This window comes from Rhodococcus baikonurensis, assembly GCF_040489275.1.
In the GTDB taxonomy this organism is placed as follows: Bacteria; Actinomycetota; Actinomycetes; order Mycobacteriales; family Mycobacteriaceae; genus Rhodococcus_F; species Rhodococcus_F baikonurensis.
Window position 1 is genome coordinate 207,404 of sequence record NZ_JBEUOQ010000006.1, and the last position, 115,343, is coordinate 322,746.

Consider the following 115,343-nt stretch of genomic DNA (forward strand, 5'->3'; position numbering starts at 1 on the left):
CTGCGACGCCATCCGCAGCGACAACGTCGCGGTGACCTCGGAAATAATTGCAGCGATCAGAAATAGGAAGGTCATGCCGGGTCCACCGGCCCGCTGTCGGCAGCAACCTGGGAACCGAGTTCGACGCACAGGACTCCGCCGATGACCAGGGCAATACCGACGCCCATCGTTGCTGTCAGCGGGTCGCCGAAAAGGAAAGTTGCGAACACGGCGGTCAGGACAACTCCGGTTGCGCCCCAGATTCCGTATGCGACACCGAGTCCCATGCCCTCCCGCAGGACGAACGACAAGGCGGTGAATGCCGCGAGATATCCGCCGACGACCACGATGTACCAAGCGGGGTGATCGAGGGCGGCGCGCAACGACAGAGTTGCAGACACCTCGGTCAGGATCGCGGTGATCAACAGTAGCCATTTCTTCACGGTTCGGATTCTGTCAGGCTCCACGGATTCCGGTCGCGCACTACGGTTGAGACATGACGTGCGTGCTGCTCGGCGGAATCCGATACGGTGACATCCGCCACGATGTGTCCGGTGGCGACGCAGCCGCGACACCGATTCTCGACTGGGGCCACCACGACGTGGCCCGCCTATACGAGGACATTGCAGAAGGTGCGATCCAGTCGGCGCAGGAGTTTCTGGTGTCGGCGCATCGCAGCGTCGCTGCAACGATTCGGGCGGTGTACGGACTCGACGACCGGCAACCCGTCTCGGTGACATTGAGTCGAGGGCGCGGATCATGCAGCCAGAGACTTGCCGTCGTCGAAGCGTTGGCTCGCCGCCGAGGTATCGCCACCCGCGTCCGCGGTCTCGTACTTCGCGGGGAATTCTGGTATCCGCGATTTCGGCATCTACGTGCGGTGATTCCGAAGTCAGTGCTGCTGGCGTGGCCGGAATTTCTGATCGACGGACGCTGGCAGGACATCTCCGAGATCGTTGCACCTGCGGCAGTCTCATCGGTGCAACCGTTCACGAACACCGGCGAGGAAACACTGTTCGACGCGATCGGACGCGCTCCGATCAGCTGGGTGGATCGGTTTCGTGTGATTGCTTGGACTTCTCCGAGTTCGTCGACCGTGATCTGGGCACCTTCGAATCGCGCGACAATCTTTTCGAGGAGTTTGGACAGACGATGTCGACCCCCGTCAGAATTCTCGTCGATCCGGTTTTCCGGAACTGGAGTGCATCCGGCTGACGCGCGACGCGAGGTCTAGGCTGTTCTCCATGTCTGTGCGTACCCCATTGGTCCCTGGAACCGTCTCTCCCGTCCTCGCTGTGCCCTCGAAGATCGAGCGGCCCGAGTACGCGTGGAAGCCGACCGCCAAAGAGGGCAACGAGCCCTGGGTTCAGACGCCGGAGACGATCGAGGCGATGCGCATCGCCAGCAAGATCGCTGCCGGCGCGCTGCAGGAAGCCGGCAAGGCTGTCGCTCCCGGTGTCACGACCGACGAACTCGACCGCATCGCACACGAGTTCATGCTCGACCACGGCGCATACCCGTCGACGTTGGGCTACAAGAGCTTTCCCAAGTCGTGCTGCACGTCTCTCAACGAGGTGATCTGCCACGGAATCCCCGACTCGACCGTGATCCAGGACGGCGACATCGTCAATATCGACGTCACCGCGTACATCAACGGGGTTCACGGCGACACCAATGCGACGTTCCTCGCCGGTGACGTGTCCGAAGAGAACCGCTTGCTCGTCGAGCGCACGCACGAGGCAACGATGCGGGCCATCAAAGCCGTCAAACCCGGCCGCGCGCTCAACGTGATCGGACGTGTCATCGAGTCATACGCCCATCGGTTCGGGTACGGCGTCGTCCGGGACTTCACCGGACACGGTATCGGCGAGACCTTCCACAACGGCCTCGTGATCCTGCACTACGACGAGCCCGCGGTCGAGACGATCATCGAACCGGGCATGGTCTTCACGATCGAACCGATGATCAACCTCGGTGGTATCGACTACGAGATCTGGGAGGACGGCTGGACCGTCGTCACCAAGGACCGTAAGTGGACGGCACAGTTCGAGCACACCTTGGTGGTCACCGAGACCGGTGCAGAGATTCTCACCCTGCCTTGAGTTCGGAGATGCGCGGCGCTCTGCTGGTAGCCGGCACGACATCCGACGCCGGCAAGAGCGTTCTGGTGGCCGGACTGTGCCGCATGCTGGCGCGTCGAGGCGTCAGAGTTGCGCCGTTCAAGGCACAGAACATGTCGAACAATTCCGTGGTCACGCTCGACGGCGGAGAGATCGGCCGTGCGCAGGCTCTTCAAGCACGAGCGTGCGGGCTCGAACCGAGTGTTCGGTTCAATCCGGTGCTGCTCAAGCCGGGCAGTGACCGGACGTCGCAACTTGTCGTTAGGGGCAAGGCGATGACCACAGTGGGTGCTCGCGACTACATGCAGCATCGGCAGTGGCTTCGCGCCGTCGTGGCCGAGGATCTCGAATCGCTTCGATCCGAGTTCGACGTCGTGATTTGTGAAGGCGCGGGTTCCCCGGCTGAAATTAATTTACGTGCAACAGATCTCGCCAATATGGGGTTGGCGGAGGCTGCGCAGATTCCGGTCGTCGTCGTCGGTGACATCGATCGCGGCGGCGTCCTGGCCCATCTGTTCGGGACCGTTGCGGTGCTCTCGCCGAGCGACCAGGCATTGATCGCGGGATTTGTGATCAACAAATTCCGCGGTGACGTTGCACTGTTGGAACCTGGACTGGATCAACTGCGCAGCCTCACCGGTCGACCCACTCTCGGAGTGATCCCGTTTGCCGACGATCTTTGGCTCGACGCCGAGGATTCGCTTGGCGTCACCGGCAACGCCCCGGTAGGGCGCCCTGGCCCACCCGTCGGTTCGGCCTGGCTCACCGTTGCTGCGGTTCGGCTCCCGCGCATCTCCAACTCGACGGATGTCGAGGCGCTTGCATGTGAACCGGGCGTGGCAGTTTCGTGGGTGACCGATCCGTCGCGGATCCGCGACGCAGACCTCGTGGTGATCCCCGGTAGTAAGTCCACCGTGAGTGACCTCGAGTGGCTGCGCCGTACCGGCCTGGCCGACGAGATCATCGCCCGAGCAGGTCGCGGGCAGGCCGTGCTGGGAGTCTGCGGCGGATACCAGATGCTGGGTAATTCCATCGTCGACGACGTCGAATCAGGATCAGGGATTACCGCAGGACTCGGTCTGCTGGACCTCGACATCGAATTCGCTTCGGACAAAGTGCTGGCGCAGGTAACCGGTTCCGCCGACGGTATCTCGGTGTCGGGGTACGAGATTCATCACGGACGCGTCGTGCGCAACGGGGACCGCCCATTGCTGGCGGACTCGGGCGGTGTGCCGGAAGGCAGTGTGCGAGGGTCTGTTCGAGGGACACATTGGCATGGTCTCCTGGAAAGTGACGACTTTCGGCGCAGCCTGCTGCGTGAGATCGCGGTTCCCGGTTTTGTTGCTGCACCCGACACCTCGGTTGCCGCGGTGCGAGAACAACAACTCGACCTTCTCGCTGATCTCGTCGAGCAGCACCTCGATCAGGATCTACTCGAGAAACTGATCAACGGTGGGGCGCCTGTCGGGCTTCCCGTCATTGCCTCCGCACTCGAAGCCTGAGAGCGCTCCCGCGGGCGTCGGCGTGCACGCGGTAGAATAGCCAGGCCTCACTCCCGCGACGGCTCCCTAGTAGGAGTGTGCGCGGTGACAGATCAATTCGACGGCTTGCTTACCGACTTCAGTGACGAGGTGCTGGTCGACTCGGCAATGCTCGGCGATCATGCGGCCTTCGACGTCATCGTTCGCCGATACGGCCCGCACTTGTATCGATTTGCCCGTCGACTCGTCACCAGTGAGAGTGACGTCGACGACATCGTCCAGGAAACCTGCCTAGCCGCCTGGCGCCAACTTCCGGGGTTTCAGCGGCGCTCGAGCATCAAGACCTGGTTGTTCGCGATCTGTTCTCGCAAGATCTCGGATGTCCATCGAAAAGTCGGCTCCTGCGCCGCCGATGTGGACGGACTTCGGGACGAAGTCGATACTCGATTGCGCGATCCGAGCGAGGAAGTATGCGGCACAGCATTTCTCGACGCTCTTGAAGCCGAACTCGATCGTCTACCGCTGCGTCAGCGCGCCGCCTGGGTCTTGCGGGAAGTGGAGGGCATGACGTATCCACAGATCGCAGTTGTCCTGGAACTGAGTCCGGACGCGGTTCGTGGCCAACACACTCGGGCGAGGCGGAATCTGGGTCTCGCGCTCGACCGATGGCGATGACGACTCGGCGGTTTGCCGGGTTCTGTCACCGAACTCACTCTCCTGACGGCCCGGGTAGCTGGAAGAATGCTTCGTCGTGGATACCGCTTTCGACCCCAGAGGCTTCGACCCGAGAACCGAGGATTCGGTGCCGTCGGTAATGCCGGACGATGCGACGGCAACGGGTGCTGACGTCGCCGTCGAGGCTGCGGAAACTCGGCTGACTGCAAGCGCGGTCCGGGAGTTGCTGGCAGCGCTCGGAGGAAGTATCGGTGACGAGGACGAACTCGTGGTCCTGCTCCAGCGGGCCGTCGAAATCGCGAACGACGCCATCGAGGGCGCCGACAGCATCGGCGTCACCATCGATCTGGCCGGGCAGACCTACACCGCCGTGCACACCGATTCGCGAACCTTGCGCGTCGACATCGAGCAATACGACGCCGGCGACGGACCATGTCTGCACGCCGCTCGAACCGGTGACACCGTTGTCGTCGACGCCGAGACCAGCGCGGAACGCTGGCCGCGGTTCGCGGCGGCGGCGAAGGACGAAGGGATCAAGTCCTTTCTCGCGGCGCCGCTCTTCACGCCGGATCAGCGACTCGGTTCGTTCAACCTGTACGGACGCGCCCCAGCGGCCTTCGATCGCGTCGACGCGGACGTCATGGAGATTCTCACGACAACGGTCTCACGCGCGATCGGCGACTTCTCTCGTTTCAAGTCCGCCAAGGCTGTGGCTGATGCCTTGCAACGTGCGCTCGAGACCCGGGCGCCGATCGAACAGGCCAAAGGCATGCTGATGGCCATCCATCGGATCGACGCCGACACTGCATTTCACATGCTGCGCAAGCAGTCTCAGACGACGAATACCCGGTTGCGCGACGTGGCAGCCGAGATCGTCGAGACGTATTCGGCGCCGCCTACCGCTGTCTAGTTCGAGGGGGACCGACGTACAGCCTCGAGCGCGACGACGACGCCCGCGGCGACAACCACGTGCATCAGCGCGAGCATGACCGTGCTGGCGGCGTCGAAGTCCGCGGCAATGGTCAGAGCGATGGTGCCGAGCGCCACGACTGCACCCACGATCTGGGCGATGCGGATGATCGGCTCCCACTTCAGTGAGATCAACATTGCGACCGACAAACCGGCCAGCAGTGGCACCACCGTCAATGTGATGACCCCACCAGGCGCGACGCTCGCCGGCTTTCCCTGATCTGTCATCTCGAAGGATCCGCCCAATGCGAGGCCGATCAACCACAGGATCAGATTGACGACGAGAGCAATTACCGTGGCGCCGAGTACGGCACGTGGCTTGGTGACGTGGAGGTTGTGTGCGGTTGACGTGATTGCAGACATGGTGTTCTCCCGGCTCGATGCGATGGTCTGGTGACGTCGCTCTGGTGAATAGACCCGCCGGCGGGCAGAAACTCATCGCTGAGGTTGACTATTGCCCGTTGACGACGGGCACTGCGGTGCCGGTGACCGAGATACCGCCGTCGACTGGGATGTCGACCTCGAGCACACTGGGACGCCCGACGTGTCGGCCCTGGTGGATGGTGATCCGCCGCGGAGTGGCCGCGGGTTCGAGTTTGCGCAGGTAACCGCCGGTCGACGCCGCTGCGGACCCGGTTGCGGGATCCTCGACGATGTTTCCCACCGGAAACAGATTTCGGGCTTCGAATGTGGAGTCGTCGAGGGGATGCAGGATTGTCACCGTGCCGGCCCAACCCTGGGCGTCCATCAGGGTTCGCATCGCTACGGGATCGAATGTGAACTCGTCGAAAGCTGCCTGCTCTTGTAGTACGACGATCGGGTGAGTGTTGCCGGCATACGAGAGCATTGCGGGATACCGTACGTCAAGCGCGGACGAATCGACGCCGATGAGCCCGAGCAGTGCCGTCAACACCGCGTGATCGATCGGCGAGACCGACGGTTCGACGCTGGTGAAGGTGGCGGTGGATCTGCCGTCCGCGTCGGTCGCCGTGTCGATCGATACCGGTCCGATCGGCGTCTCGAATGTGAAGGTGCCGGCGCCGTCTCTCTCGGTGAGCGCGATGGCCGTCGCGATAGTGGCATGGCCGCAGAACGGTACTTCGGCGATAGGGGAGAAGTAGCGGATCCGGCTGTGACGCGGATTGCCGCCGAGTTCCGGTTCGATGAGGAACGCCGTCTCTGCATACCCGACTTCAGCTGCAACAGATTGTAATTCGGAGTCATCCAGCCCACGGGCGTCGAGCAGTACGCCGGCGGGATTACCGCCGGCCGGATCCGAACTGAACGCAGTCAGCCGGAGAATGTCGCGAGAAATTGCCATGTCGACCATCTTTGTCCGCTGTCGTCCATCGGGGGAAGAGACATCGCGCGATTGCGGTCCGCGATCTTCGAACTGGACTGCCTCCGGAACAAACCGGCCGCACGGCGTCGTTGGTGCAGATATGAGCAATGACACAGACACCGCCGAAGCGTTGTTCGCACTCGTGGCCCAGGGAAAACAAGGCGTGCTGGCAACCGTCAAGCGTGACGGCCGCCCACAGTTGTCCAACATCATTTACCGCTGGGACGTCGAGTCGAAGACTGCTTCGGTGTCCATCACAGCCGATCGCGCCAAGAGTAAAAATGCGATCCGCGATCCGCGGGTTTCCCTCCACGTCAGCGCGCCCGACTTCTGGAGCTACGCCGTGATCGAAGGACTTGCCGTGGTAACACCCGTCGCGGCCGATCCTCACGACGAAGTGTCTGACGCACTGGTCGAGCTGTACCGGGACATCAGCGGCCAGGAGCATCCCGATTGGGAGGAGTACCGCGAAGCAATGGTTGTGGAGCATCGACAGATCCTCACGGTGCGCGCTGATCACGTCTACGGAATGACGAGGCTCCCCAAACCGTCCGGTACCTGAACTGCGTTGGTTCAGGTAGGGAGATAACGTTACGAGTTAACATGTAATGGTGAAAGCCGAGTCTCCCGCCCGTATCGGACGACCTCGCGACCCAGACAAGGACGAGGCTGTGCTGCTTGCAGCTCGCACACTGCTGGCCGAAGTCGGGTATCAGCAGACGACCATTTCGGCGATTGCCAGGACTGCCGGTGTCAATACGCCGGCCATCTACCGTCGCTGGTCGTCACGGGAAGCCCTGATCGAAGAAGCGGTGCATGGACCGGGCGGACATCCGCTGCCTCGGTCGACCGGTGATTTGCGGGTGGATCTGACGACATGGGTGCACATCTTCCTGGTCCGCGCTGCCCGACCCGCGGCGCGGGCCGGAGTTCCTGGCCTGCTTGCCGATTCGCGGACGGCGGAGGCGCGACAACGTCTGTTGGCTATCGGTGCGCCGGTTCGTGCAGCGTTTCAGGATCTGCTGGACGACGCGGTGAGGCGTGGTGAGATCCCGGCAGGTGCAGACGCGATGTTCTTGTTCGATCTGCTGGCCGGAACGACGACAATGCAGGGGCTGACCCGTGGGCTCGAGGGTCAGGACCGCTTTGTAGATGCCCTCGCACGATCTCTGTACGTCCTGGCTGCGCATCCGGCCGACGTCGTCGGGACGGAAGCGGTGGGGCAATGATCTCGGTTTCGGTGGACGGCGGCGTTGCCGTCGTGACCCTCGACAGGCCTGACAAGCGGAATGCCTTCAACAAGCACATGGGTCGAGAATTGGGGCAGGCGTACCGAAAGCTCGACGAAGACGATTCCGTTCGCGTGATCGTGCTGACCGGTGCGCCACCAGCATTCTGCGCGGGTGCAGATCTTGGCGACGGCGCCGGCACCTTCGATTCACCTGACGGTGAGCAGTTTTCGTCATCACCGGTGGATCCGCCGGCGTTCGAGTTGCGAAAGCCGGTCATCGCAGCGGTGAACGGACATGCGATCGGAATCGGCCTCACCATCGCGATGCAGGCCGATATCAGAATCTTTGCGGCAGACGCCAAGTATGCAATACCGCAGGTTCGCCTCGGTGTATTGCCGGATGCGATGGCGCATTGGACGATTCCGCGCATCGCCGGAATGGCTGTGGCCGCCGACATCCTTTTGACTGGGAGGACGTTCGACGGAGCCGAGGCAATCGCGCTCGGATTGGGTAGCCGTTGCCTGCCCGCTGACGAAGTGCTTTCGGCGGCGTTGGTGATCGCCCGAGACATTGCGACGAACACTGCACCGATGTCGGTGGCACTCTCGAAGCGACTGCTCTGGCAGAGCCAGAGCAGCAGCTGTCGACCAGAGACGGTGGCGGCCATCGAAACGGACCTGCATCTACGCGTCATGGGGAAGCCGGACGCGGTGGAAGGGGTTCGAGCCTTCATGGAACGGCGCACACCTCGATGGGTTTCGAATCTTTCCGACGAGTGGCAGGAAATCCCGTCGGAATGACTCGGCAGTCCGCGGATACTCACTCGCGGACGACTAATGCTCTCGCAGTAACTGTTCGAGACGATGCTTGCAGAACGCGGTGATGTCCGTATGTTCGCCGAGTTTAAGATGTGTGGACAGGCGCAGGAGTGGCACAGCGAGCAGAACCGCAGCCAGTACCTCGTTGAACACAAGGTTCTCGACGCTCCAGCCGGTCAGCTCCTCGTAGCGGGCGATCGTCTCTTCTCGGCTGGGAGTGCCTCGCAAAGGTGTGTGTCCCTCGAATTCGCTACACGCCCAATCGAGAAACAACAGCCAGGCGAGGTCGGCCTCGTGATCGCCGAGGTAGGCCATCTCCCAGTCGAGAACCCCGGCGATCGACTGGTCCGGACCATAGAGGATGTTCGACATCCGGGCATCGCCCCAGCACAGTGTCACATGTTCGGGTTGGTAGATGTTCTCCCTCAGCCAGGCCAGTGCTTTGTCGAATATCGGCGGTAGGTCCGGCGATGCCCAACGAACGGCCCAGTCGAGGTAGTTCACCGCCTGTTCGACCGGATGGGTGCCGAACTTGGGGTAGGAGAGGAATCCGAGTTCGAGCTTGTCCGGGTCCAAGCGATGAATCTGCGCAATCGTCTCGACGCATCCCCACCACATCTTCGCTCGGCCTGCCTCGTCGGCGTCGAAGTATGTTCCGGCACTGTGATACGACGGAAAGTCGCTGGGCGCCTCGGCATTACCGATGCGGTCCATGACGTAGTAGGGGCTGCCGAGTGGGTTGTCACCGCTGTCGATCCACCGAACGTGGGGGACTGCGAGGTCGGACTTCGCGAGCCTTTGTGTCACGAGGAACTGGCGGCGGAGATCGTAGTCGGGGAACAGCGAAACCTCCGGTGGACGCCGGAAAACAAAACCACTCGACTCGCCAGTGGCGCCATCGAGGTCGAACAGGTATGTCTCCGTCGAGAATCCGCGTTCGGTGCGCTTGAAGTTGACGATCTTGGCGCCTCGAGTACCCGGAATGCGCTCCCGGACAAGTGGTTCAAGGGCGGGTGCGATGTCTTCTGCGGCTGTTCGGTCAGTCATTGTTCGTCCCTGTCCGTGTGTTGCTCCAATCGGTGTACCCGTAGCGGGGATTCACGCCCATGAAGACCATTTCCACGAGCCCGTATCCGACTTTGTCTCCCATGCGGACCTCGCACAGCGTCTCGCTGAGCATGCTCACCTGCCGGATTTCATCGAGGTTCGTGATGTCGACGGTGAAGCTGTCGCTGAAGTCCTTGCCGCGGTACATGCCGGAGGCGTAGCCCCGGTACTCGTCGTAACCGGCCAGTCCAGGCCAGAAATCGCACACTGGATTCACCTCGATCACGTCGGTGGTCCGGTCCGCTCGGTGCACGGTGAAAGTGCCGGATTCGACCACCCGCATGTCGTCACGGAATTTCAGGTCGTGCTCGACGTCGATGATCGGTAGCGCGTCCTTGCCGGAACCGATCGGGAAGAGCACCTCGCCCTCGAACTGCCAGCGCGCGCCGGTGCTGGTTTCGCGCTGCGCGAAATGCACTACCTCGTCGTCGAATTGGAATATCCCCATGTAATAGAGGACTCCGTTCGGAACCTCGGACGGCTGCAGGTTCGCGCCCTCGGACAGACTGCCGCCGCCACCGCCGTGTCGTACGCCCCACGAGTGATCGCGGCCGAACCACCAGTTGTCGGGATCGATGTCGATGCGGGTGCCGTCGATTTCGATCCAACCCGTGATGGTGCCGTTCTGGTAGAAGCGTCGGGCGTCTTCGCGAACGCGGCCGCGCGTGCGATGGAACGCTGCCGTCTGCTCGTACACCGGGAAGTCGCCGTGGAAGTCGAGTTGCAGGCTCAATCCGTGTTCGTTTGCGTCGACCGTGGAACGTACCTGGCGGAGTGGTTCGACGATTTCATAGGTGTACGGCCCCACACTCCACGCTGCCAGTCCTCCGGTCTGAGGGTTCAACTCGGTGGACAGGCGCACCACGCGGGCTTCCTCGCCCTTGCGCGTCACCATCGCGTAGGCGTCGAGGACGTTGCGGTTCGGGTATTTGGCCAGCCCCGTCATGATGCTGATCTCGCCCGTTTTGTCGAAGCCGTACATCACGATGCGTTCGGTCCAGCGCAGGTCACTTTGCGAGACGTGGTCGAGTGTCGTCGGGAGTTGATGAATGAGTAGTTCGTCGTGCGGTGTGATCACGGTAGGTCCTTCTGTCAACGGGGTGGATGTCCACAATCTATTACGGAGCGCTACGCAACGTAATGGTTTTCGGCGAAACCGGTCGGGTACTGTCCGCAGTTGTGGACCAACGCAAGGATCGACGTATCGGCACCGTCGGAGTGGGGCGCCCTCGAGATCCGCAGGTGGACGACGCCATCCTCACCGCCGCCCGCGAGTTGCTGGCGGAGCAGGGTTACCAGAAGACCACGATCACAGCCATCGCGCGAAGGGCCGAACTGGGCACTGCCGCAATTTATCGGCGCTGGGCGACCAAGGAATCCATCATCGAGGATGCGGTCTTCGGAATGCAGGATGCGGCGCTACCGGTGACCACGTCGAATTTGCGTGACGACATGCAGGCCTGGACGAGATGGTTCCTCGCGAGAGTTGCCGAACCGGCAACGCGCGCAGCGATTCCCGGCCTGCTGTCGGCCTACCATCAAGAAGACGGCGCCTACGAACAACTGGTTCGGAGATCGGAAGACCCGGCCCGGCTCGCGCTCGCCGAGCGCGTGCGTGTCGAATTTCCCGAGCGGGCCGACGCGGAAATCGTGTCGACCGCCGATGTGGCCTTCGACATTCTCGTTGCAACCACCATCGTGCGGGGCCTCACGAGTGGCCTCGCCGACGGTGACGCGTTCTGCACGCGCACTGCGGACGCACTGGTTCTGCTTCTCACGGCCGCCGGTGCCGAGGCACGTCGATGACCAGCTGACCGAGGCGCTTCCTCCGGTCAGACGCTCGGTGCTTCGGCCCACCCCCCACCCGAGCGAACGGTACATCGGTCGCCTCAGATGCGCCGAAAGCCACTTTCGCTCGGAAGGGAGGGGGTAACGAGGTGGTACAGAGCGAACAAATCGGGCTCGCAGCGGTGGTGTGAATGTATGAGTGGTCATACTTCTGTCGACTCCAGGGTCCTCCACAGTGTGGATCGCGTACCGTTTCCAGACATGGAATTGACTCGAGTAGCGGTGGGCAGTGGTTCGTGCACCGTTCGGATCGACGGGCCGGTCAGCAAGCATGCGGTACTCCTGCTCCCCGGCAAGGGCGACCCCGTCGACTTGTACGACGATGTGTGTGAGCGACTGCATCATTCGGATCTGCGGACCGTCGCGGTGGAATCGATCGAGAATCTCGACGAGACCTCGGCAGTGGTACTGCTGGACGAGTTGAACATCGCCTGGGTGAATCTGGTCGGTCACCGGGAGGGCGCCGATCTCGCGTGGCTGTTGGCTGCACGTCAGTTCGGCCGCTTCGCGAGTTTGATCGCCGTGGACCGTGGTCACCCGTCAGCAAGCGATATTGCCGGCGTTCCGCCGGTCGAGGTTCCGACCACCGTCGTCGTGGGCAGTGGAGGTCGGGCCATCGCCGACGCCAGTGGTCGTTTCGTGTACTCCGACTTTCGCGTGACGGAACTTCCGGGTGTCGACGACGTCGTGAAGTCGGCACCGGCCGAACTCGCAACCGAGATCGTGCTGCGTACCAGCCCCTGGTGACACTCTGACCTACGGAAAGGCGGGCACTCCCACTATGCGGAGTGCCCGCCTTTTCGGCGTCATGCGGGTTGGTCGTGGTCAGATGTCGAGGCCGAGCAGCGCGTTCTCGACTACTTCGGCCAGGGCCGGGTGGATCCAGTACTGGCCGCGGGCCATGTCCTGAGCTGACAAACCGAAGCTCATCGCCTGGATGAGCGGCTGGATGACGGTCGGGGCCTGCGTACCCATGACGTGGGCGCCGAGGATGCGTCCGGTGCCGCGCTCGGCGATCACCTTGCAGATGCCCTCCTGATCTTCCATCGCCCAGCCGTACGCGACGTCGCCGTATGCCTGCACCTTGACCGTGATGTCGAGTCCGGCGTCGCGAGCCTGCTTCTCGGTCATTCCGACATCGGCGATCTGCGGGTCGGTGAACACTGCAGCGGGTACGAAGCGGTGATCGGTGCTGCGAAGCCCGGACGTGTCCTTCCAGGCGTCCTGGAGCAGGTTGTGCTGAACGACTCGCGCTTCGTGATTGGCGACGTGCTTGAGTTGGTACGGCGAGGAGACGTCACCGAGCGCGAAGACACCCTCGGCGGTGGTGCGTTGGTATTCGTCGACCACGATCGAGCCCTTGTCGTCGAGTTCGACTCCGGCCTTGTCGAGGCCGAGTAGATCGCCGTTGGGCTGCCGACCCACCGCGACGAGGAGGACGTCACCGGAAACGACTGTGCCGTTTGCCAGTTCGACGGCGATGTTGTCGCCGTCGCCGCGTACCGACGTGAGGGGTGAGCCCAGATGGACGTCCCACTTCTGTTCGGCCAACTCGGTGAAGCGCTCGGATATCTCGTCGTCGAGGTGCCGTAGCAGTCGCTGGCTGCGACCGATGATCGACACGCGGGAACCCAACGCGGAGAACACGTGTGCGAATTCGGTGGCGATGAATCCGGAGCCTACGATCACGAGGTGTTCAGGGAGTTCCGGCAGTCGCATGATGTCTTCGTTGGTGTAGTACTTCACACCACTCGACGCGATCTCTTCCGGGATGATCGGACGTGAACCGGCTGCGATGACCACCTGGTCAGCGGTGATCGTCTCGCCGGTTCCGGTGTCGATCGTCTTGTCGCCGGTGAACGTGGCGTGGCCGCGATAGACGGTGGTGTTGGGGCTGTCTTCGCTGCGGTACCGCTCTCCACCTGCAGAAATGGGATCGATGCGGCCGAAGACGCGCTTGACGATGTCGGACCAACGGACGCCGTCGAGCGTGGCGTCGACGCCGTACTTCTCGGCAGTGGTGATGGTGCGTGCCACCTCGGCGGCGTAGACGAACATCTTGGTCGGAATGCACCCGACATTGAGGCACGTTCCGCCGAAGGTGCCCTCTTCGAGGATTGCGATCTTCTTGCCGTCGAACCGCTCGTCGGGCAGCGAGTTTCCGGATCCGCTGCCGATGATTGCAAGGTCGTAGTGCGTCACTGCGCGATCTCCTGTGTGTTGCTTGCTGTGCTTGCCGAACTTTCTACGGCCGGGGTGAGGTGGCCGTCGAGCCACTCCAACCACAGATCGAGTTCGGAAAAGGCTGTGGCCAAGGGCTTCTCGGTGGAAAGGAACACGTCGTGGCGGGCGCCGTCGATCGGGACGATAGTGGTGCGATCGCCGAGGCACCCCGCCCAGCGTGCGATCTGTTTGACGTCGAGAACGGAATCGGCGAGGTCGACGCTCGGGTTGTACGCCTTCGCGAACTGCGACTTCTTCGAGCGCAGGATCAGCGCAGGCACTCCGATGTCGAGGCCGCGGTGAAGTTTCGCGTGACCCGCTCGAACCGCGCGCATCCACCCGAAGGTGACGGGGCAGCCGGCCAGTGGCTTCCAATCGAGGTTGTAATCCCAGACGCCGTTGGCCGAAACATGAAGACTGGAACCGTAAGTCGGTAGTCCCGTTCCCGGGATCACGGTCTTTGCCGACACTCGTCCGAGGGCGTCGATCGCTGTAGTGCCGACGTTGCGAACTACCGAAGGACCCTGAAGGTCGAACCACGGGCTGTTGAGGACCAGCCCGCAGATTCCGGCTCCGGCGCTGCCACCGGGCTTGCGCTGCAAACGGTTCAGCCAGAGCGGAACGATCAGACCGCCGGTGGAGTGCGCCATGAGCAACACCTCGCTGCCCTCGGTCTCGCTGCGGACGATGCGCAGCGCTTCGTTCAGTTCGGCGTCGTAGAGCGCAAGGTCGGAGACGTAATGAGCTGTGTGCCCCGGCTTGAGGGAGCGCCCGCACTTACGCAGATCGAGTGCGAAGAACGCGTAACCCTGTTCGGCGAAATGCTCGGCCAGGTGCTTCTGGAAGAAGTAGTCGGTGAAGCCGTGCACGTACAAGACGGCACGACGTGTCTTCACCGCCTCCTTCTGCGGTTGGTAGCGGACCAGTGTTGCGTCCACCTCGCCTTCGCCGTCCGGATCCGCTCCGAGGGGGATCGTCAGCTGCTGATATCCGTCACCGAGGACGTCTGGAACCCAAGTAGTCACAAATCACAATCTAATCGTCGTTTCAGGTGCGCGTTGTAGAGCACAATTGGGGGTGGTGAACCGCGCGAGTACGCACGGGTAACCTATTCGGCGTAACACAGCAGGCGGATGCGCGCACGGCTAATGACAAGGAAGTCGATTCTCCAGTGTCGAATCAGAACGCGGTAGAGACGAAGACGGATGTAGTGCTCGTGGGCGCAGGCATCATGAGCGCCACGCTGGGCGCATTGCTGCGCCAGCTGCAGCCCGATTGGTCGATCTCGACCTTCGAGCGGCTCGATGCCGTCGCAGCCGAGAGCAGCGACCCCTGGAACAACGCGGGAACCGGTCACTCCGCCCTGTGTGAGCTCAATTACACCCCGGAGAACTCGGACGGCACGGTCGACATCAAGAAGGCCGTCAACGTCAACGAGCAGTTCCAGGTGTCCCGCCAGTTCTGGGCACACGCGGTCGAGCAGGGCGTCCTGACTCAGCCCAAGGAATTCATCAACCCCATCGCACACGTGAGCTTCGTTCACGGTGAGGCCAACGCCAAGTACCTGCGTGCTCGCTACGACGCACTTGCCGGCCACACGCTCTTCCGCGGCATGGAATACATCGACGATCCGGCCGAGTTCAGCAAGCGTTTGCCACTCATGGCCAAGGGACGCGACTTCTCGGATCCCATCGCCCTGAACTGGAGCCAAGACGGCACCGACGTCGATTTCGGAGCGCTCACCAAGCAGCTCATCGGCTACATCGGTAAGACCGGCGGCAAGATGTACTTCGGCCACGAGGTCACCAACCTGACCCAGAACTCGGACAAGTCCTGGACCGTCAAGGTCACCAACCGTCGTACCGGTGAAAAGCGCACCGTTCGCTCGCGCTTCGTGTTCGTCGGTGCCGGTGGCGGCGCCCTGCACCTGCTGCAGAAGTCGGGCATCAAGGAAGCCAAGGGCTTCGGCGGCTTCCCGGTCAGCGGCGCTTTCCTGCGCTGCACCAACCCCGAACTCATCGACCAGCACAGCGCCAAGGTCTACGGCAAGGCTGCTGTCGGCGCCCCGCCCATGTCGGTGCCTCACCTCGACACCCGTGTCATCGGCAACAAGCCGGGTCTGCTGTTCGGCCCGTACGCCGGTTGGTCGCCGAAGTTCCTCAAGCAGGGTCGCGTCACGGACCTGCCCGGCTCGGTCAAGCCGAACAACATCCTCTCGATGCTCGGCGTCGGTGTCAGCGAGCTCGGCCTGGTCAAGTACCTGGTGAGCGAGCTCGCCAAGAACGAAGCCGGTCGCATCTGGGATCTGCGTGAATTCGCGCCCAAGGCGCAGGCGCAGGACTGGGAACTCATCACCGCCGGCCAGCGTGTCCAGGTGATCCGCCGGGCCAAGGGCAAGGGTGGTGTTCTCGAATTCGGCACCGCGGTGGTCGCCGCTGAGGACGGTTCCATCGCCGGCCTGCTCGGTGCTTCGCCCGGTGCGTCGACGGCCGTTCCGGCGATGCTGGACGTGCTCGAGCGCTGCTTCCCGACCGAGTTCCAGGGTTGGAAGGGCAAGCTTCGCGAGATGGTTCCGTCCATCGGCGTCAAACTCACCGACAACGAAGGCCTGTTCAACCAGGTCTGGGATTGGTCCTCGAAGGTTCTCGAGCTCGATTCTGCCGGTGCTTCCGAATCGGCTCCGGTCGCGGATACCGCCGCGACTGTGTGATAGTCCAACCCATGACGGCAACAGCAGCTTTGAAGCGTTCATGGGCACTCGACCTCGACAACAAGACCTTCTACGAGTTGTTGAAGCTTCGAGTGGAGGTCTTTGTCGTCGAGCAGGCCTGCCCGTATCCCGAGTTGGACGGGCGGGACCTGCTGACGGAAACCCGCCACTTCTGGCTCGAGCAGGACGGCCAGGTGGTGTGCACACTCCGTCTGCTCGAAGAGCACGACGACGGAAACAAGAGCTTCCGAATCGGGCGTCTCTGCACGTCGCGTCAGGCTCGTGGACAGGGGCATACGACCCGCCTCCTGCAGGCTGCGCTGGCCGAGGTCGGCGAAGCGCCGTGTCGGATCAACGCGCAGACCTACCTGGTCGAGATGTACGCCAAGCACGGATTCAAGGCCGACGGTGAAGAGTTCATCGAAGACGGCATCCCGCACACCCCGATGCGTCGTGGTGGGGGAGAGCCTTTCGTGGCTGTCAGCTAGTTCGTCGGAGATTTGACCCTGGTCGGCTCATGGGAAAGTGAGCCGACTAGGGTTTTTTCGATACCGAATGCTCGCGGGGAAGTCCTGTTCGATCCAGGCGCGGTCCCGCCACTGTGAAAGATCTCTCCTCTACCGATTGGTCGGGAGATCTCAGCCAGGTTGCCGCGACATTCGAGTGCAGCCAAATTCTCGGCGAGGAAACCGAGAGGTGGAGGGATATCGACGTGCGAAGTGAAGAAGATCGACCAGTGGCGGGCTTCCCGTTCAGTGCTGTGGTCGGCCAGGATCAATTGCGATTGGCGCTGATCCTGTGTGCTGTGCATCCGGGGATCGGTGGAGTCCTGGTCCGCGGTGAGAAGGGAACTGCCAAGTCGACGGTCGTGCGCGCGCTGACTGCGCTGCTGCCCGCGGTCGACGACGCCGGAACGATGCGACCGGCCCGCTTGGTGGAACTGCCCGTCGGCGCCACCGAAGACCGAGTTATCGGCTCGATCGACCTCGAGAAAGTTCTCCGTGACGGTGAGCGCGCTTTCCAGCCGGGCCTGCTTGCCGCCGCTCACCAGGGTGTTCTGTACGTCGACGAGGTGAATCTGCTTCACGACCACCTGGTCGACGTGCTTCTCGACGCCGCGGCGATGGGCAGGGTCCACATCGAGCGTGACGGCATCTCCCATTCGCACCCGGCCAAGTTCGTACTCGTCGGCACGATGAATCCCGAAGAGGGAGAACTACGTCCGCAGTTGTTGGACCGATTCGGTCTGGCTGTCGACGTCGCAGCTTCCCGCGACGTCGACGTGCGCATGGAAGTGGTGCGTCGCCGCCTCGACTACGAGCGTGACCCCGAGGCATTTGTCGCTCGGTACGAATCAGCCGATGAGGAGTTGGCAGCCGAAATCCTCACGGCGCGTGAGAAACTGGACTCGGTCGAGCTGAGCAACCGCGAGCTGCGTCGTATCGCCTCGCTGTGTGCGTCGTTCGACGTCGACGGAATGCGCGCCGACTTGGTGCTCGCGCGCACCGCGACCGCCCACGCCGCGTGGCGAGGCGACACTGAGGTCACTGCGGAGGACGTGCGAGTAGCGGCGGAACTGACGCTGCCGCATCGCCGCCGCCGCGATCCGTTCGACGAGCCGGGCTTGGACCAGCAGCAGTTGGACGACGCACTCGAGCAGGCCGATCAGGACGCCCAGTCTCAGGTCGAGGACGACGCGCGCGACGGAGAGCCCGAACCTCCCGAGAGTCCCGAAGACCGTGGCCCTGACGAAGACCGTGGCCCTGACGAAGGCCGTGGCCCGGAAGATGGTGGCCCGGAAGATGGTGGCCCCGAAGACGAGGGTCCGGACGACGACGGCCCGGAAGACCCTGACGGACCTGGTGGGGGAGTACGCGCCACCGATCGACCTTCGGCACCACCGGCCGGCGAGTTCAAGGCCAAGCTCCTCGAAGTTCCGGGAGTCGGTGAAGGTGCACCGGGACGCCGCTCGCGGTCCATGTCGTCCCGCGGACGGGTCGTGCGATCCACCCGGGAGCGTGGTCACGGGTTGCATCTGACGAGCACGGTCTTCGCCGCAGCCGAGTCCCAAGTTGCGCGCGGTCGCACTGCTGGACGGCTGCGGCTGGCACCTGCTGATCTCCGCGGCGCGATTCGTGAAGGGCGAGAAGGCAATCTGATCGTCTTCGTTGTGGACGCCTCGGGGTCGATGGCGGCACGCGATCGGCTCTCAGCGGTCACCGGTGCGGTTGTGTCGCTGCTGCGCGACGCTTATCAGCGCCGCGACAAGGTCGCCGTCATCACGGTCCGTGGTCGCGAGGCCGAGCTCGTACTGCCGCCGACGTCGTCGGTGGACATCGCTGTTCGTCGTCTGCAGTCCATGCGTACCGGCGGCAAATCGCCACTCGCAGAGGGATTCCTGCGTGCCCGTGAGGTGGTTCTGCGTGAGCGCCTTCGTGATCCGCAGCGTCGCGCCCTCGTCGTCACGCTCACGGACGGCCGGGCTACCGGCGGCAAGGATGCGCTGCATCGCGCCCGCGTCGCCGCGCACCTTCTTGCCGACGCGTCCGTCGCGTCCATCGTCGTCGATTGCGAGACCGGCCTCGTGCGTCTGGGGTTGGCCGCCGAGTTGGCCCGAGAACTACGTGGCGGATACGTCCGCCTCGCCGAATTGTCAGCGCAGCAGGTCGCGGGTGTCGTCCGCGCCGCAGCCTAGATCCCAGCTCAGGAGTTCGCGATGCCCAAGGGTGTTCCCGAGACAGTTCCCGACGACGGTCTGACCACGCGTCAGCGTCGTAACGCGCCGGTACTTGCCGTGCACACCGGCCCTGGAAAGGGGAAGTCCACCGCCGCTTTCGGCATGGCGCTGCGTGCCTGGAATCAAGGGTTCGACATCGGCGTGTTCCAGTTCGTGAAGAGTGCCAAGTGGAAGGTCGGTGAGGAAGCCGCGTTCCGCGCGCTCGGAAACCTGCATGACGAAACCGGTGTCGGTGGGCCGGTGCAGTGGCACAAGATGGGCGAAGGTTGGTCATGGACACGCAAGGCCGGTAGCGAGGAAGATCATGCTGCTGCCGCGGCGGAGGGTTGGCAGGAGATCGCGAGAAGGCTTGCAGGCGAAGAGCATCGATTCTATGTCCTCGACGAGTTCACGTACCCGCTCAAGTGGGGTTGGGTGGACGTGGACGAGGTGGTGCAGACACTGCGCGATCGCCCAGGCAACCAGCACGTCGTCATCACGGGGCGTGACGCCCCGCAGGCGCTGATCGACGCCGCCGACCTCGTGACCGAGATGACGAAGATCAAGCACCCGATGGATGCCGGCCGAAAGGGTCAACGGGGCATCGAATGGTAAGTCCTTCCACTCCGGCCGTGGTGATCGCCGCTCCTGCCTCGGGTAGCGGAAAGACCACGGTGGCAACGGGATTGATCGGTGCGCTGCGACGGTCCGGTAGCAGCGTTGCACCCTTCAAGGTGGGGCCGGACTACATCGACCCGGGTTATCACGGACTCGCGGCAGGGCGGCCCGGACGCAACCTCGACACTGTCCTGGTCGGCCCGGATCGCATCGGACCGCTCTACCGGCATGGAACCGCCGGCTGCGACATCGCCGTGGTCGAAGGCGTCATGGGTCTGTTCGACGGAAAGATCGACGAGGCCAACTCGCAGCCGTCGGCCGAAGGATCGACGGCGCAGGTCGCATCAATCCTCGGTGCGCCGGTGGTTCTCGTCATCGACGCCCGTGGACACAGTCAGAGTCTGGCCGCCGTACTGCACGGCTTCGCGACGTACGACGCAGGTGTGCGCATCGGCGGCGTCATCCTCAACCGCGTCGGGAGCGCTCGTCACGAGCAGGTGTTGCGTCATGCGTGCGACAAGGTCGGCGTCGCGGTGCTCGGAGTGGTACCGCGGTTGACGGAACTCGAAGTTCCGTCTCGGCACCTCGGTCTGATTCCGGCGGCCGAGCACGGCGCGGCCGCCGTGGCCGCGGTGGACGCGATGTCCGACCTGATTGCCTCGCACGTCGATCTGGGTGCTGTTCGCGCGCTGGCCGCCTCGAACGTCAGCTCTGCTGCATGGGATCCGGTTGCCGAAATCGGTGGGCACGCCGAATCTCGGCCGGTGGTCGCCATGGCTGGTGGACCTGCCTTCACCTTCGGCTACGCCGAGCATCGGGAACTACTGACCGCTGGCGGCGCGGACGTGCAGGTGTTCGATCCGTTGCACGACGAGCTTCCCGCGGGAACTGCCGCTCTGGTCCTTCCCGGCGGCTTCCCGGAAGAACACGCGGTGGACCTTGCGGCCAATACCGTTCTGCTGCAGCAGGTTCGTGACCTGGCGGACGGCGGTGCACCGATCCACGCCGAGTGTGCCGGACTGCTCTACCTCGCGCGCAGCCTGGACGGTCACGGCATGGCCGGTGTTGTCGGGGTGGACGCGACGTTCGGAAAACGCCTGACCCTCGGCTACCGCGAGGCAGTGGCGATCAGCGACTCCAGCCTCTTCGACGCGGGCTCCCGTGTCACCGGTCACGAGTTCCACCGAACGTCTCTCGTCTCGACAGACGCGGACGGTTGTGCCGGCGCGTGGGGGTGGCGGCCGTGGGACGGCGGCAGTGTCCGCGAAGGATTTGTTCGCGGCGGCGTCCACGCGTCGTATCTGCACACTCATCCGGTGGGGCAGCCCCAATCGATCGCGAAGTTCGTCGATGCCGCTCGGGGATGACCTCTGTATAGGTGTTGGATTCACGACGAGTGCCACCGCGAAGGACATCGTCGCTGCGGTGAACGCCGTGCTGCGGGGGCAAGCGAGGATCGTGGTCCTCGCCACTGTGACCGGAAAAGCGGCGTCTGCGGCTCTGTTGGCAGCGGCCGATGAGCTGAACGTCCCGATTGCGAGTTTCGACTCGGACGTACTTGGGCGGGTTCGGGTTCCGTCACCGTCGACTCGCGTCGAGCACGCGATCGGGACGGCAAGCGTCGCGGAAGCGGCGGCAATCCTCGCCTCCGTGGGTGGCCGGCTCGTAGTGACCAAGACTGCCAGGGATGGAGTGACCGTAGCCGCGGCCCGTAAAGTTCCCTCCAGCTTGAACAATTCTGACGACGAAACGGAGTGCGAGTGAGCGAGTCCACCGCAGACGAGACCAACTACTTGGTCGGCCTCAACCTGACCGATCGACGCGTGGTCGTGTTCGGTGGCGGCACTGTGGCTCAGCGCCGACTCGGACTGCTGGTCGCCTCCGGTGCCCGTGTTCACGTCATCAGCCGCGCATTCACTCCAGCCGTCGAAGGTATGGCCACGGCCGGACAGATCACGGTCGAAGAGCGCCCGTACGCCGACGGCGACCTCGAAGGTGCGTGGTACGCCATCGCCTCGACCGACGAGCCTGAAACCAATGCGGCGATTGTCGCCGAAGCGGAGCGTCGCCACATCTTCTGCGTGCGCGCCGACAACGCGAAGCATGGCACGGCGGTGACTCCCGCCAGCGCCGAGTACGACGGTATGAGCATCGGAATTCTGGCCGGCGGCGATCACCGTCGTTCGGCAGCCGTGCGCACCGCCGTCGTCGAAGGTCTTCAGTCGGGCGTCCTCGCCGATACGGCCGAGCCTGCTGCTGCGGGTGTTGCCCTCGTCGGTGGTGGCCCGGGTGACCCCGACCTGATCACCGTGCGAGGACGCCGGTTGCTCGCCCGGGCCGACGTCGTCGTGGCTGACAGATTGGCTCCGCCGGAGTTGCTCGCCGAACTGGGTCCGGACGTCGAGGTGATCGACGCCGCGAAGATTCCGTACGGCCGCGCCATGGCTCAGGAGGCCATCAACGCCGCACTGATCGACAACGCGAAGGCAGGCAAGTTCGTGGTCCGCCTCAAGGGCGGGGACCCGTACGTCTTCGGGCGGGGATACGAAGAACTCGAAGCGTGTGCCGCTGCCGGCGTTCCGGTGACCGTAGTGCCCGGAATCACGAGCGCGATCTCGGTCCCGTCGGCCGCAGGCATCCCGGTCACCCACCGCGGCGTCACCCACGAGTTCGTCGTCGTCAGTGGGCACGTGGCTCCGGATCATCCGGATTCGCTGGTCGACTGGTCGGCACTGGCCAAGTTGCGAGGCACGATCGTGCTGCTCATGGCGGTCGAGCGCATCGATCAGTTCGCGAAGGCGCTCGTTGACGGTGGACGCCCCGCAACCACGCCCGTCACCGTGATCCAAGAGGGCACGTTGCGAACTCAGCGTGAACTTCGGGCCGATCTGGCGACCGTTGCTCAGCGCGTCAAGGACGAGGAGATCAAGCCTCCGGCGATCATCGTGATCGGGCCGGTCGCGGGCTTTTCTGTCGACGCTGGGTAACGTGAAGTCTTGTGTCTGATTCCCCAACGTCTGAAACCGCTTCGGCTAACGCTCCGATAGTGACTCGAGTCATCGGGCTCGCCATCATCGTCCTGAGTGGTTTGCAGATGATGGTGGTGCTCGACGGCACCGTCGCAAACCTCGCGCTTGCCCCGCTGCAGGCTGATCTCGGACTGAGCGACAGTGGCCGCAACTGGGTACTGACCTCTTATGCGCTGGCTTTTGGTGGGCTCATGTTGCTCGGTGGGCGCCTCGGTGACGCGTACGGGCGCAAGAAGATGTTCATCGCCGGAGTCTCCCTGTTCACGGTGGCGTCGTTGCTCTGTGGTCTCGCCCTGAACGAGGGCATGTTGATCGCAGCGCGGGCGCTGCAAGGCGTTGGCGCGGCCGTGGCCTCGCCCACCGCCTTCGCCCTTGTTGCCACGACTTTCGCCGCAGGTCCGGCTCGAAATCAGGCCATCGCGATTTTTGCCGCCATGACGGGCGTCGGATCGATCGCCGGTCTGATCATCGGCGGCGCGTTGACCGAGGTGTCATGGCGTCTGATCTTCCTCATCAACGTCCCGATCGGCATCGCGCTCGTCGGCATGGCGTTCCGCGCCCTTCGAGAGACGAATCAGACGCGTCTGGCGTTGGATGTCCCCGGCGCGATCCTCGCAACCCTCGGATGCACCGGTGTCGTTTTTGCTCTCACCGAAGGCCCGGAAATGGGGTGGGGGAGTATCGCCGTCGTCGGGGCATTGGCTGTCGGCCTGGTCGCCCTCGCAGCCTTCCTCTTCGTCGAGCGAACTGCAGACAATCCGCTGTTGCCGTTCTCCTTGTTCGCCGATCGCAACCGCGTCGCGACGTTTCTGGCCATCTTCTTCGTCGGTGGCGCGATGTTCAGCATGACGGCTTTCGTCGCGTTGTTCGTGCAGGACATCATGCAGTATTCGCCGCTGCGTGCCGGTATCGCGTTCATTCCGTTCGCGTTCGGATTAGGCGCCGCCGCCTCGGTTGCATCCAAGCTCGCAGTGAAGATTCAGCCGCGGTGGCTGGTCCTCACCGGCGTCGTGATCATGATCGTCGGACTCCTCTACGGATCTACTCTCGATTCCGATTCCACCTACCTCGCCAACTTGTTCGTGCCCGTGATCGGAATCGGATTCGGTATCGGCCTCGCGATGGTGCCCTTGCCACTGTGCGCGATCGCCGGAGTACCCGAGACCGAGATCGGCCCACTGACCGCCATTTCCCAGGTTGCCCAGACGCTCGGTGGACCACTGGCGCTGTCGGTGATCGGTGCGATGGCGACGTCCAAGACGCTCTCGCTCGGCGGCACTTCAGGCAAGGCCGCGGAGATGAATCCGGCGCAATTGATCGCGCTCGGCGAGGGATACACCTTCGCGCTCGTCGGCTGCGCGGTCTGCGCGGTGTTCGCCGGTATCGCAGCGCTCTGCATCAGGTTCACGCCCTCACAGGTAGCCCAGGCACAAGCGGCGGAGAAGGCAGCTCAGGGAATCGCCTGATCAGCCCTGTTTATCCGCTTCGCCAGCCGATACGATCGTTGCAGGACGTGCCGAGAGTCTCGACGGATCGGGGTGCCGTGATGCGGATCGCGGACATATTGCGAAACAAGGGCAACAGCATCGTCACCATTGACGCACACACGACGGTCAACGGGTTGCTGTGCGATCTCGCCCGCCACAACATCGGGGCCATGGTCGTGGTCGACGACGACGCGGTGGTCGGGATCATCTCCGAACGCGATGTCGTTCGACGCCTGCACGAACGCGGCCCGGATCTCCTGGATATCCAGGTTTCCGAGGTCATGACCGCGCTGATGTACACGTGCGTTCCGGCAGATGCGGTGGACAGCATTGCCGCGATCATGACCGAGCGTCGTATCCGCCATCTGCCGGTCATCGAGGACGGCAGCCTTCTCGGCATCGTGAGTATCGGGGACGTGGTGAAGAGTCGCATCGACGAGCTCAAGAGTGAGCGCGATCAACTCGAGTCGTACATCGATCAGGGCTGATCGATAGGTCGTCTCACGGTGACTACTCTCGTGTGATGGCTGCAATCCAGGAATCCACAGCAGGCGCGGTCACCATCGTGGCCGGCCTCGAGAGCACGTTCGCCGACGAGCTGGGCGCCCTGACCGTGCCGTGGCAGGGTGCTGCCGCGCCTGACCCGCAGTTGCTCGTGGTGAACGAGCAACTGGCCGCGTCGTTGGGATTGGACGTGACGGTGCTGCGAAGTGCGGACGGGGTCGGCGTCCTGTCCGGGTCGACGGTGCCGGTCGGGGCCACACCGGTGGCGATGGCGTATGCGGGCCATCAGTTCGGTGGATACGCACCAATACTCGGGGACGGTCGGGCGTTGTTACTCGGCGAACTCGTCACCAATGACGGGCAGCGAGTTGACTTGCATCTGAAGGGCTCCGGGCCCACGCCGTTCTCTCGGGGCGGCGACGGGTATGCAGTCGTAGGGCCGATGCTGCGCGAATATCTGGTCAGCGAGGCGATGTACGCCCTCGGCATCCCCACCACGCGCGCGCTGTCGGTGGTGGCGACGGGTCGCCACGTTCGCCGCAACGGCGCGGAACCCGGTGCTGTGCTTGCCCGGGTAGCGTCGAGCCATATTCGAGTGGGGACCTTCGAGTTCGCGGCCCGGCAGGGTGAAGTCCTGCAGTCGCTCGCCGACTTCGCGATCGCCCGCCATTACCCGGAGCTGACCGAACTGCCGGCGACGGGTACACACAATCGGTACCTGAGGTTCTTCGAGGCGGTGGTCGAGGCGCAGGCGTCACTGGCGGCGAGGTGGATGCTCGTCGGTTTCGTACACGGGGTCATGAATACCGACAACACGACAATTTCGGGGGAGACCATCGACTACGGTCCGTGCGCCTTCCTCGACGCATTCGATCCGGCGGCAGTGTTCAGCTCGATCGACCACGGGGGCCGCTATGCATTCGGCAATCAGCCCGCTGTACTGAAGTGGAACCTGGCGCGCTTGGCAGAAACACTGTTGCCACTGATCGATTCCACACCCGACGAAGCAATTTCCGCGGTGTCAGCAGTTCTCGAGACCTTCGACGAGCGCTACGAGGGTCACTACGCGGCCGGTCTCGCGGCAAAACTCGGTCTGGCCCAGGCGATCGGCGATCGGACGCTCGTCGACGATCTCCTGACATTGTTGGCGGAACACGGTGCCGATTGGACAGGCAGTTTCCGCGCTCTCGCGGACGAACTGCGCGGAGATTCGGCGCCCCTCGACAATCTTGTGCCACGAGACCACATCGCGCCCTGGTTGCAGCGGTGGCTGGGCGCTCTGACGGAACAGGGGCGCGGGTCCGCGGAGACCGCCGGCGCCATGGATCGCGTCAACCCGCTGTACATTCCGCGTAATCATCAGCTCGACGCTGCGTTGCGCGCCGCGACCGACGGCGACCTCGTTCCCTTCGAGAAGCTGTTGGAGGTGGTCACGCACCCGTTCGACCGACGCGACGAGTGGTCCGACTACACCGAGGCGGCCCCGCAGTCCTTCAGTGAGACGTTCCAAACCTTCTGCGGCACTTGACAGCCGAAGCCATCAATCCGTCAGGATGATCAGTTCACGCTCCGACGCGATTTCCACCCGCAGGCCTGCCTTCGACGCCACCCGCGCAACACCCTTGATATCGGTCGGTTCGGCACGCGAGACCACCAGCGCACGGGCGAGCAGACCCTTGTGGTGCTTGTTGAAGTGACTGACCACCGTCCGGGTGCCGTCCGGCTTTTCGGTGAGCACGGTGGCGATCAGTGCGTCCGGAACCGGTCCGAGGTCTTGGTAGGTACCCGATCGCAGATCGATCACCAGCCCGTCCGCTTCGGCGGCCAGCGCCTTCGGCAGTTCCGGCTTCCACAGTGAGCGGAGCGTGCCCATCCCCGGCAGCTTGGACCCGCCGGAAAGGCGGTAGGCGGGGATCAGATCTCCCGCGCGGACCGCACCGAAAAGAGCGGAACCGATCGCGATCCGATCGAGAGCCTTGGCCTTCTGGGCACGGGTGAACGACTTCGCGTCGAGGGCATCGAAGAGTACTCCGGTGTAGCGCTGCAGCGCGGGCCGCGTCGCGGACACCCACAGCTTGGCGTTGCGCTCCACCTCGTCTGCTTGCGTCGGACCAAGGCCGAGCGCTTCGCACGACGCCTCGACGTCAGCGGCCAGATCGACCAGCGTCTGGACCAGCAATTCGCGCGTTTCGGTCAACTGTGGCATCGACAGTTCGGCCAGATCGAGGGGCGCATCCTTGCCGCCGTCGGACTTGGTTTCTGAGGGAGGCAGCAGTACTAGCACGCTGTAACCGTACCGAGGCCCGCTCGGCCGACTGCGGCGACTATCCTTACACCTCGTGATTACCCGTCTGTCCCACCTGTTCCTGCGTACCCTGCGTGACGATCCCTCGGACGCCGAAGTTGCCAGCCACAAATTGCTGGTTCGTGCCGGCTACGTGCGTCGTATCGCGCCAGGCGTCTACTCGTGGTTGCCGCTGGGATTGCGGGTGCTGCGCGAGGTTGAGCGTGTTGTCCGCGAAGAAATGAATGCCATTGGTGGGCAGGAAATTCTGCTGCCTGCTCTGCTCCCGCGCGATCCCTACGAGGCGTCGAACCGCTGGACCGAGTACGGCCCCAACCTGTTCCGCCTCAAGGACCGCAAGGGCAACGACTACATGCTCGGCCCGACGCACGAGGAGCTCTTTGCTCTGACGGTCAAGGGCGAGTACAACTCCTACAAGGACTTCCCGGTCACCCTGTACCAGGTGCAGACCAAGTACCGCGACGAAGAACGTCCGCGTGCGGGCATTCTGCGCGGTCGCGAGTTCCTCATGAAGGATTCCTACTCCTTCGACCTCAGCGATGAAGGCCTGACGGAGTCGTACCAGGCGCACCGCGGCGCCTACGAGAAGATCTTCACGCGTCTGGGTGTCAAATACGTCATCGTCTCGGCCACCTCCGGTGCGATGGGCGGTAGCGCTTCCGAAGAGTTCCTCGCCGAGAGCGAGATCGGCGAAGACACCTACGTCCGCTGCCTCGAGTCGGGCTACGCCGCCAACGTCGAGGCCGTCAAGACGGTTGTTCCGGACTCGATTCCGTTCGACGGACTGCCCGAAGCCAAGGTGTACGACACCGAGAACACACCCACCATCGACACCCTGGTGGACTGGGCCAACGGTGCCGACCTCGGCCGCACGATCACCGCCGCCGACACTCTCAAGAACATCATGGTCAAGACCCGCCTACCCGGCGGCGAGTGGGAACTGCTCGGTATCGGCATCCCCGGCGACCGTGAGGTCGACGAAAAGCGCCTCGAAGCTTCGCTGGAGCCGGCCGAGTTCGTGATGATCACCGAGACCGACTTCAAGAACAACCCGTTCCTGGCAAAGGGTTACATCGGCCCGAAGGCACTGCAGGCCAACGGTGTTCGCTACCTTGTCGATCCGCGCGTCGTCGACGGCACCAGCTGGATTACCGGCGCCGACGAAGACGGCAAGCACGTGGTCGGCCTCGTTGCCGGTCGTGACTTCACCCCCGACGGAACCATCGAAGCTGCCGAAGTCCGCGACGGCGACGCCTCTCCGGACGGAGCCGGCACGCTGGTCTCGGCTCGCGGTATCGAGATCGGGCACGTCTTCCAGCTCGGCCGTAAGTACACCGACGTCTTCACCGTCGACGTCCTCGCCGAGAACGGCAAGCCCGTCCGCCCGACCATGGGTTCGTACGGCGTCGGCGTCTCGCGTCTGGTGGCCGTCATTGCCGAGCAGCATCACGACGAAAAGGGCCTGCGCTGGCCTGCCGAGGTTTCACCGGCCGACGTCTACCTCGTGATCGCGAACAAGGACGAGACCGCGCGCGAAGGCGCCGAAGGCCTCGCCGCGCAACTCGACCGTGCCGGACTCGAAGTAATCCTCGACGACCGCAAGGCATCGCCGGGCGTGAAGTTCAAGGACTCCGAGCTGGTCGGCGTTCCGCTGATCGTTGTCGTCGGACGCGGTTGGGCCGACGGCAAGGTCGAAATTCGCGACCGCTTCACTGGCGAGAGCCGTGAGATCGACGCCGACTCGGCGATCGAGGCGATCATCAGCGCAGTTCGCGGCTGATTCGAATAGTCGTCAGGGCCGCCGCAGCCACCTTCCGAGGTGTCTGCGGCCCTTCTTTTCTGCCACAATCGTGGCTATGGAACGCGAACCGGATTGGGCAGAAGTCGACGGCTATCTCGTTTCCACGTTGGTAGGTGAAGATCCGGTTCTCGACGCGGCACTCGCAGCCAACTCCGAGGCCGGTCTCCCGCCCATCGACGTGGCGCCGAACCAGGGCAAGCTCCTCAATCTTCTGGCGCGAATGTGCCTGGCGCGCAATGTTCTCGAGATCGGAACGCTCGGCGGATACAGCACGATCTGGCTCGCTCGCGCGGTCGGCCCCTCGGGCCAGGTCATCACGCTGGAATTCGATCCCACCCATGCGGATGTCGCTCGGGCGAATATCGAGCGCGCCGGCTTGGCTGACCGTGTCGACATCCGCGTCGGGGCCGCGCTCGACAGCCTCCCGTCGATCGCGAAGGAAGAGTTGGGACCTTTCGACTTGGTCTTCATCGACGCCGACAAGGAGAACAACACCGAGTACGTGCGGTGGGCGTTGGCCCTTTCGCATCCCGGAACCGTCATCATCGTGGACAACGTGGTGCGTGGGGGACATGTGTCCAACCCGGATATCGACGACGAGCGCGTCAAAGCGAGTCGAGCGGTGTTGGAGATGATCGCGGCTGAGCCGAAACTCGACGGCACCGCCATTCAAACCGTGGGTTCGAAGGGATGGGACGGGTTTGCCGTTGCAGTAGTGAACGAGTGAGCGCAGACTCGAAGCGGTGAGGATGCTGGGGGCAGCAAAGGCGGCATGGCGATGGGTGCGCAGTGCTCCCGGTACATACGTCTGGTTGCTTGCCCTGCTGTTCACCACACTGTTCCTGCGGCATCTGCCTGACAATGTCGAGGAGCGTTTTCTCGGCAAGCGCTCGACCAATCTGCATCACCTGGCCGAAGACCCGCTACGAGTCCTGTTCTCGAGTGCCTTCTGGCTCGAAGGTGGCGGGTGGTTGGGATACCTGGTTCTGTTCACCATCTTTCATGCCACGGCTGAGCGTTGGCTCGGGACGTGGCGGTGGCTGTGTGTTGTCGTCATCGCCCACGTCGGAGCCACGTACATCAGCGAAGGTGTTCTGTACGAAGGTATTCGGCACGGATACGTGGCGGAGTCGGCGGTCAACACTCTCGACGTGGGAGTGAGCTACGGTCTGGCCGGCATCATGGGGATTCTGGTGTACCGCATCGTCGATCCGTGGCGGTACGTCTATCTCACGGGCTTGTTGCTCTTCTACGGTGTGCCTCTGATTTTCGCCACCAATTTCACCGCCATCGGCCACATGTCTGCGTTGTTGCTCGGGTTGGCGTGCTACCCGATCACCCGTGCTCGGGCCGGCACGTGGAATCCGATGGACCTGTGGCATTCGCGAAGAATCGCAGGTCTTCCATGAATCGCACCGCGGAAAGTTACCCGCTGGTAGTTTAGCGTCATCGACGAAAGGTAATGACGTGTCTGGCACCGATGGATTGCTCTTCAACCCCCATACTTACGACCCCGCTCAGTTCGATCCTGAGACCCGCCGTTTGCTGCGAGCCACGATCGAATGGTTCGAGAACCGCGGCAAGAAGCAACTGCTTCAGGACGACCTCGACGCAGTGTGGGTTTCCGACTTTCTCGAGTTCGTCGGCAAGGAGAAGTTGTTCGCCACGTTCCAGACTCCGGCGGCGTTCGCCGACGGTGACGAGAACCGTCGTTGGGACGGTGCCCGCAACGCAGCTCTGAGTGAGATCTTCGGTTTTTACGGGCTGGCGTACTGGTACGCGTGGCAGGTCACGATCCTCGGACTCGGACCGATCTGGATGAGTGACAACGACGCAGCGAAGAAGCGTGCAGCACAGGAACTCGCCGATGGTGGAGTCATGGCGTTCGGACTGTCCGAGCGCGACCACGGCGCCGACGTGTACTCCACCGACATGCTTCTCACTCCCGCCGACGGTGATGTCGCCTTCCGTGCGAGCGGCGAGAAATACTACATCGGGAACGGCAACGTAGCCGGAATGGTGTCGGTGTTCGGGCGTCGTACCGACGTCGAGGGTCCCGAAGGCTACGTGTTCTTCGTCGCCGACAGCGCACATCCGAATTATCAACTCGTGGACAACGTCCTGCGCGGCCAGATGTACGTCAGCAATTTCCGCCTCGACGACTATCCGGTCCGTGAGGAAGACATTCTGCACACCGGCGTCGCCGCATTCGAGGCCGCGCTCAACACGGTCAACGTCGGAAAGTTCAACCTCTGCACCGGCTCCATCGGGATCACCGAACATGCGTTCTTCGAGGCAATCACTCACGCGCAGAATCGAATTCTCTACGGCAATCCGGTCACGGACTTCGCCCACGTTCGCGCCGCATTCGTCGACGCGTACTCACGTCTGATCGCGATGAAACAGTTCAGTGCCCGGGCGGTCGACTACTTCCGCAGCGCCAGCCTCGAAGACCGTCGCTATCTGCTGTTCAACCCCATGACCAAGGCCAAAGTCACCTCGGAAGGTGAAAAGGTCGTCGGGTTGCTGCACGACGTGATCGCAGCCAAGGGCTACGAGAAGTCCACGTACTTCCGTGAGGCAGCGCAGATGATCGGCACGCTGCCCAAACTCGAGGGCACCGTCCACGTCAACGTCGGCCTGATCCTCAAGTTCTTGCCGAACTATCTGTTCAATTCGGCGCAGTTCCCGGAGATCGTTACTCGTGACGACGCCGCCGATGACGAGTTCTTCTGGAACCAGGGGCCTACCCGCGGCGCTGCGAAGATTCAGTTCCACGAGTGGAAGCCCGTCTACGAGAAGCACTCGTCGATTCCGAACGTCGCTCGTTTCTACGAGCAGGCTATCGCGCTCACCGAATTGCTCACTGCGGCAGCGCCGGACGCGCAGCAGCAAAAGGATCTCGACTTCATGCTCAACGTGGGGCACCTGTTCTCGCTCGTTGTCTACGGCCATCTGATTCTCGAGCAGGCCGAGATCGGCGGGCTCGACGCCGACGTCGTCGATCAGATCTTCGACTTCCAGATCCGCGACTTCTCGGGATACGCGATCGCACTGCACGGAAAGCCGTCGTCGACGCCGGAGCAGCAGAAGTGGGCCTTGGCCGCGGTGCGGAAGCCTGTCGTCGACAGTGAACGCTTCGACCGGGTGTGGCAGCAGGTCAAGGCGTACGACGGTGCATACGAGATGCGCGCATGACGGCCCCGGTGACGCGCGAGCAGTTGATGGCCGTCGTGGAGGGATCCCCGAAAGCCGTCGGCGCGCATGACCGCTCGACCTGGGTTGCCCTGTTTGCCGAGGAGGGCCAGATCAACGACCCGGTAGGTTCACGTCCGCACAACGGGCAGGCGGCGATCGAGAGTTTTTACGACACGTTCATCGCCCCCAATTCGATCACCTTCCATGTCGAGCGAGACATCGTGTGCGGCCGCACGGTGTGGCGTGATTTGAGCCTCGCTACCGAGATGTCGACTGGAGTCGTCCTCGACGTGCCGATGCATTTGCGCTACGACTTGGTGGGGGAGCCGGATTCGTTGCGGATCGGAACCCTCTATGCGCATTGGGAATTGGCGACGATGCTGAGCCAGCTCGCTACCGCCGGCGTTGCCGGGGTGAAGGCGGCCGCGAAATTGACTCCGCAGTTGCTCTCGAACCAGGGGATCGGGGGAGCGCTCGGATTCTCGCGCGGCATCTTCGGCGTCGGAGACAAAGGCAAGAAGGCAGCTTCGCGGTTCCTCGAGGCGGCCGCTGTCGGTCGAACGCCGCCGGTGCCCGTCGAGCTTCCGGCGGGCACGCCGTTGTCCAATGCTGATGTCAACGCTCTGCTCACCGGCGTGACGAAGAGCAAGATGCTGGTTGCCGGTCGCACTGTGACGGCGAGCGTAGTCGTGTGCGGAGAACCGGCCATCGCACTGTTCGGCTTCGAGGCGAGCGGTCATCGCCTCAATCGGGTGCGCTTCTTCACCGAAAGCTGATACCGAGAACACTCGAATGCAGAACAGGCTCGGCGCGCCACTCCGGCGCGCCGAGTCTTCGCTTTTCGGTGAAGTGTCAGATCGCCCCGAGATCCGCAGACAGCCAGTGCTGCGGATTCATGTAGATCGCTACCTGCTCACCCAACTGCGACCGCGCGAATTCGAGATACCCGTCGACCTTGTCCGGGGTCAAATAACGCCGCGAGACTTCGACCAGCATCTCGTCGGTGCCCGGAACGATCTTGTCGACGGATCCGCTGACGCTGACGTAACGGATTGTCGGATCGAGCCTTTCGGCCATCAACGAGAAATGTCCGGCCGACTCGATGAGTCGTGCCTTTCGTGAATCCTTGCCCGTGAGGATCCATGGATTGCCACCGGGTGAGTACAGGTACCAGATCGGGACGGTCAAGGGACCGCGTTCGGCGCCGTCCGCTACGGACAGCGCCCCGATGTGGGGTTCGGCCAGAAACTGTTCACGCTCATTTTCGGAGAGTGCCATTCCTCGAGATTACCGCGACGTTTGACACGGCGTTGTGACTCCGTACACAATCGATGTGCTCATTATGAACAGGCGTTCGCAATGCGAACATTTTCGATCTGAATTACTGGATCCGAACCGGTCGCGAACGCCCACAAGCAGTGAATGTCGAGGATCCGATGACCGCACCGCATACGCAGTCGAGTTCAATTACCGGTTCGCGTGGGGCGCGTGCCGCAATGTGGGTGGCACCGTTGTGTTGGATCGCTGTGCTTCTGGACGGATTCGACCTGGTCGTACTCGGCGCGGTCATTCCTTCGCTTCTCGACTACGACGCGTGGGGATTGAGTACCGGCACGATCACGATGATCTCGACCTTCGGGCTCATCGGCATGACCATCGGCGCCCTCGTCATCGGCACTCTCACCGACGTCATCGGTCGACGCCGCGCGCTGCTGTACGCCGTTGCCGCATTCTCGATTCTGACTCTGTTGTGCGCAATTGCGCCCAATCCGTTCATCTTCGGACTGCTGCGCTTCCTCGCCGGTGTGGGACTGGGTGGCGCCCTGCCGACGGCATTGGCTCTGGTCAACGAATTCTCGAAGAAGCAAGGCGGGGGATCTGCGTCGACCATGCTGATGACCGGCTATCACGTGGGCGCCGTTGCCACCGCCGCGCTGGCCCTCGTCGTGATCGAGCCTTTCGGTTGGCGAGCGATGTTCGTTGTCGGCGCACTTCCTGCCGTCGTCCTCATTCCACTCATGTTGCGGTATCTGCCGGAATCCCCGTCATACCTTCTCGCTCACGGAAAGCGTGCCGAGGCCGAGGAAATCGCTGCCCGCTACGGCGTCGAACTCGAGGCTGCGCCCACGTCCGAAGCTGGTCGCGCCGAAGCTGCCAATCCCGTTCGCGCACTGTTCTCTTCGAAGTTCCTGCGTAACAGCATCGCCATCTGGATCACCAGTTTCATGGGCTTGCTACTCGTCTACGGATTGAACACGTGGCTTCCGACGATCATGCGCGAGGCCGGATACAACCTCGGAGCGTCGTTGACGTTCCTTCTGATCCTCAATGCCGGAGCCGTCGTCGGACTGTTGATCGCCGGGGGTGTGGCGAACAAGATCGGCCCGCGTACCGCGGCCATCGTGTGGTTTGCCGGAGCGGCGTTGTTCCTGGCGCTACTGAGCGTGAAGGTGTCGTTCGGGATCTACGTGATGGTCTTCCTCGCCGGATGTTTCGTGTTCAGTGCGCAGGTATTGGTCTACGCCTTCACCAGCGCCAATCACCCACCTCAGATTCGCGCGACAGCGCTCGGATGGTCGGCAGGCGTCGGCCGGGTCGGTGCCATCTGTGGCCCGATTCTGGGCGGAGTTCTCCTGGGTGCGGGGTACGCCGTGCCGTGGGGCTTCTACGCTTTCGCGCTCGTCGGACTGCTCGGTGCAGTATCGATCTCCTGCACGCGGGTGCGCATCTGAAAATGTCAGTTTCGTAGCTTGGTGCGCTACTGCTATCGTTGAACATGAGTATGAAGAGTAGCGCTATCGTCGCGTCACAGGCACCGCTACCGGTGGCATCGACACGATCCGGTTTGATGTGGGGATTGCTCGGAGTGCTGGCGTTCTCGTTCACCGTTCCGCTCACGCGGGTCGCCGTCGAGGATCTCGACCCACTGTTCGTCGGTGCGGGCCGCGCCGTCGTTGCCGGAGCCCTTGCGATTGTGATGCTGTCGGTTACTCGCGCGACGCTTCCGACACTTCGGCAATGGTTGCGCATCGCACTCGTGACCGTTGGTGCAGCACTGGGGTTTTCACTGTTCACCACGTTTGCATTGCAGACTTCGCCGGCGAGTCACGCGGCAGTCGTGATTGGGTTGCTTCCCGCGGCGACTGCGGTATTTGCCGTCGTTCGAGGAAAAGAGCGTCCCAGTAAGGGATTCTGGTGGGCGAGCGCCGCCGGTGCGGTGTCCGTCGTCGGATTCGTGGCCGTCGCCAACGGCGGACTCGGCTCGTTCCATCTCGCTGATCTTCTTCTGTTCGCCGCAGTTGTCTGTGCAGCACTTGCATATTCGGAAGGTGCGTTGCTGGCCCGCGAGATCGGGTCGTGGCAGACGATTGCCTGGGCATTGATTCTCGGACTGCCGGTCACGATTGCGTTGACGGTGGCGTCCATGGCACAGGCTCCGGTCTCTGCCGATATCAACTCGTGGCTTTCGTTTGCGTACCTGGGATGCGTGAGTATGTTTCTCGGATTCTTTCCCTGGTACCGAGGTCTGGCGATCGGCCCCATTTCCACAGTGAGCCAAACACAGTTGGTTCAACCGGTGCTCAGCATTGCCTGGTCGGCGCTCATACTCGGTGAGGCGTTGTCACCCTCGATCGTGGCCGGCGGCGTCGTCGTCATCGGGTGTGCCTGGCTTGCCCTGAAGGCCCGAGTGGCAGCGCCGCGTGCTGTGCCGGCACGCGACGCGACTACTACCACCGATGATTCAGAAAAGCGGACCGCCACCGAAGGCACTGCGGTGTGACGCAGGTTGTTTCCCGTTGGCGTCGGTGATTCCGTACTCGACGGCTGTTTCCGCCGTGATCAGTGTGTGACCGCTTCGCGCGTTCACTTCCGGATCGTTGGCCAATGCAGTGATGACTTGGCCGACGAACTCCGGGGTTTCGGCCTCGGCCAGTGAGAAGCCTTCGAAGCTCTCGATCCCACTCGCCTCCATCCGCTCGTTGCGGATCAACCCGAGCCAGAAGGAAAGTGCGGTGACGCCGGTTCCCTTCAATTCGACAGCCATGTCCGCGGCCATCTTGTCCAGACCTGCCTTCGACATCCCGTACAGCACAGAGTGCAGGTACCCGCGGGTCCCGAACGACGAGATGTTGCCGATCACTCCACTGCCCCGGGGAACCATCAACTTCGCCGCTTCCACCGAAGCAACGTAGTGAGCGCGCAGTCCGATCCCGATCAGCGAATCCCAATCGTCGATCGGCCTCTTCCAGAACGGATCGGCGAAGCCTGCATAGCCCGCCGGATTGGCCCAGACGTTGTTGACCAGAAGATCGAGGCGGCCGGACTGTTCCTCGGCGATACGTGCGAACAGGTCGACGATCTGTTGATCGTCGGCGTGATCGCACTGCACGGCAATGCCGTGACCACCGCGTTCGGTGATCTCCGCTGCGGTGCGATCGAGCGGGCCGTCGGCGCCGACGGTTCCTCTCGCCGTCACGTACACCGTCCAGCCGTCGCTTCCCAGGGCGAGGGCAATGCCCTTGCCGACGCTCCGGCTGGCTCCGGTTACGAGCGCAACTTTTCCGTTCGTCGTCATCGCGGCCCACCCAACGAACCCTCGGCGATATCAGCGTCCGGGGACAGGGGGGTCGTAATCGACCACGTCTCCGTGAAATGGCATTGACTCATTTTCCACACACCGTCCTCGATCACGTATTTGTCGTCGTATTCGCCGGTCATCAACTTCTCGGTGCGTCCGACAGTGTCGACCTGGCGGAACTGCAGGGTCCATCGCCCCACCGCCGACGTCTCCGAGGTCAGTGCGATGTCGGGATGCAATCCGTGATGCATGTCGAGGACCGCGTACCGGCCGTCGATCTTCCGAAGAGCGATCTTCTCGAAGATGTCCGCCATCGGCCCGGCGTCGTCGAACGCGCCGAGGCGGCCGTAGTCGATCGATGCTCCTGAACGGATGAAGCTGCTGCGGAACCGAACCGGATCCTTGGCGTCACAGGCTCGCCAGTAGCCATGTTTGAGCTTCTTGATTTCCTCGATCTGTTCGAGCGCGTCGAGGCGTTGTGCGAGATCCACCGTCGGTCCTTTTCGTCTGGGTTTCCCGGAGACATGTCGGATCGACTGTAGGGTGTCCTCAGTCACATGTGTGTAGTTTTTCCCAGTGACCGGTCAGGAAACGGTGTCGGTTTCGCTCGAGGATTCGTCGCCGGTGAGAGTGATTGCAGTCGAGTCGCTGAAGACGCTGCCCCACAGTTCGCCGAGGGCCGGATCTTCTTCGGCGTGTTCGGGTGCCATCATCGCGAGCAGATTGTTGATCAGCATGCCGTTCGCGATGAACAAGCGCGCTTGCTCGGGCGTGCAACCGGTGCGCTCACGCAGCAAGGTGTAGATGCCGGACATGGCGTTCCGGGACACCGCGGCGACGTCGTCGGTGCTGGTTGCGAAGCCGTGCAACATGACAAGCAGTAGATCCCGGTCGAGAACCAGCTCGCCGTAGGCGGATCCGAGTTCGGCCCAGAACTGCGGATTGCTCGGATCGATTGTGACGGTGTCCAATTTGTCGTTGAAGGTGCGGACGATTTCATCGAGCGCGCGCGTGAACACCGCGTGGAACAAATCGGCCTTGGTTCCGAACATGCGCACGACGTACGGCTGCGAGACGCCGGCTTCCTTGGCCACGGCGTCCGTGCTGGTGCCGGAATATCCGCCCTTTGCGAACGCTCGCGTTGCCGCGGCAAGGACCAGTGCGCGACGTTCCGGTGCGCTCATCCTGCGGGTACGTGGTTCAGCTGCACCGATCGACATGTTGACACGTTATCACCGGATAGCTTAGTTTCGACTTAAGTAATCATTCAATGCCTTAAGGCACCTTCACTCGAGGAATCGCGATGACCGTTTTGACGAAGTCCGGATCGGACGCCGCATCCGGGTCGGAAAGCAGTGGGGGACGTAAGGTTCCGATCGCGATCGCGATGGTTGCTGCCTCTCTGCCCATGTTCATGGCCACCCTCGACAATCTCGTGATGACGAGCGCGCTGCCGGTGATCGAGAAGGAACTGAACGCGTCCGTCGGGCAACTCCAGTGGTTCATGAATGCGTACACGCTCTGCTTTGCGACGCTGATGCTTTCGGCGACGACGCTCGGCGATCGGTGGGGTCGCCGCCGTATGTTCGTGTTCGGAATCGGGCTGTTCACGGCGGCATCGATCGCTTCGGCGCTGTCCACAACCCCAGGCTTGCTGATTGCGGCCCGGGCCTTCCAGGGCGCCGGTGCTGCCGCGATCATGCCCCTCTCGCTGACCCTCCTCGTCGCAGCGGTACCGGAAGCCAAGCGCGCCATGGCAATCGGCGTGTGGGGTGGTGTCTCCGGCCTGGGTATCGCGATGGGTCCCGTGGTCGGTGGAGCGGTTGTCGACGGGTTCTCGTGGCAGGGGATCTTCTGGATCAACGTGCCGGTGGCGATCGTTGCCGTTCCTCTCGCGATGTATGCGTTGCGTGAATCGACCGGTCGCACACAACCTCTCGACCTTCCCGGTGTCGCACTCGCCGGACTGGGTGTGTTTCTGGCGGTGTGGGGAATCGTTCACGGCAACGACGACGGCTGGGGATCGTTCGGAGTGGTTGCGTCGTTGGTCGGTTCCGCAGTCGCCTTGGCGCTCTTCGTTCTTCGCGAGATGAAGACGTCACATCCGGTGATGCCCCTACGTCTGTTCCGCTCACGCAGTTTCTCGATGGCGAACGTCATCGGCTTGACCTTCTCGATCGGAATCTTCGGAGCGGTGTTCCTGCTGTCTCAGTACCTCCAGATCGTGATGGGCTACAGCCCGTTCCAAGCAGGCCTGCGGACGCTTCCGTGGACGGCGGCACCGATGATCTTCGCGCCTCTCGCCGGTTTTCTGGCGCCGAAGGTCGGGCTTCGTTCGCTACTGCTGACCGGTCTGCTGCTCCAGGCCGGAGCACTGTTCTGGTTGGCCGCGTTGATCGGTCCCGACGTGACGTACGGTTCGCTGGTTCCGGCTCTACTGATGGCGGGAATCGGGATGGGTTTGACCTTCGCGCCGAGTTCGACCGCGGTACTCGTCGACATGGACGAGCCTGATCACGGAACAGCCAGTTCGACGAATTCGACGCTTCGCGAGATCGGTGTCGCACTGGGAATCGCGGTTCTCACAGCGGTCTTCCTTGCCGCTGGTGGCGCGCTCACCCCGCTTGGCTACGGCGACGCCCTGACACCCGCGCTGCGCGTCGGCGGTTGCTTCGTGCTGGTGGCCGTGGTCGCGGCGTGGTTCGTGCCCTCGCATCGAAAGGCCTGAGCCACTGCTGTGCGCCTTTATCAACCCCCGGCGGTTAATAAAGGCGCACAGCAGTTATGAAGTCGGGTCCCCCGGGAAGGCTGAGGTGGCCGGAGCCGTTCCCAGCGCGGACCGCCATCCGGCGCCGCGGATTGCCGCATCGGTGAGGCCGTCGATTCCGAACGTGCGGAGTTGGTCGGTATCGACCTGTTCGACGAATGCCCGGTAGGTCACGGCGGTATCGGATTCGATCTGTGCTGCCAGTTGTGCCGCGGTAACGGCGTCCGTCACCGGGAACGGAATCTCGTAGGCTGCCGCGGCTGTCGGTGGGGTCTCGCCCGCGTCGGTCGACAGGGCAACCAGCGCATCACGTCGCGCGCGGTGCGCGGCCGTATGTGTGGCAACTTCGTTGACACGGGCAGGATTCGAAAACGCGGCAACCACTCCGTAAGCGAAGATCGCGGCATTCTCTGATTCGATCGCGGTCAGCAAGGCAGAACTCTCGGATCGACGGGTGTGCGAAATGATCACGGAAGCAACACCGCAACCTGAGTCGAGCACGACGCGCTGATCGAACCGAGCAGGCCCGCGCGATAGCCGGACATCGTCCGAGCGAGATCCGCGGCACTGCGCGCCGAATCAGCCAGCGAGGTACTCAAGGATTCGACGCCGGTAGGAGCGTTTGCGACCGAGGTCGACGGGGGTGCAGTGGTCGTAGCGGCGCCGCCGCCCGCTGCTCGTGCAATCTCGGCGTCGAGTTCGAGTGCATGCGCTGTGCGTTCGGCGCTGATCGTGGTCAGTGATGCCGACTTGTCCGGTGCGAGTGCGATCGCGGCGGTTGCGGCGGCAGCGTCGGCGCGAGCTCGCTCGGCCTGGGCCGTCAGCTGGTCGACTTCTGCAGCCGCCTCCGCTGTGCCGTCGTCGGTGCAGGCGGACAACGAGAAGGCTGCAGCGCCCAACGCTGCTGCGGTTCCCGTCATCTTGAGCGCACTCCGCCGGGAGAGTGGGGTAGTAGTCATGGGCGTCAGCACCAGTCCATCGTGCCAGGTGGTCGGCCGATCGTTCGAATCCGCGCGTCGTGTTCAAGTGTGACGTGCGTCGGGCACTCTGGTCACGGAGACGCGCAATGAGCGGTACTCTTGGATGCTTGCAGCATGTGGCACCTGGTGTCTTTTCATGCTCGCAGCCGCCCACGTCGACAGTCGACACAAGTCGGACAATCGACGACAACTGAAATGAGGAGTTCGCGAGATGCCGGTGCCATCCAGGGAGAGGGTGATCGAGCTGATCTCCGAACTCGTGCACGCCCAGGGTTCCGACGTCGAGGACGTTGTCGTGACCAGTGCGGGCAAGCACAGCGCGGTGCGCATCATGGTCGACAGCGATGCCGGGATCGAACTCGATGCCGCCGCGGAGATCAGCAGACTCGTTTCGGAACTTTTCGACAGCCTCGAGGAAATCGGTGAAACGCCGTACACCCTCGAGGTGACCTCTCCGGGTATCGATCGCCCACTGACGCTCGAGCGTCACTGGCGTCGGGCTCGCGGACGTAAAGCGCGTATCGATCTGGCCGGCGAGACCGTGGTGGGCCGTATCGGAACGTTGAACGACGATTCCGTGGCGGTTGTCATCGGTGGCCGCGGCGGGCTGACCGTGCGCGAGATTGCTCTGGACGACGTTCAGAAGGCGGTAGTTCAAGTGGAGTTCTCGAAGCCCAGTGAGGCGGAGTTGGAACTCGCGGGCGGCATCCCGGAGGGGCGCGCAGTTCCCTCGGATGCGGTTGACCTCACCGATGACTCGGGCGTGGACAGTGTCGAAGACGACGAAGCAGAATTAGAAGACGTAGAAAACGAAGAAGGGTTCGACAAGTGAATATCGACATTGCAGCGTTGCGAGCGATCGAAGCCGAAAAGGGCGTTTCGATCGAAACTGTGATCGCCACGATCCAGACCGCGCTGCTGACGGCGTACCGCCACACCGAGGGGCACAAGCAGAACGCTCGGATCGATGTCAACATCAAGACCGGTTCGGTGCGAGTAATGGCGCACGACACCGATGCCGACGGCAACATGATCGGTGAGGAGTGGGACGACACTCCCGAAGGATTCGGACGCATTGCGGCTACCACCGCACGCCAGGTCATTCTGCAGCGTTTGCGAGACGCCGAGCACGAGCGCAGTTTCGGTGAGTTCTCCACCCATGAGGGTGAGATCGTCGGCGGTGTCATTCAGCGTGACACGCGTGCGAACTCTCGCGGAATGGTCGTTGTGCGCATCGGCAGCGAATCCAATGGCGCAGAAGGATTGTTGCCGCCTGCAGAACAGGTTCCCGGCGAGAATTACGAGCACGGTGAGCGCATCAAGTGCTACGTCGTCGGAGTTGCTCGCGGCGCCCGTGGCCCGCAAATCACCCTCTCGCGGACTCACCCGAACCTGGTTCGCAAATTGTTCGCACTCGAGGTTCCGGAGATCGCGGACGGCAGTGTCGAGATCATCAACGTCGCGCGCGAAGCGGGACATCGTTCCAAGATCGCCGTTGCCTCACGCGTGCAGGGGCTCAACGCAAAGGGTGCATGCATCGGCCCGATGGGTCAGCGCGTCCGCAACGTCATGAGTGAACTCGCGGGGGAGAAGATCGACATCATCGACTTCGACGAAGATCCCGCGACGTTTGTGGGCAACGCACTTTCCCCGTCGAAAGTGGTCTCCGTCACTGTCGTCGATCCCGAAGCTCGTGCAGCCCGTGTCATCGTGCCCGATTTCCAGCTTTCGTTGGCCATCGGAAAAGAGGGTCAAAATGCCCGTCTGGCTGCGCGGTTGACGGGTTGGCGTATCGACATTCGTAGCGATGCGGCACCCGTTGGTGACGCGTCCGACCGGCCCGCCACGTCCAACGGATAACGGTGGAATGCAGTGATCGAGACGGTTCGGCGGTAGAGTGGACAATGGTTCGACGTGAGTCCTCGGATTCTGCGCGCGTGAAACCCGGTTCGCCGGTCAGAACGTGCGTGGGGTGCAGGGAACAAGGGTCGGCTGCCGATCTGTTGAGGGTCGTGGTTGGTGAGCAGGGGCCGGAGGGTTCCCCGCTGATCCCCGACGTATCGCGAAGACTCCCCGGTCGAGGTGCATGGCTGCACCTGGATCCGAGTTGTCTGAGCCTGGCAGAGCGGCGCCGAGCATTCAGCAGAGCACTGCGAGTGTCCGGAAATCTGGACACGTCCGCTGTCGACCAGCTGGTCGACGCAGTTCACACAAAAGCAGTACCTCTCGAGAAGAACAGGCACAAGCACTCATGAGCACACCGTGAAGCACCAACGATGAACGTCCATCGGCGATAACCCGAGGTCGTGCGGGACCCACATCTGTGGGATGCCTCCTGCTCGACCTCATCAGTGAGGAGAGCAGTGGCAGGCAAGGCCCGCGTGCACGAGTTGGCTAAAGAACTCGGTGTCACCAGCAAGGAACTACTCGCAACGCTCAAGGAGCAAGGCGAGTTCGTGAAGTCTGCGTCATCCACAGTGGAGGCGCCCGTCGCCCGTCGTCTGCGGGAGTCATTCCCGTCGGCAGGCGGAGCAGAAACCAAGTCCGAGACCGGCGCAGCCGCTCCGGCGGCTCGCCCCGCGGCAAAGCCCGGCGCACCGTCGCCGTCAGCTGCAAAGCCCGGTGCCCCGCGTCCCGGCCCCAAGCCGGCCGCACCCGCACCGGCTGCTCCCGCAGCTCCGGCACCGGCAGCCCCCGCGGCTCCCGCAGCTGCTGCTCCGGCAGCACCGTCGGCGCCGGTCCCCACCCCGACGTTCAACGCTCCGAAACCAGCACAGCCGGCACGTCCGGCTCCGGCTGCTCCCGCAGCGTCGGCTCCGGCAGCCCCCGCGGCTCCGGCAGCACCGTCCACCGGCGCAAAGCCCGGCGGACCGCGTCCGGGACCGAAGGCACCTCGCGTCGGTAACAACCCGTACTCCTCGGCTCCCGCCGAGCGTCCGGCACCTCGTCCCGCTCCCGGCGCACCGCGTCCGGGTGCAGGCCAGGGCGGTTCTCGTCCGGCTCCGGGTCAGGGCGGTCCCCGTCCGGCTCCCGGCCAGGGTGGACCTCGTCCGGCTCCGGGTCAGGGCGGTCCCCGTCCGGCTCCCGGCCAGGGTGGACCTCGTCCGCCTGCAGGTCAGGGCGGACCTCGCCCGAGCCCCGGCTCCATGCCTCCTCGCCCGAACCCGGGTGCAATGCCTGCTCGTTCCGCTCGTCCCGCGCCAGGTGGCGGCGGACGTCCGGGTCGTCCCGGTGGCGCTCCCGGTGGTCGTCCGGGTGGCGGCGGCGGTGGATACCGCGGCGGCGGCGCTCCCGGCGCCGGTGCCGGTGCAGGTGCTCCCGGTGGAGCAGCTCCGGCCGGTGGATTCCGCGGTCGTCCCGGCGGCGGTGGCCGTCCCGGTCAGCGCGGCGCAGCGGCAGGTGCATTCGGTCGTCCCGGTGGAGCAGTTCGCCGTGGACGTAAGTCGAAGCGGGCGAAGCGCGCCGAGTACGAAAGCATGCAGGCTCCCGCAGTCGGCGGCGTCAGGCTGCCACGCGGCAACGGCGAGACCATCCGTCTCGCTCGCGGCGCATCGCTGTCGGACTTCGCGGACAAGATCGATGCGAACCCCGCAGCACTCGTGCAGGCGTTGTTCAACCTCGGTGAGATGGTCACGGCAACTCAGTCGGTCAACGACGAGACGCTGGAGCTGCTCGGCGGCGAAATGAACTACGTCGTGCAGGTCGTCAGCCCGGAGGACGAGGATCGCGAGCTGCTCGACAGCTTCGACCTCACCTACGGCGAGGACGCCGGCGGAGAAGAGGACCTCGAGTCCCGTCCGCCTGTGGTCACCGTCATGGGCCACGTCGACCACGGTAAGACCCGTCTGCTCGACGTGATCCGTAAGGCGAATGTCCGTGAGGGCGAAGCCGGCGGCATCACGCAGCACATCGGTGCTTACCAGGTGCTGACCGAGCTCGAGGGCAACGAGCGTCTCGTGACGTTCATCGACACCCCGGGTCACGAGGCCTTCACGGCCATGCGTGCTCGTGGTGCCAAGGCCACCGACCTCGCGATCCTTGTCGTCGCAGCCGACGACGGCGTCATGCCGCAGACGGTGGAAGCGATCAACCACGCCCAGGCGGCCGACGTGCCGATCGTGGTCGCGGTGAACAAGATCGACAAGGAAGGCGCGAACCCGGACAAGATCCGGCAGCAGCTCACCGAGTACGGACTGGTGGCCGAGGAATACGGCGGAGACACCATGTTCGTCGACATCTCGGCGAAGCAGGGTCTCAACATCGACGCACTGCTCGAAGCAGTGCTGTTGACGGCCGATGCTTCCCTGGATCTGCGCGCCAACCCGGACATGGACGCTCAGGGTGTTGCCATCGAGGCGCACCTCGACCGTGGCCGCGGCCCCGTCGCTACCGTGCTCATTCAGCGCGGAACGCTGCGGGTCGGCGACTCGATCGTTGCCGGCGATGCTTACGGCCGCGTCCGCCGCATGGTGGACGAGCACGGTCAGGACGTCCACGAGGCACTGCCTTCACGTCCGGTCCAGGTCATCGGCTTCACGTCGGTCCCCGGTGCAGGCGACAACCTGCTCGTGGTCGACGAGGACCGTATCGCTCGCCAGATCGCGGACCGTCGCAACGCACGTAAGCGCAACGCGCTTGCAGCGAAGAGTCGTAAGCGCATCAGCCTCGACGATCTCGATGCAGCTCTGAAGGAACATTCGCAGCTGAACTTGATTCTCAAGGGTGACAACTCGGGAACCGTGGAGGCTCTCGAAGAGGCTCTCCTCGGCATTCCGATCGACGACGAGGTGCAGTTGCGCGTCATCGACCGCGGTGTCGGTGGCATCACGGAAACCAACGTCAACCTGGCTGCTGCGTCCAACGCGATCATCATCGGCTTCAACGTCCGCGCCGAAGGCAAGGCAACGGAGCTGGCGAACCGCGAGGGCGTCGACATTCGCTACTACTCGGTGATCTACCAGGCCATCGACGAGGTCGAGAAGGCACTCAAGGGCCTGCTCAAGCCGGTGTACGAAGAGGTCGAGCTGGGCAAGGCAGAGATTCGCGCCATGTTCCGTTCGTCCAAGATCGGCAACATTGCCGGTTGCTTGGTCACCTCGGGCAGCATCCGTCGCAACGCCAAGGCACGTCTCATCCGCGACAGCAAGGTCATCGCCGAGACGGTCACCATCTCCTCGCTCAAGCGGGAGAAGGAAGACGCCACCGAGGTTCGCGAAGGCTACGAATGTGGTTTGACCGTCACCTACTCCGATATCAAGATCGGTGACGTTCTCGAGTGCTACGAGCTTCGCGAGAAGCCGCGCGACTGATTATGTCGACACGGGCGTTGGGGCGGACGCACGTGAGTACTAGCTGACATGGACTCTTCCGGACTTGAACATACAAGTCCGGAAGGGTCCATTCGGCTCTGTCGAGGGGGAAAATGTTTGTAGGGGCACTGGAGTTCGACATCCTTTTCGGTGATGTCCACTCACTCAAGGAAAAGCGTTCGATGTTGTCGCCGATCCTGACGGAACTCCGTCGATTCGGTGTGAGTGCAGCGGAGGCGGGGGAGCAGGGACGCCTGCGTCGAGCGCTCGTGGGCGTCGGTGTGGTGAGTTCGTCCGTCGATCACCTGCACGATGTTCTCGATCATTGTGAGCGGGCGGTGGCCGAGCGTCCGGAGATTCAGTTGCTGGCTGTGCGAAGGCGAATCTTCGGCCCGGAAGACTGAGTGTCACTGGTCGGTGTCGGTGAGCCGCTCCTCGAGACGGCGTACCGAAACGAGTTGGTTGGCAAGGGATTAGGCGTCTACGGGACCAAGTGCGACTGTGTCGGCCGCGTCGCGTATTTTCCGCGCAATCTCGGTTCCACTCTGTGCAACGCCGATCTTGACAGGAGCAGTCAGCGCTTTCACCCGGTCCGCGCCTGCGTCGGGGAATCGAAGTAGGCCAACGTCCAAAACCCGAGCGGCCGGGTGATCGTCGCTTCTGAATTCCCGAAGAAATCTGTGCGTTGTCGGCAACCCTTTCAGCGACTTCGATCGCCGTATTCGACGTCTTCGGGTTCGTCACGCTGAATGAAGATGACGTTGTTGCCCGAGGGATCGACGACGGGTGAGCCGACTCAGATCCGGTCCGGAAGCGCGTGATTCGCGGGGCGCCCTTGGCGAGGACCTCCCTGTAGGCGGCGCACTACTTCATGCCACTACGAAGCGCACGGTAGACGCGCCCGGATCGATCAAGGTTGATGTGAGCGATTCGCTGGTCAGATTGAGGCCCGCGTTGCCCGACCCGACCTCAATGGATATCTGGCGGCTCGATTCACCCCGCAGCGAACCGGATCCGTCAGAGATGTGCGTCAAGTCGATTGCTCTGGTTCCACCGGTGCGAGTGTCGCGGTTCGAATAGTTGACGTAGGCGGTGATCGAACACGGGCTGTCGAAAAAGGAAGTCCAGGAGACTGAAACGACTGCAATGCCTGGACGGTCGTGCGGGGTTTGGACGTAGCCCGTGAGTTGTCCGCTACAAGGAAGGGTGTTGTTCCTTCCCAACGAATATGTCAATGGAAGCGGTGTGAACTCGCTGTGGTCGGCCGACGCGATTGCCGGCGAGCAAAGTAGTGCAGTCGCAACGAGTCCTCCGGAAATTATCGATGCGGTGATTCTTGATCGCGTCATCGACCGGACGTTACCAACAAAAGGCCGATCGGTCTGTGCTGTGGGTCCGGCAGGCGCGGGTGGATGGTGATTTGGTTGCCGGGTAGCCGATGGACGAGACTGTTGTCGGTAATAATTCTTGTTAACCAGAACTTTGATCGATCGAGTCACCTCGATTCGAGTGGCCAGGTAGAGGAGACTGACAGTCATGGTAGATCCAGCCCGGGCACGCAAGCTGGCAAAGCGTATCGGAACCATCGTCGCGACGGCGATCGATCACGAGATCAAGGATCCGCGGCTCGCATTCGTCACCATCACGGACACCAAGGTCACCAACGATCTGCACGACGCGACGGTGTACTACACCGTCATGGGTGAGAAGGTCGATTCCGCGCCCGACGTGGAAGCTGCCGCTGCGGGTCTCGAGAAGGCCAAGGGTGTTCTGCGCTCGAAGGTCGGCGCCGGAACCGGAGTCCGGTTCACTCCGACTCTGACCTTCGTCGCCGATACCGTTCCCGACACCGCGCGTCATATGGAAGAGCTTTTGGCCCGGGCCAAGGCAGCCGACGACGAGGTCGCCAAGGCTCGTGAGAACGCACAGCCCGCCGGAGATGCAGATCCGTACAAGGAACCGCGAGTGGCTGCGGACGAAGACGCGGCGTCTCCAGATGTTCGTGAAGCCGACTGACGCGCACCGAGAATGACGATCACCGCACTTTCGGACGTCGACCCCTGCGCGGCGAAATTCGCTCAGGTGGCCGAGGTGCTCGAAGCAGCACACTCGGTGACGATTCTCTGCCACGTGCAGCCGGATGCGGACACGATCGGTAGTGGACTTGCACTCGGCCTCGTCCTCGAGCGTCGGGGAGTTTCGGTTCAGGTCGCGTTCAGCCGGCCGTCGGCGCTGCCCGAGTCGATGCGTGATTTCCCCGGTGTGCACCTGCTCGTGGCTCCCATCGACGTTCGGGAAAACGTCGATGTGCTGGTGACCGTGGACGTCGGGAGCGAGGGGCGGCTCGGTGAGTTGGCGAGTCGACTCACCGGCGCACGTCGCACGATCGTTCTCGATCACCATCGCTCCAATTCGGAGTTCGGAACGATCAACGTGGTCGACGAAACCGCGGCTTCGACGACGGCACTCATCGCACGATTCTTCGATGCGTGGGGAGTCGCGATCGATCGCGATATCGCGCACTGTCTCTATGCCGGACTGGTCACCGACACCGGCTCCTTCCGGTGGGGAGGTCCGCTTCCACATGTGCTCGCGGCGCGTTTGCTGGCGACGGGCATCGACGGCGACGCGATTGCGCGAAAGCTGCTCGACACCCATCCGTTCGGGTGGTTGCCGATGCTGGGTTCGGTACTCGGGTCCGCAGTGTTGATTCCGGACGCCGCCGCCGGCCGTGGGCTGGTGTACGCAGTGATTCGACGCAGTGACATCGGCGATCTTCGCTCCGAGGAGATCGAGAGCGTCGTCGATATCGTGCGAACCACTTCGGAAGCCGAAGTTGCCGCTGTACTCAAAGAGTCGGTTTCCGGAAGCTGGTCGATCTCGTTGCGTGCAAAGTCGGCGATCGACGTGTCGGCGGTCGCTGAAAGGCTCGGTGGCGGCGGGCATCGGCTGTCGGCCGGATACACGTCGACCACGTCCAGCGACGAGATTGTTGCCGCGCTCGTCGCGGCACTCGGCTGAATCCGCGGCCTTGAGCGAATCTGACGCCACCTCGGCGAGATCTTCGGCAGCTGAGTTCGACGTCACTGGACGACGAATCTTTTCCCTGGCGTTTCCGGCACTCGGGGTGCTGGCGGCTGAACCCCTCTATCTGTTGTTCGACATCGCCGTGGTCGGCCGACTCGGGGCGCTTCCGCTGGCCGGGTTGGCGGTCGGTGGTCTGATCCTGTCGTTGGTGAGTACGCAGCTGACCTTCTTGTCGTACGGCACGACGGCGCGCGCCGCGCGGCTGCACGGAGCGGGCCGCGAGCGCGACGCGGTGGGCGAGGGCGTTCAGGCGACCTGGCTGGCAGCCGCGATCGGCTTGGCCTTGGTAGTGATCGTGCAGGTGATCGCGGGCCCGTTGACGTCGGCGGTGGCCGGTACTCCCGACATCGCCGCGGCTGCGGAAAGTTGGCTTCGGATAGCGGTATTGGGTGTTCCGCTCATCCTGGTAACCCTGGCTGGAAACGGCTGGATGCGCGGCGTTCAGAACACGGTGCGACCGCTGCGGTTCGTCCTTGTCGGCCTGGGTATTTCTGCGGTGTTGTGCCCGATTCTGGTGCACGGATTGCTCGGTGCTCCCCGAATGGAACTCGAAGGATCGGCTGTCGCGAATCTGGTGGGCCAGAGTGTTTCGGGTGTTCTGTTCGCCTGGGCGCTCTTTCGTGAACCGGTCTCGGCTCGACCACATTTTGCGATCATGCGGGCGCAGATGCTGATGGGCCGTGACCTGATTCTGCGCAGCCTCGCGTTCCAAGCCTGTTTCGTCTCGGCGGCTGCGGTGGCGTCGAGGTTCGGTGCAGCTGTCGTCGGTGCACATCAAGTTGTCCTCCAACTGTGGAACCTGGTTTCGCTCCTTCTCGATTCCTTGGCGATCGCAGCTCAGACGCTCATCGGAGCAGCACTCGGCGGTGGGTACGCAGCCGCGGCGAAGAGGATGACCTGGCGGATCACCGCATGGTCGACGGTTTTCGCCGTGGCGCTCGCGATCTTCTTCGCTGCCGGCCACTCCGTGATCCCCGGTCTCTTCACGTCCGACGCCGAGGTGCTCGGTCAAATGTCGATCGCGTGGTGGTTCTTCGTCGCGATCATGCCGGTCGCGGGAATTGTGTTCGCCCTCGACGGTGTTCTGCTCGGTGCCGGCGACGTGGTGTTCCTACGCAACGCGACCATGCTCTGCGCAGTTCTCGGGTTTCTGCCCGCGATCTGGCTCTCCCTCGCCTACGACTGGGGGCTGGCCGGAATTTGGGCAGGGCTTACCGTGTTCGTAGTACTTCGGATGGTCGCGGTGTCGTGGCGCGCGTTTTCCGGCAAGTGGGCCGTGACAGGTCCGGCGACGGCGAGGCGCGGAAGTTCAACTGAGGAAGCAGAGGGATCGTGGCAGCAAAGTTGATGGCGGTGAGCGACATTCACGTCGGTCACAACGGCAACAAGCCGATGACGGAAGAGCTGTTTCCGGATTCGCCTGACGACTGGCTCATCCTCGCCGGTGACGTCTCGGAGAAGACGGACGACATCCGGTGGGCTTTGAAGCTCCTGCGAAGCAGATTCGCAAAAGTCATCTGGATTCCGGGGAACCATGAACTGTGGACGACCGCCAAGGACCCGGTTCAGATTCACGGAGCGCCGCGGTACGAGTACCTGGTTAACATGTGCCGCGAACTCGACGTCATCACACCCGAGGACCCGTTCCCGGTGTGGGAGGGAGACGAGGGCCCGGTCACGGTCGTCCCGATGTTCCTTCTCTACGACTACTCCTTCCTGCCGGAAGGTGCGCGGGACAAGGAACACGGGCTCGAGATCGCGCGGGACAAGAACGTCGTCGCCACCGACGAGTTCCTACTTTCACCTCAGCCGTATGCGACGCGCGACGCGTGGTGCCGCGCGAGGATCGAGTACACCCAGGCACGGCTGGACGCACTTCCCGAAGGCACGAAAACCGTTCTCGTGAACCATTTCCCGATGGTCCGGCAGCCGACTGACGTGCTCATGTATCCGGAGTTCGCATTGTGGTGCGGAACCACCGCGACCGCCGACTGGCACGTCAAGTACAACGCGGTGTGCTCGGTGTACGGGCACCTGCACATTCCTCGAACCACCTACTACGACGGCGTCCGCTTCGAGGAAGTTTCACTCGGATACCCGCGTGAATGGCGTCGGCGCGGACTGCCGGAGAAGCTGTTACGTCAGATTCTTCCCGTTCCGGAGTACCCGCCGGGAACGCTCAACAAGTGGGGTGGCCACTTCAAGGTCACGCCGGAGCAGGAAGCCGAAGTCGAGCGCATGCGCGCCGGACGCTGAGAGGTATCGCTACGTGATCGAACAGATTCTTCCCGGTGGAGTCGCGACGGCCGAGGCCTTCGTCGATCCGCCCGGTCTGGTTCCGCACCCCAGCGAGGAGGCGTTGATCGGCCGTGCCGTCGAGAAGCGTCGTCGCGAATTCGTGACTACTCGGCATCTCGCGCGTCAGGCGATGGGCAAGCTCGGTGTTCCGTCTGCCGCAGTCATGCGCGGCGAGCGTGGCGCCCCGCTGTGGCCGCAGGGAGTGGTCGGGAGCCTCGCGCATTGCGACGGCTACCGCGGCGCTGTGCTGGCGTACTCCATGCAGGTCCGCTCACTCGGGATCGACGCCGAACCGCACGGTCCACTGCCGGACGGGGTATTGCCCGCGGTCAGCATCGAAGCGGAACGAACGTGGCTGGGCGCTCAGACAACCGGCGGTCCGGTGCACTGGGATCGAGTGCTCTTCTGCGCGAAGGAAGCCACCTACAAGGCGTGGTTCCCGCTCACCGGCCGCTGGTTGGGGTTCGAGGACGCCCACATCACCTTCGAGGCGGAGTCGGAAACTTCCGGGACCTTCACTTCGCGTCTGCTCGTCCCCGGTGAGGCGACGTCCGGTCCGCCGCTCACCTCTTTCGACGGCAGGTGGTTGGTGTCGGACGGGCTCATCCTGACGGCAATTTCGGTGCAGTGAGCGCGACTGGCAGAATCGACACACGTGTCAGCTCGTGAAAAGCCTTCCTCCGGTCTTGTCGGCGCCGGAATCCTGATCGTCGACAAAGAGGCGGGTATCACCAGCCACGACGTGGTCGCGCGATGCCGCAAGTTGTTGAACACCCGCAAGGTGGGACACGCCGGAACGCTCGATCCCATGGCGACCGGTGTTCTCGTTCTCGGCGTCGAGCGTGCGACCAAGTTACTCGGTCTCCTGGCACTGACCACCAAGGCGTACTCGGCGACCATTCGACTCGGCGCAGCGACGGATACGGACGACGCCGAGGGCGAGGTCCTGACATCTGCAGATGCCTCGGGGGTGACGGACGAGGAGATCGCTGCGATCGTGGCGACGTTGACCGGAGACATCAAGCAGATCCCGGCAAGCGTGAGCGCCATCAAAGTCGACGGTCAGCGCGCGCATGCTCTGGTGCGCGCGGGAGAAACCGTCGAGTTGGCGCCGCGCCCGGTGACGGTGTCGACTTTCGACGTTCTGGCTCGGCGAGATGTCCCGGGAGGCTTCGTCGATCTGGACGTCGAGGTGGAGTGCTCGTCCGGAACGTACATCCGTTCGCTGGCGCGCGATCTCGGTCGTGAGTTGGGCGTCGGTGGTCATTTGACGGCATTGCGCCGCACTCGCGTCGGGCCGTTCACTCTCGAACACGCGCGCACACTCGAAGATCTCGCAGAAGAGCCGGGTGTGAGCCTCGACATCGATCAGGCAGCGCAGACGGCCTTTCCACATCGACAGATCACGGCGGAGGAAGCTGAGGCGATCAGTCAGGGTCGTTGGCTCGAGCCGATCGGGATGAAGGGGATCTGTGCGGCCATCGATCCCACGGGTCACACGATCGCGCTCTTGCAGGAGAAGGGGCGACGCGCCAGTTCGGTGATGGTCGTGCGGCCGGCGACGCTACGCGGATGATCGTCCGCCAGCGTGTCGAAAGCGACCTCGACGGTTGCGTCGATGCGCTGGCGCAGGTTCACGAGCGCGACGGGTATCCGGACACATGGCCGCAGATCCCACGACGTTGGCTCAGTTCGCCAACTCTGGTGAAGGCGTGGGTCGGTGAGAGTCACGGCCGTGTTGTCGGCCATGTCGCCCTCGACAGCTCGCTCGGAAGTGCGCCCACGACTGCGGGCACGATAGCCGTGTCGCGACTGTTCGTTCATCCCGGTTCACGCGGAAGCGGCCTCAGCGGTGCGCTACTCGACGCCGTGACGGATTTTGCCGTCGACCGTCGGTTGGGACTGGAGCTCGACGTCGTCGCCGACGCTCTTCCGGCGATCGCGCTGTACGAGCGTCGAGGCTGGGTGTACGTCGACGAGAGACTTGCCGACTGGACGCGGGCAGACGGCGTCCGGCCCGTGGAACGACGGTACCGGCTGCCGCTCTGAACTACTGTGACTACACGAGCCAAATTGCTTGAGCGACTGGGCTTCCCAGGTCGATGGTGTTGGGACTGTCGCCGAGTCGAACGGACACGGTCCCGGCGAAATCGCGGCGCTCCTCGACAGTGATCTCGACATCGAGACTGACGCCGACGGAATCGAAGTACCGGAGCATTTCGGGATCGGAATCGGAGATCCGGGCAACGCGGCCCCGTTCGCCGTTGGCGAAGTCGCTGAGCTGGCGGGCCGGGGGAGTCGGTACCGAACCATCCGTGGCGGGAATGGGGTCCCCGTGCGGGTCGCGTTCGGGGAAGCCGAGTTTGGCGTCCATCCGGGAGATCATCAAATCCGAAACGGCATGTTCGAGAACTTCGGCTTCGTCGTGGACCTCGTCCCAGCCGTACCCGAGTTCCTGAACCAGATAGGTCTCGATCAACCGGTGGCGCCGGACCATGGACACAGCCGCGGCGCGGCCACTGTCCGTCAGCGCGATGGAGCCGTAGCGGGCGTGATCGACCAGACCCTGGTCCGAGAGTTTGCGGATCGCCTCCGACACCGTCGAGGCCGAGACGTTCATCTTCTCGGACAGGAGCTTGGTGGATACCCGCTCGTGAGACCACTCCTGGATCGTCCAGATGACCTTGAGGTAGTCCTGAGCCACCGACGAGAGTGCGAGCGTGTCGATTGCCGCGTCGTGCGCCGAAGTGCTGTCGCCATCCGGCGTCGATGATGCTTCCGAGGTTCCGGTCTTGTGAGCTGCCACAACGCTTAGCTTAGGCTACGAAATCCGGAACTTCCGTACGTGAGCGGCAGCACAGCGGTGATTCGATGGGCGGGTCCCGACGTGACCCGCCGCCAGTGGACCCGTAGGCTGCCAATCGTGCTGAGATGGCGTGGTCTCGACGAAGTTCCGGCCGATTGGGGTCGTTGTGTGCTCACTATCGGTGTGTTCGACGGTGTGCATCGTGGGCATGCCCAATTGATAGCGAGAGCGGTAACCGCTGCCCGCAAACGCGGTGTTCCGAGCGTGTTGATGACGTTCGACCCGCATCCCATGGAGGTTGTGCGGCCGGGTAGTCATCCGGCCCAGTTGACGACGCTCCAACGGCGTGCGGAACTGGCTCAGGATCTGGGCATCGACGTGTTCTGCGTGATGCCGTTCACCGCTGATTTCATGAAGCTGACGCCGGAGCGCTACGTCCACGAAATTCTCGTCGAACGTCTGCATGTCGCCGAGGTGGTGGTGGGGGACAACTTCACCTTCGGCAAGAAGGCTCTCGGCAACGTCGATCTTCTCCGTGAGATGGGCGCTCGCTTCGGCTTCGCCGTCGACGGCGTCCAGCTACTCGCCGAGCATGCGGTGACGTTCTCGTCGACCTACATCCGCTCGTGCGTCGACGCAGGTGACATGGAAGCGGCTACCGAAGCTCTCGGCCGTCCACATCGTGTCGAAGGTGTAGTCGTGCACGGTGACAAGCGCGGACGTGAGTTGGGATTCCCGACGGCCAACGTTGCGCCGCCGATGTTTTCGGCCATTCCGGCGGACGGTGTGTACGCAGCGTGGTTCACGGTGCTCGGTGCCGGCGAGGAACTCGGAACTGTCGTTCCCGGACGTCGATACCAAGCCGCCGTGTCTGTCGGTACCAATCCGACCTTCTCCGGACGGACCCGGACCGTCGAGGCTTACGTTCTCGACACCGAAGCCGACCTGTACGGCCAACACGTCGCGGTAGACCTGGTTTCGAGGATTCGTGGGATGGAAAAGTTCGACTCGATCGAGTCGCTCATCGCGGCGATGAACCGGGATGTCGACCGCGCACGCGAAATCCTGAGCGAGGATGCAGAGCGCAGCGTTGGTTGAGCGCAGAGCGCAGCGTTGGCTGAGTTCGTCCTGCGCTAGTGGCGGCGGCCACATTCGCTGCAGGCGGGCGAAAGTGCCTCATTGCTGCTGGTAGGATCTTCTCTCGGTGCGTGCTGCGGTTTGCGGTGGCCGCGCCCGATCTAGTTCCTTTCACGCAAACGTCATCACAGGAGTGAATCAAGTGGCATTGACCACGGAAGAAAAGAAGGCCGTTCTCGGCGAGTACGGCTTGCACGAGACCGACACGGGATCGCCTGAAGCTCAGGTGGCAATGCTCACCAAGCGCATCACCGATCTCACCGAGCACCTCAAGACCCACAAGCATGACCACCACTCACGTCGTGGACTGCTCTTGATGGTCGGTCGTCGTCGTCGTCTGCTGAAGTACGTGGCAAAGACTGACGTCGCTCGCTACCGCACGCTCATCGAGCGTCTCGGCCTGCGTCGCTAGATTTTTCTCACGACGCTGATCGAAAGCAACACGGCAGGCTTCGGTTTGCCGAACACTCCGATAGCCGGCGAAGCCACGCATATACTGGGCTTCGCTGGCTTTCGGCGTTAGCTGCCGCAAGGCAGTTTCCGCTGTCGGCGCTATGCACAGTTGTCTTTGTGCAGTGCGTAGTCAGCACACCGTATGCACCAGAGAACGTGGTGTCGGTTGTCGGTAGTGGTTCTCCGGACCGGGCGAGTGCCCGAAAGCTCCGGCGGACTTCGATCGACGGCCGCCCGAACGTCGTGACGTCCCGAAGCAGAAATCGCTCGCATCGCAAGGAGCGTCTGCAATTCAAGAGGGGGACGTCCCTCGGTGCGCAGTTTCCACCAGGAGGGTGGAAACGCCCGCGCGGGTACGGCGAAGACGAGAGGGAAGTGAAGAGAAAAGAATGACAGAGAATTCCGTAGTAGAGGTCGACGAAGGCGTGTTCGAATCCACCGCCGTGATCGACAACGGGTCCTTCGGTACCCGCACCATCCGTTTCGAGACCGGACGCCTTGCTCAGCAGGCCGCCGGCGCCGTCGTCGCTTACCTGGACGACGAGACCATGCTGCTGTCCGCCACGAGCGCCAGCAAGCACCCCAAGGAGCACTTCGACTTCTTCCCCCTGACGGTGGACGTCGAAGAGCGTATGTACGCGGCGGGCCGCATCCCCGGCTCGTTCTTCCGTCGTGAGGGACGCCCCTCCACCGACGCGATCCTGACCTGCCGCCTCATCGACCGGCCGCTGCGCCCGTCGTTCGTCGACGGTCTCCGTAACGAGATCCAGGTCGTCGTCACGGTCATGAGCCTCAACCCGCAGGATCTGTACGACGTCGTGGCTATCAACGCCGCTTCCGCGTCGACGCAGATCGCGGGCCTGCCGTTCTCCGGACCCGTCGGTGGCGTGCGCGTTGCACTCATCGTCTCGGACGAGAACAAGACCGGCCAGTGGGTTGCATTCCCGACGGTCGATCAGCTCGAGAACGCCGTCTTCGACATGGTCGTCGCCGGCCGCGTCGTCTCCGGTAGCGGTGACAACGCCGACGTCGCGATCATGATGGTCGAGGCCGAGGCCACCGACAACGTCATCGCGAAGATCGCCGACGGCGCTCAGGCACCGACCGAGGCCATCGTCGCCGAGGGCCTCGAGGCCGCCAAGCCGTTCATCGCACGCCTGTGTGCCGCACAGGCAGCGCTGGCATCCAAGGCTGCAAAGCCCACGGGTGACTACCCGGTCTTCCCGGCGTACCAGGACGACGTTTTTGCTGCCGTCGAGGCTGCTGCGTCCGAAAAGCTCAATGCCGCACTGACAATCGCCGGCAAGCAGGAACGCGACGACAAGACCGACGAGGTCAAGGTCGAGGTTCTCGAGCAGGTTGCACCGAACTTCGAGGGCCGCGAGAAGGAACTGGGAGCTGCGTTCCGCTCGCTCACCAAGAAGCTGGTTCGCCAGCGCATCCTGCGCGATCAGTTCCGCATCGACGGTCGCGGCGTCACGGACATCCGTTCGCTGTCCGCCGAGGTCGCGATCATCCCGCGCGCACACGGCTCCGCGCTGTTCGAGCGCGGCGAGACCCAGATCCTGGGTGTCACCACTCTCGACATGGTCAAGATGGCTCAGCAGGTCGACTCGCTCGGCCCCGAGACCACCAAGCGCTACATGCATCATTACAACTTCCCGCCGTACTCCACCGGTGAGACGGGTCGCGTCGGTTCGCCGAAGCGTCGCGAAATCGGTCACGGTGCACTTGCCGAGCGCGCTCTCATGCCGGTTCTGCCCAGCGTCGAAGAGTTCCCGTACGCGATTCGCCAGGTCTCCGAGGCTCTGAGCTCCAACGGTTCCACCTCGATGGGCTCGGTGTGTGCTTCCACGCTCGCACTGCTCAACGCCGGTGTGCCGCTGCGTGCTCCGGTTGCCGGTATCGCCATGGGCCTGGTCTCCGACCAGGTCGACGGTGAAACCCGCTACGTCGCTCTGACCGACATCCTCGGCGCCGAAGACGCCTTCGGTGACATGGACTTCAAGGTCGCAGGTACCAAGGACTTCGTCACGGCCCTGCAGCTGGACACGAAGCTCGACGGCATCCCGTCGCAGGTTCTCGCCGGTGCACTCTCGCAGGCGAAGGATGCACGGACCACGATCCTCGAGGTCATGGCGGAAGCCATCGACACCCCGGACGAGATGAGCCCGTTCGCTCCCCGCGTGACGGCCATCAAGGTCCCCGTCGACAAGATCGGTGAGGTCATCGGCCCCAAGGGCAAGATGATCAACTCCATCACCGAGCAGACCGGTGCCAACATCTCCATCGAAGACGACGGCACCGTGTTCGTCGGCGCCACCGATGGACCGTCTGCACAGGCCGCGATCGACATGATCAACGCCATTGCCAACCCGCAGCTCCCCAAGGTCGGCGAGCGGTTCCTGGGCACGGTCGTCAAGACCACCGCCTTCGGTGCCTTCGTTTCGCTCCTGCCCGGACGCGACGGACTGGTGCACATCTCGAAGCTGGGCAGCGGTAAGCGCATCGCCAAGGTCGAAGACGTGGTCAACGTCGGATCCAAGATCCGCGTCGAGATCGCCGACATCGATGCACGTGGCAAGATCTCGCTGATCCCGGTCGAAGAGGGCAACGACGAGGCTGCCGCTCCGGCCGCCGACGAGGCTGCTTCCGAGTAGATCTCACTTCGTACTCTGATGCGGCCCCGCGCGGATTTCCGTGCGGGGCCGCATCTGTACTGTCTGTAGACACGTAGACACGAGCCTGTACGTACCTGTTACAACACTTGCACCGAGGACTGCTGAACCTTTTCATGGCAAAGACCACTCCCAACACCACGCGCAGCCGCAGCGCTGTGCTGAAATCGCCGATCGATGCGACTCCCGAATCCGGAGTGCAGCGCACGGTCCTTCCCGGCGGCCTGCGCGTCGTCACCGAGTTCATTCCCGGTGTGCGTTCTGCCTCCGTCGGTGTGTGGGTCGGGGTCGGCTCCCGAGACGAGCAGCCGAGTGTGGCCGGGGCCGCGCACTTTCTCGAGCACCTGCTGTTCAAGTCGACGCCGTCACGGACTGCGTTGGACATCGCGCAGGTCATGGATGGGGTGGGCGGCGAACTCAATGCATTCACGTCGAAGGAACACACCTGTTTCTACGCGCACGTGATCGACGACGACCTTCCCATGGCGGTGGACCTCGTTGCCGACGTCGTACTGCGCGGGCGTTGCAGAACCGCGGACGTCGATGTCGAGCGCCAAGTAGTGCTCGAAGAGATCGCGATGCGCGACGACGATCCGGAAGACCTGCTCGGCGACGCGTTTCTGACCGCGTTGTTCGGTGATCATCCCGTCGGTCGTCCGATCATCGGCAGCGTCGAATCGATCGAGTCGATGTCGCGCAATCAGTTGCATTCCTTCCATGTTCGGCGTTACACGCCGCAGCGGATGGTGCTGGCCGTAGCGGGCAACGTCGACCACAAGCAGGTTGTGACGCTCGCTCGCCGCGCATTTGCCGGGCACCTCGAGCGTGGAGTCAAGCCGGCGCCGCGGCGCGAGGGCACTTTGCGATTGCGCACGATGCCTGAACTGAGCTTGACCCACCGCGACAGCGAGCAGGTCCATCTTGCGCTGGGAGTACGCGCCTTCGGCCGGCACGAGGGTCATCGCTGGGCGCTGTCGGTTCTCAACGCCGCAGTGGGCGGCGGGCTGAGTTCTCGTCTCTTCCAAGAGATTCGGGAGAAGCGTGGGCTTGCGTACTCCGTCTATTCCGGCGTCGACACCTTCGCGGACACCGGAGCGTTCTCCGTATACGCCGGTTGCCAGCCGGAGAACCTCGGTGAGGTTGCCACAGTGATCCGCGAGGTACTCGCAAACGTTGCGACGGACGGAATCACCGATGCCGAGATCGCCCGCGCCAAGGGATCGCTGCGCGGCGGATTGGTTCTGGCACTGGAAGATTCGGGCTCACGTATGAACCGTATCGGTCGCAGTGAACTGAACTACGGCAACCATCGCAGTGTCGCGCAGACACTCGCGACCATCGACGCAGTCACCTCCGAAGAGGTGCTCGAGGTGGCGCAGGTGCTCTTGACGAGGCCGTTTGCGGCCGCCGTCGTCGGCCCGTACAAGCGGGTTCGTGACCTCCCCGCGTCGGTACGCGGGATCGTGGGTAAGTAGTTCGAACTATCGAAATCGGGGTGTGCAGTTGAAGATCCGTGGTGCAGTGCTCGAAGAGATCGGCCGGGAGCGTCCCTTTGCGGAGTCGGCTCCGATTTCGATTTCGGAACTCGATCTCGAATCCCCGGGTCCGGGTGAGATCCTCGTCAAGATCGAAGCTGCGGGGCTTTGTCACTCCGACCTGTCCGTCGTCGACGGAAATCGCGTACGACCCGTACCGATGTTGTTGGGGCACGAGGCAGCTGGTCGGATCCTCGAACTCGGCGAAGGAGTCGATTCACTGTCGGTCGGTACCCGCGTCGTGATGACGTTCCTTCCGCGGTGTGGTGAGTGCGCGGGATGCGCCGCCGACGGCCGGATGCCGTGCACGGTGGGTAGTGCCGCCAACAACGAGGGCAGTTTGCTCGGTGGCGCGCAACGGCTGCGACGCTCCGGCGAGAACGTCAAACATCACCTCGGTGTTTCAGGTTTCGCGACGCATGCGGTGGTCAACGCCAAGTCGGTTGTTGCCGTCGACGACGACATCCCGGCCGAGATCGCAGCCGTACTCGGTTGCGCGGTGTTGACCGGAGGGGGAGCGCTGCTCAACGCGGCCAAGCCTCGCCCTGCCGACACGGTGATGGTGGTCGGCTTGGGCGGAGTCGGGATGGCTGCAATCCTGACGGCGCGCGCACTCGGGGTCGAGACCGTCATCGGCGTCGACGCACTGGAGTCGAAGTTGGCCCAGGCCCTGGAACTGGGCGCGACCGAGGTCTTCACACCGTCCGGACTGTCCGAGAGTGGCGTCCGTGCGGACATCGTCGTCGAGGCCGCCGGAAATGCTCGGGCCTTCGAGACTGCGGTGGCTGCGACGGCACCGGGCGGCACGACCGTCACAGTGGGGTTGCCTGCACCTGATGCGCGTTCGTCGATCTCGCCTCTCGGGTTGGTTGCCGAAGCGCGGACCATCATCGGCAGCTACCTCGGATCCGCGGTCCCGGCCCGCGACATCCCGATCTACGCGCAATTGTGGCGGGACGGGAAGCTTCCGGTCGAGAAGCTCATCTCCTCGCGAATCGAACTGGCCGACATCAATTCCGGCATGGACGAACTCGCCGACGGAAAAGCAATCCGACAGGTCATTATCTTCGACGCGGAGTAGGCGCACGTTGCTGTTATGCAGCGGAAATGAGAGGTTTGCGTCCCCGATAGCCTCCCGAGTCGCCGCGGAAAATCGTTACCCCTTGTAACGCTCCTCTCGTACTGGACGACTACTCGAATGACGTTGCGTGACGCCCCGGGGGTCGGTCGTACGTTTTCCAAAAGTTGATTGGGGAGAAGATATGCCGGTTCGTGGGTTCTTTTCGCGACATCGAATACTGGCGGGTGCTGTAGCGCCCGCAGCGCTCGGCGTGGCCGCGTTGGTGGCGGTCGCAGTTGCCGTGGATTCTCCGCAATCGCAGACGATCGAGACCGAGTTGACCGCGTCTGTCACCGAGTGTCACGACACGGTCGGGATCGGTGTTGCCGGTCGCGGTGACACCCCGGTCGAGGGCACGACGAAGATGCTCGTTGGTGCCGATGGGAAGACGCTCCTCCCGGCGGCGCTCACAGACGACTACAGCAGCCACTGGGTGGACCCGGTACTCAAGGCGCCTGCCGGTTCGGTCAAGGACGGCTCGTACGCCTCGGTCTACATTGCGTACCCCGCAAACATGGACAGTTACGAAGAGGCCGTGACGACGGGCGCGGACAATACCCGCGCTGTGATGAAGGCAATCAGCGCGGCCTGCCCGAACACGAAGTTCTCGATTGTCGGCTACAGCGAGGGCGCTGACGTCGTGCGCCGCGTCGCGATGGACATCGGCTCGGAGTCGAGTACTTCCGGCATCAATCCGGACAACGTCGTCGGTGTGGTCATCTTCGCCGACGCTGGTCGACTCGCGGGCGAGGGGCCGTTCCCCGGTGCCGAGAACCCGTACTCGAACCCGAATGGTTTCAACGAGATGTATCAGAACGGAAAGAACACCGCTTCCGGATCCGGGGCACTTCCAGGCACCAGCGGAGATTTCGGGGCACTGAAAGGCAAGATTGCCTCGTTCTGCTCTGACGGCGACCTCACTTGCGCAGCCCCCGCGAACATTTCACTCCTGATCCTGGCGGCAAACGTCGGTCGGCAGCTCAACGTCGACCAGTTGCAAGCTCAGAATCTGACGCCCGCCACCGGCATGGATATCGCGGTCGTGATGGGACGTGTGATGTTCGATGCGTTCAACGACATCTCGGGCAATCCCGCCTGGATGCAGAGCGACGAAACCTTCCTCGATGTCTTGCTGAAGGTGTCCGACCCGGCATACAAGCCGAGCGAGCCCACCACCGAGCCAGTCGCAAAGGACTCGGTTTCCACTGAAGAAGTATCACCGTTGGCGTACCTGCCGCAGAAGCTGTTCAAGGAAATCGTCGGCCTCATCGCCACGAACCAGAACACCATCCCCGTAGTCATGAACGATCCGTACGGCCTGACCCTGGGCCCGGACGTCGGTCACCACTTCGACTACTGGCGTGATTCGGATGCCGCAAACGGCAAGCCCCTGACATCAGCGGAATACGCAGCGGCGTGGCTGACCTATCTCGCCAAGCAGGCGCAGGACGGCAAGCCGGTCGATTCGTCGGCGAAGCCGACCGCAGAAGAGATGGCGGATGCAATCGATGCCTTGGCTGCTTCGCCTTCGGTTACGGACTCGGCCAAGCCCACCACAACCACGGTCGCAGCGGTGCAACCCGCACCCGCAGGGTCGGAATCTGCAGCACCGGCACCCGCGGCTCCGACGACGTCAGCCGTTGCTCCGGCCGCGACGCCGAGTGTGACTTCAACCGTGGCGCCGTCGACTTCAGTCGAGTCGAGTGCACCGCCCGCCGCGACCACGACAACGGCAACATCAACGACGACACAAGCTGCAGCCGGCTAGCCGAGAGGTTTCCGTTCGTCACACGAATAACGCTGTCACAGGCTGCGATCCGCAATCAGTTGCGGATCGCAGCCTGTTTTGGTGTACGGGTTCCGTACGGCGACTGGTGGTGCTTATCGTGGAAGGAAGGTTTCCGGATCACGAATCGTGGGTTTCACCGTGCACGAGCTGTCTATTGCGCAGAGTGTGGTCGAAGCCGTGTGTGAGCGTGCCGGCGAGCGACGAGTATCGAGCGTGCGGCTGGAAGTCGGACAACTCTGCGCGGTGGTTCCACACTCTCTGTTGTTCTGCTTCGACGTCGTCACTGCGGGTACTCACGCCGAAGGTGCCAGCTTGCACATCGATCAGATCGCAACCAGCGCGCGATGCAAAAGCTGTGGCGTGACGTTCTCGCCGCCCGACATGTTCTTGTTGTGCGGGTGCGGCAGTGCTGATGTCGAGGTGCTTGCCGGCCGAGAGCTGCGGATCCTCTCGATGGAAGTGAGCTGAGATATGTGCGCGACGTGTGGGTGCGGGGACACCGCGGGACCGCGGGTGTCGGTGGTCGAAGAGGGACAGCACGAGCAGGTAGACGGTCACGAGCAGGAACACGGTCACGGTCACGGGCATGACCATCAGCACGGTCACTCGGAGCACACAGTGCTTCTCGAGCAGCAGGTGCTTGCCAAGAACGACGGCATCGCACTGCACAATCGTGAGTGGATGCGGGTCCGCGGAATCACAGCACTCAACATCATGAGTTCGCCCGGCGCGGGTAAGACGACGTTGCTGGCACGAACGATCCGGGAACTGACACGGGAACGACCTATCGCAGTGATCGAAGGTGACCAGGAAACCCGGCTCGACGCCGAGCGGATTCACGAGACCGGTGCGTCGGTGGTCCAGGTGAACACCGGGGCCGGATGTCATCTCGATGCCGAGATGATCGATCACGCACTACGGGCTTTGGATCCGCCAGACGGCTCGCTGCTTCTGATCGAAAACGTCGGAAACCTGGTGTGCCCCGCGCTCTTCGACCTGGGCGAGGAAGGCAAGGTTGTCCTAATTTCGACGCCGGAGGGGGTCGACAAGCCGAAAAAGTACCCGCACATCTTTGCCGTCGCGGATCTCGTGGTGATCAACAAGATCGACTTGCTCCCGTACGTCGAGTTCGACGTCGATGCCTGCATCGCGCAAGCAAGAATGCTCAATCCTGCTGTGCGCGTAGTTGTTCTGTCCGCCACGACAGGTGAGGGCATGGACGAGTGGTACGAGTGGATCGGTAGTCGTTCGGCGATTTCTCCGGTGGCCGTTGACAACTGATCTGCTCGGGTAGTTAATGAAATGAGTGGGTGCCACGCAAGTGGGCCGAGGTTCGACTCCGGTGGCGTCAGCGTTTCGGTGCCGCGGTGTTTCGAGACCACAGCGAGGCCACAGAGTTTTGAGGCCCTAGCGTGTCAGGCCGGTGGCGGCGCCGAGAATCAGGCGCAAGTGCACCCGTGAAAGCGGCTGACATGGACACACAAAAATCGACTGCTGGCACCACGGCGGAACCTGCCTTCGCTGTAACCCCCCAAAGCGCAGCAGCCAAAGCGGAAGAAACTCTGATTCACGTGCTGTGGATCAATGCCGGTCTCAGTTGCGACGGTGATTCGGTGGCACTGACTGCCGCTACGCAACCCAGTATCGAGGAGATCGCACTCGGTGCGTTGCCGGGCCTGCCTCAGGTAGCGGTCCATTGGCCGCTCATCGACTTCGAATGCGGACCGCAGGGTGGAGCCGACGATTTCTTGGAATGGTTCTGGAAAGCTGACCGGGGAGAATTGGAACCCTTCGTTCTCGTCGTCGAAGGATCTATACCGAACGAGAAACTCCACGACGAAGGGTACTGGTGTGGCTTCGGGAACAATCGCGAAACCGGCCAACCGGTCACCACGAGCGAGTGGCTCGACAAGCTGGCACCGAAAGCCACTGCGGTAGTCGCGGTCGGCACGTGCGCAACCTACGGCGGCATACATGCGATGGCCGGCAATCCGACCGGTGCTATGGGAGTGCCGGACTATCTCGGGTGGACCTGGAAATCGAAGGCGGGCATCCCGATCGTGTGCGTTCCCGGGTGTCCCATCCAGCCGGACAACCTCTCCGAGACCCTGACTTACCTTCTGTACATGGCCACTGATCAGGCGCCGATGATTCCCTTGGACGAATCCCTGCGCCCGCAGTGGCTTTTCGGTGCCACCGTTCACGAGGGCTGTGACCGTGGCGGGTACTACGAGCAGGGCGAGTTCGCGACGGAGTACGGGTCACCGAAGTGCATCGTCAAGCTGGGGTGTTGGGGACCGGTCGTGAAATGCAATGTCCCCAAACGCGGTTGGATCAACGGAGTCGGCGGATGTCCTAATGTCGGCGGGATCTGTATCGGTTGCACGATGCCGGGATTCCCGGACAAATTCATGCCGTTCATGGATGAACCACCTGGCGGCAAACTCTCCACCAATGCGGTGGGAATGTACGGGTCCGTGATCCACAGTCTGCGCCGGATCACCGGTCACACGTTGGACAAGGAACCGCACTGGCGCGAGCGCGGGTCGAAGTTGCTCACCGGTGCGACACGTACGTGGTGACCGACCGGATACATTCAAATCAGTTCGTGAGCAACGTCTCTGGGAGGCACTGCAATGACGGCCATCGTTCCCGAACCCACCTCGACTGCGGACCGCGACGGTCTTGTCGAGATGGCGTGGGACCCCATCACCCGAATCGTCGGCAGTCTGGGTATCTACACCAAGATCGACTTCGCCAATCGCGAAGTGGTGGAGTGCCACAGCACGTCGTCGATCTTTCGTGGGTATTCCCTGTTCATGAAGGGGAAGGACCCGCGCGACGCGCATTTCATCACCAGTCGTATCTGCGGCATCTGCGGTGACAACCACGCCACATGCTCGTGCTACGCACAGAACATGGCGTACGGTGTCAAGCCGCCGCATCTGGGAGAGTGGATCGTCAATCTCGGCGAGGCGGCCGAGTACATGTTCGACCACAACATTTTTCAAGAGAATCTGGTCGCGGTCGACTACTGCGAGAAGATGGTCTCCGAGACGAATCCAGGGGTGCTGGCGCAGGCAGAGAACACGCGCTGTCCGCACGAGGACCAGCATGGTTATCGCACGATCGCCGACATCATGCGGACTCTCAATCCGTTCACGGGCGAGTTCTATCGGGAAGCGTTGCAAGTCTCGCGTTCGACCCGTGAAATGTTCTGCCTGATGGAGGGCAGGCACGTCCACCCGTCGACGCTCTATCCCGGTGGCGTGGGCACGGTCGCGACGATCGAACTGATGACGGACTACCTGTCGCGGCTGATGCGGTACGTCGAATTCATGAAGAAGGTCGTGCCGATGCACGACGACCTGTTCGACTTCTTCTACGAGGCGCTGCCCGGTTACGAAAAGGTCGGTCTGCGACGGACCCTGCTGGGTTGTTGGGGATCGTTCCAAGACCCCGAGTACTGCAATTTCTCGTACAAGGACATGACCGACTGGGGCCGGAAGATGTTCGTCACTCCGGGTGTCGTCGTCGACGGGAAGTTGGTCACCACGGACCTGGTGGACATCAATCTCGGTATCCGAATCATGCTGGGCTCCTCGTATTACGAGGACTGGAGTGATCAGGAGATGTTCGTCGAAACCGATCCGCTGGGTAATCCGGTCGATCGCCGGCATCCGTGGAATCAACACACCAACCCACATCCGCAGAAGCGGAACCTCGAGGACAAGTACAGCTGGGTGATGTCACCGCGATGGTTCGACGGAAAAGACAACCTCGCTCTGGACACCGGCGGGGGAGCGTTGGCTCGTCTGTGGAGCACCGCTCTTGCCGGCCTGGTCGACATCGGGTACCTCGAGTCGACTGGACACAGCGTGAAGATCAATCTTCCGAAGACAGCGTTGAAAGGTCCGGTCTCGCTCGAGTGGAAGATACCGGAACACGGCAGCAATACTCTCGAAAGAAACCGTGCGCGAACCTATTTCCAGGCGTACGCAGCCGCGGCTGCCCTTCATTTCGCCGAGAAGGCGCTTGTCGAGATCCGGGCCGGCCGGACCAAGACGTGGGAGTCGTTCGAGGTTCCGGACGAGGGTATCGGTTGCGGATTCACCGAAGCCGTCCGCGGAGTTCTCTCTCATCACATGGTGATACGTGACGGGAAGATCGCGAACTATCACCCGTACCCGCCGACTCCGTGGAACGCGAGCCCGCGCGACAGTTACGGAACTCCCGGTCCGTACGAGGACGCTGTGCAGGGTCAGCCGATCTTCGAGGAGAACGATCGAGACCACTTCAAGGGCATCGACGTCATGCGGACGGTGCGTAGTTTCGATCCCTGCCTGCCGTGTGGGGTTCACATGTATCTCGGCGGGGGCAAGATCCTGGAGAAGCTGCACTCGCCGACGCAGTCCGTGACCGGGGAGTGATCGATGGAGCAAACGGCCGACTACTGGCGCGGAGCAGGTGAGCGCATCGAGACGTTATTGCAGGCCAGTGCCGGTGCGGGACCGGTAGCTCGCGATCGCGCCGAGCAACTGGTGCGTGAGGTCGTGCAGTTGTACGGCGCAGCGCTCGAACGCACCGTCGCGCTGGCGGATCCGGCCACGATGGATGCGATGGTTCGCGACGATCTCGTGTCGAGCCTGCTACTCGTGCACGGACTTCACCCGCACGACGTCGAGACCCGCGTACGCGCTGCGCTCGACAGCGTGCGTCCGTACCTCGGTTCGCACGGCGGCGACGTCGAACTGATCGAGGTGGCGAACGGAGTCGTGCGGCTACGTCTGCTCGGAAGCTGCAACAGTTGTCCTTCGTCGTCGGTGACTCTCGAAACCGCGGTCCAGGACGCGGTGCAGGCTGCGGCACCCGAGACCACCGGAATCGACGTCGAAACACCGGACCCGCACGAGCTGAAGTCGGGTGTGATCTCGGTCGAGTCCCTGTTCTCGCACGTACACGCCGACGGGGGAGGTGCGCACTGGGTGGAGGTCCCCGAATTCGCCGAAGTCGACGCGGGTGAGGTCGCGGGCTTCCGGGTATCGGGTACCGAACTGTTGGTCTGCCGCTCCGGTGACGATCTGTACGCGTATCGCGACCGTTGTCCCGTCTGCGACCACTCGATGGCGGGGTCTGTGCTCGAACGCATGATGGGCGTTCCTGCCCGAGACGCCGCCGTTCTTACCTGTCCGACGTGCTCTGCCCACTTCAGCGTGTACGGAGCGGGAGCGAGGGTTGGTGGTGGTTCGGAGCACCTGGCGCCGCTGCCGGTGTTGATCCGCGACGGAGTTCTCTCGGTCGCGCTCGCCGACGATTCCGTGTTGCCGGTGACCTAGCCGTGAACGAAGACCGGTCATGAAAGTCACCCTGTCATGAAAACTACTGTGGGAGAAGTACTCACACGAATCGCCTCGGCGCGCGTCATGCCGACCGGGCCGCTGTGTGAGATGTGCGCGACGGGCATAGGTGACGAACACCAACACGTTGTGGACGTACAGGTTCGGAGCCTGATGTGCGTGTGCCGTCCCTGCTATCTGCTCTTTTCGCCGGTCGACGCGGATCTTCGATACAAAGCGGTTCCCGATCGGTATCTCGAGTTTCCGGACTTCGAGCTGGCGCCGGGCCGTTGGGAGTCTTTGGAAATCCCCGTCGGCCTCGCATTCTTCTTTCGAAACTCGCTTCTCGACAAGTACATAGTCTTCTATCCGGGACCTGCCGGAGCTACCGAATCCGAGCTGCCGATCGACTCCTTCGAGACAGTGCTCGACGAGAATCCGGGGCTCTCGCAGATGCGGGCCGACGTCGAGGCGTTGATCGTCTCCGTGCCCACGTCAGGACAATCGCCGCGATGTTTCGTTGTTCCCGTCGACGCCTGTTACGAACTGGTGGGACGGCTGCGCACCGTGTGGCGCGGATTCGACGGTGGCCAGGATGCCGCGCGCGCAGTGGACGAATTCTTTGCTCGCGTCGAGGCACGAAGCAGGTCGGCATGACTTCTCTCGACTTCTCGGTCGACAACGTGGAGGTGGAACCGTACGCGGTCACGCCGAATCTGACGGTGAGATTGAGGATGTCGGAGACGACCGGCGTGACCGTTCGTGCGGTGGCCCTGCGCGCACAAGTTCGAATCGAACCGCACCGCCGGCCGTACTCCGATGCGGAAGGCGAAGCCCTGCACGATCTCTTCGGTCCGCGGGAGCGTTGGTCGAGCACGCTGCGCACCTTCTTGTGGATGGAGTGTTCCACGGTCGTTCAGGGATTCACGGGAGCAACAGTCGCGGCCTTACCCATGGCGTGTACGTACGACTTCTCGGTGACGGCGTCGAAGTACATGCATGGCCTCCGTGACGGAATCATTCCGATCGTGCTTTTGCTGAGCGGCACGGTATTCACTGACGGACCGCGTGGTTTCTCGGTGCAGCAGATCCCGTGGGACAGATCTGCTGCCTACGAATTGCCGGTCGACGTGTGGAAACTGCTGATGGCCACGCATTATCCGGCCTCCGGCTGGGTACGCCTCGACCATGAGACGATTGCCGATCTCGTGCGATTCAAGGCTGCCCACGGCCTCACGGACCTCGATTCAGCCGTGCGGCAGTTGCTGACGGCGAGCCAGGTGCAGCGATGACTCGAGCGGAGATCGATCACGACGTTCGGGCCGTGGCCGACGCTGTCCTCTACGAGGGCTACCTTCTCTATCCTTACCGGGCCGGTTCGGCGAAGAATCAATCCCGTTGGCAGTTCGGCGTTCTCGGACCGCCCGGCGCCGCCGAGGTCGGAGTCGGGGAGGAACCGTCGATGTCCGCGCAATGTCTGCTCGGCGAATTCGAGCGGAGCGGCGTCGAAGTGACTGCGACTGTGAGGTTTCTGCACCACCAGTCGCGGACGGTTGAACGACTCGGCGCCGGCGGCGCGTGGATTCCGGTCGATCGGTTGGTAGTCGACGGGCGCGAGTCGATCTCGTGGGACGAAGCGACCGAATCCGAGTCGGCACTGGGCCCGTGGGGTCTGGACGAACTCGAGGCCGGCGTCGAAGAAACCTTCTGTGCGGCGGGAGTTGTCGACGGCGAGACTCTCTCGGACTCTCGGGGCAGAGTGGTCGGACGGATCGTCCGGACACGGCTTCCGGTGAATGGTCGCGTGGCAGTGAGCGCCTCACCCGGAGGTGGACGCACGGTGATGTCCGTGAAGGTCATGAACACCACGAGCATCGACGCGAGGGACAAGGGCACCGCCACGGCGCAGTCGATGCTCGGCACTCACGTCATTCTGAACTCCACAGGCTCGAGATTCCTGTCGTTGTTCGAAGAACCCGATCATTCGGAGCCGCTGCGGCAAAATCGCTGTTATCCCGTGCTTGCGGGCATAGCGGACTCCACTCACCCTGGCACTTCGGCCACCGTTCTGGTGTCACCGATCATCCTGTACGACTTCCCCGAGATTGCGCCGCAGAGCGAAGGATCTCTGTTCGACTCGACCGAGATCGACGAAATACTCACCCTGAGAATCCTTGCCATGACCGACGAGGAAAAAGCGGTGGCGCGGGCTACCGATTCCAAAGCTGCCGACATCATCGACCGGTGTGAGCGCTTGACGGACGACGATCTGGCCGGCCTGCACGGTGTGCTGCGAGATCCGCATGCCGGTTCTGATCTCGTACCCGAGGTGCCTGACGGCGTGGACTGGTGGACCCCGGAAGCCGACACCAGTGTTCAACCGCGCACCGACGCAGTTTTGATCAACGGCGTCCGCGTTTGCGGTGGAAGTACAGTTCGGCTTCACCCCTCGCGTCGCGCTGATGCTCAGGACCTGTTCTTCGACGGCCGGATCGCCCACGTCGCCACCATTCATGAAGACGTGGACGGCGACATTCATGTTGGGGTGACACTCTTGGACGATCCGGCCGCCGATCTGCACAACTGGTACGGCCGCTATCTGTACTTCGCGCCGGAGGAGATAGAACCGATGCCGCGAGACAGCGGGAGTTGACGTACTTCACAGCTATCGGACTTCACAGCTATCGAGAGGAGAACTCGCCATGAGGAGCATGGGATTGCTGTCGACGGCACTTCTCGGCGCCACCGCGATCGCAGCCGCGATCGTCCTGGTGGTGTCGATGCCGGACATCCAGCGGTATCTGAGAATGCGAAAGATGTAAAGCGCTGTGCGCGTGCTGATTGCAGGCGTCGGAAACATATTTCTCGAAGACGACGGATTCGGTCCCGAAGTCGTTCGGGCGCTGCAGCACGAGGATCTCCCGTCGGGAACCCGTCTGGTCGACTACGGGATTCGCGGCGTGCATCTGGCGTACGACTTGTTGGAGCCGTGGGACGCACTGGTGCTGATCGACGCCCTACCGGCCACCGGGGTCCCGGGGAAGCTCTCGATCATCGAGGTGGACCCCGAAAGTGAAGGCCCGCACGGCGGTTTCGACGCCCACTCGATGCATCCGAGTTCGGTGTTCGCCAGCTTGCAGGCCCTCGGCGGAACACTTCCGCGGACGTTCGTGGTGGGGGCGCACGCGAAATCGATTGGTGACGGGATCGGATTGAGTGCGGAGATGAGCGGTTCGGTCGGGCAAGCCGCATCTGCGGTGATGGCACTCGTGAGGTCGATCGACGTGGATTGCGATGTCACCACATTGGGACCGGAGGTGTGAGTCATGTGTCTGGGAATCCCGGGACGAGTCCGCGAACTACTGGACGGGTACGGCGGTCAACTCGCCCTCGTCGACGTGGAAGGTGCTCCGCGCAAAGTCAACATCGGGATGCTCGACGAAGGCGCCGTCGCCGCAGGGGACTGGGTGGTGATCCACATGGGCTTCGCAGTGGAAAAGGTCGACGAACAGGGAGCGCGCCGTGCCCGGACCGGCCTCGAACTGATGGGCCGAGGTCAAGCCAGTGAGATCGACGACTCCGATACTCGTACGGGCGAGGTCGGGACATGATGATCGCCAGCCGTGTCATCGTTCGTGGCGTAGTCCAGGGGGTGGGATTCCGGCCGTTCGTTCATGCGACTGCCACCGAACTGGGACTGTCGGGTTCGGTGGGAAATTCTGCTCTCGGTGTCGTGATCGAGGTCGAAGGCGACGGAGAGGCAATCGATGCATTTGTCGTTCGAATGCGACACAGCCCCCCACCGCTGGCACGAGTGGAGTCGATCGAGCGTGAGGACTTGCCGCCGGTAGGTCGTCAGGGGTTCTGCATAATCGAGACGGATGCGGGGTCGGTCGGGCGAACCTTGGCGCCGGCTGACGTCGGAATCTGCGACGACTGCCTCCGCGAACTGACTGATCCGAGCGATCGGCGATTTCGTCATCCCTTCATCACCTGCACCAATTGTGGTCCACGATTCACGATCATCGAGTCGCTGCCCTACGACCGGGCCGCCACGACGATGAAGCGATTCCCGTTATGCGCACACTGTGCGGTGGAGTACGCGGATCCCTCCGACCGCCGATTTCACGCGCAACCTATTGCCTGTCCGGAGTGCGGCCCGACGCTCTCGTTCGTGAAAGAGGATATGCCTGCGGTGACCGGCGAGGCTGCACTCCTGGCCGCCCGATCGCTGCTACGAGACGGAAAGATTCTTGCTGTCAAGGGAATTGGTGGATTCCATCTGGCTTGTGATGCCCGCGACGATCACGCGGTTCACCAGTTGCGTGAGCGCAAGCGTCGAGCAAGCAAGCCGTTGGCGGTGATGGTGCGCGACATGCGCGAAGCCAGAGCGCAGGGTCTTGTCTGCGATGCCGAGGCCGGTGCCATGTCCTCACGCGAGCGCCCGATAGTGCTGGTGGCCAAAGCGTCTGGATTCGCGCTTTCGCCCTCGGTTGCCCCAGGAATCCCGGACATCGGAATCATGCTGGCCTACAATCCGATTCAGCATCTTCTTCTCGGCTTGCCCGGGGACGCTGCAGGCCCGGCGGTGTTGGTGATGACGTCGGCGAACATCGGTGGAGAGCCTATTCTGTTCTCCGACAGCGATCTCGCACGACTGGATTGTCTGGCCGACGGGGTATTGACCCACAACCGTCCGATCTTGATGCCGTGTGACGACTCGGTGATGCGAATAGTGGACAGTGGACGGCAGTTGCTTCGTCGCTCGCGCGGATATGCACCGCTGCCCGTCGCCGCGCCGTTCGACTTACCGCCCACCTTGGCGGTCGGGGCCGACCTGAAGAACACCTTCTGTCTCGCCGACGGTGCCTGTGTGTGGCCGAGCCAGCACATCGGAGACATGGGCGACCTCGCAGTCATCGACAGTTTTGCTGCCTCGGAGCGTCACTTCGAATCGATCACGGGAGTAGTGCCTCAGCAGATCGCCTGTGACGAACATCCGCGGTATCGCTCGTCCTCGTGGGCTCGAAGGCGTAGCGGCGACCGACCGGTGCGCGTCGTCGGGCATCACCATGCACATGTGGCTTCCGTGATGGGGGAGAACGGCCGGGACGGGAGCGAACCCGTACTCGGAATGGCTTTCGACGGCACCGGCTACGGGGCGGACGGCGCAGTGTGGGGAGGGGAAATGCTGCTGGCGACGTACAATGGCTGTCGCAGGCTTGCCCATCTGGAATACGTACCGCTGCCCGGTGGTGATGCCGGAGTGGAACGACCGTACCGAATGGCGCTCGCTCACCTGTGGCACGCCGGGTTGGATTGGGACGTCGACCTCGCGCCGGTTGCGGCCTGTCCGCCCCGAGAGCGGTCGGTTCTACTTCATCAGTTGGAAACCGGTTTCGGGTGTGTGGACACCTCCAGCATGGGGCGGTTGTTCGACGCAGTCTCATCGCTGGCCGGGGTTCGACAGTGTGTCGACTACGAAGCGCAGGCCGCAATCGAGCTGGAGGGGATTTCGAGGGGAGTCGACAGCGCCGGTTCCCGGTACACCTTCGACTGGATGCAGTCGGACGAGGATTCGTGGACAGCCGATCCGCGGTCGGTCATTCGGGCTGTCGTCGGCGATCTCCGGGCGAAGGTGCCCGCCGACGTGATCGGCGCCCGTTTTCACGAATCAGTAGCGCACCTGGTGCTCGAGTGGGCAATTCGTGGTCGGGAAATGGCGGGAGTGGACGAGGTAGTACTCACCGGAGGTGTCTTCCAGAACCCTCTCCTGCTCGTCCGGGTGTGTGCCCTGCTCGGAGAAGCGGGATTCACGCCGTTGACAGGACTGGAGTTACCACCGAACGACGGCGGTCTCGCCTACGGCCAAGTGCTGGTCGGGAGTTCGTCATGAGGTCAGGAGTTGTGTCATGTGCCTAGCCGTACCAGGACGTATCGAGTCCTTGGAGGAACGCGACGGAACGACGATGTCGGTGGTGAACTTCGGTGGCGTCCGAAAAGAGGTGTGCCTCGAGTACATTCCTGGCGCCCGAGTCGGCGAGTACGTCGTGGTACACGTCGGATTCGCCATCCAGCGACTCGACGAGGAATCCGCTCGCAGCACGCTGGCGGAATTCGAGCACCTCGGCGTACTCGACGAGGAATTCGGTGACGGGTTCGAAAGGGCTGCCCGGGCCGCGGGGATCGAACCGAAGGAGACGGAATCATGAAGTATCTGGACGAGTTCTCCGATCCGGAACTGGCCGGCAAACTGCTGGATCAGATCCGCGCGCTGGCCACACGGCGATGGGCGATCATGGAAGTGTGTGGTGGTCAGACACATTCGATCATCAGACACGGCATCGATCAACTACTTCCGCAACAGATCGAGATGATTCACGGACCAGGATGCCCGGTCTGTGTCACCCCGCTCGAGATCATCGACAAAGCTCTCGAAATCGCGGCAAGACCCGATGTCATTTTCTGCTCCTTCGGGGACATGTTGCGAGTCCCGGGGAGTTCTTCGGATCTGTTCCGGATCAAGAGTGCCGGCGGCGACGTGCGCGTCGTGTACTCACCGTTGGATGCGCTGACCATTGCCAAGGAGAACCCGGACCGGCAAGTGGTGTTCTTCGGGATCGGATTCGAGACCACCGCGCCGGCCAACGCCATGACCGTCTATCAGGCCAATCGCCTGGGCATCGAGAACTTCTCGCTACTCGTCTCGCACGTTCTCGTCCCACCGGCGATGGCCGCGATCATGGACTCGCCAGAGTGCCGCGTGCAGGCATTTCTGGCGGCCGGGCATGTGTGCAGTGTGATGGGTACGTCGGAGTACCCGGCGCTCGCCGAGAAGTACAAGGTCCCGATCGTCGTCACGGGATTCGAGCCGCTGGATTTGCTGGAAGGAATCAGAAAGACTGTGCTGCAATTGGAATCGGGTCGATACGAGGTCGAAAATGCCTACGCCCGTGCTGTCACGGCCGAGGGCAACACCGCAGCGAAGGCGATGCTCGAGGACGTGTTCGCGGTGTCGGATCGGACATGGCGCGGCATCGGATCGATTCCGGACAGCGGTTGGCAGCTGGCGCCGAAGTATGCGTATTTCGATGCCGAAGAGCGCTTTTCGGTGACCGATATCCATACCGACGAGTCGAGCGTGTGCCGTTCCGGAGAAGTGTTGCAAGGCTTGATCAAGCCACACGAGTGCAGCGCCTTCGGGAAGGAATGCACTCCGCGGAATCCGCTCGGTGCCACGATGGTCTCGTCCGAGGGGGCGTGCGCTGCGTACTACCTGTACCGGCGCCTGGAACTTCAGGAGGCGGGTCATGCCGGCTGAGGAGACCGCTGTCGTGGACCTGTCGGCATGGGTCTGTCCACTGCCGCTGCGTGATTCGCCGAACATCGTCATGGGGCACGGTGGTGGGGGAGCGATGTCCGCCGAGCTGATCGAGCATCTGTTCCTGCCCTCGTTCGGAAGCGCCGCCGATGCAGAACTCGGCGACTCGGCCGTATTCGACGTCGGCGGGGTGCGGCTCGCCTTCTCGACGGACTCGTACGTCGTGAAACCCATGGTGTTTCCCGGCGGAACGATCGGCGATCTTGCTGTCAACGGAACGGTGAACGACCTGGCGATGGCGGGAGCACAACCTCTGGTGATGTCGACAGCCTTCATTCTCGAAGAAGGGACCGCGCTGACCGACATCGCGGGAATCGCGAAAGCGCTCGGTGAGGCCGCGCACGTTGCCGGCGTTCGGCTGGTGACGGGTGACACGAAGGTCGTCGATGCCGGTCACGGCGACGGAGTCTTCATCAACACCGCGGGAATCGGGATTGTCGCCGATGGGGTGAACATCAACCCCACTCGCGCACAAGTGGGTGACGTCGTGATCGTCAGCGGCGACATCGGCGTTCACGGAGTGGCCGTGATGAGTTGTCGCGAAGGTCTCGAATTCGGGACCGAAGTGCGCAGTGATTGTGCGGCCCTGAACGGCGTGGTTGCCGACATGATTGCCACCGGCGTCGACATCCACGTCCTGCGCGACCCTACGCGGGGTGGAGTCGCCGCGACCCTGAACGAGATCGCTCAGGCGTCGAACATCGGGGTTGCACTGGTGGAACGAGATCTGCCGATTCCCGCTGACGTGCGCGACGCCTGTGGGCTACTCGGTTTGGATCCGTTGTACGTTGCCAACGAGGGCAAGTTGATCGCCTTCGTTCCGCGAGCCGATGCCGACCGAATTCTGGAAGCGATGCGCGGCAATTCACTGAGTGTGGGAGCCGCCGTGATCGGGGAGTGCGTGGCCGAACATCGCGGAATGGTGGTGGCGCGCACGGCATTGGGAGGCAATCGGGTAGTGGATTTGCCTGCAGGTGAACAACTTCCGCGGATCTGCTGATGACTGCCGTCGGTATCAACGGGCCGGCGTTGTTTGCTCGTTACGCATATCCGCCGAACGAGTTGGGTTACTGCGGACCCGACGATCCTTCAACGCTGCTCCGCCAGGCCCTTGGTGGCTCGGGCAGCGGCGACCGTGATCGCGCTCGTCAATTCGACGGTGCGTGGCCGTACCTCGAGGCATTGGCCGTAGGTGCCGGCATCGAGGATCCTCTCGATCCGCGGGTGATCGAAGCCTATTGGGTAGGGAGTGATCTCCTCGACTCGCTCGATTCGGCGACGTTGTTGCAGCACTTGAGGACGGCATTCGGTGAACGCGAGAACACCGGGTTTCTCACCGCTCTCGAGGATCGGGACCGCGCGCTCGCACACCACAGTTTCCACGTCTTTCTGGTGTATCCGTGGGTCAAGCTTCTTCGCAAGCGCGGTGCGGTCCCATTGTCCGTTCTCCAGAACTGTCGGATCAGATGCGGAGTGGTCGAGGACGTGAGCCAGGAGCACGCGTCGGTGGTTTCGTCCCCGCTCGAGTTCGACGGTCAGCAACTCGCACGCGGGACGCCGGTGTCGCAGCGAGTGAGATGGAGCGTCGGCGGCCGCTCACTCGCGCCGCCGCCCGTTCCGGGCGCTGTGGTGACGATGCACTGGGATTGGCTGTGCGACAGCATCACTGCAGAGCAGGCACTGGCCTTGGATGCCGCGGAGGACTCCGCACTGCGGATCGCGAACCAGATGTTGTCGACCGATATCTGATCGTCAGTTCCCCTCCAGGACGGAGGCTCCGGTGAATTGGGGTAGCGCGGTACCGGACAGCGCACTGTGGTTGGCAGAGGCGTACGCGATTACGGTAGTGGTTCTCGTGATCACCGCGCTGCTCCTTGCTCGGTACACTCGCTGGGGCAACCAATTTCGGCGAATGGCTTGGCCCTACTTCGATCCCCGGCGCACCGTCCTTCCACTGTCGATTCTCGCGTCACTGTTGCTGCTCACGATATTCGGTGTCCGCGTGACTGTGTTGTTCTCGTACTGGTACAAGGATTTCTACGACGCTATCCAGAACCTCGACGAAACCGCCTTCTGGCACTACCTGCGAGTGTTCGCGATATTGGCCGCAGTCCACGTCGCGAGCTCACTTGTCGTCTACCTGGTAGGTCAAACCCTCGATATCAACTGGCGCAGCTGGCTCAATGACACACTGACCGACGATTGGCTCGACGGCCGCGCCTACTATCGCGGAAACTTCCTGGAGAACCCGGTCGACAATCCGGACCAACGTATTCAGGCAGACATCACCACATTCGTGACGTCGTCCCGCACGTTGTCCATGGGCGCCGTCACGGCAATGGTGTCGATCGTCAGCTTCACCAAGATCCTGTGGGATCTGTCCGGGCCGTTGACTGTTTTCGGTGCCGAGATTCCGCGAGCGATGATCTTCCTTGTCTACATCTACGTGTTGGTGACGACGGCACTGGCTTTCTGGATCGGCCGGCCTTTGATCATGCTGAACTTCTTGAACGAGAAACTCGGCGCCACCTTCCGGTACGCACTGGTTCGACTGCGGGAGTACGGCGAGAGCATCGCCTTCTATCGCGGAGAGAACGTCGAACGACGCACCCTCGGACTACGTTTTGCTGCGGTGATCCGCAATATGTGGGCGATCGTTTTCCGGACGCTCAAGTTCAGTGGCTTCAATCTGGCAGTGAATCAGACAGCGGTGGTGTTTCCGTTCCTCGTCCAGGGATCTCGATTATTTAGCGGGCAAATAACTTTCGGCGACGTGATGCAAACTGCTCAAGCGTTCGGCCAGGTGCACAATTCACTGTCCTTCTTTCGAGAGTCCTATGCTGATTTTGCCAGTTTCCGGGCCACGCTGATCCGTTTGACAGGGCTCGCAGATGCGGATCGACGTGCCCGCGCACTCCCGGTGCTCGACGCTTTTTCCTCGGGTAAACACTTGATTGTTCGGGGACTCGATGTGCGCACGCCTGTTGGTGAGGCATTGATCTCCGAACTCGACATGTCACTGGTGCCCGGTGATGCTCTGCTGGTGAAGGGTCCGTCGGGTAGCGGCAAAACCACGCTGCTCCGCAGCATCGCGCAGTTGTGGCCGTACACAGACGGTTCCGTGACCACTCCTGTCGGATCCGTGCTCTTTCTCTCGCAACGTCCGTACTTGCCGTTGGGTTCGCTGCGCGCGGGTCTGGCATATCCGGATCAGTTGCCCGCGGGGCAGCCGAACACAGGGCGTGCGAACTTCGACGACGACAGGTTTCGCGACGCGTTGGCCCACGTGCATCTTGCGCATTTGGTCGGCCGACTCGACGAGGCTGCGGATTGGACTCGAATTCTGTCGCCGGGGGAGCAACAACGGTTGGCATTCGCCCGAGTCCTCCTGATCCGCCCGCGAACCGCATTTCTCGACGAGGCGACATCCGGAATCGACGAAGGTCTCGAGTACACGCTCTACGACATACTTCGCCATGAACTGCCCGACAGCATCATCGTCAGCGTCGGCCATCGCAGCACACTCGACGTTTTTCACAATCGACAACTCGAACTGCGCGGTGCGGGACACTGGACGCTCACTGATCGCGAAGGCTGAGAACAGCTTTCCTCGGTCGGCCTCTTTCGACAAACCTCGGCGAGAGCATCCACTGCGCGGCGGGCGATCGAAGACATCGTCCGTCAAGAGGTCGAAGGGTTGTCAGGGTCGTTTGTGCGCTGGAGCACCCAGGCCGCAATCCCGGTGCGCGAGCTGTACCCGAGTTTGTTCAGAATGTGATCGACGTGGCCGTCGACAGTGCGCTGGGAAATGACCAGCTTGCCCGCGATTGCTCGGTTGGTCAGGCCCTGTGCGACGAGTTCGGCCACCTGCTGCTCCCGCGGAGTCAGCACTTCGTCGGCCGCCGATTTCGATGATCCACCGAGCGGTTGCTCTCTCAGCGCGCGGGCCGCTGCGTCGTCGAGAGTCAGAGCTCGTCCATGATCGAATGCTGTTTGAAAAACCCGGTCTCCGAGCCGGTTACGAGCTTTGGTTACGCTGTTTTCATGGTACTGGACCATGCTCCTGAAGGTGTCCATCGGGCTGCCCGTGGCGGTGAACAGCGTGTCGGCAGCTCCCATCAGTGTGGCTGCCAGCTTCGCGTCCCGGTCGACAAGCGTCCACGCGATTTCCTCGAGGCACCATGCGCATCCGAACTGGTTACCCAGCCCTCGTAGCAATCGGAGAGAATCTTCGAGTAGCTCGATGCCGCGAGCGTGGTTGCCATGACGCCACAGGGCGGATCCGTAGTCCGACATCGCCATCGACCGCCACAAGATTTCGCCGCGCGATTCGGTGAGGGCCAACTCCTCCTCGTAAATGCTTGCAGCACGGTCGGCTTCACCGAGAGCGTCGACGACGAAGGCGAACCAGTAGAGCGCGGGTACCAGACGGGCGATGTTGTCGTTTGCCCGGAATGCTGCAACAGCCTGCTCCAGGTACTCGGCACCGCGCACGAGATCGCCGTCGGCGACCGCGACGAATCCGAGCGTGTACCGCGCCAGTATGTGTCCGTCGTCGTTCCGCTGTATCTCGGCCTGTCGCCGAGCCTCTTCGGCAATGCTTGTCGCCGAAGCGATGTCTCGTTGGAGGGCTGCCAGCAGTGCGCCTGTCGCGGCGGCCTCGACTACCGCGTCACCGAGAGGGCCCTCGGTCAGTGCGGGCACCTCGGCCAGGGCGCGACCCAACCAGTAGCGACCTTCGTTGAATCGACCACGTGCAAGCCAGTAATCATGCAGACCACTTGCGGTACGCAATGTGGCTTCGACCGAGTCGGGTTCGGTCAGACCGAATTCCAACGCGGTGCGCACGTTGGGTAGGTCGCGGTCGATCCGCGTCATCCAGTCGATTTGGTGCGGCCCCGGCCAGTCGACTCCGGCGCGGAAGACGAGTTGCCTGAACCACTCACTGTGCCTGCGCTGCAGCGAGGCCCACTCGTCGATTGACACCAGTTCGCGCCCGTAGTCGCGAAGAGTCTCGAGTAGGCGGTAGCGAACGTACGAGCCGTTCTGTTCACGGATGAGTATCGACTTGTCGACAAGGGACATCACGAGATCGCCCAAGTCGTCGTTCTGTGCTTCGTCGGCGAGAATTCCTTCGACGGACCCGAGATCGAAGCTACCCGCAAATACGCTCGAGTTCGCCCACAACGACTTCTCCGGCGGCGTACACAGATCGAAGCTCCAGTCGATACTCTGTGCAAGCGTTTGTTGACGCGCTGGAGCGTTCCGGCTGCCCCGCGTCAGCAGTTGGAAGCGGTCGTCGAGTTTTTGCAGGATCTGATCGACCGACATCGCCCTCAGTCGGGCGGCCGCCAGCTCGATCGGCAGCGGTAGTCCCTCCAACCGGCGGACGATCTTCTCCACAGCCGCACTGTTCTCGCTGGTGATGCGGAAGTCCGTCACGGAGGAACGTGCCCGCTGCTCGAACAGCATCATCGCATCACCATCACGGGTGTCGGTTGGCGACGGCGCCTCGGTGGGAAATCGCATTGGCGGCACCCGTAATACCATCTCGCCGGGAATGTCGAGCGGTTCTCGGCTGGTCGCCAGAAGTGCCAATCGGGCACAGCACCGGAGTAGTTCGACGACGGTGTCGGCCACCCAGCCGATGAGGTGTTCGCAATTGTCCAGAACAATCAGGACACGTTCGTCGACGAGACGGCCGATCAGTACCGATCGCGGTGACCGCGCAGATCGGTCTTGTACTCCGAGTGCGGCAAGAATCGTCTGATCGAGAAGTGCCGGCTCCCGCAGTTCACTGAAGTCGACGAACCAGACGCCCCCGGGGAACGCACGGGAGGAATCATCGGCGGCACGGAGCGCCAAGCGGGTTTTGCCGACCCCACCCAGGCCCGTAAGGGTCACGAGGCGGTAGTCCGACAGCAGGCGTCGGACTTCTTTGGCTTCGGACCGACGACCGACGAAACTGCTCAGTTCGATCGGTAGGTTTCCTCGTTTTGCCGCCATGAGAATCGCGCCGAATTTGTACGTGCTGAGTGGATTGACCCCACACAGTGTACGCGGATTCGCGTGCGTGAAATCTGCCATCGCACCACCGGTGTTCGCCCGTAGTTGCCTTTGGGGCGAGGCTTATTGGTGTACGACCCGGAACATCGGACACTTTTTGTCGACGTAGTTCGCGCCTCATTCGAAAGGGATGAGAGGCTCATTCCATCTCTCTGCCGCGCTTACGATTCCGGCATGAAACGTGTGTGGGAAGGTGTGCGGCGCTACGGCCAGACGCTGCACTCGGCTGGGTTGTCGTTCGGCTTGGTGTTTTTCGTCCTCTCTATGAGCCCGTCCCTCTTGCCGCGGGCGTGGTACCTGCAGGGCGTGGCGACCGGTATTTCCGTCGCCACGGGGTACGGCATCGGTGTCAGCGTGGCGTGGATGATCCGCAAATGCGGAGTCGAGCCGACGTGGTCGGATCGGACCAAGAAGTTCGGCTGGACTGTACTCACTGTCCTGGCGGTGATATTGGTGCCTCTCTTTCTGATCTTGGGTTCGTGGTGGCAGCAGATCGTCCGTGATCTGGTCGAGGCACCGCGCGTCAACCGGGCGAACTATCTTCTGGTGCTGCTGATTTCGGTCGCGGTGTGGTTGATCTTGCTCGAGGCGGGTCGCGGTTTGCGGTATCTCACCAGAAGCATCGCTGCCGTCGCTCTGCGGTTTGTGCCCAAAGAGGCGGCGAAAGTCGCGAGCTTGGTCGTCGTCTTCGCGTTGGCGATCTTCGTCGTCAACGGTGCCCTCTACAACGGGCTCATCGCGTTTGCGAACTGGAGTTTCTCCGGTGCGGACAACGACACACCGGATGGTATCGACCAGCCTCTGATCGCCGAACGCAGTGGTTCGCCCATGTCTGCCGAGGCGTGGGATTCGCTGGGTAAGGAAGGGCGCACCTTCATGGGTAGCGGGCCGTCCGCGGAGCAGATCGCCGCGCTGACCGGCCGGGACGCGAAGCAACCCATCCGCGTGTACGCCGGCCGCGAGTCGTCCGATTCCGTCGACGGCGTCGCAGGGCGGGTCGTCGCTGAACTCGAGCGCACCGGTGGATTCGACCGCGCCGTCCTGGCAGTGGTGACCACCACCGGCCGCGGCTGGGTCAACGACGACGTGGCGTCCTCCTTCGAATACGTTCAGGGCGGCGACACTGCCATCGCGGCGATGCAGTACTCGTTCCTTCCCAGCCCGTTGGCATTCATCGCCGACCGAGAAACCCCGATGGCCGCCGGCCGGGCGCTGTTCAACTCTGTCTACGCGAAATGGATCGAGCTGCCGCTCGACAAACGCCCCAAGCTGGTCGTTTTCGGCGAGAGCCTGGGATCGTACGGGGGACAGGCGGCGTTCGCGGGAGCGCAGGACATGGCGACGCGTGTGGATGGGGCGCTGTGGTCGGGAACCCCGAATTTCACTGCTCAGTGGCAGGAGATCACCAGCGGTCGTGACTCAGGTTCACGGGAAGCGGTGCCGGTGATCGACGACGGGCATTCGATCCGTTTCGCCGCTTACCCGGAAGACCTCGAACTCGATGCGCCGTGGAACGACTCCCGCGTCGTGTACTGGCAGCACGCCAGCGATCCGATTGTCTGGTGGTCTTTCGACCTACTCCTGAACAAACCGGACTGGCTTGCTGAACCTCTGGGCCGGGATGTCGATCCGGGAATGACGTGGATACCGTTCGTGACGTTCTGGCAGGTGACACTGGACATGGTCTTCTCGGCTGACGTGCCCCCTGGTCACGGACACAACTACGGTGCCGAGGCAGCGGACATGTGGGCACAGATCCTGCACCCCGAGGACTGGTCTCAGTCCGACACCGACGCAATTCACGCCGCTCTGACGAACAACTTCCAACCCACCAAGTAGTAGTGCGGACCGCCGACCTCGTGACGGTCTCTCGTCGTTCGAGCGGGAGCACTCGCTCGTGATCGTTCAATCCCTGTTTTTCAGCTATCTCACAAGGAGCGCTATGCATTCGTCAAGAACACTCGTGGCTGCGGTGGCGCTGAGCGCGATCACTGTGTTTGCCGGGGCGGGGTCCGCGGTTGCCGCGCCGGCGATCGGCTCTGTCGATTTCGGTTCGTCGACCGGGTCCGAAACCGGTTCGTCGAGCGGATCAGGATTCGGCTCTGTCGATTTCGGATCCGGCGGTCCTGATGTCGAGCATCCGGTGTCGACCTGCTTCTGGTCGGTGCCGATCAATCCCGAGCGCGCAGACCCGCAACTCAACTACGCCTTTCCCGACACCGCGGCCATCTATTGGGCTGCGCAGTTCACAATCCCCGAGGATGCCGAGTTGGTTGTTCGAGGGCAATATGCGCATGCGCGCTATCAGTCCTTGAACTCGTACAACGCAGCAACCGCTATGCCCACCGCCGTTCTCAACGACATTTCGACGGCCCCGGACGCAGGCTCACACAACACCTATCTTCCCGGTGCCGATCGATCGAATGACGGTGCCAGGTCGTATACGGCGTCGGTCCGCAACGAGGCGTCGCCTGCAGAACCGAAACCCAACACCTTGTATGCCGGTGTGCCGGGCCAGGACCGGATAAGCCTGCTTTATCGCATCTACCTTCCCGACAATGGGCGTGATCTCACTGGTGGAGTCGGACTGCCGGAGCCAGAGTTGCGCCTTTCCGATGGTCGGGTGTTGCGTGGGGAGGATCTGTGTTCGGCGGTCGGTGCGGACAATGGAATCTTGAAGCCGGCGTCGCTGCCTCTGGACACGTACAAGGCATTGCGTGACCAACCGGGCAAGCCTTCGACCTTCCCTTCCGAGCAGACGCCTGTCTGGCGGGCTTACTACAGCGCCGAGTTCACGCTCGGGTGTACCTATCTCGGCAAATGCGATGGCACACCTCAGCGTGTTGGCGGGCAGTACTCCAACATCGACAACAGCTACGTCACGGCCGAAGTCAATCGCGGGTTCGGTGAAGTTCTGGTACTCCGGGGAGAGTTGCCGAGGACTCCTGAGACGACAACCGGCGCAAAGAATCTCGACAGTGCAGTCGACATGCGGTTCTGGTCGATGTGCAGCAATGAATCGCTGGCGACGACGAAGGTAGCCACGTGTCTTTTCGACGAGCAGGTGGCCACTGATGCAGCGGGGCGCTACACGATTGTCGCGTCGCTACCTGAAGACCGACCTGCAAACGCTACGAAGGAATGTGGGGTGTCGTGGTTGTCGCTCTCACCGGCCGGTGACGGCGCAGGCCATCTCGACGATTCGCTTCTGATCATGCGGAACATGCTGCCGGCCAATGACTTCGGTCACGCTGCGCACGATACTCGGACGCCCGGTGACGAGAAGGCAGTGATGGGACAGTATCTGCCGGACGGTCAATATACATCCAAGCTTGCGTTCGAGGGCAGCGGCTGCGCGAAGTAGCTCGATACCGTCGAACCGGCCCTCTTCGGTCTTCGCTGCGGAAGCTAGCTACTTCCGTCGTCTATCGCACGGGCGAGGATGGACATGGTGCGCTCTCGGTGGGTTGTTGCGGGTTGCACCGTGTCGGGCCAGTCGGCAGTTTCTTCCAACGCCCAGTCGGCCCATTCTGCGATGTGGTTGAAGTGGCCGATCATGAATCGGTTGGCCAGTGCCATCAGGTGATTTTGTTGGGGGAGTGTGCCGGCTTCGGGGGCCGAAATTCGTTGTGCGTGTGAGACGAACAGACTTCGGGATCGAGCAGCTTGTTCGCGCGTGGTAGTCAGGGTGGACCGCAGGTCGTCGATCGTGCCTTGGTGGGCGAAGATCACGCGGATCATGCCTTCGAATTGCAAGGCGGGGGGCGTGGTCTGGGTCGCGAGCCAGTCGCTCAGTGCTGTTCGGCCTTCGTCGGTGATGGAGTAGACAGTGCGTGAGCGCTGAGTGCCTTTGGTGACCGTGGTCGCCGTGACCAGGCCGCGTTCGAGCAATATCTTGGGCGCGTTGTATCGCTGGCGGTCCGCGCTGGGCCACAACTCGGCGACCCCGCGTCCGACCTGCTCGGCGATTTCGTATGCGGACCAGTCCTTGGCTGTCAGCAGTCCCAGGATCATGTACGAGGTGGGTGTGAGATCACGCTGAGCCACATGGCTCCCTTCGCTCCGCGGTTGGCATCCAAGCCTACAAGTGTCACTTCCCTTCGCCGTTCGCATCCTCGGTGTCGGCGATGTCGTCGGATGCGTCCTGCGCAGGTTTGCCGTAGATGAAGGGGACGAGCGCTCCGGCGACGGCAGACGCCGGTGCGAAACCGTCAGCGGTTGGTGCCAGATTTCCCCACACCACCATGGTCACATCGTTGACCGGGTCGTACCCCATGAACGAGTTGTAGCCGGGAAGTTCGCCGATATGGCCGTACATCGGACCCATTTGAGCGATGCCGTATCCGTATCCCGCAGATCCCTCGCCATCTGTGGGTTGCACACTGTTCACACGCAATTCCTGGGTGGCCGGACTCAGGAGCGAACCGGTGCCTAGAGCTTTGACCCATGTCGCCATGTCGTTCGCAGTAGAGATTCCCTGACCTGCGGACCATGTCCACGAAGGATTGTGCGTCGTGGTGTCGGTCGGCCTTTCGGTGCCTGCGGCGATCGCGTCGAGGCGAGATTGTGGGAGCGCTTGTTTGCCTTCGCCGAGCGTTTCGACGTTCCCGCTGTAGGTGTACCCGTTTGCATAGGGCGTCGGGATGCTGGTGTCGGTGTTCGCAGGAAACGATGTCCCGGCGAGTGCGAGTGGCCCGAAGAAGCGGTCCGCGAAGATCTGCTGGATCGGCTTGCCGTCCAGCTGCTCGGCGATCAAGCCGAGGAGAACGGTATTGGTGTTGGAGTAGTGATAGCCGGTGTCTGGCGCGAAATACGGCGGCTGGCTCAGCCCCATCGCCAGCAGCTCCTCGGGTGTCCACACTCGCTCCGGTTGCTCGTCGAGCGCCTGGTTGAGTTCGAGGGTTTCGGTGTAGTTGTACAGGCCGCTACGCATGTCGAGTAGGTCGCCGATCGTGATGTTGTCGCCGTTGGGGACATCGGGGCGGAACTTGCTGACCGGATCGGTTACCGCCAGCTTGCCCTCGTCGACCAACTGCAGGATTGCCGTGCCGGTCCAGGTCTTGGTGTTCGAGCCCACGCGAACCTTGGTGTCCAGAGTGGGAGGCTCGTTGACGCCTTCTCGGACCGAACCCCATGTGTTGACGTACTTCTGTGTCGGTGTCGTGATCATGACCACCATCGCGATCTCGCGGAATCCCTCCGCCTTCTCCGAGACGACGGAATCCATTGCAGCGCTGTCGAAAGACAAGACGGCGCTGCCGGTCGACCCGGCGGAGGTCGGCGCAGACGAGGAGGGGGACGCGGAATCGGTTGCGGACGAACAGGCTGAGAGAAACAACGCCGTGGCGATGCCGGCGACGGCCACTTTGCGAACCTTGGCGTCGTGTCGTGCTGTCGACTTCCCGTAAGAGTTCATGAAAAGACTTTAAGTGATACTGCACATTGCATGCTGCACTTTGCAGTAAATTACGACAAATCAGTCATAGATCCTCAGGAGTGTCCATGTCGTCCACCACATCAGTTCGCGCCGTTGCTGCTTTGGTCAGCGCCGGCGTAGTCCTCACCGCATGTTCGGCGCAGCCGTCGAATTCCGGTGTCACATCGACTCCGATGCTCCAGATTCCGGACGAGGTAACCCGCATCATGACCACCGATCCCTACTCCATGGCTAGCTGGTCGTATCTCGTGGTCGACCCCGACACAGACGAGGTGATCTACAGCAACAACGCGGACAACTCGATGTTTCTGGCCTCGCAGACCAAACATTTCACCGTCGGCACCACCTACGACACCCTCGGCGTTGACCACACCGTCTCGACCCCCGTATATGCCACCTCCGTTCCCGTCGACGGCACTCTCGCCGGAGATCTCGTGCTCGTCGGCTCCGGCGACCTTGCGCTCGGCGGGCGCAATGCGGCGCAGGGTCGATTCGACTTCGCCACCGACGGAATCGACCACGTGTACGCCGACGCCCTACCCGGAGCCGTTCTCGCGCCCGGCGATCCCCTTGCGGGACTGAACGATCTCGCCCGACAAGTAGCCGGCGCCGGCATCACTCGTGTCAAAGGCGACGTCCTCGTCGACCCTCGTCTGTGGGACACCTACGCGACGGTCGAAGGCCTCGTTCCGTCGATCTTCGTCAACGACAATCTCGTCGATATCCAGGCCCGGCCAGGTGCGGTAGGTGAGCCCGCCACCATCGACATGCTTCCCGGGAACAGCCTGTTCCGCGTCGATGCGCAGGTCACCACCGGTGAAGAAGGTAGCGACTCGACACTGAAGGCAGCAGCGGACTCGACCGATCCCACCCAGATCAACGTGACCGGGTCGGTGCCGGCTGGAAAGACGTCGCTGACTGTCCACCGCATCACCGATGCACCGTCGTGGGCCCGGCAGCTGTTCGTTGAGGCATTGCGTCGCAACGGAATCGAGGTCGAAACGGTATCTCGGACCAACGACGCAACTGCTCTGCCTGCCGATCGGACGTATACCGGCAGTCGTCAGGTTGCGAGCCTTCGATCGGCACCACTTTCGGAGTCGGGAGGGATGATCCTCGCGACCAGCTACAACACCGGCGCGAACACCTTCCTGTGTCTGTTGGCGGTAGCGGAAGGATCGTCGTCGTGCAGCGACGGCTTACCGACCGTCAGGGCACTCGCCGAGAAGGCAGGTATTGCAGCGTCCGATCTTGTGGTGATGGACGGTCAAGGCGGAGATCCGTCACAAGCGACACCCGCGGCAGTCGTCGACTGGCTCGGCTGGGTGGACCAGCAGCCCTGGGCCGACACGTTCTGGGCCGGTCAACCGGTACTCGGTGAGCGCGGTTCGTTGTGCGGCGTCGGGGCCGACAGTCCCGCGAAGGGGAAGATCATCGGTAAGACGGGAACGTCTGCCGACGTCGAACCCGACACAGGCCGGTTGATAGTGACCCTTCAGGCGCTGTCCGGTTACATGATCACCCCCGATGATCGCCGACTTCTGTTCGTCGTAGCCGTCAGCGATGCAGTATTTCCCGATCTGCCTCGTGGAGTCTTCCAAGTCGGGGGCGACGTCGGGGGCGTTGCCGCTGCGTTCCAACAGGCACAGACGAACTGACTCGGGGCGAGTGAGAGGTACGGCGGTCCGGGCACTCATCCCTTTCGAACGAGGCATGAATTACGCAGGCGCTCGCAGTGTCAGCATTGTCGCGCAGCGGTATCGACTGCGTCCCGATGAGAAACGAGTGTTGACATGGGATCCGTTATCGGAGATCTCCTCCCCATAGCCGTCGGTGTCGCCGTCTCCCCGGTGGCCGTCATCGCGACGATCTTGATGTTGCTCTCCAAGCGCGCCGGTAGCACGAGCATCGGTTTCGCGGTGGGCTGGTTACTCGGAATCTTCATTGCCACGGTTCTTTTCGTCCTTCTTTCCAGTGCACTGAGCACCTCGGACGATGGACCGTCCACCACCGCTTCGTGGATCAAACTGGCGCTGGGCGTCCTCCTGTTGATGGTCGGGGTCAAGCAATGGCGAGGGCGCAGCGGTGAACACGAAACGCCGAAGTGGATGCACGCCATCGACGAGATGACCGCGGTCAAGGGGTTGGGCCTAGGATTCGCCCTCGCCGCGATCAATCCGAAAAACCTTCTGATGTGCATCGCGGCAGGAGTGTCGATCGGTTCGGCGTCGCTGGCGACCAGTGGAGTGATCGCCTCCGTCCTCGTCTTCACGATCATCGCCAGTTCAACGGTGGCGATACCTGTCGTCGGATACGTGGTGGCTGCTGACCGCCTGCGCGAGCCGTTGGCCAAGCTCAAGGTCTGGCTCCAGGACAACAACACCACGGTGATGAGCGTGTTGATCTTGGTTGTCGGAGTTGTACTGATCGGCAAGGGAATCGGCGGAATCTTCTGACACCGCGCGTTCACGTGGTGTGGACGTGGGACAGCCGGGTGAGTGTCCGATCAGGTCGCTTTCACCGCGTATTCGCCGTCGGCGTGGCCGATCAGTTGCCAACCGCCTTCGATCGGGTCCAGGCGGACGTCGGTGAGATTCGTGGTCTCGAGTTGTGGCCGTCCGGTGCCCGGGTACCAGGCCTCGACCCGCCCCGTGCCGCTCCCGGCAAACTCGTCACGCGATACCTTCGTCAGCGTGCCGGGCGCTGCTCGCGGATAAGCACGCGAGAGTGGAACCGCGAATCCCTCTACAAGTCCGAGTGATTCGCCGGACGGGCAGTCGATGCGATTCAGATTTCCTTGCGGCTGGTGGGTATTGCCGTCTCGAACCGGATGGGGGTCACCGCACGCTTGCGTCCACGACCACCAGGCGCCGCCCATCCGGTACTGGTCGGTGGCGTCGACGAAGCGGTCGACGTCTGCCCCCTGCTCGTCGGCGTCCCCGAACCAGCCCCATTCGCCCGTCCACAACGGTGCGTCGTACCAGGCGGCAGCGCGGTCGGCGATCTTGAATCCGTCCTCGATTGCGGGGAATTCGCTACTGACTGTTATTGATTCGCTGTAAAGATGGGGCGAGAAGACCACCAGAGGATCGGTCAGGTACTGGCGTGGGGGCAGCGCGTCGAAGCCGAAAGCCGACCAGACCGCACTGGGCTCGAAGAACACGAGGTGCGGAAATCCGCCTGCTTCGGCCTGTCTGATGGCGTCGGTGGCTCGCTTGTAGAACTGCCCGATCTGATCAGCTGCCGTGAATGGGTCGCGCAGGCCGGGATTCGGTTCGTTCAACAGGTCGTATCCGGCTACCGCTGGTTCGCCTTTGAACTCGGCGGCCAACCTCGCCCACGTCGCCACGAGGCGACTCTGGATTCCTTGCTCGTCGTCGTAGAACGCCTGGAAGGCGTGGCCGATCGCCGGTGCAGCCTCCCGGAGTCCACCGATGTTGCAGGTTGTCCATCCGCCGGTCAGGGTTGCCCATTCGGGTGCGCCGTCCCAGCCGACTCCCGGCTGCATGAATGACGGGCACGACAGGTCGCTCGGGGTGCCGACATACGGGCCCCATGCGTCCTGATGCATGTCGAGAACGGTGTAGATGCCGTGATCTTTCGCGTTCTGGACTGCGCCTCGAATCCGGTCGACATACGCAGTGTCGAATGCACCGCGAGTCGGTTCGAGGAGGGACCACGCGACGTTGAGTCGGACGACGTTGAAGCCCAGCGCGGCCATCTGCGCGAAGTCCGTTCTTCCCAGCGGCGTGACGGTGGGTAGACCGGTGCCGTTGGTCGCGTAGTCATTGAGGCCGTTGGCGTTCACGCCGCGGAGCAGCACCGTTCGTCCGCCGACGTCCTTGATCGTTCGATCTGCGACGGTCAATCGGGGGAGTGTCCATCCCGATTCCGGAGGTGCAGCGTTTGCCGCCGGGGCTGCAAGCTGGACAGCCAGGATTGCAAGGGTGGCAAGCAACAGCGCACGCATCCGTCGACCTTTCTAGACAAACGTCCAATTCCGAGTTGAGGCTAGCGGGAGAACGTCCTTGTTGCGGCGCAATTCGCACATACCCGTCACGACTACATTGCTGGGCACGCCGACTCGAAGCTGCTACTCGAGGTGCGAGAATTGTCGACACGTCGCGACCCGAGGGAGCATTTGTGAAACTTGCACTGACTGAACTGGTCGAACCACTAGCCGGCGACGAGTTGGCGATCACGCGTGCGTTCTACGAGTCACGGACCGCTGGCACCGGTCCGAGTTCTCTGCAGGAACTGCTCGCGGTGCGCGCTTCCAGAGTGGTTGATCCCGCGCCGCCGACCCGAGCTGTCGAGCACATACTCGACGGCCGAGCCGTATCGGTCCGTGTGGTCACTCCGAAAGATGGCGTGGTCAACGGGGTCTATCTGTATCTTCCGGGCGGTGGCTTCTACATGAGTTCGGCGGCAAGCGCTGACGCCCGAAGTACGAGACTTGCCGACGAGATCGGGTTCGCAGTGGTTACCGTCGATTACCGGCTTGCGCCGGAGTTCCCTTGGCCGGCAGCGCCGGACGACTGTGAGGCAGTCGCTTTGTGGCTGCTCGATGTCGCGGCCGAGCGGTTCGGGACAACCAAGCTCGCCGTCGGTGGCATGTCGGCGGGAGCAACCTTGGTGATGACAACATTGCTACGGCTTCGTGATCGAGGTCTGGCCATGTCGTTCTCGGGTGCCGTGTTGGAAGCCGGCACGTACGACGTCAGTGCTCAGACTCCCGCCGGCCGCACCATCGGCGACGAATACTTCATCGAAGCCTACGTCGGCCATGTCGGTGATCGCACTGTCCCGGATATTTCTCCGACCTTCGGAGACCTGAGCAGCCTGCCCCCGACCCTCGTTGTCATCGGATCCGACGACGTGGTCCTGGCCGAGAATCTCGCCATGGTGGCAAGGCTGTCGGCGGCAGGCAACGACGTCGACTTGCGCCTCTATCCTGATGTCCCGCATGGATTTACAAACCATCCGACGCCTGTTGCCCGTCGCGCTGCGCTCGATATAGGTGCCTGGCTTCGGCATCGTCTCGACGACGAGTCGGCGTGACAAGCGCGGGCGCGGTTCAGTGTGCCGAGGACACGCGGCGTGTGTTCGGTGTCAGATATTGGTCGAGTGCTTGACGATGGAACAACTCGAGGCTCACCACAGATTTCATCAGGCCGTCGAGGGTTCGCGGATCCCATCCCTTCGGCTACAGACGCCCCGGAATGTTGGAGCGGCTGTGGCCGCGGTCTGTAGTTCGAGCGGGTCCGGCGTGGTCGATGGCGCTGCGGTGACGGGCACGAGTTTCTTCCCGCACGACGGCGACAATCCGGGCACCTGAACACTTGTCCGGTTTCTGGAGCAAAGTCGGGACGAGGGGCGCGCCACCCTTGTAATCTCGCACGTGAGTTTGCGGGGGCGCGGGGTCGTCACGCACAGTGAGTGAGAGGACGACGATGACGACTGCTTACACGCGCCGCCGAGGGGCGCGCCCTTTCGGGTTCGCCCTCGCTGCGCTCTTTGCCGTGGTTGCGGCCCTGACCGGTCCCACATTCGCCTCCGCTTCGAGCAGCGACCTGCAATCGGGTTCGAGTCAGTTCGGATCGTCCGGCGAGCACCCGCCGCTGCCAGAGATCCCACCGCCGTCCGCGGCCGCGATCAGGCTCGACGAGGCGCGGAACTTCCGCGACGTCGGCGGCTACCGGACTACCGACGGCAGGACCGTCCGGACAGGAATGGTGTTCCGTTCCAACAAGCTCAGCTCGCTCAGTGAGTCTGATCTGGCCAAACTCACCGCCGCGAACCTGACCCTCGACGTCGACCTGCGCAACACCTCCGAACGCGCGGAGGATCCCGATCGGATCCCTGCCGGGGTCACCTACCAGGTCGCCGACGTCGTCAGTATCGAACACGGCATCGCGTTCCACGAATTCGTTCCCCTGACCCTCGGTCGCGCGTTGATCGACGGCGCAGTCAACGGAACCTCGAACATCGGCCAGAGCATCGGCTACCCCTTCATGGTCAACTACCGAGGCTCTGATGTCGCCTTCCGTGACCTGCTGACTGCGATCGCGAACAACTCCAACGGCGCAACCGTCTACCACTGCAGTGCAGGGAAGGACCGCACCGGTTGGGGCACCGCGATCCTACTGACCATCCTCGGTGTCCCGCGTGAGGTCATCAGTGCCGATTTCATGGCGTCGAACACCTACCTGGGCCGCGACGACGCGGTGGACCTGTCGTGGCTCGATGCGGCGTACGCCCAGGTGGACCGGCTCTACGGCGGCATGGACGCTTACGTACGGGAGGGCCTCGGCGTCGACCAGGGCACTATCGACTCTCTGCGCGCCAAGCTTCTCGTCTAGGCGCAGTCCCACACCTCGGCTTCTTGCGCACTCAGAACCTCTGCTGTCCCAAAGTGGACGAAACCGGGTCGGAGAGTTCGAGAACCGTCCACCCTCCAGTGTTTCTCGGTCGTATGCGATTACCAAGTGGCGCAAGAACTTTACTCGAAAGATCGCGTCTGATCACGGACTCGACCCTGGCCAATTGGTCAGCATCGAATCGAGTGCCTCGAGGATTCTGGACCAGCTTTCCGCGCTGTCAGGTGCACTGTGGCTGAACGATCCACCCAACTCGAGGCTGGCGTAGCCATGGAAAACGCTGCCCAGCAATCGTACTGCGTGAGTCTGGTCGAGGTCCGTGAGGTTGTACCCGCGCAGAATCGATCGCATCATCTGCGAGTGTCTGAAGCCAGCGCTCGCTGCTGCGGCCTCCGGGGTGAGGCGCATCTGCGACGCGGCGTACCGGCCGGGGTGTGCCTTCGCGTAGTTGCGATAGACGTTCGCGAAGGCGGTCAAGGCGTCGCGGCCGGACCGACCGGCCACGGCGTCGGCAGCCTGGTCGGCCAACTCTTCCAGGGCGAGTAATGCGATTCTGGTTTTGAGGTCGTTCGAACTCTTCACATGGGAGTACAGGCTCGCGACCTTGACGTCGAACTGTCTGGCGACTGCCGATACGGTCACCTGCTCGAAGCCGACCTCGTCGGCCAATTCGGCACCCGCCATGGCGAGGCGTTCGGGGGTGAGTCCTGCGCGAGGCATGTCCGCTGGTCCTGTTCGTCGAAAAGTGAAACTCATTTGCCTAAACAGTATAGGCAAATTACTGTGTGATGTAGTTGAACTATACGCAAGCTATCTACAGGTGAATGACATGCACAGCCAGAGCAGCTGGATTACTACCGAAATTTCCGAGGACATCGTGCGCGGAGCCCTCGAAATCGAACGGACCGAACGCGGTGTGCTGACGCACCGTCTACCTGCCAGGGCTCGCGCACTCTTCGCTGACGGGCAGATGGCCATGGCGCAATCACAACCCTCCGGAGTGTGGCTTGTGTTCCGAACGAGCGCTACGAGCATCGAACTCGATACTCTGCCCACGAAAATGATCTACACCGGCGCCCCGCCGAGACCACAAGGGGTGTACGACCTGCTCGTCGACGGCGAACTGGCCGGGCAAGCAAGCGCCACGGGCGGCAATTCGGTGACGATCGACATGGCGACCGGCGCCGCTCAGAAGCAGTCCGGGCCCGTCAGCACCATTCGTTTCGCGGATCTGCCCACGCGATCGAAGGATGTCGAGATCTGGTTGCCGCACAACGAGACCACCGAACTTGTCGCACTTCGAACCGACGCCCCACTCGAACCCGCGGACGACACGAAGCGCCGCGTGTGGCTCCATCACGGAAGCTCGATCAGTCAAGGATCCGGCGCTGAAAGTCCCTCCGGCACTTGGCCTGCTCTTGCAGCCTCCGTCGGCGGAGTGGATCTGATCAACCTCGGGTTCAGTGGCAGCGCTCTGCTGGACCAGTACATCGCCCGCGCGATGCGAGACACTTCTGCTGACCTGATCAGCATCAAGATGGGTATCAATCTGGTCAACTCCGACGTGATGCGTCTGCGGGCCTTCACATCGGCAATGCACGGCTTCCTCGACACGGTTCGCGACGGTCATCCAGTGACTCCGCTGCTGGTCGTTTCGCCGGTCTATTGCCCGATTCACGAAGACACGCCGGGACCTGGTGCTTTCGATTTCGATGCACTTGCCAGAGGCGAAATGCGGTTCGTTGCCACCGGAGATCCCGCCGAGCGTGCATCCGGGAAGCTGACGCTGCGCTCGATTCGGGAAGAGTTGGCGCGCATCGTAACCCAGCGATCGGTCGATGATCCCAATCTGCACTACGTCGACGGGTGCGATCTCTACGGTGCGGCCGAGAATGCGGAGCTGCCGCTTCCCGATCAGCTCCATCCGGACGCCGCAACGCATCATCTCATCGGTGAACGCTTTGCCCAACGTGTATTCGCAGACGGCGGTGTATTCGCCGGACAGGTGTAATCGCGCAGTCTGGTTCGATCCGAGTTCACACGATTTGACCCTGACGTAGCGTGAGGGCTCACGATGACTTCATGACCGACACCTACCCAGCATTCGACATCAGCCCCGTCCCTGTTCCTACAACCGATGCTGTGCCTCCGGAACAGTTCCGAGGTCTCTACGGAATGCCGATGTTCGTCTCGATTCCTACTTCGGATCTGGCCGAATCGGTCGACTTCTGGATCCGCGGACTCGGCTTCTTCGACCTCTTTTCGGTGCCTGATCGACTGACGCACCTGCGACGCTGGGCATTTCAGGACGTCTTGCTCGAACCCGGTCAGCGAGCAGGTTCGCCACCGTCCGTCAGCGTGAGCTTTGCGTGTGTGCTGAGCCAGATCGGCCAGATAGCAAATGCGTGCGAGGAATTGCGGGCCGGATGCACCAGCGGACCGCACGTGAAGCCGTGGAATTCCCTCGAGTTGGAAATTGTGACACCGGAGAATGCACGTGTGATCATGACTGCCGCTCGTCCGTACGACCCGAACAGTGCCGAGGCAGAGTATCTGCGAGGTATGGGAATTGACGGACCAGGCGACTGAGCGGCGGTCTGACGCCGTGGCCTCCCGCACCGCGTCTGTCAAACTGGATGCCGTGACGGACCAACTCTTCGGAGACGACGCAGACAGTGCTCTGACTGTCGGTGCAGCCGCCTCACGACTGGGCGTAACCGTACGTACCCTTCATCATTGGGACGCAATCGGTTTGGTGTGCCCGTCCGGTCGCAGCGACGGAGGCTACCGGCAGTACACCGACGCGGACCTCGGCCGCATCGGCCGGGTGCTTGTCTACCGTGACGTGGGCTTGTCGCTCGACGAGATCGGGGTATTGCTCGAAGCGCCCGCACTCCACGTGGACGAGACGCTGCGTGGGCAGCGCGCCGAATTGCGGCAACGGATCGCCGACTTGGAGGCGCTGGGCGAGTCCTTGGATCGCATCATCGATGCCAGGAAGTCGGGTGTGCTGTTGCCGGCAGACGAACAGGTCTCGATCTTCGGCCGGCACTGGCAGCCGTCATGGGGAACCGAGGCGCACGAGCGTTGGGGCGACAGCGCGCAGTGGGCGCAGCACGCGGAACGGTCGGCGGGTAGGACCGCTGAGGATTGGCAGAAGATCGCCGACGGCGTCGAGACGCTCAACGACGATCTGGCGTCGGCGTGCCGCTCCGGCGTCGAACCGGGAAGCGACGAGGCGAATTCGCTGGCAGAACGGCATCGAGCGTCTATCGGCGTCTACTTCGACTGCACACTTTCGATGCACGTGTGCCTGGGGCGGATGTACGTTGCCGATCCGGGCTTCTCCGAGTTCTTCGACCAGGTCGAGACCGGTCTGGCTGCGTGGATCCACGCCGTCATCGATGCGAACGCTCTGGCCAATGGAGTTGTCCCCGAATCGGCGACGTGGGTGTGAGTGAGCTGGAAGTCGCTCGTCAGTCCAACGATGCGCAGGCAGTGCACCACGGTCGGCCGTCGACCCCGGGGGCTCGATGGGCCACTGCGATGCGAGCGGCCAAGATACAGCTTTCGTTGTCGTGATAGACGTCGAGATCCGAAGGAACCGTCGAGTGGAACGCCGGGACCTTCATGTCTACCTCCGTTGTGACTCGCCAGCGAGTTGGCTCGTTGCGGCAATCCTCCCACCCCAGAGATCATCTCGCCTGTCGGCAGAAGTATGGCCGTTGCTCGAGACCATATGGCCGGGGTCTGACGCGTGCAGTCCCGTAGGCGCGATTGTGCAGCCCCACAGTGACTTACAGCGGTGAGAGCCTGATCACCTTGCCGGCCGAAGAGATGCGCACTGCGCACGCGGTGTGATCTTCGACGGCGCTCACCGCAAAGAATCCCGCAGGGATAGGCTGGACGAATGCGTGGAGAGTACAAGGTTCCTGGTGGAAAACTGGTCGCGGTCGACGTCGAGGTGGCGGATGGTCGACTAGCCGACGTCGCAGTCTCGGGGGACTTCTTCCTCGAGCCAGACAGCGCGCTCGACGACATCAACGCAGCGTTGCGCGGAATGCCCGCCGACTCGGATGCAGAACAGTTGGCGCAAGCCATCTCCGCGGCGCTCGACGAGTCCGTCTCGATGATCGGCTTCACGCCCCAGTCGGTCGGCATTGCGATCCGGCGCGCACTCGGTCACGCCACGAGTTGGGCGGATCACACGTTCGACCTCATCCCGCCGGTGGTTCTCGATCCCGCGATGCACGTCGCGCTGGACGAGGTCATCGCGCGTGAGGTCGCATCGGGTGAGCGTCCGCCGACACTGCGATTCTGGGACTGGGACTCGCCCCTGGTCGTGATCGGATCGTTCCAGTCGGTGCGTAACGAGGTCGACTCCGAGGCGGCAGCGCGGCACGGCATCGGCGTGGTGCGCCGAATCTCCGGTGGCGGAGCGATGTTCATGGAACCGGGCAACTGCATCACGTACTCGTTGGCCGTACCGGCGTCGTTGGTCGAAGGTTTGAGTTTCGAGCAGTCCTACGCATTTCTCGATCAGTGGGTGATGGGAGCGCTTGCCGAGGTCGGTATCAACGCTCGTTACGTGCCGCTCAACGACATCGCCTCGGACAAGGGCAAGATCGCCGGCGCTGCTCAGAAGCGATTCGCGTCCGGCACTGTGCTCCATCACGTGACCATGGCCTACGACATCGACGCGGAGAAAATGACGCAGGTGCTGCGAATCGGACGAGAGAAGATGTCGGACAAGGGAACCAAGAGTGCAGCCAAACGTGTCGATCCGTTGCGTTCGCAGACCGGAATGACACGCGCGGCGATCCTGGAGTCGTTTGCGCAGCACTTCCGAGGCCAATACGACACCCGTGACAGCGATTACACGGACTCGGAGTTGGAGCAGGCGCGCAAGCTGGTGGACACGAAGTTCAGCACCGAAGCGTGGACTCACCGCGTCCCGTAACCCTGGGACACCGAGAAACCGAGAAATCGGGACGAGACCCGAGGGGTCTCGTCCCGGTCGGCCTAGGTAGCCGGGGTCGTTGAGTGTGCCCCGAGAAGTTCAGCGTCGTCGACGACGGAGTTCCTCTTCGGAATTGTGAAAGTTGCGCTCACACACAGGATTGCGATGACGAAGCACCCCAGTGTGTACCAGAGATTTCCGATGGGATCCCCAGCGCTGGTGGAACCGTCGACCGCGTCGAAGAAGTCGGGAAGCGCACTCGCCCACAGTACGGCCATGACAACCAGGTACACCACGCTGTAGACCTGTACGAATCTGTTGGTGTGTGCAGGAGTGTTCGATTCAGCCGAGCGCAAGTCTCGCCATTGCCGGACGAGAACCACGATCGCGACCACTGTGAGGACGGCGAGTTCCGCCGCGTAGAGGAACCCACGAACGGTGTCGCTACCCATCCCGAAGACCGTCGCCGGGAGCGGGAGAATGAACGTGCCCAGCGAGGCCAGAAGGCCGATGACGATGGTGCGCCACACCAACTGAAGTCCGGAGAAGTGCTTGCCGGCGTCAACGTGCCGTCCGACGAAGTACTGGACGCAGAATGCCAACGACATGGGCCACAGCGCGGCGAAGACGACCACGCTGGGAAGTGGAACCGCGTCGAACATGGGTTGGTTGATCGGGTTCGACGTCGACCACTCCCACCATCGCAGCTGGGGTCCCAGGTGGTCGAAGATTTCGTAGAACGCATGGTGGACGAAGCCGACGCAGACTGCGCCCAGTAGTGGACCGTACTTGCGGAAAACGCCGAGCATTCTGACTATTTCGAAGGCCAGTGTCGCCATGAGCGGGTAGATGGCAATGATGTACAGCGGCAGTCGACCCCACATGAAGTCGACGGTGAACACGTTGTGCGCGAACATCGTGTCCACTTGTTCTTCGATGCCGAATGCCGCCGGGAAGTACAGCGGAGGCTCGATGATGAACAGGTAGGCGGTGGCGCCGAACCAGAGAACCAAGTTGGTGGGGTCACCGTTGCGGCGCAGTCGCACGATCGCCAACACCAGTGCGAGCACCGAACCGACGATGATCGTCCATTCGAGGACGGGCAGGGTCCAGTTCTCGAGCGCCGCCGGGTTACGGAACTCGACGAGTCCACCTGCTTCCTGGCAGGAGAAACCGAGTTCTGTTGCGAGCTGGGCGAATGTGGGGGAGCAGTGCTCTGCCATCAGTTGGCCCCTGACGTGATCGACTCGGCCTGTGCCTGAGATTCGGCGGTGTACCAGCGTGTGCAGTCGTAGCCGTCGTCGTAACGCTTGAACCACTGGTCGGCCAATGCGGGGAGCTTCTCGTGGTCCGGGTTGTGATTGGGCATCTGGCTGCGGAAGACACCGCCGAGTGCGACGAGTTGTTCGCCGAGTTGCAGGTGATCGAAGGCGCGGGGCATGGTCCCCTTGGTCAGGTAGGGCGCAAATGACGTCAGAATCTTCTGCTTGGTGCGGTGCATGGCGAACATCGACAGTGAGTCGACTTGCCGTTCGGAGAGCGGAACGTGCTGGTTGAACCCTGCACAGGCGATGCGAATCACCTTCATCACGTGCGCGAAGATCGACGGCGCCATCCGCATTCGGTAAAGCTCGCTTCCGACAACGGAATTGAAGATGATCAGTGCCGAGCTGCGATGCTCGACCTCCTCGACGAAGTGCCAGATGAACAGCGACGCGACGCGGTCGTCTCCTGGACGGAACAAGGTCGCCTCGTTGTCGAGCATCAGCTTGAACACCGGTGTGAAAGTCGCCTCCAGATCAGCGGTGTACGCGAGCCGGTAGTTCAGCGAGGTCGCCTCGGTCAGCAGATCGAATTCACCGATCACGGCGTCGAGCGTGTTCTGCAGTCCGGGGTAACGCCTGATCAGAGCCTTCACATGTTGGCGGTGGGCGGTCGAGTGGTGGCCTTCTTGACGCATGAATGCCACGGCTTCCTCGGCGACCTCCGGATCGCTGATCCGCGACTTGGTCTGCATGATCATCTTCACGATCATCTTCTCGAAACCGATGGCCAGGAACGAGACCGCGTTGGACATGCTCGACCAAGCCGGATTCTCCGGGTTCCACAGGAAGGGAACGTCATGATCCTCGAATCCGAAATCCATCTTTCGGGGCTGAAGGTTGGTCACTTGTCGAACCTCGTCTTTCGGAGGGGCTGGTCAGGTGGCCGCTCTGGCACTGAAAGCCACGTGTGGCAGTGATCATACATATTGGTGTGCAGTTGTATGTTCACTTTCGACGACGAGAGTGCATTCGAGGGACGCCGATGCAAAACCTGCTTGTGTTAGCCTGTGGCTCTTGGACTTCGAGCGCAAAGACATGGTTCGAGCCTCGTTCGAGCGAGGAAGTGGGCAGTGGCACGAAGGCGTGGGTGGGGCGGCAATCCACCGGACAGTGACGAAGATGCGTCTCGTCGAATTGTCGAGGCCGCTGTCGAGCTGATCGGACGAACGAGTTCGGAAATCAGTATCGGCGACGTCGCGGAGTCACTCGGCGTGATCCGTCAGACCGTGTACCGATACTTCCCCAGCGCCGACGCTCTGATGCGGGCAGCTGCGATCGCGTCGGTCGACGGCTACCTCGATCGACTCGCCACACACGTGAGCGGCATCGAAGATCCCGTCGAGGCGATGACCGAGGGTGTTGTCTTCACACTGACCCAGGTCCACCGAACGCCGCATCTCGGCATTCTGCTCACAAGCACGAATTCGAGTGTGCACCCGGAAGGTCTGACCTCTCAGGAGGCGCAGGCCTTCGGAATGGCGATGATCACCCGTTTCGACGTGGACTGGGTGCGTTACGGCTACGACGACGCGTCACTTCAGGAACTGGTCGAATACGTCCTGCGGACGATGCAGTCGTTTTTCCTCGCGCCCGGCGACCCGAAGCGGAGCGACGAGGAACTGCGGCGATACCTGCGACGCTGGATGGGTTCGGCGATCATCGCCCAGTCCGTTCGGTGACGGGTGACCCGGTCAGCGGAGAATTATCGTCAAAGCGACCGCGCTCGCGCACGCTGTGATGACGACAACCAGGGCGAACAGGTCGGCCAGCTGAGGGCGCTTGGGGTATGCCGCGATCAATCCGGTGCCCCCGCGAGCGGAGATTGCTTCGCCCATTTCGGCAGATCGCCGAATTGCCACCGACATGGTTGTGGTGATCAGGTCGACTATCGAATTGTCGGCCGCGCTGTTCACCACAGCTTTCGGGCGCAGTCGCCGCGCTGCAACGAGGGTGAGCATCTCGTCGATCAACAGCGGAAGCGAACGAATACACAGGGCCGTCGCGATTGCCCACTCATCCACGGGAATCTTGAAGAATCGAAGTGGTCGGCCCAGCGTCGCCAAGGCGGGGGCCACATCGCTCATCGACGTCGTCCACGCCAACATCAGTGAGACGCAGAGCAATACGAGACCGAACGTCACAGCTTGCAGGTAGAGGAACACTGCGTCGAGGCCGATCGGAAGGTTGATCAACGCACCGAGCAGGATCAGCGCCCACAACCACCACGGAGGTCGAGGAACTGCAGTCGGGGGGATGCGTCCGATTACCGCGGTCAGCAACAACAATCCGAGTACGACGCCGATCGCCGGCCAGGACGGCGCGGCGACGACCACGATGCTGACGAGTACCACCGCAACGATCTTCGTTCCGGCCCACAATCGGTGGATCGGCGATGAAGTCGGGACTTCGCGCAGAAGTGTTGTCACGTCGTCGATCCTTCCAAAGCGCTGCTGGCGGCAGGGTCGAGGATGCGACCCTGCGACAGTCGAATTGTTCTGCTGCACACGGCGTCCATGCCGTCGACGTCATGCGAGATGACGACTACTGCGGTTCCGTTCCGACGAATCCACCTGAGCACGTTCAGGATTTCGTGTCGGCCGGGTGGATCGAGACCGGCCAGGGGTTCGTCGAGGATGAGTACTCGGGGTTGGCGGACGAGGAGACCGGCCAGCACGACGCGTCGCATCTGTCCGCCGCTCAACTCGTCGATGCTCCGACCTGCGATGTGACGATCGAGTCCGACGGCGTCGAGTGCCCACGAGACTTGTACGGATCCGATCTCCGGACCGCCGGCTGCCTCGATGTCTTCGGCGACGGTTCGACGCTGCAACTGCAACCGCGAATGTTGGAACGTGAGGCCGACGGTGCCGAGTTGGCGTGAGACGGGTTTGCCGTCGAAGACTGCGGTTCCCTTGCTCGGCGTGATCAAGCCCGCCATGATCCAGGCCAGAGTCGACTTACCGGAACCGTTGCCGCCCAGGACCAGGAGTCCCTCCCCGTCGCCGATGGTCAGATTCACGTCCGACAGTGCGCGTCGCGACCACGGAGTCCGGTCGTTGTACGTGTGGGTGACATCGGTGAGTTGGAGTACAGCACGTGTGCTGGTCGGCCACGGTGCAGATGGAGGACCCGCGAACGTCGACGTCATCCAGCCGGGTTGGTGATCGATCTGCCTTCCACGCTGGAGTTGGATCACCCGATCTGCGGCACGCGTATCGGCGTGGTGGTGGGTGACGAGTACCACGGCCATGGGATGGCGGCGTGGCAGTTCGGCGAGGAGCGCGACCAATTCCTCCCTGCCCGCCTGGTCGACCATCGCGGTGGCTTCGTCGGCGATCAGCAGCGCGGGGCGCCGGGCCAGAGCCGCGGCAACCGCCAGGCGTTGCATCTCGCCGCCGGACAGCCCCGACGTCTCGCGCATGCCCATTCCGGCGAGTCCCACTTCGGCCAGCAGCGCATCGACGTCGGGATGTGACTCGGGGGGGAGCCCCCAGACGACGTCATCGGCGACCCGGGTTCCGAGGATCTGGCTCTCGGGACGTTGGAGGACAACGGCGGTTCCGCCGTGTCGGCCCAGACCGGCGGAACCGGGTCTCGTCAGGGTCCCGACAGTCGGCGCGCGACCGGCGAGCAACCGAGTGAGTGTGGACTTGCCCGAGCCGTTGTGGCCGACGACGGTGACGAACTCTCCTCGTCGCACCGTGAAGTTGACGTCGACGAGGGCCGGCGTCGATGCACCCGGATAGGTGAAGCCCACGTGATCGAAAGTGACCGGTAACGGATCGATCGGACGGTCGTCGGGTGTCGTCTCGAGTGGATCGGACGAGGGGAGCGCCGCCAATCGGTCGAGGACGGCACCGAGGACGAAATAGGAGACGACGGTACTGAGGACGATTCCGGAGATGATGGACACGCCGATCCACAACCACCAGTAGTCGATGATCGAGCCGATGCTGTTCTCGATCCATTCGGCTGCCCCGACCAGCGTGGGGGCGCGCTTCAAGATTGCGGCCACACCCAGCGCGGTGTTCTCGAGCGAGGTCAGCAACAAGGTGCGCAGGGGCGCGAGAACAAGCAACAGGACTATGGAGAACAACGCCAGTGCGGGCCCGATGACACATGACGAGAGCAACGCGGAGACGAAGCCGAGACCGCGCCGCTTGACGGTACCGATGATTCCGCCGAGGAGAGCGCTCAGCGCGACCGCCGCCGCAGATCCTGAACCCGCCGCGACGAAGGCGACCGCAGTAGCCGAGACACCGGCCGTCATCACGGCGCGGACTCGGAAGCGCTGGGCGACAATTCCCATCGGAACCGCTGCCACGAGGTTGAGAGCGCTGGCCATGGGGATGACCGTGGCAATGACGGACAACGCGACCGTGAATCCGGCCATGACGGCACCCGTTGCCAACTCGAGTGGTCGAAGGTTGCCGGTTTCGCGGACTTGCGGACGGTTGCTCACTACGTCCAGTGTGCCAGTGGTGACATAACTCCTGCCCGACTGATGGTGAGCGCATCTGCGCGATTGCGTAGGCTTCACCTCAAACAATGGATCGGACGGAGCGTGGAAGACGTGAGTGCAGCACCCATCAGGGTCGGGGTTCTGGGAGCCAAGGGCAAGGTCGGCCGAGCGATCTGCGAGGCAGTGGAAGCTGCTCCCGATCTGGAACTTGTCGCTCAGGTCGACACCGGTGATCGCATCGAGACGTTTGTCGACACCCGCACTCAGGTAGTGGTCGATTTCACGCACCCCGACGTCGTCATGGGAAATCTGGAATTCCTCGTGGCCAACGGAATTCACGCCGTGATCGGCACCACCGGTTTCGACGAGTCCAGGCTCGCGACGGTGCAGTCCTGGCTCGACGCCCAGCCGGCAACGGGTGTTCTCATCGCGCCCAACTTTGCTATCGGTGCCGTGTTGTTGATGCGCTTCTCCGCTGCTGCGGCACGCTTCTTCGATTCTGTCGAGGTCATCGAACTCCACCATCCCAACAAGGCCGATGCCCCCTCGGGTACCGCGTACCGAACGGCCGCCATGATCGCCGAGGCTCGCGCCGAAGCGGGCGTCGGACGCAGTCCGGACGCCACCACGACCGAGCTCGAGGGCGCACGTGGAGCTGACGTCGACGGCGTCCGGGTTCACTCTGTGCGGATGGCCGGACTGGTTGCGCATCAGGAAGTGATTCTCGGAACGCAGGGCGAGACGCTCACCATTCGCCACGACTCGATCGACCGGAATTCGTTCGCGCCGGGCGTTCTGCTCGGAGTCCGCCAGATCGGTTCGCGTCCGGGCCTGACGGTCGGTATCGATTCCTTCCTCGATCTATGAACAAGACCACCCGCACTCTCGCGCTGATCGTTGCGATCTGTATCGCGCTCGCGGTGTACTTCGTGCTGCTCGGTCAGCGCGGAATCCAGCTCATCCAGGACGGCGGTGGCGCCGCAATCGGTCTCGGGATCGGAGTGCTGATCCTGCCTTTCCTCGGGCTGTGGCTCGTCATCGCCACGCTCCGTGCCGGCTTCACGCACCAGCGTCTCGCGCAGCAGATTCACGACGAGGGCCTCGCCGTCGACGCGTCTGCGCTTCCGAAACTGCCTTCGGGCCGGATCGAGCGAGCGGCGGCCGACGAGTTGTTCGCCCAGATCAAGGTCGACTGGGAAGCGGACCCGGACAACTGGAAGCAGAACTTCCGACTCGCTCGCGCCTACGACTACGCCGGTGATCGAAGCCGGGCTCGGGAAACCATGCGCCGGGCAGTGGAACTGGAACGCCGTTCTCGAGGCAAGTAGGTGTCTCTGCTGCGGCGAGGGGGCCGCTGAGACGCTACCGCTCGGGAACCGTTGTGGGAGAAGACGGATCCGGAGCGGTGGGGTCGAATGGCGGGGGGTTGTTCGGGTCGAAACTCGTCACCGGCACCGAACACGTCGCGCCCACTTCGGGATACGTGTTCGGGTTGACCCGCAAAGCCGACACGAATTGGTCGATGCGAGCGTCCGCGGCGTTGTCGAGCTTGAGTTGACGGCCCCAAGACTGCAGTGAGATCGGCGAATCCAGGGTCGGATACGGCGACATCAACGTGTAGCTCATACCTTCGACTCGCTGCGCCAAGCGAGCCTTATCCTCGCTCGAGACGAGGTCGGGGTTGTACGTGATCCACACGGCCCCGTGTTCGAGGGAATGGACCGCATTTTCGGTTCGAATGGCTTGCGGATAGACAACTCCGGTGCAGTTTGCCCAGACCGAGTCATGGCGACCGCCGAAGGGCGGTGAATGTGTGTACGCCACACGTTCGTTCGGCCGTACGTGTTGGGCTGCTGGGTAGTCGACCGTGACAACTCCGTCGATGGCTCGGGACGGATCCGGATTGTCGACGCTCGGAACAAACGCATCCGGTCGAGGTGTTCCTTCGAGGGAATTCGCGCACGAAGCCAGCGCGAGAACTGCCGAGATCGCCACTGTCGCTCGAAGTTGTTTGTTCACTCGGCCATGATAGCGGCGCCTGTCCGCTTTCCCGGGACGTGAATCGACTACGACCCGAGAGAGCTTGTCGTCCCGCCCGAGAGCGCGATGTCACTGGCGCTTCGGAGAATTCGGAGCGGAGGCAGCGGCCCTTGGTACGCCTCGGAGCCACTGATCAGATCACCGGCCGCGTCGAACGCGATCGCCTCACCCTGTGGCTCGTCCGGAAGGGGCACCCGAATCGGCTTGGTGGTCAAGGCTTTCACGACATCACCGTCGGGAGCTGTGTAGAGATAGACGTCGGTGTACGTGCGCAGTGCTACCACCGTGCCGTCCTTGCTCACGGCGCCGCCCGTGACAGCCATGGTTCCGGCGTGGGGGATCGGTCCACCGGAAGTGAGGGTGGGGGTGAATCTGAGCTGACCCACCTTGGCCAACATGGTCGGCGGCGCCGTACTCAGATCCTGAACGTGCTGCCGCTCAGCGGTTGTATAGACCGCGCTTGCGCCTAGGTAGTCCTTGGTGACGATGACGGGAAGTCCGTCGCTCTGGATCAGCACTGCCTCGGCGTCATGGGCCCCGTCCGGATAAACCAGGGGGTAGGAGGTGGTGGCACCCGAAGCCGGATCGAGTTCGATCAGCCCGATCGACGTTCGTACCGCGTTGTTGTCGCCGATGTCTGCCAGCCACAGGTGGCCGTCGGGAGTCGACGAGAGATCCTCGACGTCGACGCGAGGGGTGTCCACGTCGATCCAGCGCTGAACGTGGCAGTTCGAATCGAGTTCGGCGACCCGGTCGTCGGAGCCGCTGTCGCCGATTGCATACATCCCGGTTGATGCGACCGTGAGTCCGGACAGCTCGGAAAGGCCTGCATCAGTGGGCGTGCACAGGACGTCGAAGACACGCGGGGTCTGTTGCGCCGACGCTGGAACAGTGTGAATGCCCACGACCGTGGCGGCGAGAACAAGCGAGCCGGCAGCCGCAGCGACTGAATGGGCGAACGGGCGATTCAGCATCACGATGCAGACCTCCGGGCCGAAGAATCGGGACTTAGTACCCGGAGATTACTGGACGTCCGTCTCACTTCGTCCGAGTTTGCAAGAAACGGCCGATGCCGAGGCGACGTGATGCGTCAGTGATTCGACAAGTGAATGCAGGTGCAGGAGGGGATACTCGACTCACTGGAGATCGGCGACAACGAGCAGGAAGTGACGAAGTGATGGCGAAGAGTGAGTCCGACAAGCAAGATGCAGATTCCCCGTCTCAGTTGATCGACCAGCGAATCGAGGAACTCGGAGACTGGCGGGGCGAGATGCTCTCCCGGATACGAACTCTGATCAAAGAGGTGGATCCGGATGTGGTGGAGGAATGGAAGTGGCGAGGCGTTCCGGTGTGGTACCACGCCGGAATGATCTGTACCGGAGAGACTTACAAGAGCGCAGTGAAGGTGACTTTTGCCAAAGGCGCATCACTCGACGACGCTTCAGGTCTCTTCAACTCCAGCCTCGAGGGCAATACGCGGCGGGCGATCGATTTCCACGAGGGTGAAGCCGTCGACGAAAAGGCGTTCAAGGCACTCGTTCACGCCGCGATTGCCCTGAACACCTCGAAGAAGTGACGCCCTGTCAGAGCTGATGTTCAGCGAGGTCGAACGCACTGAGTAGCGTGCGGAATTTCGTACTGGTCTCTCTCAATTCGATTTCCGGATCGGAAGTAGCGACGATGCCGCCGCCGGCGTAGGCCCGCGCCGAGAGGCCGTCTGCTGCGATCTCGGCGCAACGAATAGCGACCATCCACTCGCCGTCTCCGGTCCGGTCGCACCAGCCCACGGCACCCGCATAGAACCCACGATCGGCTTCGGTTGCGGTGATGTGCTCGCGTGCGGCGACCGTCGGTGTTCCGCAGACTGCAGGAGTCGGATGCAGCGCCATTGCCAGTTCGAGCGAGGTCACGCTCGGGTCGATCAGAACACCTTCGATCTTGGTCCCGAGGTGCCACAGTTGCGGTGTCCGAAGTAGTTCCGGCGCACCGGGTGCGGTGAACGATGTGCAGAGCGGCCCGAGTATCGCACTGATGGAGTCGACGACAAACGCGTGTTCGGCGAGATCTTTGGTCGAAGCGCGGAGTTGCTCGGCATTCGCCTCGTCCTGTTCCGAATTCGGGTGGCGTGCAATCGAGCCCGCCAACGGGTGGCAGGTGACGACGTCGCCTCGCCGTTCGATCAGAACCTCGGGCGTCGAGCCGACCAGCGAACGCCCGCGGTATTTCCCTCCGGCGGGGGACAGGTCGACGCAGAAGCCGTTGTGCGCGTGGTCGAGTGCGATCAGCTTCTCTGCCAAGGCGGAGGGGGAGATCGTGGACTCGGCTTCGATGGTCAGGGAGCGTGCGAGGACAACTTTGTCGAGTTCGCCTGCTCGAAGGCGGGTGACGGCGCCGCGGACCCTGTCGGTGTGGATCTGCGGGCTCGGTTCGAATTCCGCGACCCGCGAAGTGGGGAGTGTCGGAATGTTCGAGTGATATAGATCACCGTGGACCCGAGTGAAACTCAGTGGCGCAGTGAGGGCGGACGGCGTCTCCGGGGAGAACGGCAGAGCGCCGACGACCGAGTCGATCCGCCCGGTTTTGAGGGCTTCGGCGGCATCGAAGGCGGAGTCGAATTCTTCGACCACTCCCGAAGTGCGGATCGACGTTTGCCTACGTGAGAGCAGGAAAACGGAGTCCGTTTCATCGTCAGTCCGGTTGTTGCGCAACGGGAATTCGGAGACTTCGGCGAGTGCTGACATGGACACCCTTCCAGTTCGACAGGATTACTTGCTATGTTGAGGCTAGCCTTAGTTCGGGTGAATTTGTGCCGTGGCCGTCCGGGTTGTGTACTTCCGTACCGTTATGGTTAGGCTGGCCTAAAGTCAGGCGTGCGGACGGGGTCGACACGAGGATGGGTTGGCTCGATCTGAGCGCGTCGACCACTACCCGAGGAGACCGATGAGCAACACCGTGGACCGTGACCAGATCGTGCGCGACGTCGCCGAGGTTCTGTCGATGAGGGCAGAACAACTCGGCGACGACGCGGACCTGGGTGACGAAGGCCTGGACTCGGTTCGCCTGATGACGCTCGTCGAACGGTGGCGGGGAGCGGGCGCGGATGCCGACTTCGCGGAGTTGGCAGAAGAGCCCACGATCAATGCCTGGGTTCAGGTCCTGTGCCCGCAGTGAGTGAGCGCAGAATCGCCGTGGTCACCGGTGCGGGGGCGGGGATCGGCGCCGCAGTGGCCCGGACTCTTGCCCGTGACGGGTATTCGCTGGCGCTTCTCGATCGTGACGACGTCGAATTGAAGCGGGTAACTGCGGAATTGGCGGAAACCATCGTCGACGGCGCCGATGTCGCGAGTCACGTCGTGGACGTGACCGATCGGCAGGCAGTCGACGCGGCAGTGACCTCCACGATGGACACGTTCGGCCGGATCGATGCTCTCGCGCACGTCGCCGGAATTCTCGACACCGGGTCGGTGCTGGACTCCGATCCAGATCAGTGGCAGAAGATATTCGGCGTCAACGTCTTCGGATTGCTGAACGTGCTGCAAAGTGTGGGACGGGAAATGCGTCGCCGTCGGGCCGGGGCGATCGTGGTGGTCTCGTCGAATGCGGCCGGTGTCCCACGTATGGGGATGGGTGCTTACGGTTCGTCGAAAGCTGCCGCCACCATGTTGGTTCGAACCGCTGGACTGGAGTTGGCCGCAGACGGGATTCGTGTCAACGTGGTCGCTCCGGGATCCACCGACACAGCGATGCAGCGGTCATTGTGGTCGGACCCTTCCGACGATTCGGGTGCCGACGCCGTCATCGAAGGCAATCTGGCGAGCTATCGCCTGGGTATTCCGCTCGGAAAACTGGCCACCGCAGACGATATCGCGGACTCGGTGCACTTCCTGCTGTCCGACCGGGCGGCCCACATCACCATGCAGGCGCTGTACGTCGACGGTGGAGCGACGCTCAAAGCGTGAGACGTAGTTGCTGACAGTACTTTCGAACAGGAGTCACTTGCATGACCTCGAGGATCGCTCGCGAGCCCTTGGCACCCGTCGCACAGTATCCACCCGAATTGGTGACGCATTATCGGGAGCGAGGCTATTGGACTGACGAGACGCTGGCCGGATTCATCACGGCCGCGGCCGCACGGTATCCCGACAACGAAGCGGTGGTCGGCAGCGATGCCGCTGGCACACAGACACGGCTGACGTATTCCGAGCTCGATCGTCGCAGCTCGGCCGTGGCCGGAGGCCTGTCCGGGTTGGGTGTTCGCCCCGGTGACCGGGTGCTTCTGCAGCTACCGAACATCGTGGAATACGTCGAAGCATTGTTCGGTGTGTTGAAGCTCGGCGCCCTGCCGGTATTCGGGTTGCCGGCGCATCGCCGAACCGAAATCGGCTACTTCTGCCAGTTCGCTGATGTCGCTGCTTATATCGTCGCCGACCGTCATGGCGGGTTCGACTACCGCGCACTGGCGCGTGAGGTGAACGAGGGCCTCGAGACTCCGCCTGTTGTGATCGTGGCCGGTGACCCCGAAGAGTTTGTCGGTTTCGATTCGCTGCGCGGATACGAGATTCCCGTTCTTGCCGACGTCGATCCGTTGTCGGTCGCCTTTCTTCAGCTTTCCGGTGGCACGACCGGTGTTCCGAAGCTGATTCCGCGAACGCACGCCGACTACCTCTACTCGGTGCGGGCATCGAACCCGATCTGCGGCGTCGACGACTCGACGCGCATGTTGGTGGTTCTTCCTGCAGCGCATAATTTTCCGATGAGTTCGCCAGGCATCCTGGGTGTTTTCCACGCGGGTGGCACCGTGGTTCTGGCGCCGGACACCATGCCGTCCACAGCTTTCGGTCTGATCGAATCAGAGCGAGTCACGCACGCTTCTTTGGTTCCACCGATCGCGTTGGCCTGGATGGCCGCCCCCAGCAAGGCAGATCACGATCTGTCGAGCTTGCGGGTTCTCGGCGTCGGGGGAGCAAAGTTCAGCGCCGAAGCTGCTGCGCGCGTACCCGAGGAGCTGGGCTGCACCCTCCAGCAGGTGTTCGGGATGGCCGAAGGGCTGGTCAACTACACCCGCCTCGACGACACGCAAGAATTGATCGTCAGTACGCAGGGCCGGCCTATTTCGCCGGACGACGAGGTTCGTGTGGTCGACGACGAGGGCGCGCCCGTCGAGCCCGGAACCACGGGGCACTTACTGACTCGGGGGCCGTACACGATCCGTGGCTATTACCGGGCAGATGCGCACAATGCCGAGGTCTTCGACGCCGAAGGGTTCTATCGCACCGGCGATCTGGTCAGCGTCACCGATACGGGACACCTGATAGTCGAGGGGCGCGCAAAAGACCAGATCAACCGCGGCGGTGAGAAAGTGGCCGCCGAGGAGATCGAGAACCACCTGCTCTCGCACCCTGCCGTCCACGATGCGGCCGTCGTCGCCGTCCCCGACGAGTACCTGGGCGAGCGAACGTGTGCTGTCCTGGTGGTCGCCGGAGAAGCGCCGACCGTCGGCGAGATCAAGCGATACATGCGAGGCCGAGGCGTTGCGGCATACAAAGTGCCGGATCGAGTGGAGTTCGTGACCGAGTTCCCCGTCACCGGCGTCGGAAAGACCAGTAAGGCGGCCCTGCGCCGTGTTCTCAGTGAATCGATTGCGGCACAGACGCTGTCGAGTTGATCGGTTCTCACCCCACTTCTTGGAGGAGATTCTTCATGGCGCTACCCACCGCAGTCCGATACGAGATGCCCACCGAGTTTCCGCAGAATCGGGTCGACTGGACTCTCGATCCTTCCCGCGCGGTATTGCTTCTGCACGACATGCAGGAGTATTTCGTGAACGCGTACGACCGAAGCGTCGACCCGCTCCGAACCGTGGTTCCGAATATCGATCGCCTTCGCTCGTCGGCGCGAGCTGCCGGAATCCCGATCGTCTACACCGCGCAACCCGGAGATCAGGATCCCGAGGAGCGCGCGTTGCTGTCGGATTTCTGGGGACCGGGACTGAAGGCAGATCCCGCTCACACCGACGTGATCGCCGAGTTGGCTCCGCATCCGGACGACGTGATGCTCACAAAATGGCGCTACAGCGCCTTCATCAAGACGGACCTGCGTGAACGGCTGCGTGAGGGTGGTCGTGACCAGCTGATCATCACCGGAATCTATGCCCACATCGGCTGCCTGACTACCGCTTTGGACGGGTTCATGCAAGACGTGCAGATCTTCTTCGTGGGTGACGCGGTGGCCGACTTCTCCCTCGACGAGCATGTCGGTGCACTCGAGTACGCGGCCGGGCGCTGCGCCTCGGTCACCCGAACCGACGACCTGGTCAAGGCGATGAGCGCGGAAACGGTTTCGGCGTAGGAGTGAACGGCGACGGGTGCGCCACCCGTCGCCGTATTGTCAGGTGTGTGAAGACTTTGTTGGTGGTTCACCACTCGCCCTCGCCGACAACCCACGAATTGTTGGATGCAGTCCTCGCGGGCGCTCGCGATCCCGAGATCGAGGGTGTGGAGGTGAAGGTAGTGCCGGCGTTGGCGGCGACGGTGCCCGACGTACTCGCTGCTGACGGCTATCTTTTCGGTACCACCGCAAACTTCGGTTACATGTCGGGTGCGCTGAAATACTTCTTCGACACCACGTACTACCAATGCCTCGGCGCGGTGTCGGATCGGCCGTACGGGCTGTGGGTTCACGGCAACAACGACACTGCCGGTGCCGTGTCGTCGGTGCGCAAGCTCGCCACCGGGCTCGGATTGGTCGCGGTGGCGGATCCGCTCGAAGTGACTGTGAGCGTGGACAAATCCGTCCGCGATGGTTGTTATGAACTGGGCGGAACTGTAGCAGCAACGCTGATGGACTAGCCTTCACTTTTCTCGTTTCGGTTCACGAAAGAGATTGTCCTGCAAGCGGTTGTAGCAGCGTGCGTTCTCTTGTGAACGCGTCGGGAGCCATCGGAATTCGGGTCACCGGCGAGGCGGATTCCCCGATTCCTCGCCATTTAGTTTAGGCTACCCAAAACGACGTTAGGTCACCCTTGGGTGACGTGTGTCCACAGACGAGGGGATCAGTGTGAGCGTTCTTCCAGGTTCGAACTCCGGAGCGGCAAACGAAGCTACGTTTGCTCTCACAGGAGCTCAACTCGGGATTTGGAACGCGCAGAGGCTTGATCCCGAATCTCGGAGCTACCTCGTCGGTGAGGTGCTCGAAATCTCGGGCGACGAACCGATCGACACCGACCTTCTGACGGCCGCAATCACGGCGACGATCGGTGAAGCCGAAACCATGCGGCTGCGGATGGTGGAGACAGTCGAGGGCCCGCGTCAGTACATCTCCGGCGAACCGGTGGGCGCCATCCCCGTCACCGATGTCCGTGACGAGCGCGATCCCGTAGCCGTGGCACACGCATTGGTCGACGCCGAGCGTAGCCGGGCGTCCGAGTACTGCCGCTTGATGGTGGAGCGTCCGCTGTACACGTACTCGCTGATCAGGCTCTCCGATCGCGAAATCTGGTGCATCCAGCTCTATCACCACCTGATCGTCGACGGATACAGCGCAGCTATGATTTCGCGCCGTGTCGCTGCGCACTACACGGCCGCGAAGAAGGGAACCGAGGTCGCGCCAACGCGATTCGGTTCTATGACCGATCTGGTCAGCGAGGACGAGGCGTACCGGGCGGGCGAGCAGTTCGCGGAAGATCGTGACTACTGGCGTGATGTCCTGACGCCGTTGCCCGCGTTGGACGGGCGCGGCCAGCAGGTCGCCGGTCCGGCGGAACGAACGATCCAGGTTCGTGAGGTCATCAGTGCCGACGCCCTCGGCCGCCTCAAAAAGGTGGCCGACGCGACGGGAACAACATGGGCCGAGGCGTTGATCGCCTGCTACGGCGCGTTTCTCCACCGATTGCTGGGTGAGACGGATGTTGTCATCGCGATGCCACTCATGGCGCGCGTTGGGCGCACGGCACTCAAGACCCCGGCCATGGCAGTCAACGTTCTGCCTCTCCGGTTGACGATTCGCAGCCACGATCGTCTCGGTGACCTGAGCAAGCAGGTAGCCGCCACGATGAAAAGCCTGCGCGCGCACCAGCGCTACCGCGGTGAGAATCTTGCTCGGGACCTGGGCGTCGCGGGCACCGGCGCACTCCTTCACGGGATCGGAATCAATCTCAAGGCTTTCGACTTCGCCCTCGACTTCGCCGGCGCTGTGGGCGTACTGCGTAACGTCGCCGGAGGTCCGCCGGAGGACCTGGGTTTGACGGTCACCCCCATAGCGGACGGCGAAGTCCTACTCGGATTCGAAGTGGACGCGCGTACCAATACTCGGGATTCGGTTCAGCGACGCCTCTCCGGTTTCGTGAGCATCGTGAACGCGTTGGTGGGGGAGCAAGATCCTGCCGTCGGACAGGTGCAGATGATGCCGGCACCCGAGGCTGCGCGGATCCTTGCCGGCCGTGAGACCGAACCTGTGCCTGGCTCCGTCGAGCTCGTCCCCGACGTCTTCGACCGCATCGTCGCCGATCATGCGGATGACACGGTCCTCGTGTGCGGTGAGGAACGTTTGACAGGCGCAGAACTCGGTGGCCGCGTCCACCGGCTTGCGCGGTTGCTTCGCGCTCGCGACGTCGGCCCGGACGACATTGTCGGACTTGCACTTCCGCGAACGTCCGAGATGGTCGTCGCGCTGCTCGCGACATTGAGCGCGGGCGCAGCGTACGTGGCCTTGGATCCGCAGCACCCGGCTGAGCGATTGCGGGACTTGGTCGACGACGCGCAACCGAAGGTGGTGCTCACCACTTCCGCACTGGCCGGGAAACTCGTCGGAGATTCGCGGCCCGTCCCGCTCGCACTCGATTCCGACGCCGCGCGAGAAGAACTCCGTGCCAATTCCGAGCTTCCACTCGAACTCGGTGAACTGGCGACACCGCGGCATGGTGATCACCTGGCGTACGTCATCTACACCTCTGGATCGACCGGCAAGCCAAAGGGTGTGTTGGTCAGAAGTGGTGGATTGGCGCATCTGCTTCACCACCACCGCGCCACTATGTACCGGGAAACTGCCGAGCGAGTCGGAAACCGGCAACTGCACACCGCGCACACGGCGTCGTTCGCCTTCGACGCGTCTCTCGATCAGCTGTTGTGGCTGCTGTGTGGTCATCGGGTTCATGTGTACGACGAAGAACTCCAGAAGGACGCTGTTGCCCTGGTCGCGGCGTTCGAGCGAGATCGCGTCGACGTGGTCGACACGACGCCGTCGATGGCGGCAGCGATGG

At 62.7% G+C, this 115,343-nt stretch carries 112 protein-coding genes (2 of these 112 running past the window's edge); 83 read left to right on the forward strand and 29 right to left on the reverse strand.

The genetic code is table 11. The annotated features are described in order from the left end of the window. Both ABWI03_RS16495 and ABWI03_RS16500 read right to left on the reverse strand, forming a co-directional pair. On the reverse strand, positions 1-75 hold the beginning of the coding sequence (locus tag ABWI03_RS16495) for a DMT family transporter (protein ID WP_095970690.1). It extends 252 nt beyond the left edge of the window; only the first 75 of its 327 coding nucleotides appear in the window; it begins with the start codon at positions 73-75; its stop codon lies off the left edge, out of view. Next, the gene (locus ABWI03_RS16500; RefSeq protein ID WP_095970689.1) at positions 72-422 is read right to left on the reverse strand and encodes a DMT family transporter; all 351 of its coding nucleotides are present in this window, start codon (positions 420-422) and stop codon (positions 72-74) included. The genes ABWI03_RS16495 and ABWI03_RS16500 overlap by 4 nt, the downstream gene beginning before the upstream one ends. A gap of 53 nt (positions 423-475) precedes the next feature. Between ABWI03_RS16500 and ABWI03_RS16505 the strand changes: the two genes are divergently transcribed. From ABWI03_RS16505 to ABWI03_RS16525, 5 genes are all read left to right on the forward strand, one after another. After that, the gene (locus ABWI03_RS16505; protein ID WP_298780153.1) at positions 476-1,213 is read left to right on the forward strand and encodes a transglutaminase domain-containing protein; all 738 of its coding nucleotides are present in this window, start codon (positions 476-478) and stop codon (positions 1,211-1,213) included. A gap of 10 nt (positions 1,214-1,223) precedes the next feature. After that, positions 1,224-2,081, forward strand: a complete 858-nt coding sequence (gene map / locus ABWI03_RS16510; protein ID WP_007734970.1) for a type I methionyl aminopeptidase — start codon at positions 1,224-1,226, stop codon at positions 2,079-2,081. Positions 2,082-2,089: 8 nt separating this feature from the next. Continuing rightward, positions 2,090-3,601, forward strand: a complete 1,512-nt coding sequence (locus ABWI03_RS16515) for a cobyric acid synthase (protein ID WP_283376428.1) — start codon at positions 2,090-2,092, stop codon at positions 3,599-3,601. An 84-nt stretch (positions 3,602-3,685) separates the two neighbouring features. After that, positions 3,686-4,255, forward strand: coding sequence for an RNA polymerase sigma factor (locus ABWI03_RS16520; protein ID WP_283376261.1), 570 nt, complete (start codon positions 3,686-3,688; stop codon positions 4,253-4,255). A gap of 76 nt (positions 4,256-4,331) precedes the next feature. Next, entirely contained in the window at positions 4,332-5,165 is an 834-nt protein-coding gene (locus tag ABWI03_RS16525) for a GAF and ANTAR domain-containing protein (protein ID WP_200315247.1), read from the forward strand. Here the strand turns inward: ABWI03_RS16525 and ABWI03_RS16530 are convergent. Together ABWI03_RS16530 and ABWI03_RS16535 are read right to left on the reverse strand one after the other, a co-directional pair. Beyond that, a complete protein-coding gene (locus tag ABWI03_RS16530) occupies positions 5,162-5,587 on the reverse strand; it encodes a DUF6069 family protein (protein ID WP_353798881.1) in 426 nt (141 codons plus the stop codon). The two genes, ABWI03_RS16525 and ABWI03_RS16530, sit on opposite strands and share 4 nt — an antisense overlap. A gap of 88 nt (positions 5,588-5,675) precedes the next feature. Then, the gene (locus tag ABWI03_RS16535; RefSeq protein ID WP_298780137.1) at positions 5,676-6,545 is read right to left on the reverse strand and encodes a PhzF family phenazine biosynthesis protein; all 870 of its coding nucleotides are present in this window, start codon (positions 6,543-6,545) and stop codon (positions 5,676-5,678) included. A gap of 121 nt (positions 6,546-6,666) precedes the next feature. On the opposite strand from ABWI03_RS16535, the gene ABWI03_RS16540 reads away from it, so the two are divergent. The 3 genes from ABWI03_RS16540 to ABWI03_RS16550 are packed head-to-tail and all read left to right on the forward strand — an operon-like array spanning position 6,667 to position 8,598. Next, positions 6,667-7,128, forward strand: a complete 462-nt coding sequence (locus tag ABWI03_RS16540) for a PPOX class F420-dependent oxidoreductase (protein ID WP_298780133.1) — start codon at positions 6,667-6,669, stop codon at positions 7,126-7,128. Between the two features lie 46 nt (positions 7,129-7,174). Continuing rightward, a complete protein-coding gene (locus ABWI03_RS16545; protein WP_353802678.1) occupies positions 7,175-7,795 on the forward strand; it encodes a TetR/AcrR family transcriptional regulator in 621 nt (206 codons plus the stop codon). Continuing rightward, positions 7,792-8,598, forward strand: a complete 807-nt coding sequence (locus ABWI03_RS16550) for an enoyl-CoA hydratase/isomerase family protein (RefSeq protein WP_298780127.1) — start codon at positions 7,792-7,794, stop codon at positions 8,596-8,598. Before ABWI03_RS16545 ends, ABWI03_RS16550 begins: the two co-directional genes overlap by 4 nt. Before the next feature lie 33 nt (positions 8,599-8,631). Here ABWI03_RS16550 and ABWI03_RS16555 read toward each other — a convergent pair whose 3' ends face one another. Then, positions 8,632-9,663 (reverse strand): phosphotransferase family protein, encoded by a 1,032-nt coding sequence (locus ABWI03_RS16555; RefSeq protein ID WP_298780124.1) that lies wholly within the window; start codon positions 9,661-9,663, stop codon positions 8,632-8,634. Further along, positions 9,656-10,801 carry an Rv3169 family protein gene (locus tag ABWI03_RS16560; RefSeq protein WP_298780121.1) on the reverse strand — a complete coding sequence of 382 codons (1,146 nt, stop codon included), beginning with the start codon at positions 10,799-10,801 and terminating at the stop codon, positions 9,656-9,658. Before ABWI03_RS16560 ends, ABWI03_RS16555 begins: the two co-directional genes overlap by 8 nt. Before the next feature lie 26 nt (positions 10,802-10,827). On the opposite strand from ABWI03_RS16560, the gene ABWI03_RS16565 reads away from it, so the two are divergent. Continuing rightward, the gene (locus ABWI03_RS16565; RefSeq protein WP_234036770.1) at positions 10,828-11,529 is read left to right on the forward strand and encodes a TetR/AcrR family transcriptional regulator; all 702 of its coding nucleotides are present in this window, start codon (positions 10,828-10,830) and stop codon (positions 11,527-11,529) included. Between the two features lie 243 nt (positions 11,530-11,772). Further along, entirely contained in the window at positions 11,773-12,318 is a 546-nt protein-coding gene (locus tag ABWI03_RS16570; RefSeq protein WP_003942671.1) for an alpha/beta fold hydrolase, read from the forward strand. Positions 12,319-12,396: 78 nt separating this feature from the next. On the opposite strand, the gene mtr is transcribed toward ABWI03_RS16570, so the two are convergent. Next, on the reverse strand, positions 12,397-13,773 hold the full coding sequence (gene mtr / locus ABWI03_RS16575) for a mycothione reductase (protein ID WP_020969385.1): 1,377 nt from the start codon (positions 13,771-13,773) through the stop codon (positions 12,397-12,399). Next, on the reverse strand, positions 13,770-14,819 hold the full coding sequence (locus tag ABWI03_RS16580) for an alpha/beta hydrolase (RefSeq protein WP_298780109.1): 1,050 nt from the start codon (positions 14,817-14,819) through the stop codon (positions 13,770-13,772). The genes mtr and ABWI03_RS16580 overlap by 4 nt, the downstream gene beginning before the upstream one ends. A 146-nt stretch (positions 14,820-14,965) precedes the next feature. On the opposite strand from ABWI03_RS16580, the gene mqo reads away from it, so the two are divergent. The 10 genes from mqo to ABWI03_RS16630 all read left to right on the forward strand — a co-directional run bounded on the left by mqo (position 14,966) and on the right by ABWI03_RS16630 (position 26,386). After that, entirely contained in the window at positions 14,966-16,504 is a 1,539-nt protein-coding gene (mqo, locus tag ABWI03_RS16585) for a malate dehydrogenase (quinone) (RefSeq protein ID WP_003942820.1), read from the forward strand. 11 nt (positions 16,505-16,515) lie between these two features. Continuing rightward, positions 16,516-16,992, forward strand: coding sequence for a GNAT family N-acetyltransferase (locus ABWI03_RS16590; protein WP_003942808.1), 477 nt, complete (start codon positions 16,516-16,518; stop codon positions 16,990-16,992). A gap of 224 nt (positions 16,993-17,216) precedes the next feature. Further along, positions 17,217-19,199, forward strand: coding sequence for a magnesium chelatase subunit D family protein (locus ABWI03_RS16595; RefSeq protein WP_298780104.1), 1,983 nt, complete (start codon positions 17,217-17,219; stop codon positions 19,197-19,199). Between the two features lie 21 nt (positions 19,200-19,220). Beyond that, the gene (gene cobO, locus ABWI03_RS16600) at positions 19,221-19,835 is read left to right on the forward strand and encodes a cob(I)yrinic acid a,c-diamide adenosyltransferase (RefSeq protein WP_019748043.1); all 615 of its coding nucleotides are present in this window, start codon (positions 19,221-19,223) and stop codon (positions 19,833-19,835) included. Next, positions 19,829-21,205: a cobyrinic acid a,c-diamide synthase CobB gene (locus ABWI03_RS16605; protein ID WP_298780099.1), complete on the forward strand. Its 1,377-nt coding sequence runs from the start codon at positions 19,829-19,831 to the stop codon at positions 21,203-21,205. Before cobO ends, ABWI03_RS16605 begins: the two co-directional genes overlap by 7 nt. Further along, the gene (locus tag ABWI03_RS16610; protein ID WP_298780096.1) at positions 21,189-21,602 is read left to right on the forward strand and encodes a cobalamin biosynthesis protein; all 414 of its coding nucleotides are present in this window, start codon (positions 21,189-21,191) and stop codon (positions 21,600-21,602) included. The genes ABWI03_RS16605 and ABWI03_RS16610 overlap by 17 nt, the downstream gene beginning before the upstream one ends. Continuing rightward, on the forward strand, positions 21,599-22,825 hold the full coding sequence (cobA, locus tag ABWI03_RS16615; RefSeq protein WP_007735001.1) for a uroporphyrinogen-III C-methyltransferase: 1,227 nt from the start codon (positions 21,599-21,601) through the stop codon (positions 22,823-22,825). The genes ABWI03_RS16610 and cobA overlap by 4 nt, the downstream gene beginning before the upstream one ends. A gap of 11 nt (positions 22,826-22,836) precedes the next feature. Continuing rightward, a complete protein-coding gene (locus ABWI03_RS16620) occupies positions 22,837-24,333 on the forward strand; it encodes an MFS transporter (protein ID WP_435054166.1) in 1,497 nt (498 codons plus the stop codon). Between the two features lie 80 nt (positions 24,334-24,413). Next, positions 24,414-24,842, forward strand: a complete 429-nt coding sequence (locus ABWI03_RS16625) for a CBS domain-containing protein (protein WP_047888847.1) — start codon at positions 24,414-24,416, stop codon at positions 24,840-24,842. 35 nt (positions 24,843-24,877) lie between these two features. Continuing rightward, a complete protein-coding gene (locus ABWI03_RS16630) occupies positions 24,878-26,386 on the forward strand; it encodes a protein adenylyltransferase SelO (RefSeq protein ID WP_298780087.1) in 1,509 nt (502 codons plus the stop codon). A 12-nt stretch (positions 26,387-26,398) separates the two neighbouring features. On the opposite strand, the gene yaaA is transcribed toward ABWI03_RS16630, so the two are convergent. Continuing rightward, the gene (gene yaaA / locus ABWI03_RS16635) at positions 26,399-27,142 is read right to left on the reverse strand and encodes a peroxide stress protein YaaA (RefSeq protein WP_007735009.1); all 744 of its coding nucleotides are present in this window, start codon (positions 27,140-27,142) and stop codon (positions 26,399-26,401) included. 55 nt (positions 27,143-27,197) lie between these two features. Between yaaA and ABWI03_RS16640 the strand changes: the two genes are divergently transcribed. From ABWI03_RS16640 to ABWI03_RS16660, 5 genes are all read left to right on the forward strand, one after another. Next, on the forward strand, positions 27,198-28,943 hold the full coding sequence (locus ABWI03_RS16640) for a proline--tRNA ligase (RefSeq protein ID WP_298780083.1): 1,746 nt from the start codon (positions 27,198-27,200) through the stop codon (positions 28,941-28,943). A gap of 76 nt (positions 28,944-29,019) precedes the next feature. Continuing rightward, positions 29,020-29,691: an O-methyltransferase gene (locus tag ABWI03_RS16645; protein ID WP_041814959.1), complete on the forward strand. Its 672-nt coding sequence runs from the start codon at positions 29,020-29,022 to the stop codon at positions 29,689-29,691. 22 nt (positions 29,692-29,713) lie between these two features. Beyond that, positions 29,714-30,373 (forward strand): rhomboid-like protein, encoded by a 660-nt coding sequence (locus tag ABWI03_RS16650; RefSeq protein WP_298780546.1) that lies wholly within the window; start codon positions 29,714-29,716, stop codon positions 30,371-30,373. 58 nt (positions 30,374-30,431) lie between these two features. After that, entirely contained in the window at positions 30,432-32,162 is a 1,731-nt protein-coding gene (locus ABWI03_RS16655; RefSeq protein ID WP_095970666.1) for an acyl-CoA dehydrogenase family protein, read from the forward strand. Then, entirely contained in the window at positions 32,159-32,938 is a 780-nt protein-coding gene (locus ABWI03_RS16660; protein WP_283376276.1) for a nuclear transport factor 2 family protein, read from the forward strand. Before ABWI03_RS16655 ends, ABWI03_RS16660 begins: the two co-directional genes overlap by 4 nt. A 76-nt stretch (positions 32,939-33,014) precedes the next feature. Here the strand turns inward: ABWI03_RS16660 and ABWI03_RS16665 are convergent, their stop codons facing one another. Beyond that, positions 33,015-33,440 carry a pyridoxamine 5'-phosphate oxidase family protein gene (locus ABWI03_RS16665; RefSeq protein WP_298780074.1) on the reverse strand — a complete coding sequence of 142 codons (426 nt, stop codon included), beginning with the start codon at positions 33,438-33,440 and terminating at the stop codon, positions 33,015-33,017. Positions 33,441-33,598: 158 nt separating this feature from the next. Between ABWI03_RS16665 and ABWI03_RS16670 the strand changes: the two genes are divergently transcribed. Beyond that, positions 33,599-34,894: an MFS transporter gene (locus ABWI03_RS16670; protein ID WP_124566252.1), complete on the forward strand. Its 1,296-nt coding sequence runs from the start codon at positions 33,599-33,601 to the stop codon at positions 34,892-34,894. Between the two features lie 50 nt (positions 34,895-34,944). Further along, positions 34,945-35,943: a DMT family transporter gene (locus ABWI03_RS16675; protein ID WP_298780542.1), complete on the forward strand. Its 999-nt coding sequence runs from the start codon at positions 34,945-34,947 to the stop codon at positions 35,941-35,943. Here ABWI03_RS16675 and ABWI03_RS16680 read toward each other — a convergent pair. The 3 genes from ABWI03_RS16680 to ABWI03_RS16690 all read right to left on the reverse strand — a co-directional run bounded on the left by ABWI03_RS16680 (position 35,905) and on the right by ABWI03_RS16690 (position 37,961). Next, positions 35,905-36,738: an SDR family NAD(P)-dependent oxidoreductase gene (locus tag ABWI03_RS16680; protein ID WP_235172053.1), complete on the reverse strand. Its 834-nt coding sequence runs from the start codon at positions 36,736-36,738 to the stop codon at positions 35,905-35,907. The two genes, ABWI03_RS16675 and ABWI03_RS16680, sit on opposite strands and share 39 nt — an antisense overlap. Next, positions 36,735-37,232: a nuclear transport factor 2 family protein gene (locus ABWI03_RS16685; protein WP_124566250.1), complete on the reverse strand. Its 498-nt coding sequence runs from the start codon at positions 37,230-37,232 to the stop codon at positions 36,735-36,737. The genes ABWI03_RS16680 and ABWI03_RS16685 overlap by 4 nt, the downstream gene beginning before the upstream one ends. A gap of 93 nt (positions 37,233-37,325) precedes the next feature. Further along, complete coding sequence (locus ABWI03_RS16690; RefSeq protein ID WP_021333000.1) at positions 37,326-37,961, reverse strand: TetR/AcrR family transcriptional regulator; 636 nt, start codon at positions 37,959-37,961, stop codon at positions 37,326-37,328. A gap of 83 nt (positions 37,962-38,044) precedes the next feature. Between ABWI03_RS16690 and ABWI03_RS16695 the strand changes: the two genes are divergently transcribed. Further along, entirely contained in the window at positions 38,045-39,469 is a 1,425-nt protein-coding gene (locus ABWI03_RS16695; protein ID WP_298780068.1) for an MFS transporter, read from the forward strand. Between the two features lie 54 nt (positions 39,470-39,523). Here ABWI03_RS16695 and ABWI03_RS16700 read toward each other — a convergent pair whose 3' ends face one another. Next, positions 39,524-39,979, reverse strand: coding sequence for a ferritin-like domain-containing protein (locus ABWI03_RS16700; RefSeq protein ID WP_095970660.1), 456 nt, complete (start codon positions 39,977-39,979; stop codon positions 39,524-39,526). Further along, entirely contained in the window at positions 39,976-40,428 is a 453-nt protein-coding gene (locus ABWI03_RS16705) for a hypothetical protein (protein WP_095970751.1), read from the reverse strand. The genes ABWI03_RS16700 and ABWI03_RS16705 overlap by 4 nt, the downstream gene beginning before the upstream one ends. Before the next feature lie 271 nt (positions 40,429-40,699). Between ABWI03_RS16705 and rimP the strand changes: the two genes are divergently transcribed. The 12 genes from rimP to ABWI03_RS16765 all read left to right on the forward strand — a co-directional run bounded on the left by rimP (position 40,700) and on the right by ABWI03_RS16765 (position 53,231). Then, on the forward strand, positions 40,700-41,320 hold the full coding sequence (gene rimP / locus ABWI03_RS16710; protein ID WP_298780065.1) for a ribosome maturation factor RimP: 621 nt from the start codon (positions 40,700-40,702) through the stop codon (positions 41,318-41,320). Further along, positions 41,317-42,348, forward strand: coding sequence for a transcription termination factor NusA (gene nusA / locus ABWI03_RS16715; protein WP_003942738.1), 1,032 nt, complete (start codon positions 41,317-41,319; stop codon positions 42,346-42,348). The genes rimP and nusA overlap by 4 nt, the downstream gene beginning before the upstream one ends. 44 nt (positions 42,349-42,392) lie before the next feature. Then, entirely contained in the window at positions 42,393-42,743 is a 351-nt protein-coding gene (locus ABWI03_RS16720) for a YlxR family protein (protein WP_298780062.1), read from the forward strand. A gap of 108 nt (positions 42,744-42,851) precedes the next feature. Then, positions 42,852-45,797, forward strand: a complete 2,946-nt coding sequence (gene infB / locus ABWI03_RS16725; RefSeq protein WP_030535614.1) for a translation initiation factor IF-2 — start codon at positions 42,852-42,854, stop codon at positions 45,795-45,797. Between the two features lie 113 nt (positions 45,798-45,910). Then, on the forward strand, positions 45,911-46,201 hold the full coding sequence (locus ABWI03_RS16730; RefSeq protein WP_003942205.1) for a DUF503 domain-containing protein: 291 nt from the start codon (positions 45,911-45,913) through the stop codon (positions 46,199-46,201). A 1,132-nt stretch (positions 46,202-47,333) separates the two neighbouring features. After that, positions 47,334-47,813, forward strand: coding sequence for a 30S ribosome-binding factor RbfA (gene rbfA, locus ABWI03_RS16735; RefSeq protein WP_095970657.1), 480 nt, complete (start codon positions 47,334-47,336; stop codon positions 47,811-47,813). 12 nt (positions 47,814-47,825) lie between these two features. Continuing rightward, positions 47,826-48,818, forward strand: coding sequence for a DHH family phosphoesterase (locus ABWI03_RS16740; protein ID WP_298780051.1), 993 nt, complete (start codon positions 47,826-47,828; stop codon positions 48,816-48,818). A gap of 10 nt (positions 48,819-48,828) precedes the next feature. Then, entirely contained in the window at positions 48,829-50,232 is a 1,404-nt protein-coding gene (locus ABWI03_RS16745; RefSeq protein WP_435054167.1) for an MATE family efflux transporter, read from the forward strand. Beyond that, positions 50,217-51,140 (forward strand): metallophosphoesterase family protein, encoded by a 924-nt coding sequence (locus tag ABWI03_RS16750; RefSeq protein ID WP_003942180.1) that lies wholly within the window; start codon positions 50,217-50,219, stop codon positions 51,138-51,140. Before ABWI03_RS16745 ends, ABWI03_RS16750 begins: the two co-directional genes overlap by 16 nt. 13 nt (positions 51,141-51,153) lie before the next feature. Further along, the gene (locus tag ABWI03_RS16755; protein WP_095970653.1) at positions 51,154-51,813 is read left to right on the forward strand and encodes a 4'-phosphopantetheinyl transferase family protein; all 660 of its coding nucleotides are present in this window, start codon (positions 51,154-51,156) and stop codon (positions 51,811-51,813) included. A gap of 24 nt (positions 51,814-51,837) precedes the next feature. Then, the gene (truB, locus tag ABWI03_RS16760; protein ID WP_200315207.1) at positions 51,838-52,758 is read left to right on the forward strand and encodes a tRNA pseudouridine(55) synthase TruB; all 921 of its coding nucleotides are present in this window, start codon (positions 51,838-51,840) and stop codon (positions 52,756-52,758) included. Beyond that, entirely contained in the window at positions 52,755-53,231 is a 477-nt protein-coding gene (locus ABWI03_RS16765) for a GNAT family N-acetyltransferase (RefSeq protein WP_296553500.1), read from the forward strand. The genes truB and ABWI03_RS16765 overlap by 4 nt, the downstream gene beginning before the upstream one ends. A 10-nt stretch (positions 53,232-53,241) precedes the next feature. Here the strand turns inward: ABWI03_RS16765 and ABWI03_RS16770 are convergent, their stop codons facing one another. Continuing rightward, a complete protein-coding gene (locus tag ABWI03_RS16770) occupies positions 53,242-53,988 on the reverse strand; it encodes a metal-dependent transcriptional regulator (protein ID WP_095970650.1) in 747 nt (248 codons plus the stop codon). 117 nt (positions 53,989-54,105) lie between these two features. On the opposite strand from ABWI03_RS16770, the gene ABWI03_RS16775 reads away from it, so the two are divergent. The 23 genes from ABWI03_RS16775 to ABWI03_RS16880 all read left to right on the forward strand — a co-directional run bounded on the left by ABWI03_RS16775 (position 54,106) and on the right by ABWI03_RS16880 (position 79,015). Continuing rightward, positions 54,106-55,086 (forward strand): bifunctional riboflavin kinase/FAD synthetase, encoded by a 981-nt coding sequence (locus ABWI03_RS16775; RefSeq protein ID WP_095970749.1) that lies wholly within the window; start codon positions 54,106-54,108, stop codon positions 55,084-55,086. Positions 55,087-55,267: 181 nt separating this feature from the next. Continuing rightward, complete coding sequence (gene rpsO, locus ABWI03_RS16780) at positions 55,268-55,537, forward strand: 30S ribosomal protein S15 (protein ID WP_007735061.1); 270 nt, start codon at positions 55,268-55,270, stop codon at positions 55,535-55,537. A gap of 430 nt (positions 55,538-55,967) precedes the next feature. Then, positions 55,968-58,238 (forward strand): polyribonucleotide nucleotidyltransferase, encoded by a 2,271-nt coding sequence (locus ABWI03_RS16785; protein WP_003942275.1) that lies wholly within the window; start codon positions 55,968-55,970, stop codon positions 58,236-58,238. A gap of 134 nt (positions 58,239-58,372) precedes the next feature. Next, the gene (locus ABWI03_RS16790; RefSeq protein WP_003942169.1) at positions 58,373-59,731 is read left to right on the forward strand and encodes a M16 family metallopeptidase; all 1,359 of its coding nucleotides are present in this window, start codon (positions 58,373-58,375) and stop codon (positions 59,729-59,731) included. A 28-nt stretch (positions 59,732-59,759) separates the two neighbouring features. Continuing rightward, on the forward strand, positions 59,760-60,872 hold the full coding sequence (locus tag ABWI03_RS16795; protein ID WP_235172289.1) for an alcohol dehydrogenase catalytic domain-containing protein: 1,113 nt from the start codon (positions 59,760-59,762) through the stop codon (positions 60,870-60,872). Positions 60,873-61,053: 181 nt separating this feature from the next. Then, positions 61,054-62,679, forward strand: coding sequence for a cutinase family protein (locus ABWI03_RS16800; protein ID WP_298780040.1), 1,626 nt, complete (start codon positions 61,054-61,056; stop codon positions 62,677-62,679). Between the two features lie 159 nt (positions 62,680-62,838). Next, complete coding sequence (gene hypA / locus ABWI03_RS16805) at positions 62,839-63,168, forward strand: hydrogenase maturation nickel metallochaperone HypA (RefSeq protein ID WP_095970748.1); 330 nt, start codon at positions 62,839-62,841, stop codon at positions 63,166-63,168. Between the two features lie 3 nt (positions 63,169-63,171). Further along, positions 63,172-63,981 (forward strand): hydrogenase nickel incorporation protein HypB, encoded by an 810-nt coding sequence (hypB, locus tag ABWI03_RS16810; protein WP_296553517.1) that lies wholly within the window; start codon positions 63,172-63,174, stop codon positions 63,979-63,981. 191 nt (positions 63,982-64,172) lie between these two features. Further along, the gene (locus tag ABWI03_RS16815; protein WP_253252879.1) at positions 64,173-65,282 is read left to right on the forward strand and encodes an NADH-quinone oxidoreductase subunit B family protein; all 1,110 of its coding nucleotides are present in this window, start codon (positions 64,173-64,175) and stop codon (positions 65,280-65,282) included. 54 nt (positions 65,283-65,336) lie between these two features. Beyond that, on the forward strand, positions 65,337-67,130 hold the full coding sequence (locus ABWI03_RS16820; protein WP_353798879.1) for a nickel-dependent hydrogenase large subunit: 1,794 nt from the start codon (positions 65,337-65,339) through the stop codon (positions 67,128-67,130). A gap of 3 nt (positions 67,131-67,133) precedes the next feature. Beyond that, on the forward strand, positions 67,134-68,036 hold the full coding sequence (locus tag ABWI03_RS16825) for a NifU family protein (RefSeq protein ID WP_200315197.1): 903 nt from the start codon (positions 67,134-67,136) through the stop codon (positions 68,034-68,036). Between the two features lie 36 nt (positions 68,037-68,072). Beyond that, a complete protein-coding gene (locus tag ABWI03_RS16830; protein ID WP_166809609.1) occupies positions 68,073-68,693 on the forward strand; it encodes a DUF5947 family protein in 621 nt (206 codons plus the stop codon). After that, on the forward strand, positions 68,690-69,328 hold the full coding sequence (locus ABWI03_RS16835; protein WP_124566237.1) for a DUF6084 family protein: 639 nt from the start codon (positions 68,690-68,692) through the stop codon (positions 69,326-69,328). Before ABWI03_RS16830 ends, ABWI03_RS16835 begins: the two co-directional genes overlap by 4 nt. Further along, complete coding sequence (locus ABWI03_RS16840) at positions 69,325-70,689, forward strand: hypothetical protein (protein WP_298780028.1); 1,365 nt, start codon at positions 69,325-69,327, stop codon at positions 70,687-70,689. The genes ABWI03_RS16835 and ABWI03_RS16840 overlap by 4 nt, the downstream gene beginning before the upstream one ends. A gap of 49 nt (positions 70,690-70,738) precedes the next feature. Next, positions 70,739-70,858, forward strand: a complete 120-nt coding sequence (locus ABWI03_RS34195) for a DUF6893 family small protein (RefSeq protein WP_003942178.1) — start codon at positions 70,739-70,741, stop codon at positions 70,856-70,858. A gap of 6 nt (positions 70,859-70,864) precedes the next feature. Beyond that, entirely contained in the window at positions 70,865-71,359 is a 495-nt protein-coding gene (locus ABWI03_RS16845; protein ID WP_095970640.1) for a hydrogenase maturation protease, read from the forward strand. 3 nt (positions 71,360-71,362) lie between these two features. Continuing rightward, a complete protein-coding gene (locus tag ABWI03_RS16850) occupies positions 71,363-71,647 on the forward strand; it encodes a HypC/HybG/HupF family hydrogenase formation chaperone (RefSeq protein ID WP_283376285.1) in 285 nt (94 codons plus the stop codon). Further along, complete coding sequence (gene hypF / locus ABWI03_RS16855; protein ID WP_298780023.1) at positions 71,644-73,932, forward strand: carbamoyltransferase HypF; 2,289 nt, start codon at positions 71,644-71,646, stop codon at positions 73,930-73,932. The genes ABWI03_RS16850 and hypF overlap by 4 nt, the downstream gene beginning before the upstream one ends. Before the next feature lie 16 nt (positions 73,933-73,948). Continuing rightward, positions 73,949-74,248: a HypC/HybG/HupF family hydrogenase formation chaperone gene (locus ABWI03_RS16860; protein WP_095970637.1), complete on the forward strand. Its 300-nt coding sequence runs from the start codon at positions 73,949-73,951 to the stop codon at positions 74,246-74,248. Next, a complete protein-coding gene (gene hypD / locus ABWI03_RS16865; protein ID WP_166809604.1) occupies positions 74,245-75,357 on the forward strand; it encodes a hydrogenase formation protein HypD in 1,113 nt (370 codons plus the stop codon). The genes ABWI03_RS16860 and hypD overlap by 4 nt, the downstream gene beginning before the upstream one ends. Further along, entirely contained in the window at positions 75,347-76,417 is a 1,071-nt protein-coding gene (gene hypE, locus ABWI03_RS16870; RefSeq protein ID WP_298780019.1) for a hydrogenase expression/formation protein HypE, read from the forward strand. Before hypD ends, hypE begins: the two co-directional genes overlap by 11 nt. Next, positions 76,417-77,166 carry a DUF6390 family protein gene (locus ABWI03_RS16875; RefSeq protein ID WP_298780016.1) on the forward strand — a complete coding sequence of 250 codons (750 nt, stop codon included), beginning with the start codon at positions 76,417-76,419 and terminating at the stop codon, positions 77,164-77,166. Before hypE ends, ABWI03_RS16875 begins: the two co-directional genes overlap by 1 nt. Positions 77,167-77,197: 31 nt before the next feature. Next, positions 77,198-79,015 carry an ABC transporter ATP-binding protein/permease gene (locus ABWI03_RS16880; RefSeq protein ID WP_298780013.1) on the forward strand — a complete coding sequence of 606 codons (1,818 nt, stop codon included), beginning with the start codon at positions 77,198-77,200 and terminating at the stop codon, positions 79,013-79,015. Between the two features lie 83 nt (positions 79,016-79,098). Here ABWI03_RS16880 and ABWI03_RS16885 read toward each other — a convergent pair whose 3' ends face one another. Then, the gene (locus ABWI03_RS16885; protein WP_298780008.1) at positions 79,099-81,504 is read right to left on the reverse strand and encodes a LuxR C-terminal-related transcriptional regulator; all 2,406 of its coding nucleotides are present in this window, start codon (positions 81,502-81,504) and stop codon (positions 79,099-79,101) included. 153 nt (positions 81,505-81,657) lie between these two features. Between ABWI03_RS16885 and ABWI03_RS16890 the strand changes: the two genes are divergently transcribed. Next, a complete protein-coding gene (locus tag ABWI03_RS16890; RefSeq protein ID WP_298780005.1) occupies positions 81,658-83,322 on the forward strand; it encodes an alpha/beta hydrolase in 1,665 nt (554 codons plus the stop codon). 103 nt (positions 83,323-83,425) lie between these two features. Next, complete coding sequence (locus ABWI03_RS16895; protein ID WP_298780002.1) at positions 83,426-84,847, forward strand: hypothetical protein; 1,422 nt, start codon at positions 83,426-83,428, stop codon at positions 84,845-84,847. A 44-nt stretch (positions 84,848-84,891) separates the two neighbouring features. Here the strand turns inward: ABWI03_RS16895 and ABWI03_RS16900 are convergent, their stop codons facing one another. Together ABWI03_RS16900 and ABWI03_RS16905 are read right to left on the reverse strand one after the other, a co-directional pair. Then, a complete protein-coding gene (locus ABWI03_RS16900; protein WP_283376293.1) occupies positions 84,892-85,530 on the reverse strand; it encodes a PadR family transcriptional regulator in 639 nt (212 codons plus the stop codon). Between the two features lie 43 nt (positions 85,531-85,573). Beyond that, positions 85,574-86,899, reverse strand: a complete 1,326-nt coding sequence (locus ABWI03_RS16905; RefSeq protein ID WP_095970630.1) for a serine hydrolase domain-containing protein — start codon at positions 86,897-86,899, stop codon at positions 85,574-85,576. 86 nt (positions 86,900-86,985) lie between these two features. Between ABWI03_RS16905 and ABWI03_RS16910 the strand changes: the two genes are divergently transcribed. Together ABWI03_RS16910 and ABWI03_RS16915 are read left to right on the forward strand one after the other, a co-directional pair. After that, complete coding sequence (locus ABWI03_RS16910; protein WP_298779997.1) at positions 86,986-88,578, forward strand: D-alanyl-D-alanine carboxypeptidase/D-alanyl-D-alanine-endopeptidase; 1,593 nt, start codon at positions 86,986-86,988, stop codon at positions 88,576-88,578. A gap of 135 nt (positions 88,579-88,713) precedes the next feature. Then, positions 88,714-89,376: a GAP family protein gene (locus ABWI03_RS16915; RefSeq protein WP_298779989.1), complete on the forward strand. Its 663-nt coding sequence runs from the start codon at positions 88,714-88,716 to the stop codon at positions 89,374-89,376. 50 nt (positions 89,377-89,426) lie between these two features. Here the strand turns inward: ABWI03_RS16915 and ABWI03_RS16920 are convergent, their stop codons facing one another. Continuing rightward, positions 89,427-90,890 (reverse strand): glycoside hydrolase family 5 protein, encoded by a 1,464-nt coding sequence (locus ABWI03_RS16920; protein WP_298779986.1) that lies wholly within the window; start codon positions 90,888-90,890, stop codon positions 89,427-89,429. A gap of 173 nt (positions 90,891-91,063) precedes the next feature. Between ABWI03_RS16920 and ABWI03_RS16925 the strand changes: the two genes are divergently transcribed. Both ABWI03_RS16925 and ABWI03_RS16930 read left to right on the forward strand, forming a co-directional pair. Then, on the forward strand, positions 91,064-91,981 hold the full coding sequence (locus ABWI03_RS16925; protein WP_298779983.1) for an alpha/beta hydrolase: 918 nt from the start codon (positions 91,064-91,066) through the stop codon (positions 91,979-91,981). Between the two features lie 392 nt (positions 91,982-92,373). Next, positions 92,374-93,282 carry a tyrosine-protein phosphatase gene (locus tag ABWI03_RS16930; RefSeq protein WP_095970624.1) on the forward strand — a complete coding sequence of 303 codons (909 nt, stop codon included), beginning with the start codon at positions 92,374-92,376 and terminating at the stop codon, positions 93,280-93,282. A gap of 162 nt (positions 93,283-93,444) precedes the next feature. On the opposite strand, the gene ABWI03_RS16935 is transcribed toward ABWI03_RS16930, so the two are convergent. Continuing rightward, complete coding sequence (locus tag ABWI03_RS16935) at positions 93,445-94,020, reverse strand: TetR/AcrR family transcriptional regulator (RefSeq protein ID WP_298779980.1); 576 nt, start codon at positions 94,018-94,020, stop codon at positions 93,445-93,447. A gap of 109 nt (positions 94,021-94,129) precedes the next feature. Here ABWI03_RS16935 and ABWI03_RS16940 point away from each other — a divergent pair, with 109 nt between their 5' ends. The 3 genes from ABWI03_RS16940 to ABWI03_RS16950 all read left to right on the forward strand — a co-directional run bounded on the left by ABWI03_RS16940 (position 94,130) and on the right by ABWI03_RS16950 (position 96,757). Further along, positions 94,130-95,311, forward strand: coding sequence for an SGNH/GDSL hydrolase family protein (locus ABWI03_RS16940; RefSeq protein ID WP_353798878.1), 1,182 nt, complete (start codon positions 94,130-94,132; stop codon positions 95,309-95,311). A gap of 71 nt (positions 95,312-95,382) precedes the next feature. Beyond that, positions 95,383-95,889 carry a VOC family protein gene (locus ABWI03_RS16945; RefSeq protein WP_298779975.1) on the forward strand — a complete coding sequence of 169 codons (507 nt, stop codon included), beginning with the start codon at positions 95,383-95,385 and terminating at the stop codon, positions 95,887-95,889. Between the two features lie 52 nt (positions 95,890-95,941). Then, the gene (locus ABWI03_RS16950) at positions 95,942-96,757 is read left to right on the forward strand and encodes a MerR family transcriptional regulator (RefSeq protein WP_166809590.1); all 816 of its coding nucleotides are present in this window, start codon (positions 95,942-95,944) and stop codon (positions 96,755-96,757) included. Between the two features lie 19 nt (positions 96,758-96,776). Here the strand turns inward: ABWI03_RS16950 and ABWI03_RS16955 are convergent, their stop codons facing one another. Then, the gene (locus tag ABWI03_RS16955; RefSeq protein ID WP_172436565.1) at positions 96,777-96,932 is read right to left on the reverse strand and encodes a hypothetical protein; all 156 of its coding nucleotides are present in this window, start codon (positions 96,930-96,932) and stop codon (positions 96,777-96,779) included. 278 nt (positions 96,933-97,210) lie between these two features. Here ABWI03_RS16955 and lplAB point away from each other — a divergent pair, with 278 nt between their 5' ends. After that, positions 97,211-98,260: a lipoate-protein ligase LplAB gene (gene lplAB, locus ABWI03_RS16960; RefSeq protein ID WP_166809588.1), complete on the forward strand. Its 1,050-nt coding sequence runs from the start codon at positions 97,211-97,213 to the stop codon at positions 98,258-98,260. A gap of 62 nt (positions 98,261-98,322) precedes the next feature. On the opposite strand, the gene ABWI03_RS16965 is transcribed toward lplAB, so the two are convergent. Then, entirely contained in the window at positions 98,323-99,483 is a 1,161-nt protein-coding gene (locus tag ABWI03_RS16965) for a DUF7802 domain-containing protein (protein WP_298779970.1), read from the reverse strand. After that, positions 99,483-100,430, reverse strand: coding sequence for a metal-dependent hydrolase (locus ABWI03_RS16970; RefSeq protein ID WP_095970618.1), 948 nt, complete (start codon positions 100,428-100,430; stop codon positions 99,483-99,485). Before ABWI03_RS16970 ends, ABWI03_RS16965 begins: the two co-directional genes overlap by 1 nt. 225 nt (positions 100,431-100,655) lie before the next feature. On the opposite strand from ABWI03_RS16970, the gene ABWI03_RS16975 reads away from it, so the two are divergent. Beyond that, on the forward strand, positions 100,656-101,264 hold the full coding sequence (locus ABWI03_RS16975; protein WP_298779967.1) for a TetR/AcrR family transcriptional regulator: 609 nt from the start codon (positions 100,656-100,658) through the stop codon (positions 101,262-101,264). A 12-nt stretch (positions 101,265-101,276) separates the two neighbouring features. On the opposite strand, the gene ABWI03_RS16980 is transcribed toward ABWI03_RS16975, so the two are convergent. Then, positions 101,277-102,011 carry an energy-coupling factor transporter transmembrane component T family protein gene (locus ABWI03_RS16980; RefSeq protein ID WP_298779965.1) on the reverse strand — a complete coding sequence of 245 codons (735 nt, stop codon included), beginning with the start codon at positions 102,009-102,011 and terminating at the stop codon, positions 101,277-101,279. After that, positions 102,008-104,047 carry an ATP-binding cassette domain-containing protein gene (locus ABWI03_RS16985; protein ID WP_235172082.1) on the reverse strand — a complete coding sequence of 680 codons (2,040 nt, stop codon included), beginning with the start codon at positions 104,045-104,047 and terminating at the stop codon, positions 102,008-102,010. The genes ABWI03_RS16980 and ABWI03_RS16985 overlap by 4 nt, the downstream gene beginning before the upstream one ends. A gap of 102 nt (positions 104,048-104,149) precedes the next feature. Between ABWI03_RS16985 and dapB the strand changes: the two genes are divergently transcribed. Then, on the forward strand, positions 104,150-104,914 hold the full coding sequence (gene dapB, locus ABWI03_RS16990; RefSeq protein ID WP_003942179.1) for a 4-hydroxy-tetrahydrodipicolinate reductase: 765 nt from the start codon (positions 104,150-104,152) through the stop codon (positions 104,912-104,914). Then, positions 104,911-105,375: a hypothetical protein gene (locus tag ABWI03_RS16995; protein WP_046378448.1), complete on the forward strand. Its 465-nt coding sequence runs from the start codon at positions 104,911-104,913 to the stop codon at positions 105,373-105,375. The genes dapB and ABWI03_RS16995 overlap by 4 nt, the downstream gene beginning before the upstream one ends. A 34-nt stretch (positions 105,376-105,409) precedes the next feature. On the opposite strand, the gene ABWI03_RS17000 is transcribed toward ABWI03_RS16995, so the two are convergent. Continuing rightward, positions 105,410-106,066 (reverse strand): thioredoxin-like domain-containing protein, encoded by a 657-nt coding sequence (locus tag ABWI03_RS17000; RefSeq protein WP_283376305.1) that lies wholly within the window; start codon positions 106,064-106,066, stop codon positions 105,410-105,412. A 47-nt stretch (positions 106,067-106,113) separates the two neighbouring features. Beyond that, positions 106,114-107,061, reverse strand: coding sequence for an NHL repeat-containing protein (locus ABWI03_RS17005; RefSeq protein ID WP_298780530.1), 948 nt, complete (start codon positions 107,059-107,061; stop codon positions 106,114-106,116). 203 nt (positions 107,062-107,264) lie between these two features. Here ABWI03_RS17005 and ABWI03_RS17010 point away from each other — a divergent pair, with 203 nt between their 5' ends. Further along, complete coding sequence (locus ABWI03_RS17010; protein ID WP_124566210.1) at positions 107,265-107,663, forward strand: DUF1801 domain-containing protein; 399 nt, start codon at positions 107,265-107,267, stop codon at positions 107,661-107,663. Positions 107,664-107,670: 7 nt separating this feature from the next. Here the strand turns inward: ABWI03_RS17010 and ABWI03_RS17015 are convergent, their stop codons facing one another. Then, positions 107,671-108,828: an isochorismate synthase gene (locus ABWI03_RS17015; RefSeq protein ID WP_298779961.1), complete on the reverse strand. Its 1,158-nt coding sequence runs from the start codon at positions 108,826-108,828 to the stop codon at positions 107,671-107,673. Positions 108,829-109,027: 199 nt separating this feature from the next. Here ABWI03_RS17015 and ABWI03_RS17020 point away from each other — a divergent pair, with 199 nt between their 5' ends. The 6 genes from ABWI03_RS17020 to ABWI03_RS17045 all read left to right on the forward strand — a co-directional run. Further along, complete coding sequence (locus ABWI03_RS17020; RefSeq protein ID WP_003942230.1) at positions 109,028-109,258, forward strand: phosphopantetheine-binding protein; 231 nt, start codon at positions 109,028-109,030, stop codon at positions 109,256-109,258. Next, positions 109,246-110,046, forward strand: a complete 801-nt coding sequence (locus tag ABWI03_RS17025; protein WP_200315151.1) for a 2,3-dihydro-2,3-dihydroxybenzoate dehydrogenase — start codon at positions 109,246-109,248, stop codon at positions 110,044-110,046. Before ABWI03_RS17020 ends, ABWI03_RS17025 begins: the two co-directional genes overlap by 13 nt. A gap of 41 nt (positions 110,047-110,087) precedes the next feature. Beyond that, on the forward strand, positions 110,088-111,752 hold the full coding sequence (locus tag ABWI03_RS17030) for a (2,3-dihydroxybenzoyl)adenylate synthase (protein ID WP_298779956.1): 1,665 nt from the start codon (positions 110,088-110,090) through the stop codon (positions 111,750-111,752). Positions 111,753-111,787: 35 nt separating this feature from the next. Then, on the forward strand, positions 111,788-112,435 hold the full coding sequence (locus ABWI03_RS17035) for an isochorismatase family protein (protein WP_200315147.1): 648 nt from the start codon (positions 111,788-111,790) through the stop codon (positions 112,433-112,435). A 47-nt stretch (positions 112,436-112,482) separates the two neighbouring features. After that, positions 112,483-112,935, forward strand: a complete 453-nt coding sequence (locus ABWI03_RS17040; protein WP_019748153.1) for a flavodoxin family protein — start codon at positions 112,483-112,485, stop codon at positions 112,933-112,935. Positions 112,936-113,143: 208 nt separating this feature from the next. After that, positions 113,144-115,343, forward strand: partial view of a non-ribosomal peptide synthetase gene (locus ABWI03_RS17045; RefSeq protein WP_298779949.1) — the beginning only. The gene runs 10,244 nt beyond the window's last position; 2,200 of the gene's 12,444 nt are visible here — the first part of the coding sequence; its start codon is at positions 113,144-113,146; its stop codon lies beyond the right edge, outside the window.

Bases quoted from the DNA above. Each gene is read 5' to 3' on its own strand.
- ABWI03_RS16505 (WP_298780153.1), top strand. From the start codon at position 476: ATGACGTGCGTGCTGCTCGGCGGAATCCGATACGGTGACATCCGCCAC.
- map (WP_007734970.1), top strand. From the start codon at position 1,224: ATGTCTGTGCGTACCCCATTGGTCCCTGGAACCGTCTCTCCCGTCCTC.
- ABWI03_RS16515 (WP_283376428.1), top strand. From the start codon at position 2,090: ATGCGCGGCGCTCTGCTGGTAGCCGGCACGACATCCGACGCCGGCAAG.
- ABWI03_RS16530 (WP_353798881.1), bottom strand. From the start codon at position 5,587: ATGTCTGCAATCACGTCAACCGCACACAACCTCCACGTCACCAAGCCA.
- ABWI03_RS16535 (WP_298780137.1), bottom strand. From the start codon at position 6,545: ATGGCAATTTCTCGCGACATTCTCCGGCTGACTGCGTTCAGTTCGGAT.
- ABWI03_RS16540 (WP_298780133.1), top strand. From the start codon at position 6,667: ATGAGCAATGACACAGACACCGCCGAAGCGTTGTTCGCACTCGTGGCC.
- ABWI03_RS16545 (WP_353802678.1), top strand. From the start codon at position 7,175: ATGGTGAAAGCCGAGTCTCCCGCCCGTATCGGACGACCTCGCGACCCA.
- ABWI03_RS16550 (WP_298780127.1), top strand. From the start codon at position 7,792: ATGATCTCGGTTTCGGTGGACGGCGGCGTTGCCGTCGTGACCCTCGAC.
- ABWI03_RS16555 (WP_298780124.1), bottom strand. From the start codon at position 9,663: ATGACTGACCGAACAGCCGCAGAAGACATCGCACCCGCCCTTGAACCA.
- ABWI03_RS16565 (WP_234036770.1), top strand. From the start codon at position 10,828: ATGTCCACAATCTATTACGGAGCGCTACGCAACGTAATGGTTTTCGGC.
- ABWI03_RS16570 (WP_003942671.1), top strand. From the start codon at position 11,773: ATGGAATTGACTCGAGTAGCGGTGGGCAGTGGTTCGTGCACCGTTCGG.
- ABWI03_RS16590 (WP_003942808.1), top strand. From the start codon at position 16,516: ATGACGGCAACAGCAGCTTTGAAGCGTTCATGGGCACTCGACCTCGAC.
- cobO (WP_019748043.1), top strand. From the start codon at position 19,221: ATGCCCAAGGGTGTTCCCGAGACAGTTCCCGACGACGGTCTGACCACG.
- ABWI03_RS16605 (WP_298780099.1), top strand. From the start codon at position 19,829: ATGGTAAGTCCTTCCACTCCGGCCGTGGTGATCGCCGCTCCTGCCTCG.
- ABWI03_RS16610 (WP_298780096.1), top strand. From the start codon at position 21,189: ATGCCGCTCGGGGATGACCTCTGTATAGGTGTTGGATTCACGACGAGT.
- ABWI03_RS16625 (WP_047888847.1), top strand. From the start codon at position 24,414: ATGCGGATCGCGGACATATTGCGAAACAAGGGCAACAGCATCGTCACC.
- ABWI03_RS16630 (WP_298780087.1), top strand. From the start codon at position 24,878: ATGGCTGCAATCCAGGAATCCACAGCAGGCGCGGTCACCATCGTGGCC.
- ABWI03_RS16645 (WP_041814959.1), top strand. From the start codon at position 29,020: ATGGAACGCGAACCGGATTGGGCAGAAGTCGACGGCTATCTCGTTTCC.
- ABWI03_RS16650 (WP_298780546.1), top strand. From the start codon at position 29,714: ATGCTGGGGGCAGCAAAGGCGGCATGGCGATGGGTGCGCAGTGCTCCC.
- ABWI03_RS16660 (WP_283376276.1), top strand. From the start codon at position 32,159: ATGACGGCCCCGGTGACGCGCGAGCAGTTGATGGCCGTCGTGGAGGGA.
- ABWI03_RS16665 (WP_298780074.1), bottom strand. From the start codon at position 33,440: ATGGCACTCTCCGAAAATGAGCGTGAACAGTTTCTGGCCGAACCCCAC.
- ABWI03_RS16670 (WP_124566252.1), top strand. From the start codon at position 33,599: ATGACCGCACCGCATACGCAGTCGAGTTCAATTACCGGTTCGCGTGGG.
- ABWI03_RS16675 (WP_298780542.1), top strand. From the start codon at position 34,945: ATGAAGAGTAGCGCTATCGTCGCGTCACAGGCACCGCTACCGGTGGCA.
- ABWI03_RS16680 (WP_235172053.1), bottom strand. From the start codon at position 36,738: ATGACGACGAACGGAAAAGTTGCGCTCGTAACCGGAGCCAGCCGGAGC.
- ABWI03_RS16690 (WP_021333000.1), bottom strand. From the start codon at position 37,961: ATGTCGATCGGTGCAGCTGAACCACGTACCCGCAGGATGAGCGCACCG.
- ABWI03_RS16695 (WP_298780068.1), top strand. From the start codon at position 38,045: ATGACCGTTTTGACGAAGTCCGGATCGGACGCCGCATCCGGGTCGGAA.
- ABWI03_RS16705 (WP_095970751.1), bottom strand. From the start codon at position 40,428: ATGACGGGAACCGCAGCAGCGTTGGGCGCTGCAGCCTTCTCGTTGTCC.
- rimP (WP_298780065.1), top strand. From the start codon at position 40,700: ATGCCGGTGCCATCCAGGGAGAGGGTGATCGAGCTGATCTCCGAACTC.
- ABWI03_RS16720 (WP_298780062.1), top strand. From the start codon at position 42,393: ATGGTTCGACGTGAGTCCTCGGATTCTGCGCGCGTGAAACCCGGTTCG.
- ABWI03_RS16730 (WP_003942205.1), top strand. From the start codon at position 45,911: ATGTTTGTAGGGGCACTGGAGTTCGACATCCTTTTCGGTGATGTCCAC.
- rbfA (WP_095970657.1), top strand. From the start codon at position 47,334: ATGGTAGATCCAGCCCGGGCACGCAAGCTGGCAAAGCGTATCGGAACC.
- ABWI03_RS16740 (WP_298780051.1), top strand. From the start codon at position 47,826: ATGACGATCACCGCACTTTCGGACGTCGACCCCTGCGCGGCGAAATTC.
- ABWI03_RS16765 (WP_296553500.1), top strand. From the start codon at position 52,755: ATGATCGTCCGCCAGCGTGTCGAAAGCGACCTCGACGGTTGCGTCGAT.
- ABWI03_RS16785 (WP_003942275.1), top strand. From the start codon at position 55,968: ATGACAGAGAATTCCGTAGTAGAGGTCGACGAAGGCGTGTTCGAATCC.
- ABWI03_RS16790 (WP_003942169.1), top strand. From the start codon at position 58,373: ATGGCAAAGACCACTCCCAACACCACGCGCAGCCGCAGCGCTGTGCTG.
- ABWI03_RS16800 (WP_298780040.1), top strand. From the start codon at position 61,054: ATGCCGGTTCGTGGGTTCTTTTCGCGACATCGAATACTGGCGGGTGCT.
- hypB (WP_296553517.1), top strand. From the start codon at position 63,172: ATGTGCGCGACGTGTGGGTGCGGGGACACCGCGGGACCGCGGGTGTCG.
- ABWI03_RS16815 (WP_253252879.1), top strand. From the start codon at position 64,173: ATGGACACACAAAAATCGACTGCTGGCACCACGGCGGAACCTGCCTTC.
- ABWI03_RS16820 (WP_353798879.1), top strand. From the start codon at position 65,337: ATGACGGCCATCGTTCCCGAACCCACCTCGACTGCGGACCGCGACGGT.
- ABWI03_RS16825 (WP_200315197.1), top strand. From the start codon at position 67,134: ATGGAGCAAACGGCCGACTACTGGCGCGGAGCAGGTGAGCGCATCGAG.
- ABWI03_RS16830 (WP_166809609.1), top strand. From the start codon at position 68,073: ATGAAAACTACTGTGGGAGAAGTACTCACACGAATCGCCTCGGCGCGC.
- ABWI03_RS16835 (WP_124566237.1), top strand. From the start codon at position 68,690: ATGACTTCTCTCGACTTCTCGGTCGACAACGTGGAGGTGGAACCGTAC.
- ABWI03_RS16840 (WP_298780028.1), top strand. From the start codon at position 69,325: ATGACTCGAGCGGAGATCGATCACGACGTTCGGGCCGTGGCCGACGCT.
- ABWI03_RS34195 (WP_003942178.1), top strand. From the start codon at position 70,739: ATGAGGAGCATGGGATTGCTGTCGACGGCACTTCTCGGCGCCACCGCG.
- ABWI03_RS16850 (WP_283376285.1), top strand. From the start codon at position 71,363: ATGTGTCTGGGAATCCCGGGACGAGTCCGCGAACTACTGGACGGGTAC.
- hypF (WP_298780023.1), top strand. From the start codon at position 71,644: ATGATGATCGCCAGCCGTGTCATCGTTCGTGGCGTAGTCCAGGGGGTG.
- ABWI03_RS16860 (WP_095970637.1), top strand. From the start codon at position 73,949: ATGTGCCTAGCCGTACCAGGACGTATCGAGTCCTTGGAGGAACGCGAC.
- hypD (WP_166809604.1), top strand. From the start codon at position 74,245: ATGAAGTATCTGGACGAGTTCTCCGATCCGGAACTGGCCGGCAAACTG.
- hypE (WP_298780019.1), top strand. From the start codon at position 75,347: ATGCCGGCTGAGGAGACCGCTGTCGTGGACCTGTCGGCATGGGTCTGT.
- ABWI03_RS16875 (WP_298780016.1), top strand. From the start codon at position 76,417: ATGACTGCCGTCGGTATCAACGGGCCGGCGTTGTTTGCTCGTTACGCA.
- ABWI03_RS16885 (WP_298780008.1), bottom strand. From the start codon at position 81,504: ATGGCAGATTTCACGCACGCGAATCCGCGTACACTGTGTGGGGTCAAT.
- ABWI03_RS16890 (WP_298780005.1), top strand. From the start codon at position 81,658: ATGAAACGTGTGTGGGAAGGTGTGCGGCGCTACGGCCAGACGCTGCAC.
- ABWI03_RS16895 (WP_298780002.1), top strand. From the start codon at position 83,426: ATGCATTCGTCAAGAACACTCGTGGCTGCGGTGGCGCTGAGCGCGATC.
- ABWI03_RS16905 (WP_095970630.1), bottom strand. From the start codon at position 86,899: ATGAACTCTTACGGGAAGTCGACAGCACGACACGACGCCAAGGTTCGC.
- ABWI03_RS16910 (WP_298779997.1), top strand. From the start codon at position 86,986: ATGTCGTCCACCACATCAGTTCGCGCCGTTGCTGCTTTGGTCAGCGCC.
- ABWI03_RS16915 (WP_298779989.1), top strand. From the start codon at position 88,714: ATGGGATCCGTTATCGGAGATCTCCTCCCCATAGCCGTCGGTGTCGCC.
- ABWI03_RS16920 (WP_298779986.1), bottom strand. From the start codon at position 90,890: ATGCGTGCGCTGTTGCTTGCCACCCTTGCAATCCTGGCTGTCCAGCTT.
- ABWI03_RS16930 (WP_095970624.1), top strand. From the start codon at position 92,374: ATGACGACTGCTTACACGCGCCGCCGAGGGGCGCGCCCTTTCGGGTTC.
- ABWI03_RS16935 (WP_298779980.1), bottom strand. From the start codon at position 94,020: ATGCCTCGCGCAGGACTCACCCCCGAACGCCTCGCCATGGCGGGTGCC.
- ABWI03_RS16940 (WP_353798878.1), top strand. From the start codon at position 94,130: ATGCACAGCCAGAGCAGCTGGATTACTACCGAAATTTCCGAGGACATC.
- ABWI03_RS16945 (WP_298779975.1), top strand. From the start codon at position 95,383: ATGACCGACACCTACCCAGCATTCGACATCAGCCCCGTCCCTGTTCCT.
- ABWI03_RS16955 (WP_172436565.1), bottom strand. From the start codon at position 96,932: ATGAAGGTCCCGGCGTTCCACTCGACGGTTCCTTCGGATCTCGACGTC.
- lplAB (WP_166809588.1), top strand. From the start codon at position 97,211: ATGCGTGGAGAGTACAAGGTTCCTGGTGGAAAACTGGTCGCGGTCGAC.
- ABWI03_RS16965 (WP_298779970.1), bottom strand. From the start codon at position 99,483: ATGGCAGAGCACTGCTCCCCCACATTCGCCCAGCTCGCAACAGAACTC.
- ABWI03_RS16995 (WP_046378448.1), top strand. From the start codon at position 104,911: ATGAACAAGACCACCCGCACTCTCGCGCTGATCGTTGCGATCTGTATC.
- ABWI03_RS17005 (WP_298780530.1), bottom strand. From the start codon at position 107,061: ATGCTGAATCGCCCGTTCGCCCATTCAGTCGCTGCGGCTGCCGGCTCG.
- ABWI03_RS17010 (WP_124566210.1), top strand. From the start codon at position 107,265: ATGGCGAAGAGTGAGTCCGACAAGCAAGATGCAGATTCCCCGTCTCAG.
- ABWI03_RS17015 (WP_298779961.1), bottom strand. From the start codon at position 108,828: ATGTCAGCACTCGCCGAAGTCTCCGAATTCCCGTTGCGCAACAACCGG.
- ABWI03_RS17020 (WP_003942230.1), top strand. From the start codon at position 109,028: ATGAGCAACACCGTGGACCGTGACCAGATCGTGCGCGACGTCGCCGAG.
- ABWI03_RS17030 (WP_298779956.1), top strand. From the start codon at position 110,088: ATGACCTCGAGGATCGCTCGCGAGCCCTTGGCACCCGTCGCACAGTAT.
- ABWI03_RS17035 (WP_200315147.1), top strand. From the start codon at position 111,788: ATGGCGCTACCCACCGCAGTCCGATACGAGATGCCCACCGAGTTTCCG.